Origin of the sequence: Microbispora siamensis, assembly GCF_016863095.1 — a bacterium.
Classification (GTDB): domain Bacteria; phylum Actinomycetota; class Actinomycetes; order Streptosporangiales; family Streptosporangiaceae; genus Microbispora; species Microbispora siamensis.
Genome location: NZ_BOOF01000001.1, coordinates 227,885 through 341,539 on the forward strand (window position 1 = coordinate 227,885; position 113,655 = coordinate 341,539).

Consider the following 113,655-nt stretch of genomic DNA (forward strand, 5'->3'; position numbering starts at 1 on the left):
CGCCGCGCTCGACGGCCCCGGCGATGGCGCGATGCTGTGCCGCCGTCTCATCGTGCCCGCTCAGGCCCTCGTGCGGAAGCCAGAGCAACGGTCCGATGTCAGCCTGTAACCGGATCTCCTCCTGAGTGAGGCGGGCCGACTGCGAGGCCGCCGCGACCTCGATGTGGAACCGGCCGTCGAGTCTGCGCAGCCGGGCGCACGCCTCTCCTGATCCGGCCGTCTCCGGCGCGGCGGCGACGGCGTCCATCTCGTCCAGGGTGCGCCACAGGGGCGCGACGTCCGAGGGCAGCGACCGCTCGGCGGCCAGCCGGGCCGCCGTCCCTGCGATGGCCGCGTAGTGGTCGCCGAAGTCGCGCAGCTCGTCTGCCGCGAACGCGCGCAGCCGCGCCAGGGGGTCGAGCTGGGCGGGCAGGCGTACGAAGCTGCCGCCGCCGCGACCGCGCCGCGTCTCGACCATCCCCTGCTGGCGCAGCGCCATGAGCGCCTCCCGCAGGGTCACGGTGGAGACGCCGAGCCGGCCCGCGAGCTCCGCCTCGCTGGGCAGTTGCTCGCCGTCGGCGAGCAGGCCGACCGCGATCGCGTCGGCCAGCCGCCGTACGACGGCGTCCACCCGGCCGGTGCTGTCCACCGGGGAGAAGACGGCCAGGCGGGCCATGTTCACGGTCGCGCTCCTGTTCGCCCACGCCGTCCGCGGCGGTCGACTCCCCGAAAGTGGACTCCGCGAAAGTTGACAACAGTGATATCGGATCAAGTCTTTACGCGAAACATTTAACTTCATATGTTTCACTTCATGCCAGACCAAGCAGTCAGTCTCCGCGGCCTGCGCAAGAGCTTCGGGCCGGTCGAGGCCGTGGCCGGGATCGACCTCGACGTCGCCGACGAGGAGTTCTTCGCGATGCTCGGGCCGTCCGGTTCGGGGAAGACCACCGTGCTGCGCATGATCGCGGGGTTCGAGTCGCCCACCGCAGGGACGGTCGAGCTGGGCGGGCGCGACGTCACGCGGCTCGCGCCGTTCGAGCGGGACGTGAACACGGTCTTCCAGGACTACGCGCTGTTCCCCCACATGAGCGTGCTGGACAACGTCGAGTACGGCCTGCGGGTGAAGAAGGTGCCCAAAGGCGAGCGGCGCGAGCGGGCGCTCGCCGCGCTGCGCTCGGTGCGGCTGGAGGGCTTCGAGAAGCGGCGCCCGGCCCAGCTGTCCGGCGGCCAGCGCCAGCGGGTCGCGCTGGCCCGCGCGCTGGTCAACCGGCCGCGCGTGCTCCTGCTCGACGAGCCGCTGGGCGCCCTCGACCTCAAGCTCCGCGAGGAGATGCAGGTCGAGCTGAAGGCGATCCAGCGGGAGGTCGGCATCACGTTCCTGTTCGTGACCCACGACCAGGAGGAGGCGCTGACGATGAGCGACCGGATCGCGGTGTTCAACCAGGGCAGGATCGAGCAGGTCGGCACCCCCGCCGAGGTGTACGAGCGCCCGGCCACCGCCTTCGTCGCCTCCTTCGTCGGCACCTCCAACCTCATCTCCGGCGAGGCCGCGCGGTCCGTGCTGGGCAGGGAGGGGACCTTCAGCGTCCGGCCCGAGAAACTGCGCGTCGTGCTCGGCGACGAGCCGCCGGGACCGGACGAGCACGAGGCGGCCGGCGTGATCCGCGAGGTCGTGTACGCCGGTCCGGCGACCCGGTTCGTCGTGGACCTCGACGCGGGCGGGCGCCTGATCGCCCTCCAGCAGAACCTGGAGGCGTCGTCCATGGACGTGACGGGCCTGCGCGGCACCCGCGTCCGCCTCGTGTGGCACCACCGGCACGAGTTCCCCATCGACGCCCCCGCCGCGCCGGTCGCCGCCGGCTGACTTCGCACCACTCACAGCAAGGAGAACCACGATGCGGTCCCCCCGTCCGCGTTTCGCCAGGCCTTCTCTCGTCGTCACCGCCGCGCTGGCGCTCGCCGCCGTCGCGGGCTGCGGCGGCGGGTCGTCCACCACCGGCGGCGGCTCGGCCGCGGCTCCCGGCGGCGGCGCGTTCACGCCGCCGAAGATCGAGGCCCTGAAGTCCCTCGGGCCCGGCGAGGGACAGGTCAACCTCGTCGCCTGGGCCGGGTACGCGGAGGACGGCTCCAACGACCCCAAGGTCGACTGGGTGCACCCGTTCGAGAAGGCCACGGGCTGCACGGTCAACACCAAGACGGCCGGCACCTCCGACGAGATGGTCAACCTCATGAAGACCGGCGAGTACGACGCCGTGTCGGCCTCGGGTGACGCCTCGCTGCGCCTGATCGCCTCGGGCACGGTCGCGCCGGTCAACACCGACCTCGTGCCGAACTACAAGGACGTGTTCGAGGGGCTGAAGCTCAAGCCGTGGAACTCGGTCAACGGGGTCGCGTACGGCATCCCGCACGGCCGCGGCGCCAACCTGCTCATGTGGCGCACGGACACGGTGAAGCAGGCCCCCGACTCCTGGGGCGTCGTGTTCGACCCCAACTCGCCGTACAAGGGCAAGGTGACGGCGTACGACTCGCCCATCTACATCGCCGACGCCGCGCTCTACCTGATGTCGGCCAAGCCCGAGCTGGGCATCAAGGACCCGTACGCGCTGGACGACAAGCAGCTCCAGGCCGCGGTCGACCTGCTCAAGCAGCAGAAGCAGAACATCGGCGAGTACTGGTCCGACTACACCAAGGCGGTGCAGTCGTTCAAGTCCGGCGACACGGTGGTGGGCACGACCTGGCAGGTGATCGCCAACCTGGTGGAGGCCGACAAGGCGCCGGTGAAGACGACGCTGCCGAAGGAGGGCTCCACCGGCTGGTCGGACACCTGGATGGTCGCCGCGAAGGCCAAGCACCCCAACTGCGCCTACAAGTGGCTCGACTGGATCATCTCCCCCAAGGCCAACGCGCAGGTGGCCGAGTGGTTCGGCGAGGCGCCGTCCAACGCCAAGGCGTGCGAGCAGACTTCGGACAAGTCGTTCTGCGACACCTACCACGCGACCGACGAGGAGTACTTCTCCAAGGTCCACTACTGGACCACGCCGATCGCGCAGTGCCTCGACGGCCGCACCGACGTCAAGTGCACCGACTACTCCGAGTGGACCCGGGCCTGGACCGAGATCAAGGGCTGAGCGCTCCCCACGAGGGGGGCGGCCGCCCGGCCGTCCCCCTCGGCCGCACGGAGACAAGCCGCACGGAGAGAAGACGATGACGACCCTCACGACGACGGCCGCCTCCCCCGGGATGCGGAGGCGGGCCGCCTCATTCCTGCACCGGCACGGCGGGGTGCGACTGTCGCTGCTGCTGTCGGCGCCCCTGGCCTGGCTGGGGCTGGCCTACCTGGGCGCGCTCGCGGCCCTTTTCGTCACCGCGTTCTGGTCGACCGACGTGTTCACCGGCGACGTGGTCAAGGTGTTCACCTGGGCCAACTTCACCGATCTGGTCACCGGCGAGGTCTACCGCACGGTCGCCCTGCGCTCGATCGGCGTGGCCGCGGCGGTGACGCTGATCGACCTGGTGGTGGCCTTCCCCATGGCGTTCGCGATGGCCAAGCTGGCCTCGCCGCGGGCCCAGCGCTGGCTGGTGATCGCCGTGCTCACCCCGCTGTGGGCGTCCTACCTGGTCAAGGCGTACGCCTGGCGGGTGATGCTGTCCTCGGACGGCGTGCTCGGCTGGGGCTACGGCCTGACCGCCACCGTGGTGACCTTGTCGTACCTGTGGCTGCCGTACATGATCCTGCCGATCTACGCGGGGCTCGAACGGCTGCCGAACTCGCTGCTCGACGCGGCCGGCGACCTCGGCGCGCGCGGGTGGCGGACGTTCCGGACGGTGGTCTGGCCGCTGACCTTCCCCGCCGCCGTGGCGGGGTCGATCTTCACGTTCTCGCTCTCGCTGGGCGACTACATCACCGTGAAGATCGTGGGCGGCAAGACCCAGCTCATCGGCAACGTGGTCTACGACAACATCGGCGCGGCCAACAACCTGCCCTTCGCCGCCGCCGTCGCCACCGTCCCCGTCGTGATCATGCTGGTCTACCTCGCGGCCGTACGCCGCACCGGCGCGCTGGAGAACCTGTGAGACAGCGATGCGAACGAACCGGCAAGCACGGCAATCCGATTCACCGGCCGACGAAGGAGGCGCGGTGAATCTCTCTCGTACGTCCCGGACCTTGCTGCGGGTGGCGCTGGCGGCCGGCCTGGCCGTCATCTACGTGCCGCTGGCCGTGGTGCTGCTCAACTCGTTCAACTCCGACCGGACCTTCTCCTGGCCGCCCGCCGGGTTCACGCTGCGCTGGTGGGGCGCCGCCTGGGACTCGGCCGGCCTGCGCGAGGCGCTGTGGACCTCGGTCCAGGCGGGTCTCGGCGCGACCGTGATCGCGCTCGTGCTCGGCACGATGGCGGCCTTCGCGGTGCAGCGCTACCGGTTCTTCGGCCGGGAGACGGTCTCGCTGGTGATCGTGCTGCCCATCGCCCTGCCCGGCATCGTGACCGGCATCGCGCTGAGCAACACCTTCCACACGGTGCTCGGCCTCCCCCTCGGGCTGCTGACGGTGATCGTCGGCCACGCGACGTTCTGCGTGGTCACCGTCTACAACAACGTGCTGGCCCGGCTGCGCCGCATGGGCCTGAACCTGGAGGAGGCGTCGGCCGACCTCGGGGCGGACACGATCACCACGTTCCGCCTGGTGACGTTCCCGATGATGCGCTCGGCGCTGCTCGCGGGTGGCCTGCTCGCCTTCGCGCTGTCGTTCGACGAGATCATCGTCACGACGTTCACCGCCGGGGCCGGCGTCCGCACGCTGCCGATCTGGATCTTCGAGAACCTGTTCCGGCCCAACCAGGCGCCGGTGGTCAACGTGGTCGCCGCCGCGCTGATCCTGCTGTCGGTGATCCCGATCTACCTGGCCCAGCGCCTGTCCGGCGGGGACCCGCAGACCCACTGAGGCGACGCGTCCGCCGGACTACCCGGCCTCCTCGATCAGGAGGCGGGAGATCGCGTCGACCTCGTCGGCGGTGTTGTAGTAGTGGAAGCCGAAGCGGATCCGGTCGGCGGCCGCGGTGGCCCGGACGCCCCGGATCCGCAGCCGCTCCAGCAGCGCACGCGGATCGACTCCTTCAGGGGGACGCAGTACCGCGATGTGCGAAGGCCCGTCGGCGGCGAAGGTCCGGTAACCGGCCGCGTCCGCCCGCTCGCGCAGCCGGGCCGCGAGCCCTGTGACGTGCCGATCGACCGTCGCGGGGTCGAGCCGGGCCAGCACGCCGAGGGCGGCCACGGTGCCCGTCCAGGTCAGCCAGGCCGGCGACGTGTCCAGCCGGCTCGCGTCGGCGGCGGGCACGAGGCCGCCGCCGAAGTACGCCAGCGGCGCGCCGGTGGTGCGCCAGCTCGCCACCAGCGGCCGGACCGAGTCGAGGCGATCGGGCCGGATCGCGAGGAACGCCGAGCCGCGCGGAGCGAGCATCCACTTGTAGGCGTGCACGACGAGGTAGTCCGGCCGGCACCGGGCCAGGTCCAGGTCGAGGACGCCGAGACTCTGGGTGGCGTTGACCAGCAGCAGGGCGCCGACCTCGTCGCAGCGGTCGCGAAGGGCCGGCAACGGGAGCCGCAGCCCCTCGTGGCTGGTCACATGGCTGACCGAGACGACGGTCGTGCCCGGAGTGATCGAGGCGAGCAGGTCGTCCACCCGCAGCCCGCCGGGCCCGTGCGCCACCTCGACCACGTCGTGGAACGGGACCCAGGGGTAGCGCGTGCTGCGGAAGTCCTCGGCGGACACCACCACCCGCCCCCGCGGCAGCGAGGCCGCCACCGTGGCGACGGCCTCCGACGCGGACCCCAGGGTGGCCACACAGCCGGGCTCGATCCCCAGCCAGGCGGCGAACCGCTCGCGGGCCCGACCGGCCGCCGCGTCCCAGGTGGTCCAGTCGAACGAGCCGTCCAGCCAGGAGTCCAGCGCCTCCGACATACTCCGCACCACCGGGAGGCAGCCGAGCGCGGCGCCCGGGGTGTCGGCCCAGATCACCTGCCGCAGGGCGGGGAAGAGCGCGCGGAAGTCCTCCGGCGTCATCCGGGCACCACCGCCACCGAGGCGATCTCGACCAGCAGGTCCTCGCGGGCCAGCCCGGCCACCACGCACAACGAGTTGATCGGATAGTCCCCCTCGGGGAACCACTCGGCGAAGACCTCGCCGATGCCGCGGCGCACGCCGGGAAGCGCCTCCCGGCTCGCGACCATCGTGAACAGCGAGACCAGCCCCTCCGCCGGGGTCCCTCCGGCGTCCTCGACGACGGCGGCGATGTTGCGCAACGCCTGGACGGTCTGCCCGTACGCGTCCGGGGCGACCGTTCCGTCGGGGGCGTTGCCGACCTGCCCCGCGATGTGCAGGACGGCGCCCTCCGGCGAGACGCGCGCCGCATGGCTGTACGCACCGAGGGGCGGGGCGATCCTGTCCGTGCTCCGCCGCTCGACCAGTGCCGGCTTCCCCACGACGTCCTCCATGTCCCGCTCGCTTCCGCTCACACCGCCGCCCTGGCGGAGATCTCCTCCATGACGTCGGCCAAGATACGCAACGCCTCGTCGGCCTCCTCCTCGGTCACCGTCATCGGCGGCGTGACCCGCAGGACGTTGCCGAGCAGCCCGCCGCGGCCGATGAGCAGGCCGCGCGACCTGCACTTCTCGAGGATGCGCGCCACGAGGGCCGGGTCCGGCCGGGTGGTGCCGGGCGTGACGATCTCGACCCCGATCATCAGGCCCATGCCGCGGACCTCGGCGACGCAGTCGTGGTCCGCCGAGATGCGCTCCAGTCCCTCCCGCAGACGGGCGCCGACGCGGTCGGCGTTCGCCTGGAGGTCGCGGTCCCTGATGACGTCGAGCGTGGCCACGGCGGCGGCGCAGGCGAGCGGGTTGCCTCCCGCCGTGGAGATGGAGTTGGCGCCCAGGCAGTCCATGAGGTCGCCCCTGGCGACCACGCCGCCCATCGCCACGCCGTTGGCGACGCCCTTGGCGAAGGCCATCGCGTCGGGGCGCACGCCGAACGCCTGGATGCCGAAGCAGGCCGCGCCCGTCCGTCCGAAGCCGGTCTGGACCTCGTCCGAGACGAACAGGATCCCGTACTCGTCGAGCACCGCCTTCATCTCCATGAAGAAACTCGGCGGCGGCGTGGCGAAACCGCCGGCGCCCTGCACGGGCTCGGCGATGAGACAGGCCACGTCGCCCGCGGTGGCGGTCTCGATGATCGTGCGCAGCTCCTCCTTGCAGGCGGCGACGTACGCGGCGTCGTCCAGGCCGCGGAAGGGGCTGCGCAGCCGGTAGCCGCTGTGGACGTACGTGACGTTCAGCGGGCTCAGCGAGGTGGCCGACCATCCCCTGATGCCGGTCGCGGCGACGGTGCCGAAGGATCGCCCGTGATAGCTGCCGCGCAGGGCGAGGACCTGGTTCGAGCGGCGGTACTGCGTCGCGAGCAGCAGGGCGGTCTCGACCGCCTCCGTGCCGGAGTTCACGAAGAAGACCTTCGCGTCGGGGATCCCGCTCGCCGCCGCGATCCGCTCGGCGAGCTCCACCTGCCGCCGCACCAGGTAGAGCGTCGAGGTGTGCAGGATGCGGCCGGCCTGCTCCCGGATCGCCTCCGTGATCTCCGGGATGTCGTGCCCCACCATCGTGGCGAGCAGGCCGCCGAAGAAGTCGAGGTAGCGCCGCCCCTCGCTGTCGTAGACATGGCGCCCTTCTCCGCGTACGAGCTCGATGGGGTCCTCGTAGTAGAGGTTCATCCAGGACGGCATCACCGCGCGGTGGCGTTCGAGGAGTGGTCGCGTGCCCATCGGGCGGCCTCCTTCTGCTGCGGGGGGGAGACAGGTGCTGTCCGGTGGAGCGTAGGTGGCCGCGCCGCCCGGCATCCTTGCTGACGGGCGAGATTTCAGATAATCAAAGTCCGTGATGTCCGCTTCGTCCGATCACCTCGGCGGGAAGACCCCGAGCACCCTGTCCACGCTGGCGAGGGGACTGGCCGTCTTCGCGCTGGTCGCCGAGCACGGCGGGGAGCTGACCGCCCGCGACATCAGCGAACGCGCCGGCCTGAGCCTGGGCACGACCTATCACCTGCTCCGGACGCTGATCGCCGACGACTACCTCATCCGCCGCCCCGGCGGCAGGTACGACGTCGGGACGCGGGCGGCCGTGCTGAGCTGGCACGTCCAGCGGCGCGCCGGCCCCGAGCCGGAACTGTCGATCATCCTGAAGGGGCTGCACAGCCGGACCAAGGAGACCGCCTACGTGTCGGGCTGGCGGAGGGGGGAGCTGACCCTCCTGCACTATCTGGCCGGCCCCCAGGCGATCACGGTCGGCAGGCTGGAGGTCGGGTTCCGGCAGTCCCTGCACGCGCGGGCCTCGGCCAAGGCGGTGCTGGCGCATCTGCCCAAGGAGCACTGCGCCGAGATCGTGGACCGGCTTCCGTTCGAGCCGCTCACGCCGAACACCATCACCGATCCGGAGGCGTTCCACGTCGAGCTCGGGCGCGTACGCCGGCTGGGCTACGCCCTGGACGACGAGGAGTTCGCCCGGGGGATCAAGTGCGTCGCGGCGGTCTTCTCCGGCCGGGACGGGCTCCCCGCCGGCGCCTTCACGATCTCCGTCCCCGCCGAGCGGTTCGCCGGGAACGAGCAGATGTTCATCCGCGAGGTCATCCTGGCCGCGCAGACGGCGGGCACCCTGCTGCGGGAGGGACGGCTCACCCTTCCCCCCGACTCGGCGCCGGATTTCAAATATTCGAAAACCCGCCGGTGACGGCGCGGCGAACCGGGCGTGGCCGCCCATACTCCTCGGGCAAGACCTAGGAGGTACCCGTGAACGACACTCACGGACCGGCCACGCTCGCGCCGCGGCTCACCGACTCCGTACGCCACGCGGTCCAGGAGCTCGCCGACGAGCACCTGGACCTGCTGGCCGAATCTTTGCGCCGCGACACCTCGGGCGGCCACGAGGACCGGGTGGCGCCCCTCTACGAGGAGTACCTGCGCGATCACGGCTGGGACGTCCGGCGCCAGGCCATGATCGAGGACGAGGTGCGGGACGCCGACGCCCGGCCGGATGAGCGCTTCAACGTCATCGCCTCCCGGCCCGGGGCCCGCGGCCCGCGCGTGGCGCTCAACGGCCACATGGACGTGGTGCCGGCCGCGAACCCGGACGCCTGGACCCATCCCCCGTTCGCCGGCCGGCGCGTGGACGGCAAGGTCTACGGCCGGGGCGCCTGCGACATGAAGGGCGGCATCGCCGCGGGACTGCTGGCCGTCGCGGCGCTGGACCGGGCCGGGATCCGGCCGCCGCTCGACCTGGTCTGGCACCTGGTCGTCGGGGAGGAGACCACCGGCATCGGTACGCGGGTGGCGCTGCGCGAGGGCCCCGCCCCCGACGCGGCGGTCGTCCTCGAACCCACCGAGAGCCGGATCGTGCCGATCTCCTCCGGACTGCTCTTCTTCTCGGTCACCGTGCACGGCCGGACCGCTCACACCTCCGCACCGTGGGCCGGAGAGGACGCCTTCGAGCGGCTGATGCGCGTGCGGCAGGCGTGGATCGAGCTGGCCGGGAAGCGGACGGCCGCCTACCGGCACCCGCTGTTCGCCCACCTGCCCTCCGCCATCCCGTTCGCGATCGGCACCGTCTCCGCGGGCGCCTGGCGGGCGGCCGTACCGGACCTGGCCACGATGGCCGGACGGATCGGGCTCGCCCCCGGAGAGTCCGCGCGGCGGGTGCGGGACGAGTTCGAGGCGGCCGTCGCCCGCGTCTGCGCCGGGGACCCCTGGCTCGCCGAGCATCCCGTCGAGATCGAGTGGGGGCACGAACTCCTCGGCTGGGAGACGCCGCGCGAGCACCCCCTGGTCGCGTCGTTCGCGTCGGGCCAGGCGGGGATCGGCGCGTCCGCCCGCGAGCCGCTCGCCTTCACGGCCGGCTCCGACGCCGCCTACTACGGCGGGCGCGGCGTCCCCACCGTGATCTACGGCCCCGGCCGTACGGCGCTGGCCCACGCCGACGACGAGCACGTGACCGAGGCCGACGTCGTCGAGTGCGCCGCGGTGCTCGCCGTGGCGCTGGCGGACTACGCCCGGCGGGCCGCCGCCTGACTCCGGCGGTACGACCCGTACCGCCCTTTTGTGACCAGCGAACGCCAGGAGGTCTCCTTCGCATGCGCTCCGACACCCCGACACTGCTCGGCCACTTCGAAAGGATGCTGCTCATCCGCGGCGTCGAGGACGAGATCGCCCGGCTGCGCACGGCCGGCGACATGGTCGGCTCGATCCATCTGTGCAGCGGCCAGGAGGCCGTGTACGTGGGAGCCGTCGCCGCCCTCGACCTGAGCCGGGACGCGGTCTTCCCGACGTACCGCGGCCACGGCTGGGCGCTCGCCTGCGGCGTGCCGCCCGAGGCGCTGTTCGCCGAGATCCTCGGCCGCGTCACCGGGATCAACGGCGGCAGAGGCGGATCCGCCTACTTCACCGCGCCCCGCTACGGCATGTACGGAGAGAACTCGATCGTCGGGGCCGGCGCCCCGATCGCCGCCGGCGCGGCCCTCGCGGCCGCCTTCGACGGCAGCGGCCGCGTCGCCGTCGCCGCCTTCGGCGACGGAGCGCTCAACCAGGGCGCGGTCCACGAGGCGATGAACTTCGCCGCCGTCCGCGGCCTCCCTGTCGTCTTCGTCGTCGAGAACAACGCCTACTCCGAGCTCACCCCGATCGCCGACATGACCCGCAACCCCGAGTTGTTCCGCCGCGCCTCCGCGTACGGGATGCCCGGCGGGCGGGTGGACGGCAACGACCCCGACGCGGTGGCGCGGGCGATGGAGACGTGCGTCCGGCGCGCCCGCGGCGGCGGGGGTCCGGCGCTGCTGGAGTGCGTGACGCAGCGCATCGTCGGCCACTACATCGGCGACGCGCAGCGCTACCGGCCCGCCGGGGACCTTGACCGGGCCGTCGCCGCGGAGCCCATCGGGCGGCTCGCCGAGCGCCTGACCGCCGAAGGGGTCGCGGCCGGCGAACTCGACGCGATCCGGTCGCGCGTCGCCGACCGGGTCCGGGCCGCCTCCCGCCTCGCCCTCGACTCACCGCCGGCCGACCCGGCGACCGCATTGGAGCACCTCTATGCCTGACCTCACCCTCCTGCCCGCCGGCGCGGCCGGCACCGCGATCGAGACCAAGCGGCTCAGCTATGCCGAGGCCGTCAACCACGCCCTCCGCCGTGCCCTGCGGGAACGCCCGGAGACCCTGCTCTTCGGCGAGGACGTGGCCAAGCCCGGCGGCGTGTTCGGCGTCACGAAGGGCCTGCACCGCGAGTTCGGCGACCGCGTCTTCGACACCCCCATCTCCGAGTCGGCCATCCTCGGCGGAGCCGTCGGCGCGGCCATGTTCGGCCGCCGCCCGATCGCCGAGATCATGTGGATCGACTTCTCGCTCGTGGCCCTGGACCAGCTCGTCAACCAGGCCCCCAACGTGCGGTACGTCTCGCGCGGCGCCGTCACCGCGCCGATCACCGTCCGCACCCAGGCGGGGAACGGCCCAGGGGCGTGCGCGCAACACTCCCAGAACCTCGAGGCGTTCTTCGCCCACGTCCCCGGCCTGCGGGTCGGCATGCCGAGCACCGCCCAGGACGCGTACGACATGCTGCTGAGCGCCGTCTGGTGCGACGACCCGGTCGTCGTCATCGAGAACCGGACCCTCTACCACGGCGCCAAGTCGGACGTCCGCCTCGGCGGCGAGGTCGGGCCGATCGGCGGCGCGCGGGTCCGGCGCGGCGGCTCCGACGTGACGGTGGTGACCTGGGGAGCAGTGCAGAACCTCGTGCTGGACGCGGCCGAGGAACTGGCCGCCGAGGGCGTCGAGGCCGAGGTTCTCGACCTGCGCTGGCTCAACCCCCTCGACCTGACCGCCGTCCAGGAGGCCGTGGCCAGGACACGGCGGCTGGCCGTCGTCCACGAGGCGCACACCTTCGGCGGCTTCGGGGCCGAGGTGGTCAGCCTCGTCGCGGAGTCCGGGCTGGACCTGCTCGCCCCTCCGGTGCGCATCGGCGCCGCCCCGGCCCGCATCCCTTCGGCCGTCTCCCTGGTGCCGGGCGTCCTCCCCACCCGCGCGAAGATCGCGGACGGACTGCGCCGCCTCGTCCGCGGGGAGACCGTCCGCGACGCCGGAGTGCTCCGATGACCGGGCCCGGCGTCACCTGGGGGATGCCCGCCTTCGCGCCGCTCTACGGAGCGGGCGAGGAGCAGGTGACGCTCGACTGGCTGACCGTGGAGTACGCGACCACGCCGGAGATCGTCGGGAGTGTCCTGCCGGCGCCGCTGCGGGCACCGGCGAGCCCGGCGGTCATGCTGTGGTTCGCCCGGTTCAAGGACCCCGCCTTCTCCCGCGCCGACGGCACGAGCGAGCGCCGCCCGTCGTACACGCAGGCGGGGGTGTGCGTGACCTGCGAGCACCCGCGGCTCGGGCAGGCGGGCGAGTCCGGCGCGTACGCGGTCGAGACGTTCATTCCGGGCCTGAACTACGGGATCTTCGGGCGGGAGGCGTTCGGGCTGCCGAAGAAGCAGGTGCGCCAGGTCGTCGTCGAGCGCGCCGGCGACGCCGTCACGGCGGGCGTCGTCATGGCCGACGGGGCGCCGCTGCTCGACGTGACCGGAACGGCCGGGCGCTCCGGCCCGGAGTCCGCGGTGCCGTCGTGGATCTCGCCGCACTTCACCCTCAAGCTCGTCCCCCGGGCGGACGGCCCCGGCTATGACGTCAGCCGGCTGGTGCGCATCCCGTTCGACGTCACCCCTCTCGCACCGGCGAGCGGCGGAGAGGCGGAGCTCACCTTCCACCCCCGCGATTCCGATCCCGTGCACCTGCTGCGTCCCGTTTCGACGCCGACGCTCTCCTGGGGCTCGGTCCGCCTCGCCATCCGCTACGGGGTCTACCTCGAACACTGCGACCGCTTCCCCGTGCTCGGCCGGCCCTCCTGGTAGGGCCTCTCTCGGCAATGCCCCGGTTAGGAAGGACATGACATGAGCGGACACCCCCAGCCGCCGGAGGCCGCCCCCAGGCCGTTCCGGAAGGCCGTCGCCGCCGCCTCCATCGGCAACTTCATCGAGTGGTACGACTTCGCCCTCTACGGCTTCTTCGCCAAAGCGATCGCCGACACCTTCTTCCCCTCCGGCGACGCCCGCGCCTCGTTGCTGCTGACCTTCGCCGTCTTCGGCATGAGCTTCGTCGTCCGGCCGCTCGGCGGGCTGGTATTCGGGCACATGGGCGACAGGATCGGCCGGCGTGCCAGCATGTCGCTGATCGTCATCCTCATCTCGGTCGCCTCCGCGGCCATGGCCCTCGTGCCGGGGTACGACACGATCGGCATCGCCGCCCCGATCCTGATCTTCCTGCTCCGCTGCGTCCAGGGGATCTCGGCCGGCGGGGAGTGGGCCAGCTCCGCGTCGTACGTCGTCGAGCACGCGCCGCCCGGACGCCGGGCCTTCGCGGGGAGCTGGCAGACGAGCACGATCGCCCTCGGGATGCTGACGGCCGCCCTGTCGGCCGTCGCCGTCTCACTGACGACGGGCGCCGGGGCCGCAGCGTCGTGGGGATGGCGGGTTCCCTTCCTGGTCAGCCTCCCGCTGGGACTGGTCGGCCTGTACCTGCGGCTGCGTCTCGGAGAGAGCCCGGAGTTCGAGAAGGTCGATCCCGGCGAGGCCGAGCGCCGCCCGCTGCGCGCGGCGCTCAGGCGCGACTGGCGCTCGATCCTGCTGATCGCCGGGCTCACCGCCGCCCCCACGATGTGCACCTACGTCCTGCTCGTCTACGGCCCGACGTTCCTGTCGACCGACCTGGGGATGGACCCACAGCAGGCCCGCCTCGCCGGGGTCGCGGGCTTCGCCTTCATGGCCGTCGCGGTCGTCCCCGCGTCGATGCTCAGCGACCGCTTCGGCCGCCGGCCGTTCCTGATCGCCGGGGCGATCTGGGTGGCGGTCTCGTCCCTGCTGACGCTCTCCCTGATGCACACGGGCCGCTGGTACCTGGTGGTGGCCGGGCTGATCCTCACGCTCGTCGGGGACGTCATGATGCTGGCACCGCAACCGGCCCTGTTCTGCGAGCTGTTCCCCACCAGCCGCCGCGCCAGCGGGGTGAGCGTCGGATACAACCTCGGCGTGATCCTCTTCGGCGGCGCCGGTCCGTACATCTCCGGCACGCTCGTCGAAGTCACCGCGTCCACCTACGCCCCCGGGTGGTACCTCATGGGCGGCGCGACGCTCAGCCTGATCGCCGCGGTGATGACCCCCGAGACGCTGCGTACGTCGCTGCACGACGGCGTGACCCGCCTCGCCGGCGGGCCAGGCCGAGGAGAGCGCGCCTCGGGGTCGATCCATGAGATCGCGGAAGCCTGAGGGAGGAGTTCATGGATCGACCGACGATGCGCGCCGTGGTCCACGCGGGAGCGCCAGGCGTCGCCGGATTCCGGACGGCGGTGCTCCCCCGGCCGGAGCCCGGACCGGGCCAGGTCCTGGTACGCATCCGCTGCGCGTCTCTGAACCGGCACGACCTGTTCGTGGCGGCGGGCCGCGACGGCACCGAGCCCCCGCTGGTGGTGGGCTCGGACGGCGCCGGCGAGGTGGTCGCGCTGGGACCCGGCGCCTCCGGAGCCGCGGTGGGCGACGAGGTCGTCATCGACCCCACCCTCGGCTGGCCGGCCGCCGACGACGTGCCCGGCGTTCCGCGCCTGCTCGGCGGCCCTCCGGACGGGACCCTCGCCGAGTACGTCGCGGTTCCGGCGGCGAACGCCCATCCCCGGCCCGAGGGGCTGGACTGGGCGGAGGCGGCGGCCCTGCCGCTCGTGGCGGTCACGTCGTTCCGCGCCCTGTTCACCCGGGGCGGGCTGCGTCCCGGACAGCACGTACTCGTTCCGGCCGTGTCCAGCGGGGTGGGCACGATGTGCGTGCTGATGGCCCTCGCGGCCGGGGCCCGGGTGACCGCCGTCACCCGGAGCGCCGCGAAGGCCGAGGCGGCCCGGGCCCTGGGCGCCCACGAGGTGGTCGTCGGGGACGACGGCGGCTATCCCGCGCCGGGCACCCCCGTCGATCTGGTGGTCGACTCGGTGGGGGCGGCGTACTTCGCCTCGCATCTGGCCGCCCTGCGCTCCGGCGGGCGGCTGGTGACCCTCGGCGCGACGACCGGCCCCGACGTGTCGGTGTCGTTGCGGGAGCTGTTCTTCCGGCAGATCAGCGTCATCGGCACCTCGGTGGGCAGCTCCGCGGAGTTCGCCGAGGCCATGGCCTTCGTACGACGCCATGACCTGCGGCCGGTGCTCCACGACGTCCGCCCGTTCGACGAGGCCGTGCAAGCCCTGTACGACCTGCGGGAGAGCGGCCACTTCGGGAAGTCCGTCATCCGCGTCTCGGCGTAGATCAGCCGTCCGCGCCCGTCAGGGAGCGAAGGCAGGGGCGCAGCAGGGCGGCGATCTGCTCGGGAGGCGCGTCGCGCAGCTCTTCGAGCTTGAGCAGGTGCCGCCCGAGGACCACGCCGATGAGCACGGCACTGATCACCGAGGCCCGTACGCCCGCGTCGGCGGCGGGGATGGCCTCGGCGAGCTGCGCCCGGTATCGGGCCGCCCCCTCGGCGGCGGCCTCGGCGGCTCCCGGGTGGGTGAGCATCGAGCGCAGGACGGCCAGCGACTCGACCGGCTCGTCGGCCATCGAGGCGGCGAGCCGGTCGAGCATCTCCTCGACGACCTCGTCCGGCCCGCCCGCGAGAGGCCCCGAAGGCCGGGCCCGGGCGACACGCAGGAAGAGCTCCTCCTTGGAGCCGAAGTAGTGCATGACGAGCCCGGGGTTCACCCCGGCCGCGGCGGCGACGGCCCGGATCGTCGTGTCGGCGTATCCCGACGCGGCGAACAGGCGAGCCGCCTCCTCGAGGATCCTCGCCTCGGTCCTGCGGCGTCGCTCCGCCCGCGTCAGGCGGGCTCCGGCCTCGGTCACCGGTCGATTCTACGGCGATTGATCTCTTCCGGAATTTCGTTGTACGGTCGTTTAGTAAACACCCGTTCAATGACGGAGGCCCCATGGACCGGCCGGCCCCGCGAGACGTCCTCGCCCGCAGACGCGCCCTGATCCTCGACGGCGACCTGGACGGCTTCGCCGCTCTGTTCGCCCCCGACGGGGTGATCGAGCTGCCGTTCGCACCACCGGGGATGCCCGTGCGCGTCGAGGGCCGCGAGGCCATCCGCGCCTTCTCCTCCGGGCAGGCGACCGCGGCGATGCGGATCGAGGACATGTGGACCACGAGCGTCTACGAGACGACGGACCCGGAGGTGCTCGTCGTCGAACTCGAGACCAGGGCCGTGGCGACCGCGACGGGCGCTCCCTATCAGGCCCGGTCCGTGCAGGTGTTCCGCATCCGCGACGGACAGATCCTCCTCCTGCGCGACTACTGGAACCCGATGGGCCTCGCCGCCGCGACGCAGGCCTGATCAGGCGGGCGGGGTGGCGGCGGTGTAGGGCGGGAGCGGGAGCCGGTGGCCCAGCAGGAAGGCGCGCACCACTGCGAGATAGACGGCCGGCTGGTCCATGGCGATGGCATGGCCGGCGTGGGGGACGTAGACCAGGGTCGAGCCGGGCAGGGTGCGCCGGTAGTCGTAGGTGACCTGCCAGTCCTTGTAGTCGCACTCGCCACGCATCACCAGCGTCGGAACGGTCACGGTACGCAGGCGGGGACGCGGATCGGGCAGGGTCCGGGCGTCGGCGATCGTCATCTGGTTGACGTAGAAGCCGGGGCGGTTGGCCGGGAGCGACGCCGGTGGACGGCCGGGGCACTGCGCGGCCGGCAGCGAGGCGTCCAGGATCCGGCGGAAGAGCTCGTCGGCCTCGTCGTCGCCCAGGAGGGCGTGGGCGGCGGACGGGTTCACCTCGGCCAGCAGCTGGGCCGCCGACATACGGGGGCTGGAGGCGAGGCTTTCGGCCCGCTCGCGCTGACGTGGCGAGAGCCGGTCCCACAGTTCGCCGCTGGAGCGTCCCCGGAAGGCCCCGTACCACAGGACGCCGGGTGAGCTCAGCACGGCCTTGGCCACGTGCTCGGGGTGTGCGGCCATGTAGTGTCCGGCCAGTTCGCCGCCCCACGACTGCCCGATCAGGATGATCTTGTCGGCACCCAGCCGGCGGCGGATCGCGTCCAGGTCGGCGACCTGCCGTGCGACGGTGTATCCGCGGATGTCGGACAGCCGCGTGGAGCGTCCCGAGCCGAGCTGGTCGTAGGCGTACACATCGAAGCCGTCGGCGGCAAGCGCGCGCCCGGCAGGGGGGATTCCGTCGTTGGCGGTCCCGGGCCCGCCATGCAGGAACACCACAGGCGCGGGACGGGGTCTGCCGACGGCGGGAACGTGGCTGTAGGCGATACGGGAGCCGGTCGGCAGGTCCCAGAACCGGACGTCGGAACCGGGGGGCGGGCCGGCGGGGCGCGGCATCGGCCGGAACAGCGGGATCCCGGCCGCCGCGCCGAACACGACGGTGGCGACGGCGGCGGCCAGGGCGGCGGGCCGCCTGCTGCGCCGGAGTCCGAACAGCGCGAGTCCCGCCCAGCACGAAAGGAAGAAGGTCGCGAAGAACGCCACGAGCGCCGCCGCGACCAGCGCCGGGACGAGCGCGGTCGCGAAGGCCGCGCAGAAGAAGGCCGCCAGGGCCGCGACGACCGCCGCGACCAGCGCCACCAGGATCGTGAGCACACCGCCGGCGCGCCGGAGGAAGATCGTTGCCATGCCGTCCACGCTAGGTACGCCGTTCGCGCCGTTCCTCCTGCCTGACGACGAACCGCACGGGTCCCGCACCCCGCCGGACGGCGGGGTCCGTCCCCGCTGCGCGGCGGGGGCCGTCAGCGAACGCCGGGGCGGACCAGCCCCGTCTCGTAGGCGGCGATCGCGGCCTGGACCCGGTCGCGTACGTTCAGTTTGCGCAGGATGACCGCCACATGGTCCTTGACGGTGGCCGGGCTGAGGGACAGCTCCCGGGCGATCTCGGCGTTGCTGCGTCCGCGTGCCACCTGGACCAGGACCTCGGTCTCCCGCGGCGTCAGCGCCGCCGGCGGCGCGGAGCCGGGCGAGCCGCCGGGCGCGGCGGCGTAGTGGTCGATGAGCCGCCGGGTGACGGCCGGGTCGAGGAGGGCGTCCCCGGCGGCGACGACCCGGACGGCGTCGACGACGCGCTGCGGCTCGGCGGTCTTGAGCAGGAAGCCCGACGCTCCGGCCCGCAGCGCGCCGAACACGTACTCGTCCAGGCCGAAGCTGGTGAGCAGCAGGACCCGCACCTCGGGGGCGGCGGCCGTCACCCGCGCGGTCGCCGCGACACCGTCCAGGCCCGGCATGCGGACGTCGAGCACCGCGACGTCCGGGCGCAGGTCGAGGGCCTGCCGCACGGCCGTCTCGCCGTCGCCGCACTGGTCGACCACCCGCAGCCCGGGCTCGGCGGCGAGAATGGCGGCGATGCCCGCGCGGACGATCGGCTGGTCGTCGGCGACCGTCACGCGGATCACACCAGATCGGTCTGTGGGAGCCACACCCGCACCGTACCGTCGGCGGCGATGCTCAGCGTTCCGCCCCCTGCGTCGATCCGGTCCCGCAGTGGGCGCGGCAGGCCCGGGGAGCCGGGGCGGCGCGGGCCGATGGTCAGGTCCAGTCCGTCCGGGACGTGGTGCAGGGCGATCGGCGTCTCGTCCTCGATCAGCGCCTCGACGGTGCGGTAGGCGATCACCTCGGCGGACGCGGGCAGAGGGCGTACGGGGCCGGTCACGCGCAGGGCGGCGCGATGACGCGTGGCCAGCGTGCGGACCCCGGCCAGGGTTGGCGGCGGGTCGTCGTCGGCGGGTGCGGCGCGCAGCTCGGTGACCAGGTCCTGCATGACGAGCATCGCCGCCCGCGACCGTGTCAGGACGTCCTGGAGGTCCTCGCGTTCGGCGGCGGAGACCGCGGCACGGACGTGGGCGCATGCGGTGCCGCGCAGGCCCCGCAGCAGCCGCGTCCGCTCCTCGTGCGCGGCAGCGGCCGCGTGGTCGTCGACGGCCCGGTGCAGCGCGGTCCAGGCGTCGCTTCCGGCGCGCCGCCGCCGTCCCGCGCGCAGGCCGAAGGCCCAGCAGACCAGGGCGGGGACGAGCGCGGCCGCGGTGAAGACCGCCCAGGCGATGAAGCGGTGCGCCACGCCGTCCGCGGCCAGCGCCGCCCCGGCGACGGCGGCCACCACGAGCGGCACCGGCCAGCTTCCGGCCGCGCGGCGCCGCGCTCTCGACGCCGCCGCGTGGACCAGCAGGAGGTCCGCCCACCAGCACCACAGCAGCACGTCGGTTCCGCGGGACGGCGTCCAGCCGTAGTGCTCGCACAGCAGCCACCCCAGCACGACGGCGCAGGCCGCCATCGCCGCCGCGCACGGGGCGCTGCGCCGCCACGCCAGCGGTGCGGCGTGCGCGGCGAGCACTCCCGCCAGCAGCGCGTCGGCCACGGCGGATCCGCGGAACGCGTCCGGCCCTCCGGCGGGGATCAGGCATGCCCCCAGGGGCAGTGCGAACGCCAGGACCACGAGCGCGGCGTCGGCGGAGGCCGGCCCCCGCAGCCGCGGCCAGACCTTGTGTGCGATCGTGCGCGTCCGCCGTCCGGCGGCCCGCGCCCGCACCGGCGGCTCCCCGGCAGCGCCCCGGAAGCGACATCCGGACGAGCCACCCGCCCTCGTGCGGGCCCGCGTCGAACCGTCCGCCCGCCTCGGCCACGGCACGCCGCAGAGCGTCCAGCCCCGTGCCGGTGCCGAGGCCGTCGCCGGCCGCCGTCCCGCCGGTGTCCCTCACCTCGACGAGGAGGACGTCGCCGTCGGCGTCCACTCGTGCCCGCACGGTGGCGCCGACGGCGTACCGGGCGGCGTTGGTCAGCCCCTCTCTGAGTACGCGATAGGCGAGCGCCACACCTTCCCGGGTGACGACCCGGACGCCGCGGCGGTAATCGGCCCGCGCGAACGCGGCGGCGAGGGCGTCCAGCTCGTGCAGGGTGCGTGCGGGGTCGAGCGACGCGCCGAGAGCGTCGAGTTCCGCCAGGGCGGCGCGTCCGGCCTCCGCGGCGTGCCGGAGCGCCGCCGCCCGCAGCTCCGGGACGTCCAGCCGGAGCGCGGCACCCGCCGTCACCACAACCCCGGTGAGACGGTGCCCGGCCACGTCGTGCAGCTCGGCGGCGAAGCGCGCCCGCTCGGCCCGTGCCGCGTCGCGCGGGACGGCCGCCGCGTGCCGCAGGAACTCCCGGCGGCCCAGCCGGGCGGCCGCGCGGCGACGGCGTGCACGGCCCGCCGTCCAGATCCCGGCGCCCACGCCCAGCGCGAGGACGCCGCCCGCCGCCGTCACACGCGCCGGCGCGCCGCCCCAGGCGACCAGTAGCACCGCGACCGCCGTGACCACGCCCATCGCCGAGAGCGAGACGCCCAGCGTCCGTGCGCGCGCCACGGCGAACAGCAGCGCCGAGACCGCCACGACCAGCGCCGGCACGGCCAGACCGCCCATCACGCCGAGATGCGCCGCCGCACTGATCACCATCGTTCCCATGTGTATCGGGCCCCGCGCACGCGGACTTCGACCGGCGGTGTCGCCGACCTCGGGCTTTCGCGCCGAATTTCAGGACGCGGTGGTGGCGGTGGTCCAGGAGGCGTAGAGGTCGGCGTACACGCCGGGCTGCTCGACCAGGACGGCGTGCGGGCCGCGCTGGACGATCCGGCCGTGCTCGAACACCAGGACCTCGTCGGCCGCCTGGGCGGTGGACAGGCGGTGGGCGATCGAGACGGCCGTACGGCCGCGGGTGACGCCGTCGAGGGCGCGGGCGAGGCGCACCTCGGTGGCGGGGTCCACGGCGGAGGTGGCCTCGTCGAGCAGCAGCAGGTCGGGGTCGGCGAGATAGGCACGGGCGAGCGCGACGAGCTGCCGCTCTCCGGCCGACAGGGACTCGCCCCGCTGGCCGACCGGAGTGTCCAGGCCGGCGGGCAGGCCGTCGAGCCAGTCGGCCAGGCCGAGCTCGGTCAGGGCCCGGGTGATCTCCTCCCGGGTCGCCGAGGGCCGTCCGAACCGGATGTTGTCCTCGAGCGTCGAGTCGAACAGGAACCCGTCCTGCGGGACCATGACGATCCGCTCCCTGAGCGAGGAGAAGCTGACCGTGCGCAGATCGGTCCCGTCCACGAGGATCCGGCCGGACGTCGGGTCCATGAGCCGGGTGAGCAGCTTGGCGAAGGTCGTCTTGCCCGAGCCGGTCTCCCCCACCACCGCGACCCGCGTGCGCGGCGGGATCTCGACCGACACGTCGTGGAGCACCGGCGGCCCGCCGGGGTAGGCGAAGCCCACGCCGTCGAAGCGCACCGAGATCGGACCGCGCGGCAGCGTCGCGCCGTTCTCCGGGTCGGCCACGTCGGCCGGGGTGTCGAGCACGCCCAGGATGCGCCGCCATCCGGCGATCGCGTTCTGCGCCTCGTTCAGCACCTCGGTCGCGGTCTGCAGCGGGCTGATGAACAGCGTGATCAGGAACAGGAAGGCGATGAGCCGCCCCGCCGTGATCGACTCGGCCACGCCCAGCCAGACCCCGGCCACGACCACCAGGGCGACCGTGATCGAGGCGACCAGCTCGGTGGCCGGGAACGTGAATCCGACGATCTTCTGGGCCCGGGTCTGCGCCGCGCGCATCCCGTCCACCGCCGTGTCGATCCGCTCGGCCGTGCGGTCCTCCGAGCCGTACGCCCGGATCACCGCGCTGCCGACGACCGACTCGCTGACGGCGGCGAGGACGTCGCCGGCGCGCTCGCGCACCCGGGTGTACGCCCCGGCCACCAGCCGCTGGAACCGGGGCAGGGCCAGCACCAGCGGCAGGAAGCAGACCCACACGAGCAGCGTGAGCTGCCAGGAGTAGACGGCCATGAGCACGGTCGCCACCACCAGCTGGCCGGCGGACACGATGACCATCAGCCCGCCCCACTGCATGAACGTGCTGATCTGGTCGACGTCGCCGGTCACCCGGGAGACCAGGCCGCCGCGCCGCTCGGTGTTCTGCGTCAGCACCGACAGGTCGTGCACGTGCCGGAAGCCCTTACCGCGCAGGGCCGCCAGGCCCGACTCGGTGGAACGGTAGAGCCGGACGTTCATGAGGTAGCCGCACAGCGCGGTCAGCACGACGGCGAGCGCGCACAGGGCCACCGCGTTCCGGATGAACGGCAGGTCGGGCACGCCCGAGCGCAGGCCGCGGTCGATCACCTGCTGCACGGCGATCGGCACGACGACCTTGCCCAGTGTGGCCAGCACGGCCAGCACGAGCGTCCCGGCGAGCCCGCGGCGGAACTCCGGCGACAGCCGCAGTCCCTGCCTGAGCGTCTCCAGGGCGCCCCGGTCGGCCGACCGCAGGGACGAGGTCTCTCCTGTGGCCGTGTCGGTCACGGCGGTCACCGCGTCACACTCCTCGTCAGGGGCTTCGGGCCGTGCGTCATGCCACGACCTCCTCATCGGTGTCCTCGCGGATGTCGAGCGCGGCCCGCTCGGCCTCCTCGCGCTCGTAGGCGGTGACGAGGTCGCGGTAGCCCGGGCAGCGGACCAGCAGCTCCTCGTGCGTGCCGTGGTCGGCGACCACGCCCTGCTCCAGGTAGACGACCTCGTCGGCCAGCGCGATCGTCGCCATTCGGTAGGCGACCACGATCACCGTGGCCTCGGCGGCGCCGTCGCGCAGGCCGTACAGGATGCGCTTTTCGACCTGCGGGTCGACGCTGGAGGTGGCGTCGTCGAGGATGAGCAGCCGGGGCTCGCGCACGAGCGCGCGGGCCAGCGCGAGGCGCTGGCGCTGACCGCCCGACAGCGTCGCGCCCCGCTCGCCGATCCGGGTGTCCAGGCCGGACGGCAGCGCGCTGACGAAGCCGTCGGCCTGCGCGAGCCGCAGCGCGGCCCAGACCCGCTCGTCCGGCACCTGCCCGGCGAGCGCGATGTTGCCGCGCACGGTGTCGTCGAACAGGAACGTCTGCTGCGGGACGAGCGCCACCGAGGCGCTCACCTCGCCTCTGGCCGCCTCGCGCAGGTCGACGCCGTCGACGCGCACGACGCCCTCGTCGGGGTCGATCAGGCGCGCGAGCAACTGGGTGAGGGTCGACTTGCCCGCCCCGGTCGGCCCGACGACCGCGATCGTACGGCCCGGTGCGACCGCGAAGCTCACGTCCCTCAGCACCGCGTTCCCCGGCACGTACGCGTAGGAGACGCCCTCGGCCTCCACCCGGGCCGGGCCGGAGGCGTCCAGGCGGGCGGTGCCGTACTCCATGGAGCCGGTGGCGTCGAGGACGTCCCTGACCCGCGTCCAGCCGACGACGCTGCGCGGCAGCTCGGCCAGCACCCAGCCGAGCGCCCGTACGGGGAAGGCGAGGAGGGTGAACAGATAGGCGACCTGGATCAGGTCGCCTGCCGCGACGCCGCCGGACTCCAGCCGCAGCGATCCGACGAGCAGCACGGCGAGCACGCCCAGCGTGGGCAGCGCCTCGAGCAGGGGGTCGAACAGCCCGCGGACCCGGCCGACGGCGACGTTGGCGTCCCGCAACGCGTCGGCCTTCGCCTGGAACCGCGCGGTCTCCGCGTCCTCCCGGCCGAGGGTCTTGACGACGAGCGCGCCGTCGAAGCTCTCGTGCGCGACCTCGCTCACCTCGGCCCGCAACTGCTGGGCCCGCATCGCGAGCGGGGAAAGCCTGCGCTGGTAGACCAGGTTGAGCACGGCAACGGCCGGGAAGATCAGGAAGCCGACGACGGCGAGCACCGGGTCGACCAGCACGATCGCCACTGCGGCCGTCACGAGCATCACGACCACGCCCACCGCCATCGGCAGCGGGGCGAGCGGCCCCCAGGCCGCCTCGACGTCGGAGTTGGCGTTGGACAGCAGTTGCCCGGTCGGGTGGCGGTGGTGCCAGGCGAGGGGCAGCCGCAGATACTGCCGGGTGACCGCGCGGCGGGAGTGGGCCTGCATGCGGTACTGGTGGATCCCCGCCATGATGCGCCGGCCCATGATCCCCGCGGCCTTGAGCACCGCTACGCCGACGATCAGCAGGGCCGCCGCGACCAGCACGCCGGTGCTCGCCGTGCCATTCCGGAACGCGGGCAGCACCGCGTTGTCGGTCGCCCAGCCGAGCGCCCAGGACGAGGCGACGGTCATCGCGCCGTAGAGGGCGCTGGCGAGGACCGCGCCGGTGAAGATCCTCGGCTCGGTCCTGATCGCCACGCCGATGACCTTGAGACCCTGGAGCATGACTGAGCTGCCGGGCCGCGCGGGGGACTCCTTCGTCGGCACGCGGTGCGTTCCTTCCGATCGGGGGACCAGCCGGGGCCGCTCCCTGCGAGCGCCCCGGAGGGGGACGTTACTCACTCGGGGACGCCACCGGATCGGTCACCGGACCGACGCCACCCAAGCCCTTGGTCCTAGTTACTCCCTATCATCCTGATCAACCTGTTTATTCCTCGGACGTGCTCGGCCGCCGGGCCCGAGGGCGTGGCGGACGTAGGCTGATCCCGTGACACACGCCCAGACGGAGCGCGCGGCGCTCTGCGACCTGCTCGACCGCCTCGGTCCCGAGGCGCCCACGCTGTGCGAGGGGTGGGCGACCGAGGACCTCGCGGCCCACCTCGTCCTGCGCGAGCGCCGGCTCGACGCCGCGCCCGGCATCGCACTGCCGTTCCTGGCGGGCTACACCGCCACCGTGCAGGACCGCATCAAGCGGAGCCACCCCTACCCCGAGCTGGTCGGGCTCGTCCGCCACGGCCCGCCGCGCTGGACGCCGTACGGCCTGGTCCCCCGCCTGGACGAGATCGTCAACACGGTGGAGCTGTTCGTCCATCACGAGGACGTGCGCCGGGCGCAGGCCGGCTGGGAGCCCCGGGTCATCCCGAGGGACCTGCAGGAGACGTTCTGGAACCGGCTGCGCGGCACCGCCCGGCTCTTCCTGCGCAAGGCTCCGGTGGGGGTCGTGCTCCGCCGCCCCGACGGCGCCAAGGCCGCCGGGCGGATGGCGGAGCCCGCCGTGGTGGTCACCGGTGAGCCGTCGGAGCTGCTGCTGTTCGCGTTCGGCCGGCAGGCGCACGCCCGGGTGACGTACGACGGGGACGCCGCGGCGGTCGCCCGGCTCCAGGAGGCCCGATTGGGGCCATGAGGAGGGAGTCGTGGGACTTGTCCGGAATCCTCCACGTAAACGTCGTGCAATGGGGCAGCATGAGACCAGCCACGATGTGTGGGAGCGTTTGGGAGCCCCGGATGAACCTCAAGAAGGTCCTGACCTACCTGGCCATCGCGTTTGTGATCTTCTATTTGTTCACGCAGCCGGCGAACGCCGCCGGCGCGGTCAGGAACCTTTTCGGGGGAATCAGCACGGGAGCCGAACGCCTGTCCGCGTTCTTCACCTCGCTCTTCTCGGGCTGACGTCCCGCTCTTTCCGGGCCTGACCCCGTTCGTCGCGGGGCTGGGCCGCGTTGTTCCGGCGGTGTCCGGGCAGGCCCGGGAGGAGTCCGGACCACGCCGCGACGAAACCGTGGATCCCGCCGTCTCACGATGAGGGCGGAACGGCCTCATGTCCTCTCGGCTAGTTATGATCAACACTGCCGCCGGGTACAAACAACCGGGATACCGATTGCAGGAGGCCCCCCGATGAAGGTGAAGAAGGTTCTTACGTACGCGGCCATCGCGTTCGTGGTCTTCTACCTCTACAGCCAGCCGCACGCGGCGGCAGGCGCCGTGCGCGGCGTGTTCGACACGGTCAACACCGGAGCCAGCCGACTGGCGACCTTCTTCACCTCGGTCCTGAGTTGAGGCCGCGGACCGCCCGCCCCCGCTCTCCCTCAGGTAGCCCCGACCACGACCACAGGCAGCGACGAACGACGACCCAACCGTAGTGACAGTCAGAGCCGCGAGGCTCTCCGCGCACAGGCCGGCAGGGCATCCGCCCTTGCTCCGCCGGCCTCTCCTTTCGCATCCCTTCGACCGGCGAGCGGCTCATCCCGGGGCCCAAGACCTCTGCCCCCCAGGCCCGTTCTCACACCCGCTTGATTTCCCAGGGCTCCGGTGAACGGGCGCGGACGCCGCCCATGTGCTACCCGCGCTGCCGGTGCTCCGTGAGCTCGTATTCCACAAACGCCCCGATCATCGCCCGCCAGACGGCCTCGGCGACCTCAGGGGACAAGCCCTCACGCTCCGCGCGCTCCCGCGCCGCGGCCACGACCCGCTCCACCCGGTCAGGGGCCCGTACGGCCTGCTCGTCCGTCTTGAAGGCGGCCGCGGCGCGCACGAGACGCTGCCGCTCGGCCAGCAGCGTCGTCAGACGGGCGTCGAGCTCGTCGATGCGGCGGCGGACGTCGTCGAGCGAGGTGGGGTCGGACACATGTTCCTCCGAGCGGCGAGACGATGATCGCTGGCAACTCTAGGGCCGATGCGGGAGAGGGCCGTTCCCTTTCGGGAGGGATCCCGATAAAAGACCGCACAATCGCGCATGCCGGTTTTCGCCCACTATCGTCCTATTTGCGGTGATTGGTATGGACCGCTGCGCGATGTCCGGCTGACCATGGAGGAGGCGGACTCCGGAGCGCCGAATGATCCCTCGACGGACAGGAGACAGCTATGCGTGCCAAGCGTTTCCCGAGCCTGCTGGGCCTGGCGTTCCTCGCCGCCGTCGGTCTCGCGGCGGCCCAACCGGCCCACGAGGCGTCCGCCGCCGCGACCTGCTGGGGCGACGACGGGTGCGGCGGCTCCTTCCAGGGACAGTGGCAGTCCCAGTCGATGGCGTCCTCCTCGCTCGGCACCGGCCCGGACGCCTACCCCACCGCGATCGTCGACATCGACTGAGGACCCACCGACCGGGGGCCGGATCCCGGCCCCCGGTGAGCGGCCTGTGAGCGGCCCGGTGGGCGCTCAGCGGACCGGGTGACCGGCCGCGCGCAGCGTGTCCTTCACCTCGTGGATCTTGAGCTGGCCGAAGTGGAAGACCGACGCCGCCAGCACGGCGTCCGCCCCGGCGTCCACCGCGGGCGGGAAGTCCTCCAGCCGCCCGGCGCCGCCGGAGGCGATCAGCGGGACGCTCACCGCCGCCCGTACGGCCCGCAGCATCTCCAGGTCGTATCCCGACTTGGTGCCGTCGCCGTCCATCGAGTTGAGCAGGATCTCGCCGACGCCGAGCTCCTCCCCGCGCCGGGCCCACTCCACCGCGTCGATGCCGGTCCCCCGGCGCCCGCCGTGGGTGGTCACCTCGAAACCGGAGGGCGTGGGCGGCCCGTCGACCACCCGGCGCGCGTCCACCGACAGGACGATGCACTGCGACCCGAACCGGCGCGAGGTCTCGGTCAGCAGTTCCGGCCGGGCGATGGCGGCGGTGTTGATGCCGACCTTGTCGGCGCCCGCGCGCAGCAGCCGGTCCACGTCGTCGGCCGACCGCACGCCTCCGCCGACCGTCAGCGGGATGAACACCTGCTCGGCCGTACGGCGCACCACGTCGAGCATGGTCTCGCGCTCGCCCGAGGAGGCGGTGATGTCGAGGAAGGTCAGCTCGTCGGCCCCCTCGGCGTCGTAGCGCGCGGCCAGTTCGACCGGATCGCCGGCGTCCCTGAGGTTCTCGAAGTTGACCCCCTTGACGACCCGGCCCGCGTCGACGTCCAGGCAGGGGATCACCCGCACCGCTACGGTCATCGCTCAGTCCTCATCGCTGCCGCGTTCCACCGGCCGGTACGCCTCGACCTCGACCTCGACCAGCATGCGCTCGTCGACCAGCCCGGCGACCTGCACGCTCGTGCACACGGGCCGTACGTCGCCGAAGATCTCGCCGTGCGCCTTGCCGACGGCGTCGAAGTCGTCGGCGTTCACCACGTACAGACGGGTGCGCACCACGTCGGCCCGGGTGGTGCCGGCCTTCTCCACGGCGTCCAGCGCGATGGAGAAGGCGGTGAGCGTCTGCTGGTAGGCGTCGCCCACGTGCTGGACCTCGCCGCCGACGGTGGCGGTGCAGCCGGACACGAGCACGTGGGGCCCGGCGACGACCGCGCGGGCGTAGCCGTAACGGTCCTCCCAGGGGCCGCCGGAGGAGATCCGCCCTTCGGGCATCTGCGTGCTCATGCCACCTCCTCGCCTTCGGCTCGGAGCGGCATTCGCCAAGCGCTGTGTTCTCTGATTCGCTCGCTACGCTCGCTCATGCGGTCTTCACCGCCGCGAGCGCCTCTTCCAGGGTGAACGCCTGGGCGTACAGCGCCTTGCCCACGATGGCGCCCTCGACGCCGTCCGGCACGAGGGTCGCGATCGCCCGCAGGTCGTCGAGCGAGGACACCCCGCCGCTGGCGATGACCGGGCGGTCGGTCCGCGCGCAGACCTCGCGCAGCAGGTCGAGGTTGGGACCGCGAAGCGTGCCGTCCTTGGTGACGTCGGTGACGACGTAGCGGGGGCAGCCCTCCGACTCCAGCCGGTCGAGCACCTCCCACAGGTCGCCGCCCTCCTGGGTCCAGCCGCGGGCGGCCAGCGTGGTGCCGCGCACGTCCAGCCCCACCGCGATGCGGTCGCCGTGCTCGGCGATCGCCTTGGCGCACCACTCCGGGTTTTCCAGCGCGGCGGTGCCGATGTTGACCCGGCGGCAGCCGGTGCTCAGCGCGGCCTCGAGCGAGGCGTCGTCGCGGATTCCACCGGACAGCTCCACGTGCACGTCGAGCGCGCCGACGACGGAGGCGAGCAGCTCGCGGTTGCTCCCCCGGCCGAACGCCGCGTCGAGGTCGACCAGGTGGATCCACTCCGCGCCGGCCTTCTGCCAGGCCAGGGCGGCGGCGAGCGGATCCCCGTACGAGGTCTCCGTCCCCGCCTCGCCCTGCACGAGGCGGACGGCTTGGCCGTCGGCGACGTCGACGGCTGGGAGCAATACGAGCGACATTTGGTCATGACCTCCGGTCGAAGACGATGGTGACGAGCACCGGGAGCAGCAGGATCGAGCCGAGGAACACGCCCAGCCGGGCCATCCACGAGTCGAGCAGGATCCAGGCGAGCACCTGGACGAGGAACCACAGCACGGCGACGACGGCGTTCTCGGTGCGGCGCCGGCGGGCGATGTACCCGCGCTGCCGGGCCACCCGCACCGGCCTGGCCGGCCGCGGCAGCACCGCGGCCACGGCCCCGGTGACGGGCCCGACGAGCCGCCGGCGCATCTCGCGCCGCCTGGCGGCCCTCGCCTCGCGCTCGGCCCGGGCCGCCGCGAGGCGTTCGCGCTCGGCTTCACGCTCCGCCCTCCGGCGGGCCCGTTCCTTGCTCATCGGGCCTCCCGCTCAGGTCCGGTCACGGCCTGGCCGGCCGTACGCGCCGCAGCCCCGCCGTTCACCAGTGTCGCACCGCTGCCTCGAGATTTCGCGTGCCGGACACGCTCACAACGTGCTCAGCCAGTTGGACAGCAGCACGGCCCCCGCGTCCCCGGACTTCTCCGGGTGGAACTGGGTGGCCATGAGGGGACCGTTCTCGACGGCGGCCACGAACGGCACGCCGTGCTCGGCCCAGGTGACCAGCGGCGCGCGGAAGCCGTCGCCGGCCTCCAGCCGCCAGTCGCGCACGCCGTAGGAGTGGACGAAGTAGAAGCGCGTCCCCTCCTCCAGCCCGCGGAACAGCACGCTGCCCTCGGGCGCGGTCACGGTGTTCCACCCCATGTGGGGCAGCACGGGCGCGTCGAGCCGCTCGACCGTGCCGGGCCACTCGCCGCAGCCCTCCGTGTGGACGCCGTGCTCGACGCCCTTCTCGAACAGGATCTGCATGCCGACGCAGATCCCGAGCACCGGGCGCCCGCCGGACAGGCGGCGGCCGACGATCTGGTCGCCGCGCACGCCCTTCAGCCCCTCCATGCACGCGGCGAACGCCCCGACGCCGGGGACGACGAGCCCGTCCGCGTCGAGTGCCGCGTCGAAGTCGGCGGTGACGGTGACGTCCGCCCCGACCCGGGCGAGCGCCCGCTCGGCCGAGCGGAGGTTGCCCGAGCCGTAGTCGAGCACGACCACGCGCTTGCTCACTGCCACCACATCACCCCCGCGGTGATCGCCATGGCGGCCCCGACGCCGGCGAGCGCCGCCAGCAGCTTGAGGCCCTGCCGTATGCCCGAGATGACCCCGCCGATCAGGAAGAGGCCGATGAAGATCATCCCTCCGGACGCGAAGGTCATCAGAGGACGCCCTTGGTGCTGGGCACGCCGGTCGCCCGGGGGTCCCGTTCCGACGCCTCGCGCAGCGCCCGCGCCAGCGCCTTGAACTGCGCCTCCACGATGTGGTGGGCGTTGCGCCCGTACGGCACGTGCACGTGGAGGCAGACCGCCGCCTGCGCGACGAACGACTCCAGGATGTGCCGGGTCATGGTGGTGTCGTAGTCGGGCCCGATCATCGGGGCCATGCCCTCGGGCTCGGTGTGGACGAGGTACGGCCGGCCGGACAGGTCCACCGTGACCTGCGCGAGCGCCTCGTCCAGCGGGCAGGAGGCACTGCCGAACCGCCGGATGCCCGACTTGTCGCCCAGGGCCTCGCGGAACGCCGCGCCGAGCGCGATCGAGGTGTCCTCGATCGTGTGGTGGGCGTCGATGTGCAGGTCGCCCTCGGTCTTCACGGTCAGGTCGAACAGGCCGTGCTTGCCGAGCTGGGCGAGCATGTGGTCGTAGAACCCCACACCGGTGGACACGTCGACGATCCCGGTGCCGTCGAGGCACACCTCGACCAGCACCGACGTCTCCTTCGTCGTGCGCTCGACGCGGCCGCGGCGCTCGTTGAGCTCGGTCATGCGAGGACCCCCTCCAGCGCGGCGCGGAACGCCGCCATCTCTTCCGGCGTGCCGATCGACACGCGCAGCCAGCCCGCGGGACCGGTCTCCCGGATCAGCACCCCGCGATCGAGCAGTCCCTCCCATACGGACCGCCGATCCGCAAACGTACCGAACAGCACGAAGTTGGCGTCGGAGTCGGCGGCCACCAGGCCGCGCCCGCGCAGCCAGTCCACGGTGGCGTCCCGCTCGGCGCGCAGCGCGTTCACCGTGCCCAGCAGCTCCTCGCGGTGCGCCAGCGCCACCCGGGCCGCCGCCTGGGTCAGCGTGGACAGGTGGTAGGGCAGGCGGACCAGGAGCATGGCGTCGACCACCGCCGGGTCGGCGGCGAGGTAGCCGAGCCGGGTGCCGGCCATCGCGAACGCCTTGGACATGGTCCGCGTCACGATCAGCCGGGGGTTGCCGGGCAGCAGGGTCAGCGCCGACGGGGTGCCGGTGCGGGCGAACTCGGCGTACGCCTCGTCCACCACGACCATGCCGGGCGCGGCGGCGAGGATCCGCTCGATCACCTCCAGCGGCAGGGCCGTGCCCGTCGGGTTGTTCGGCGAGGTCAGGAACACCACGTCGGGGCGGTGCTCCTCGATCGCCGCCACGGCGGCGTCGGGGTCGAGCGCGAAGTCCTCCTCGCGCAGGCCCTCGATCCAGCGGGTGTTCGTGCCGCCCGCGATGATCGGGTGCATGGAGTACGACGGCTCGAACCCGATGGCCGAGCGGCCGGGGCCGCCGAACGCCTGGAGGATCTGCTGGATGATCTCGTTGGAGCCGTTGGCCGCCCACAGCTGGCGGGCCGTCAGCCCGTGGCCGAGGTAGTCGGCGAGGTCCTTGCGCAGCTCGACGGCGTCCCTGTCGGGGTAGCGGTTCAGCGTCGCCGCGCCCTGCCGTACGGCACGGGCGAGGTCGTCGATCAGCGCGGCCGACGGGGGGTAGGGGTTCTCGTTGGTGTTGAGCTGCACCGGCACGTCGAGCTGCGGCGCGCCGTACGGCTGCTTGCCGCGCAGGTCGTCGCGGATCGGCAGGTCGTCGAGGGTCGTCATGCGGGCACTTCCCAGTCGAAGCGGGCGCGGATGGCGGCGCCGTGGGCGGGCAGGTCCTCGGCGTCGGCGAGCGCGCACACGTACGGCGCGGCCCCGGCCAGCGCCTCGCGGCTGTAGTCCACCACGTGGATGCCGCGCAGGAACGTCTGCACCGACAACCCCGAGGAGTGGCAGGCGCAGCCGCCGGTCGGCAGCACGTGGTTGGAGCCCGCCATGTAGTCGCCGAGCGACACCGGCGCGTACGGCCCGACGAAGATCGCACCGGCGTTGCGCACCCGGGCGGCGACCGCGCGGGCGTCGGCCGTCTGGATCTCCAGGTGCTCGGCGGCGTAGGCGTCCACGACCTTCAGCCCGTCCTCGATGTTCGAGACGAGCACGATGCCCGACTGGCGGCCGGCGAGCGCCTCGGTGATGCGCTCGGAGTGCCGGGTCGCCGCCACCTGGCCGGGCAGTTCCTTCTCCACCGCGTCGGCCAGCTCCACGCTGGTGGTGACCAGCACGGAGGCGGCGATGACGTCGTGCTCGGCCTGGCTGATCAGGTCGGCCGCGACGTGCACGGGGTCGGCGGTCTCGTCGGCGAGGACCGCGATCTCGGTGGGCCCGGCCTCGGAGTCGATGCCGATGCGGCCCTTGAGCAGCCGCTTGGCCGCGGCCACCCAGATGTTGCCGGGACCGGTCACCATCGTGGCCGGGCGGCACTCCTCGGTGCCGTAGGCGAACATCGCCACGGCCTGGGCGCCGCCCACGGCGTACACCTCGTCGACGCCGAGCAGCGCGCAGGCGGCGAGGATGGTGGGGTGCGGGAGCCCGCCGAACTCCTTCTGCGCGGGCGAGGTGACGGCCAGCGAGGGCACGCCCGCCTCCTGGGCGGGGACCACGTTCATGACCACGCTGGAGGGATAGACGGCCCGGCCGCCGGGGACGTACAGCCCCACGCGGTCGACCGGCACCCAGCGCTCGGTGACCGTTCCGCCCGGCACGACCTGCGTGGTGGTGTCGGTGCGCCGCTGGTCGCGGTGGACCAGGCGGGCGCGGCGGATCGACTCCTCCAGGGCCTCGCGCACGGCCGGGTCCAGCTCCTCCAGGGCGCGTGTGAGCGCCTCGGCGGGCACCCGGGCGGACTCCAGCTCGACACCGTCGAATCTCGCGGTCAGCTCCCGTACGGCTGCCGCGCCGCGATGGCGGACCTCCTCGCAGATGGGCCGCACCTTCTCCAGGGCGGCCTCGACGTCGAGTTCGGCGCGGGGCAGCACGTCGCGCAGGTCGGCAGGAAGGGACCCGCGCAGGTCGATACGGGAAATCACCGTCCCAGTCTACGGACGACCAGGGACGGATCCGCGTGTGTCCAGCATTCGGGACGGACGTTTCGCCGGCCCGCGCACCGCTCGGGAGCTGGGAATCCGCTCCCCCGCACGTTTTACCGGTCCGACTCTTGACAGGTTTTCGGGCACTAATCCACACTCTCGGGCAATACCAGTCACATTCGGTCAAAGGCGGATCTCTTGCTTCCGGCACAGCGCCACCAGCGGATCATCGAAGCCCTCGGGCGGAAGGGGACCGTGCGCACCGAGGACCTGGCCGCGCTGCTCGGCGTCTCCCACGAGACCGTCCGGCGCGACCTGGCGATCCTGGAGCGCCGGGCGCTGCTCGTCCGCGTGCACGGCGGGGCGACCTCGGCGCCGTCCGGCACCGGCGAGGAGCTGTCCTACCTGGAGCGCTCGACCAGCCAGTCGGAGGCGAAGGCCGTGATCGGCGAGCTCGCGGCGCAGCTCCTGCGGCCGGGCCAGACCGTGATCATCGACGTGGGCACCACGGCCGTCCACGTCGCCAGGGCCGTCCCCCCGTCCTTCCGTGGGGTGGTCGCCACCTGCTCGCTGCTGGTGGCGGCCGAGCTCGCGGGCCGTCCCGGCGTCGAGGTGCTCGTGGCGGGCGGGCGCGTGCGGCAGGGCGACCTCGCCGTCTCCAACGCCCACACGCTGGGGTTCTTCCAGGACCTGCGCGCCGACGTGGCGTTCCTCGGCTCCGGCGGGGTGGACGCCGAAGCCGGGCTCACCGACTACTTCCTGGACGAGGTCGCGACCAAGCGTGTGATCCTCGCCCACACCGCCAGGACGTACGTGCTCGCCGACAGCTCGAAGCACGGCAGGGTCGCCGCCTACCGGGTGTGCGCCCTGGACGGCCTGTCCGGCCTCATCACGGACGGGGAACCCCCTCCCGCACTCGCGTCCGCCCTGGTCAGGGCGGGTGCCGAGGTGATCAACCCGTAGGGTGGCCCGGCGGCGCGGCCACGCCGCCGGGCCCGGACCGTTGCAATCTCCCCAGCTCCAGCCAGGAGACGATCCATGACCCATCCTTCCACGCGCCCGCCATCTCATGATCAGGCCGACGCGGCCATCTCCCACGCCGGATACGCCCAGCAGTTCTCGCGCACGCTGAAGTCGTTCGAGTCCTTCGCCGTCGTGTTCTCCTTCATCTCGATCACCACTGGCCTGTTCACCACGTACGGCACCGTGCTCAACTCGGGCGGGCCCGCGGGCATCTGGACCTGGCCGATCGTCGGCGCGGGCACGGTCGCGGTCGCCCTCCTGTACGGCGCGCTGGCCAGCCGCATCCCGCTGTCGGGCTACAGCTACCAGTGGGCGAGCAGGCTCGCCTCGCCGGTGCTGGGCTGGTGGTTCGGCTGGGTGTCGTTCGCGTTCCTCGCGATCGTCGCGGTGGCGGTCGACTACGGCCTCGCCCAGGTGGCGCTGTTCCCGCTGTTCGGCTGGGAGTACACGCCCATGGCCGGCGCGCTCACCACGCTCGTCGTGCTGGTCGTCCAGATGGTTCTGATCATCTGGTCCACGCCGATCACCACGAAGATCAACAACCTCGCGGTGAGCGCCGAGGTGATCGCGATGATCGGGCTGACCCTGCTGATCGCCGGGTTCGCGATCTTCGGGGGCCACGCGGAGTGGTCCAACCTCACCTCCACCGGCGCCGTCTCCGGCGACGGCTACTTCGGCTGGCTCGGGCCGTTCATGCTGTCGGCCCTGCTCGGCGCGTTCACGCTGGTCGGCTGGGAGTCGGCGGCCAACCTCGCCGAGGAGACGATCAACCCCAAGCAGGTGGTGCCCCGGGCGATGGTCCGCGCGATCCTGCTCAGCGTCGCCCTCGGCATGCTGTTCCTCGTCGTGGTCACCGCTGCTCTCGGGGACGACGTGGCGGCGATCACCGCCTCCTCCGCGCCGGTCGCCCAGGTGGTCGAGAACGTCCTCGGCGCCGGGGTGGCGCGGGCCTTCCTCGTCGTCGTGAGCCTCGCGATCTTCGCCTGCGGCCTGGTCATCATGGTGAGCTGCAGCCGGCTGGTCCACGCGATGGCCCGCGACGGCCGGTTGCCGTTCTCCGGGGCGCTGAGCCGGGTGCCGCGCGCCACCGGCGGCCCGACCTGGGCCACCGTGCTCGCGGCCGGCGCGTCGATCGCCATCGTGCTCGCCTTCTCCGGCAACGCCGACGCCCTGTCGCAGCTCCTCGGGGCGGGCACGCTCATGCCTGCCCTGCTGTACGCCGGCACGGTCGCGCTCTACCTCGGCACCCGCCGCAGGCACCGGCCGCGGCCCGACGACTTCCACCTGGGGAAGTGGGAGCCGCTGGTCGTGGCGGGCGCGGTGATCTGGCTGGTGATCGAGCTGGCGATCTTCCTCATCCCGTCCGACTTCCGCACCGCGCAGGTGTACGCCCTGGGCTCGCTCGTGCTCGGCGCCGTCGTGTTCGCCGTGGTGTGGGTGCGCGGCCGGGACCGCCTGACCCGCGAGACCGGCGACGCCGCGGAGCTCCTGTGAGCGCGCCGGCCGTACTGGCGATCGACCAGGGCACCTCGGGCACGAAGGCGATCGTGGTGGGCGGCGACGGCGCCGTCCTCGCGCTGGCCGAGGCGCCCGTCCGCCCCGCGTACCTGCCGGGCGGGCGGGTGGAGCAGGACCCCCGGGAGCTGCTCGGCTCGGTCCTGGCCGCCGGGCGGGAGGCCGTCGCGGCGGCGGGTGTGCCCGTGGGCGCGGTCACGCTGGCCAACCAGGGCGAGACCGTGCTGGCCTGGGACCCGGCGACCGGCGAGCCGTTGACGACGGCGCTGGTGTGGCAGGACCGGCGGGCCGAAGAGGTGTGCGCCGGTCTCGCCGATCATGCCGAGAGGGTCGCCGAGCTGACCGGGCTCGTGCTCGACCCCTATTTCTCGGCGCCGAAGATGGCCTGGATCCGCCGCAACCTCACCCGCGAGGGGGTGGTGACGACCAGCGACACCTGGCTCGTCCACCACCTGACCGGCGAGTTCGTCACCGACGCGGCGACCGCGAGCAGGTCGGCGCTGCTCGACCTCGACGCGGTCGAGTGGAGCGGGGAGCTGCTCGGCCTGTTCGGCCTGGACGGCGAGCGCCTGCCCGCCATCGCCGCCTGCGACGAGGTCGTCGGGACGACCCGGGCCTTCGGCGGGGAGATCCCGGTCGGCGGCCTGGTCGTCGACCAGCAGGCCGCGCTGCTGGCGGAGGGCTGCCTGTCGGCCGGCGAGGCCAAGTGCACGTACGGCACCGGGGCGTTCCTGCTCGCCAACACCGGCGAGCGGGCGGTGCGCTCGGCCTCCGGCCTGACCACGTCGGTGGCGTGGCGGGCCAGGGGCGCCACGCCCTACTGCGTGGACGGGCAGGTCTACACGGCGGCCTCCGCCGTGCGGTGGCTGAACGGCCTCGGCCTCGTCGGCGACGCCTCCGACCTGGACGCGCTGGCCGCACCGGACGCCGAGGGCGCGCTGTTCGTCCCGGGTCTGGCCGGGCTGGCCGCGCCCTGGTGGCGGCCGGACGCGACCGGGGCGTTCCTCGGCATGACGCTGTCCACCCGGCCCGGGCACTTGATCCGGGCCGTCCTGGAGGGCATCGCCACCCAGGTGGCCGACCTGGCCGCGGTCGTCGCGGCCGACCTCGGCCGCCCGCTGGCCCGCCTGCGGGTGGACGGCGGGCTCACCCGGTCGGCCGCTCTCATGCAGGCCCAGGCGGACCTGCTGCAGGCGCCGGTGGACGTCTACCCGTCGCCGCACGCGACCGCACTCGGCGCCGCCGCGCTGGCCCGCCTCGCCGTGACCCCCTCGCTCGCGGTGGCGGACGCCGTGCCCGCGTGGGCCCCGGCGACGACGTACGAGCCGCGCTGGACGGCGGAGCGGGCGGAGGAGTTCATGACGCGCTGGCGGCGGGGTGTCCGCGCGGCGATCGACACGGGGAGGGACGCATGAACGGGGGAGTCAGCAGGTCCGGGCCGCTGCCGGACGGGACGGTCGACGTGGCGGTGGTCGGCGGCGGCGTCGTGGGCGCCGCCGTGGCCCGCGAGCTGGCCGGACGCGAGGCGGACGGGCGCGCCCTGTCGGTCGCGCTGGTCGAGGCGCGCTCGGACGTCGGCGACGGCACCAGCAAGGCCAACACCGCGATCCTGCACACCGGCTTCGACGCGACGCCGGGGACGCTGGAGTCGCGCCTGGTGCGGCGGGGATACGAGCTGCTCGGCGGGTACGCCGAGCGCGCGGGCATCCCGGTCGAGCGCACCGGCGCGGTGCTGGTCGCCTGGACCGAGGAAGAGCTGGCCGCCCTCCCCGCTCTGGCGGACAAGGCGGTGAAGAACGGCTACCGGGAGTGCGAGACCGTCGGCGCGGACGAGGTCTACCGGCTGGTCCCGGCCCTCGGCCCCGGCGCGCTCGGCGGGCTGACCGTGCCCGGGGAGTCGATCATCTGCCCGTGGACCACCACGCTCGCGTTCGCCACCGAGGCGCTGGCGCGGGGCGCCGGCGTGCTGCTGAACACGCGGGTCGAGGGCGCCCAGCGCGACGGCGGCGAGGAGACCGTGCTGCTGACGAACAGGGGCCCGCTGCGGGCCCGCTGGGTCGTCAACGCCGCGGGGCTGGGCTCCGACGCCGTCGACCGCCTGTTCGGGCACGAACGGTTCACGGTGACGCCGCGCCGCGGCGAGCTGCTGGTCTTCGACAAGATGGCCAGGCCGCTGGCGAACCGCATCGTGCTGCCCGTGCCCAGCTCGCGCGGCAAGGGCGTGCTGATCAGCCCGACGATCTACGGCAACGTGATGCTCGGCCCCACCGCCGAGGACCTGCGCGACCGCGCCGACACCTCCACCTCCGAGGAGGGGTTCGCGTTTCTGGTGGACAAGGGCCTCGCGCTCATGCCCGAGCTGCTGAAGGAGGAGGTCACGGCCTCCTACGCCGGTCTGCGGGCCGCCACCGAGCACGGCGACTACCAGGTGCACCTCGACGCGGCGCAGCGTTATCTCGTGCTCGGCGGCATCCGGTCCACCGGGCTCACCTCGTCCATGGCGCTGGCCGAGCACGCCGCCGGGCTGCTGGCCGAGGCGGGTCTCGTCACCTCCGTACGCGGCCAGCTGCCCGAGCCGCCCCGGATGCCCAACATCGGCGAGGCGTTCCCCCGGCCGTACATGTGCGACGACCTCATCGCGAGCGACCCGGCGTACGGGACCGTGGTCTGCTTCTGCGAGCGGGTCACCGCCGGGGAGATCAGGGACGCCCTGGCCTCCCCGCTTCCCCCGGCCGACATCGACGGCCTGCGCCGTCGCACCCGGGCCATGATGGGCCGCTGCCAGGGCTTCTTCTGCGGAGCCGAGGTCGGCCGGTGCCTCGCTCTCGTGCCGGATTCTGTGGAGGAGTCACGATGAACCTCACCACCGACGTCGCCGTCGTGGGCGGCGGCCCCTCCGGGCTGACCGCCGCCGCCGGGCTCGCGGCGGCCGGCCTGCGGGTCCTGGTGCTCGACCGGGAGCGCGAGGCGGGGGGCATCCCCCGGCACAGCGACCACACCGGCTACGGCCTGCGCGACCTGCGCACGGTGATGACCGGCCCGGCGTACGCCCGCCTGCTGGCCGACCGCGCGGTGGAGGCCGGGGCGCTGGTGCGCACCTCGGCCATGGTGACCGGGTGGGCGGGGGAACACGCCCTCGACGTCACCACCCCGGAGGGCCGCCTGCGGGTGGACGCCCGCGCCGTCGTCCTGGCGACCGGCGCCAGGGAACGTCCCCGTACGGCCCGGATGGTGCCGGGCGACCGCCCGCCGGGCGTGCTGACGACCGGGCAGCTCCAGAACGTGGTCCACCTGCACCACGGCAGGGTCGGGACGCGGGCCGTCGTCGTCGGGGCCGAGCTGGTGAGCTGGTCGGCCGTGCTCACACTGCGCGAGGCGGGCTGCCGTACGGTGCTGATGACCAGCGAGCACGCCCGCGCCGAGTCGTACGCGGCGTTCAGCGTGCCGGGGCGCGCCGTGCTGCGCGTGCCCGTCGCCACCGCCACCCGGGTCGTGCGGATCAACGGCCGCGACGCCGTGGAGTCGGTCGAGGTCGAGGACCTGCGCACGGGCGAGCGCCGCACGGTGCCCTGCGACACCGTGGTGTTCACGGGCGACTGGGTTCCGGACCACGAACTGGCCCGGGCCGCCGGGCTGGCGATGGACCCGGGCAGCAGGAGCCCGGTCGTGGACAACACCCTGGCCACCAGCCGCCCCGGCGTGTTCGCCGTCGGCAACCTGGTCCACCCCGTGGACACCGCCGACGTGGCCGCCCTCGACGGCCGCCACGTGGTGGAGCACGTCCTGGCGCACCTGTCCGGGCACGCGTCGGAGTTGTCGGGCTTGGACGGACGCGCGGGGATCCCGCTGCGGGCCGAGGCGCCGTTCCGATGGGTCTCCCCCGGGCTGGTCAGGCCGGGCGCGGGCGCGCCGCCACGTCACCGGATCCTGCTGTGGCCGGACGAGCACCGCGCCGTCGCCAGGGTGGTGGTGACGCAGGACGGCCGCGAGGTCGCCCGCCGCACCCTGCCGTGGCCGGTCTCCCCCGGCCGGGTGTTCCGGGTGCCGTCGTCCCTGCTGTCCGGGGCGGACCCGCGCGGCGGCCCGATCACGATCTCACTGGGCTGAGACCGCCGGCGCGGAGCCCGGCGCGCCGGCGGGCGCGCCGCCCGCGGCCGGGGACGGCGCGGCGATCGGGGGCGCGACCAGCGGGAGCGTCCTGGCCAGCACGAGGGCGAATCCGAGCTGGAACGTCGCCTCGCCGTGGATGAGCAGCCCCTCGGTCTGGAGCACGTACACCGCGGCGAGGACGCCGCCGCCGAACTGGACCAGGAGGAACGCGACGCCGGCGACGTCGCCGTGGGCCCACACGACGAGCCACCCGGCCAGCAGGAGCTGGAGCACGAACAGGGCCGCGCCGAGGCCCCGATGCGCCCAGTCGACCACCCCGCCCAGGGTGTAGGGCGTCAGCACGATCCCGGCCAGCAGCACGACGAACGAGTCGGCCATCCGCCGCAGGCGGGCCGGGGACGGCGTGCGGGCCGCCGCGTCGCGCAGTGCCCGGTGGGTGAACAGCGCGGCTCCGGCGAGACCCGCCGCGTACGGCAGCACGGTCTGCCAGTGGACCCCGTAGTAACTCATGCCGTGGTTGACCGCCAGGCCCTCCGGCCGCAGGGTGACGCACACGCCGAGTCCACCGAACAGGCACGCCTGTCCCTTCGCCACGTCACCAACCGTCCTCATCGGCTGCCCTTCCACGCTCGGCCGTCGGCAAAGGTCACGTAACGAGATTGTCCCCTTTAGATCGTTTTGCCATACGCCGGGTGGGCATGAGGACCGGTTTACGCTCAGCCGGGCGGCACAATGGCCGCATGGAGATCTGGATCAACCCGGCCTGCTCGAAGTGCCGGTCGGCCTTGTCGCTGCTCGACGCCGAGGGCGCCGGGTACACGGTCCGGCACTACCTGGAGGACCCGCCGAGCGCGGCGGAGCTCGCCGAGGTGCTGCGCCGCCTCGGCCTGGAGCCCTGGGACGTCGCCCGCCTCGGCGAACCCGTCGCGGCCGAGCTGGACATGGAGTCGTGGCCGCGCGACGAAGCGTCCCGCGAACGGTGGATCGCGGCCATGGCCGCCCACCCGATCCTGATCCAGCGGCCGATCATCACCGCCGACGACGGCACCGCCGTGGTGGCCCGCTCCCCCGAGGCCGTACGCTCCGTCCTGCCCTGACGGGTTGTCCACAGGGGGCGAAGCGGGGAGGAGCGTCCGCACTAGGCTTGCCGTCGTGAGCAAGACCAAGAGCAAGGGCGGCCAGAGCACTCCGGCGACGGTCGCCCTCACGCAGGCGAAGGCGGAGTTCACCCTTCACCCCTACGACCACGACCCGAACGCCCAGGCGTACGGCGAGGAGGCGGCCGACGCGCTTGGGCTGCCCTACGAGCGGATCTTCAAGACGCTGGTGGCGGAGACCGAGGCGGGCCTGGCGGTCGCGGTCGTGCCGGTGGCGGGCAAGCTCGACCTCAAGGCGTTCGCAGTGGCGCTGAAGGGCAAGCGGGCGGCGATGGCCGACGCGGCCAAGGTGGAGCGGGTGACCGGCTACGTGGTCGGCGGCATCAGCCCGCTCGGGCAGCGCAAGCGGCTGCCGACCGTGGTGGACGAGTCCGCGCTCGGCTTCGAGACGATCTACTTCTCCGCCGGGCGGCGCGGCCTGCAGATCGAGACCGCGCCGGGCAACCTCGTCCGGCTCGCCCAGGCCGTGACCGCCCCCATCGCGAAGCTCTGAGCCTGTCTACTGTTGCCATCGCCCGTACGGCTCGCCGGCCATGAGACTGGCCGGGAACCGCACCGAACGGGGGAGATGTGAACGAGCTGGTCGACCTCACCGCGACGGAGATGGCCGCGCTGCTGCGGGCGCGCGAGGTGAGCGCGGTCGAACTGACCGAGGCGAGCCTGCGGCGCGTCGAAGAGACGAACCCTCGGGTCAACGCCATCGTGACGCTGACCGCGGAGCGGGCGCTCGACCGGGCCGCACGCGCCGACGAGGACCTGCGGCGCGGCCTGGTGCGCGGCCCGCTGCACGGCATCCCGGTCGCGCACAAGGACCTCGCCGACACCGCGGGCGTGCGGACCACGTACGGCTCGCGGGCGTTCGCGGACCACGTCCCCACCGAGGACGACCCGCTCGTGCGGCGCATCCGCGAGGCGGGCGGGATCGCCCTGGGCAAGACGAACACCCCGGAGTTCGGCACCGGCTCGCACACGGTCAACGAGGTGTTCGGGGCGACCCGCAACCCCTACGATCTGTCGAAGAGCGCGGGCGGCAGCAGCGGCGGCGCGGCCGCGGCGCTGGCCTGCCGGATGGTGCCGCTCGCCGACGGCTCCGACATGGGCGGCTCGCTGCGCAACCCCGCGTCGTTCTGCAACGTGGCGGGCCTGCGGCCGACCCCGGGGCGGGTGCCGGCGAAGTCGGCGACGGCGGCCTGGTTCACGCTCAGCGTGCCGGGGCCGATGGCCCGCACGGCCGGCGACCTGGCGCTGTTCATGTCGGCCGTCGCCGGGTTCGACCCGGTCTCGCCCTTCTCGATCCGCGAGGACGGCACGGCGTTCGCCGCCTCCCTCGACATGGACCTCGCCGGAGTCCGTCTCGCCTTCAGCCCCGACCTCGGTGGCCTCCCGGTCGACCCCCGCACCGCCGCGGTGACGGCTCGGGCGGCCGAGACGCTGGCCGCGCTGGGAGCCAAGGTCGAGCGGGTGGACCTGGACCTGTCCGACGCCGAGGAGGCGTTCCGCGTCTACCGGTCGTGGTACTACGCGCTCAACTTCGGCGACCTCCCGGAGGTGGGTCCCAACGTCGCCTGGAACGTGGAGCAGGGGCGGAAGGTCACCGGGGCCGACCTCGCCCGCGCCGAGCGGTTGCGCACCGGGCTGTTCCACCGCATGCGGGAGTTCTTCGGCCGCTACGACTTCCTGGTGGCGCCCGTCAGCCAGGTGCCGCCGTTCCCGGTCGAGCAGCCGTACGTCACGGAGGTGGCCGGGGTGGAGATGCCCGACTACCTGGCGTGGATGCGGTCGTGCTACTGGATCAGCGTGCTGCACGCGCCCGCGATGTCGGTGCCGTGTGGTTTCACGCCCGACGGTCTCCCGGTCGGCCTGCAGATCGTGGGCAGGCCGTGGGCCGACATGGACGTCCTGCGCCTCGGGCACGCCTTCGAGCAGGCCACCGGCTTCTGGCGGACCGGGCCCCGGCTCGGCTGATCGCGCCGTCCCGCGCGAGGTGTCCCCCGCCGGCCGCGCGGGCTCGTGTTCGCGTGGTCGGGATTCAGCGGCTTCTCTCGTTGTAGGTCACGGCGAACTCGATGACCCAGAAGACCGCGGTGGCCACGAGCGGCCAGGCGAACAGCACGCCGTGCGCGGTCAGGTCCAGCGAGGTCGTGGTGGTGTAGCCGCCCGGCCCCGCCGCCTGGACCGCGCCCTTGGCCGTGCCGCCGACCAGCATCGCGACGTACCCGGCGAGCAGCCCGCCGGCGGCGAGCCCCAGGAGGACCTCGACCGGCCGGCCGCGCGACAGCACGTACCCCGCGATTCCGCAGACCAGGCCGAACGCGCCGGTGACCACCGCGAACCAGCCGTCCGCCTCGATGAGCGACTGCGTCTCGGGGTCGGCCACGTGCGGCGCCCCGTCGATCAGCACGTATCGCGTGGCGGGAGCGAGCGCCGACCACACGTATCCGGCGACCACGCCGAGCACGGCGAGCACGAGGACGGTCACGCCGATCGCCGCCAGATTGCCCCTCAGGTGCCGCACCGTCCCGATAGTACCCACGTGGTGATTGGGTCCGGTCCCGTTACTCTTGCTGAAGCCGGGTGCAGGGGACACACGGTATCGGTGTGGGCCAAGGAGGCCGAGTGAGCGAAGAGGTATGGCAGATCGACCCGTCCGGCCCGCTGCGGGGGGACGTGGAGGTCCGGGGATCGAAGAACGCGGTCTCGAAACACATGGTGGCGGCGATGCTCGGCACAGGCCCGAGCACGCTGCACAACGCCCCCGAGGTCGGCGAGGTGGGGCTCACCGCCGCCATGCTCGAAGCCCTCGGCATCCACGTGGAGATCACCCCGGGTGAGATCACCATCGAGCGGGGCACCGAGATCCGGCCGCGGGTGCCGGAGGAGTACACCGGGCTCAACCGCATCCCGATCCTGATGCTCGGTCCGCTGCTGCACCTGGCGGGCGAGGCGTTCGTCCCCCTCGTCGGCGGGGACCCGATCGGCAGGAGGCCGGTCAACTTCCACGTCGAGGCGCTGCGGTCGATGGGCGCGGAGATCGAGGTCGGCGACAACGGCATCACCGCCAAGGCGGCCCGGCTGCGCGGCAGCCGCATCACGCTCCCCTACCCCAGCGTGGGCGCCACCGAGACGATCCTCATGACGGCGGTGCTGGCGGAGGGCAAGACCGTCATCAAGGGCGCGGCGATGGAGCCCGAGGTGGTGGAGCTGGCGCTGTTCCTCCAGCGCATGGGCGCGATGATCGAGCTCAGCCCCGACCGCCGCATCGTCATCGAGGGCGTCGAGCGGCTGCACGGCGCCTCCACCTGGCTGGCCGGCGACCGCATCGAGGCGTTCTCCTACCTCGTGGCGGGCCTGGTGACGGGCGGCGAGGTGCGCGTGCACGGCTGCCACCAGGACCGGCTCGTCACGGCCATCACCACGCTGGCGAGGATGGGCGCGCGGTTCGAGATAACCGACGAGTGGCTGTGCGCCTCCGCCCCGGACGGCCTGCGCGCGGCGGCGGTGCAGACCGACACCCACCCCGGCTTCATGACGGACTGGCAGACGCCGCTGATGGTGCTGTTCACCCGCGCCGAGGGCATGTCGGTGCTGCACGAGACGGTGTTCGAGAACCGGCTCGTGTACGTGCCCGCGCTGCAGAAGATGGGGTGCGAGATCGAGGTGTTCGCCCAGTGCCTGGGCGGGCCGGCGTGCCGCTACCACGACACCAACGCCAAGCACTCGGCGGTCGTACGCGGAGTCTCCAACCTGCGCGGGGCCGACGTCACGCTCCCCGACATCCGCGCCGGGTTCTCCGCGGTGCTGGCCGCCGCCGTGGCCGAGGGCACCTCGACCCTGCGGGGCGTCAACCACATCGAACGCGGTTACCACAGACCGTTCGAACAGTTCACCTCCCTCGGGTTGAAGATCAACAGGATCACGTAAAGCTTTGCGGCCTCCGGGTTTGGAGAAACGCCAGAGGTCGCACTGATATCCCGTGACCTCTCGTCTTCTCAGCACCGTCCTCGCGTTGGGCATGTGCGGCGCGGCCGGGGGCACGCTGGTCGCCGGGCTGGTCATGCCCTACGTGGGCGGGGCCGGCCTGGCGGCCAAGAGCGCGGCCTCCACCTTCACCGACCTGCCCACACCCCTGCGCGAGGAGCCGCTGCCCGAGGTGACGCGGCTGCTCGACCGCAACGGGCACCAGATCGCCCAGTTCTACTACCAGAACCGGCAGTCGGTGCCGCTGAGCGCGGTCGCCCCGGTCATGCGCCAGGCCATCGTGGCCATCGAGGACGCCCGGTTCTACGAGCACGGCGGCCTGGACATCAAGGGAACGCTGCGGGCCTTCGTCACCAACACGCGGGCCGGCGGGATCCGGCAGGGCGGCTCGTCCATCAGCCAGCAGCTCGTCAAGAACATCATGCTGAACCAGGCCGAGTCGGAGCAGGAGCGGGCGCAGGCCCTCGTCCGCTCGTTCCGCCGCAAACTGGACGAGCTGCGGTACGCGCTGGCGCTGGAGCGCAAATACACCAAGGACCAGATCCTCGAGCGCTACCTCAACATCGCCTACTTCGGCGCGGGCGCGTTCGGCGTCCAGGCGGCGGCCAAGCGGTTCTTCGGCGTCGACGCCGCCGACCTCACGCTCACGCAGGCCGCGACGCTCGCCGGCGCCGTGCGCACGCCGTACGACACCGATCCCTCGCTCGGCGAGGAGCACCAGGAGAGGCTGCGCGCCCGGCGCGACCTGGTCCTGGGCCGGATGGCCGAGCTCGGAGTGATCGGCAAGGACGCGGCGCGCACCGCCGCGGCCGAGCCGCTGGCGCTGCACCTGCGCCCCGAGCCCGGCGGCTGCGCCGGCAGCGCCCACCCCTTCTTCTGCGTGTACGTGGAGCGCGAGGTGCTCACCAACCCCGCCTTCGGATACACCAGGGCCGACCGGGAGCGGCGCCTCCAGCGGGGCGGGCTGACGATCTGGACGACCATCGACCCGGTCGCGCAGCGGGCGGCTGAGCGCGCCATCGCCGCCCGGGTCAGGCCCCGCGACAACCAGGTGGCGTCCGAGACGATGATCGAGCCGGGCACCGGGCGCATCCGCGCGATGGCGGTGAGCAAGCGGTATGGGCGCAACCCGCACGACCGCGACCTCGGGCCCAGCACCACCTACAACCTGGCGGCCGACACCGCGCACGGCGGCGGGCTCGGCCTGCAGGCGGGGTCCACGTTCAAGGTGTTCACGCTGGCCACCGCGCTCAAGCAGGGGATGCGGTTCGGCGACGGCTTCACGATCCCCGGCTCGTACGTCCCGTCGTACGGCTATCGCGACTGCTCGGGCAGGGCCGTCAACGACCCGAACACGGTCATCCACAACGCGGGTGGCGAGGGCGGCGGCGGGCCGTACAGCCTGGAGATGGGCACCTGGCAGTCGGTGAACATCTTCTACATGCGGCTGGAGCGCGAGGTCGGCCTGTGCGACGTCGTGCAGACGGCCAAGTCGCTCGGCATCAGGCGGGCGGACGGCGCGCCGCTCCACGAGGTGCCGACGTTCACGCTGGGCGCCAACGAGATGGACCCGACGACCGTGGCGGCGGCGTACGCGGCGTTCGCCGCCCGCGGCCGCTACTGCAGGCCGATGGCCATCACCGCAGTCGTGGAGCGCGACGGCACCCGCACCGAGATACCGCCCGCCTGCGTGACCGCGCTCGAACCCGCGGTCGCCGACGCGGTGAGCCACGTGCTGACGGGGGTCTTCACCAAGGGCACGATGCGCGGCCAGTCCATCGGCCGGCCCGCCGCGGGCAAGACGGGCACCAACAACGGCTACACCTCGGCCTGGTTCGCCGGGTACACGCCCGGCCTCGCCGCCGCCGTCAGCGTGGGCGACATCCGCGGCTCCTACCGCTATCCGCTCACCGGCGTCACCATCGGCGGCCGATACTACGGCGCGGTGCAGGGCGCCTCGCTGCCCGGCCCGATCTGGGTGGACTCGATGCGCGCGGCCCTGCGGGACACCCCGGCGTACGGATTCGTCCCGCCCGACATGGCCCGGTTCGGCGGCGGCTTCACGCCGGGCCTGAAGGAGGCGCTGGAGAAGCAACGCGAGAAGGAGAAGAAGAAGCGGGAGGCCGAGCGCGGGAAGCACGACGACGGCGACGGCGCGTCGGCCCAGAAGGAGGGCGCGACGGACGGCGGCGAGGAGTCCTCCGGCAGCGCCAGGACCACTCCCCTGGCCACAGGCGGCAGGACCACTCCTCTGGCCGAAGGGGCCAGGACCACCCCCACCGCCGTCCGGGCCGCTCTCGCCCCTCCGCGCCGCTCCACCTCGGTCACCTCCACCTCGGTCACCTCCACCCGTAACCCGCCGGGCGCCACAGGCGCCCGCTCGGTCGCCCGTGGCTCCTCGCCCCATACGCCACTCCGCAGGGGCTCCGGCGCCGCGCCGGCGCCGTCCGGCTGGACGGGCTGGGCGAGTCTCACCCGCCCCCGCGCCGGTGCGAAGGGGAGCGGCCATCGGCCGGCGCGCGCCGCCCCGCCCGCCGCGTCCGGCCACCGGCCCGCTCGTCCCCGTGCCGGGAGAGCGACCGCCATCCGCGCGGCGGACGGCCGGCACCACGCCGTGACCCACGAGGGACGGCACCCGCGGGCGGCCCACGGTGCGAAGCACGCGGCGAAGCATCCGGCGGGAAGCCGGGGAACCGGCCGAGCCGAAGCATCGGCTCGACACCACCGTCCTGTCCACCGCGTACGGCGCCACGCCTGAGCGGATGGATGCCGCGCCCGCGATTGTGCCTGCCGCGCAGGGAGGCGGGGGGCGATGATGGGGGCGCGCCGAGCCGGACCGCCAGCGCGTCGCCCTCGTGGCGGGTCTCGGCGGAGCCGGCAAGACCGAACTCGCCCTGCAGGCCGCGCACCTCGCCCGGGAGCGCGGCTGGTTTCCCGGCGGCGTGCTGTTCACCGACCTCCAGGACTACGCCGACCACCCGTGCCGCCCAGAAGAGCCCGACCACGCGGAACAGCACGGCGGGGACGAGCGTCCCGGCCGCCACGATCGGAGCGGACAAGCGCGGCGATGCGGTGCGCGGCCGGGCGAGGTGCTCGGCGAGCTGCTGCGGGCGCTGGGACTGGCCCCCGAACGCGTCCCTCCCGGCACCCAGGACCGGGCCCGGCTGTTCGCGACGGTGCTGGACGCGTACGCCGAGCAGGGCCGGCCGATCCTGCTGGTCCTCGATAAGGCCTCCTCGGCCGAGCAGGTCAGGCCGCTGCTGCCCGGCACGGGCAGGGTGCTGATCACCTCCCGGCACACGCTGGACGTGGGGGCGCGCATCCTCGACCTCGGCATGCTCGCGCCCGGCGCGGCCGTCGAACTCCTGGCCCGTGCGCTTCGCCTGGCCCTGGGCGACGCCGACACCCGTGTCGCCCGGGAGCCCGCCGCCGCGGCGGACATCGCCGGTCTGTGCGGAGGGCTGCCGCTGGCCGTGCGGATCGTGGCCGCGCTCCTGGCCGCCGATCCCGTCCGTCCCCTGCGGGCGATGGCCGAGGACCTGGAGGAGGCCGCGACCCGGCTCGACGAGCTGTCGTACGAGGATCGTGGGGTGCGCGCGGCCTTCGAGCTGTCCTACCGCCGCCTCGGCGCCGAGGAGGCCCGGATGTTCCGGCTGATGACCGCCGCCGCCGGCCCCGACCTGTCCACCGAGATCGCCGCCGTCGCCGCGGACCGCGAGCCGCGCCCCGCCCGCCGCCTGCTGGAGGCCCTGCACCGCGCGCATCTCGTCGAGCGCGGCGGCGCGTACGGCCGGTGGCGCACGCACGACCTCGTCCGCCTGTACGCCGGGGAGCGGGCCCGCGACCAGGCGGGGCCCGACCGGCACGAGGAGGCGCGCGACCGGCTCCTCGACCACTGCTGCTCCCGGGCCCGTGCGGCCGGAGCGTGGCTGTCCCTACCGGAGGCCCAGGCACGGCGGGAAGGGCAGGCACGGCGGGAGCCGGCGGCGGCTGGGACATGGCGCCGAGCTCACCGCGGCCGTGACCCTGGGCAACGCCTACCGCCTCGCCCGCCGCTACGACGAGTCCGTCGCCCAACTGCGCAGGGCCCTCGGCCTGGCGCACGACGACCGCGCCCGCAGCCCGGTGCTGCACAACCTCGGGCTGACGTACCTGCGGATGGGGCACTGGCCAAGGCGGAGGCATGCCACCGCCGCGACCGCCGCATCTGCGCTCTCGCGGGCGACCTTCGCGGCAGGGCGCAGGCCGCCGTCGCGCTGGGGGACGCGCTGCGCGCGAGGCGGCGCCACCCGGAGGCGGCCAGGGTGCTGACCGAGGCCGTCACGCTGTTCCAGCGTCTCGACGGGCTCGGGCTGGGCAACCGCACCGCTCTCATGCAGGCGCGGGTCAATCTCGCGCTCACCTACCTGGGCGGCCGCCCGGACCGCACGCCCACGTACATCCTCTGGCAGTTGTGCGCCGCCCTCGCCGCCGCACGGGACCTCGACGACCGTCACGCGCAGGCGCTGATCTTCATGAACCTGTGCACGGCCTACCGGAACAGGTGCGCGGCCTGCCACGGACCGTCCGCCCTGGCGTGGGGCCGGCGCGCGGTCGCGCTGTTCGAAGAGCTGGGCGACACCTACCACCGGGCCCGGGCGCTGACGGCGCTCGGCCTGGCGGCCAGGCCGGAGGAGGCCCGGCGCAGCCTGGCCGAGGCGCAGTCGATCTTCGAGGATCTCGGCGCCGAGCGAGAGTGCCGGGAGGTGCGCGCCCTGTCGCGCGCCGGCCGTACGGAGCCGCCCCGGCGGGAGGCGTGTACGGCCGACGAGTCCGAGCAGGTGCGCGAGTGGGTGGACGACCTCCCGCACGCCGTGCTGCGCGGCGACGACGGACGCCTCGGCGAGGTGCTCATCCCCGGCTGCAACGTCGGCTGAGCCGCGGGACGACGGGGATCAGCCTTCGGTGTCCTCGTCGAGGCCGGGGCGCTCGCCGTTCATCTCCTCCGCGCGGCGCAGGGCGTCGGCGAGCGGGGGAACGTCCCAGGCGATCCGCTCCTCGTCCGTGGTGGCGGGATCGACCCGGTAAAGGCGCCATCTGCCCCCGGTGTCGACGTACTGCGTGCCGTATCGCTGGGGAAGACCGCGATGCAGGAGCCACCGGTCGAGGGCCGCCGCGGCCAGCCACCGCGCGGGCCGGAACCCCGCCGCCGCGGACCGCCGTGCCAGCTCGAAGCCCAGGTGGTAGTGCTCGAGCAGGCCACTGTGCTGAAGGACCATCGCCAGGTGGTAGTAGTCGCGGGGGCTGCGCACCCGTCCCAGCGCGAGCAGTTCCATCGCCCTCCTCCGGCGGGCCAGGTCGCGCGTCCCGCTTCCCTCGACGACACCGTCCTCGTAGCGGTCGCCTTGATCCTGCTCGAACAGGTCCGTGAGCTCGGCGTCGTCGGCGGCCCGGGGATCGGGGCCGGCGAGGCGGACAAGGACCTCCGGCAGGTTGAACGCCTCCGCCTGCTCACGCCCCGACCACGCGTCGGCCGCCCGGGACCGCGCCGTACGCCCGCGATGCAGCGAACCGCTCATGGCGCCAGGCCGAGAGCACGCGCCTGGACGTTGAACATCTCGGCGAACTTGCCCTCCTCTTCGAGTAGTTGTTTCACCTGCCCCTCCTGCACGATCCTGCCGTCCTCGATCACGAGGACCCTATCGGCCTCCACGATGGAGGACAGCCGGTGCGAGACGACGATGACCAGCTTGTCGGAGCACAACTCCTTCACGGACTTGACCAGCTCGAACTCGGCCACCGGATCCAGCGCCGAGCTCGCCTCGTCGAGGACGAGCAGGTCGGCCCGGCCGTCGAACAGGCCCCGCGCGATCATGAGGCGCTGCCACTGACCGCCGGACAGGTCGGTGCCGCCGTCGAACTGGCGGCCCAGCACCGTGTCGACACCGTTGCCGAGAGCCGCCACCGCGTCCGACATCCCTACGCGGGCGAGTAGTTCCTCCGGCCGCGCGTCCGTCTCCTCGCGTCCCAGTGTGACGTTCTCTTTGATGGAGAGGGCGAACCTGGTGGAGTCCTGGAAGACGACACCGGTCCGGCGGCGCAGCGCGCCTTCCAGCCCGCCGTTCACGCCGATCTCGTTCCACCGCAGCCTGCCCTCCCGCAGTGGGAGTAGCCCGCAGAGGATCTTCACCAGGGTCGACTTCCCGGAGCCGTTCTCGCCCACGATGGCCACGAATTCCCCGCGGTGGAAGCGCGCCGACAAGCCGTTGAGCGCCGGCCGATCGGAACCCGGATAGGCATACGAGGCGCTACTGAGCGAGACAACGGAAAGTTCCGGGAGCTCCTCGGCGGTGGATGCGTCCCGGTAGCGATCCTGGACCAGCGCACGCAGGACGTGGATGTCGTTCAGAAGCGTGCTCGCCTCGGTCGCTTCCGCGAGCCCCCAGGACAGGGACATGAGGAAGCCCTTGAGCCGTTGGAAGGCGAAGACGAACGCGATGATGGACGCGATGTCCCCGATGCCGCGAAGCGCCATGAGCAGGACGACCGCCCAGGCCACCCAGCCGGCGACGCCCGAGAAGACCAGGGCGGCGAGCTCCACCCGGCGAAGCTCACGGGCCTCCCGTACGAGTTCGGATCGCCTCCGTGACAGGGCCTCCAAACGCTTGCCGTCGAAGAACCCGGCCACTCGGAAGGTACGGATCTCTTTGGCACTCGACCGATCGGTGAGGACGGACATGAGATAAGCGGCGGCGCGCTCGGTCGGGGTGGCCTCCTGGATGAATTTCATGCGCACCGCACCTCGGCGCTGCGCGAGCCACCAGGTGGGAACGAAGGAGATCAGTGCGATGCCGAAGAGCAGCGGATCAAGCGAGATGACCGCGACGGCCGTCCCGATTCCTCCCGCCAGCGCCGTCACGGTGTTGAGCAGCGCCTGGGCCATCTGTGTGGGCCGCAACGAGGCGGCCCGGGTCGCACGGTCCAGGTGATCGTAGAAGTCCGAGCGGTCGAAGGCTTCCAATCCGACGCCGGTGGTGGCATCGACGATCATGCGCTCGGCGGCCAGCCGCACGTCGAAGGCGAGGTAATCCAGATAGCTCGACCGCCACACCTGGATGACGCGTTCGACTCCTACGGCGAGCACACCCGATGCGAGCGGAACCAGAAGGGACGTGACCTCGACTCGGGCGATGCCGCCGGCGGTCATGAGCGTGCCGATCACGGCCGCGGTCGCCAGGGGAACCACTGCCGCACAGGCCCCGGCCACCACGCTCATGGACACCAGCACCGAGTAGGAACGACGGCTGGCACGCACGATGAAGCGCAATCCCGTGCCCAGATGACGAAACTGCGCGAGGACTCCGTTCATGGGAAGACTTCGAGCGCGACGCGGACACAGTTCACGCAGACGAAGCCGACCTGCCGCCGATCGGGGAACTTGTCGACGTCAGGAGCCGCGTCGGCCGGGATGCCACAGAAGAGGCACGCCAGGCCGTTCGTCTCCGCGGGCAGGCCCGGCCTCATCGCGCCCCCGCTCGCCAGGAGCGCGCAGGACCGACAGACGGAGGCTCGTTCTCCGAAGACGATGTGCCGGGGGTCGGGAACGGTCCCGCACAGGCAGCACTCGAAGTCCCGGGTGAGCCCCAGCCGTTCGCTGGCGCTGTCGTTCTCGTCGGAGAGCAGGATTTTCAGCAGGCGGAGGCAGCGCGCGGCGACGTCCTCGCTCAGTCCCGCGCCGAGAAGCCGGGCTCGAAGGGTCGCCACCGCGCCTGTGTCGCCCTCCGGGAGTGTTCTCAGGAGGAAGGCCAGGGCTCCGTCGAGAACGGCGACCGATTTCGCGACAGCCGTGATCGCCCCGTCCACTGCGTCCGGCGGTTCAGCCATGTCTCCCCGCGGACTGCAGCGAGGCGGCCCCCTGCAGCGCGTCGCAGATGGCCGTGGTGATCGGCAGCCCCAGCTCTATCTCCAACCAGGCCCACTGCCCGGAGGGGTTGATTTCCAGAAAGACATACCGCTCGTCCGGTGTCAGGATCAGGTCGATCGCCCCGAAGGCCAGCCCGAGATCTCGGACCAGCGCCACCAGGGCGTCCGACACTTCCGCAGGCAACTCGAGATGCCGATACGTGATGCTGGAGTAGGAGGTGCGGAAGTCGACTTTGCCCTCGGGAGTCGCGGAGGCGTCGATTCCCGCGGTGAACACCTTGTCGCCCACCACCGTGACCCGCAGTTCGAGTTTCTTCGCCACCTCTTGCTGGAACAGGCACGGCGATATTTTTATCAGGCCGTCGTCGAGGTCGTCCTCGGTGATGACGCTGGTGTAGATGACCTCGTTCTCGCCGGACACCGGATTGACCACGTCGGAAAACGCCAGTGTTTTGTAGACCGTCCGATGACCGGCGCGCCGGTTCTCACGGATGAACGCACGCGCCTCGTCTGCTGAATTGGTGATGAGGGTTCGCGGTATCTCGAGTCCGCGCCGGCGGGCGGCCTTCAGTTGAATCGGTTTGAATTCCGCCCGCATCGACGCCTCCGGATAGTTCATCCAGAACGCCTCCTGTAGTCGCAGCAGACCGCCGAACGCCGCCGAGGCCTCGTCCCGGGCGAACCAGCGCTCCTCACGGGTCAGATGTTCGGGAAACTGGAAGGACGTCGGCCGGCGCCACCAGATGCTGCGGACGCCGCCGAGCCGGACGCTGCGGCTCGGCCTGTGAAAGGCACCTTTCCAATCGCCTTCGCCACTGTCGATCGAAGCGGACAGATCCATCCGGGACGGGAACTCTCCCAGGTCCATCCGAACGAACGGGACAGATCGCCGGTTGAACTCGTGCGCGACGAAGTCCGCGGTCGGGTCGATCTGCTGGGTCAGGACAAGAATGGTCGGCGCCGACGAGTCAGACACTTCTCCGTCCCCGCCGGTCTAGTCTCTGTCGCGGTCGGTGGCGTCCGTGTCCTTGTCCGAGTCGGGGCAGACCTGGTTGCCCGTCGAGACGATGAGCGTTCCGGTGGCGGGCGTCTGCTCGATGGAACCGGCGACCGTCACCATTCTGGGCAGAATCGAGCCGTCCCACGGCCCGGCCAGTGATTCGAGCGCCAACTGCAGTTCGTCGTTGTACTCGAGTTCGAGCCCCTCGATTACTTCGGCGAACGGGCGGCTCAAGGACAACCCGAACACCGAGGGACGATCCTTGCGGACTTCGGTCGTACTGAGCGGAACCCCGAACGGAACGCCCAGCGGGAGAGGACTCGTGGCGATGTCGGAACGGCGATTCGGGCTTTTCGAAACGCGCGTCACTGCCTCTGCTATCACGCCCATGTTACCCCCGTCGGTGTGGAAATGATCGCAGTTGCAGGCAAACATGGTGGCCCATTTCGGGTCAAGTAGGATTTTTGCCCGATCAGTGACTCTGCGGATCGCCAAAGTCACCCAGGTCAACGGTGTATCGCTGAGCGCGGCTGACGGTTTTACGGTGCCCTCGGTTCGACCAGCACGAATTCCCCGCTCCGGACGCCGCGGCAGGCGGAGGGAGTGGCGGGCTTCCTTCTCGGCACGGGCCGTCGTCATACGACTCTCGAAGGTTTCCGGGCGGCCGCACGAAGCCACGCGGCCGCCCGGAACCGGAGACACCTGCCGGCATGCGCGTCTTCCGCCGACGAGTGCCGCGACGTCTCGATCGGCTACGGCTCAGCCGCCGCGCCACGGCCCCGGTGTACGGTCACCCGGCCAGGCAGGCCGGGCCGAGCAGTTGCTTGAGGTCGCCCATCAGGGCGGGTGACGGGGTCACCCGGAGCCGGTCGTCCAGCCGCATGACCGTCGTACGCGGCCCGTTGTGCACCTGGAGGTGGACCTCCGTGGTCCCGGGGTGGGTGGTGAGCACCTCCTTGAGCCGGCCGACGACGGGCGGCGTGCAGCGGTTGATCGGCATGCTCACCACCAGCGGTCCGCCCGACTCTGCGGTGAGGTCCGGCGCGGTCACCTCCATCGCGATGATCTTCGCGACGTCCTCCCGCTTGTCGATCCTGCCCTTGACGAAGACGATCGCGTCCTCTGCGAGCACGGTCGCGCAGAGCTGGTAGGCCGACGGGAAGATCATGACCTCGATGGAGCCCTCCAGGTCCTCCAGCATGGTGAGGACCCAGGTGTCGCCCTTCTTGGTCACCTTCCGCTGCAGGCCCGACAGGATGCCGCCGACCGTGACGACCTGCCCGTCGGGGCGGCTGTCGTCCTGCAGCGCGGCGATGGAGCAGTCGGCGCCCGCCGACAGGATGTGCTCGACGCCGAACAGCGGGTGGTCGGAGACGTACAGGCCGAGCATCTCCCGCTCGAACTGCAGCAGCGTCGTCTTGTCCCACTCCCCCGGCGGGATCTGCACGTCGAAGGTCTGGTCCTCGGCGCCGTCGATCGCGCCGAACAGCGAGTCCTGGCCGATCGCCTCGTTCTTCTTGATGTCGATGATCGCGTCGACCGCCTGCTCGTGCACCATCAGCAGGCCCTTGCGCACGTGCCCGAACGAGTCGAACGCGCCCGACTTGATCAGCGACTCGATGACGCGCTTGTTGCAGACGATCGCGGGCACCTTGCGCAGGAAGTCCTTGAAGTCGGTGAACCTGCCCTTCTCCTTGCGCGCCGCGATGATCCCGTCCACGACGTTCGCGCCGACGTTGCGGATGGCCGACAGGCCGAACCGGATGTCGGTGCCGCGCGGGGTGAAGTCGAAGTCGGAGTCGTTGACGTCCGGCGGGAGCACCTTGATGCCCATGCGGCGGCACTCGTTGAGGTAGAGCGCCGACTTGTCCTTGTCGTCCTTGACGCTGGTCAGCAGCGCCGCCATGTACTCGGCCGGGTAGTTGGCCTTGAGATAGGCGGTCCAGTAGGACACCAGGCCGTACCCGGCGGTGTGGGCCTTGTTGAACGCGTAGTCGGAGAACGGGAGGAGGATGTCCCACAGGGCCTTGATGGCCGCCGCGGAGAACCCGTTCTCCTTCATGCCCTTCTCGAAGAACTCGAACTGCTTGTCCAGTTCGGACTTCTTCTTCTTGCCCATCGCGCGGCGGAGCAGGTCCGCGCCGCCGAGCGTGTAGTTGGCCACCTTCTGGGCGATGGCCATGACCTGCTCCTGATAGACGATCAGGCCGTAGGTCGTGCTGAGGATGTCCTTGAGCGGTTCCTCCAGCTCGGGGTGGATCGGGATGATCTCCTGCTGGCCGTTCTTGCGCAGCGCGTAGTTGGTGTGCGAGTTGGCGCCCATCGGGCCGGGCCGGTAGAGCGCGAGGGCCGCGGAGATGTCCTCGAAGTTGTCGGGCTTCATCAGCCGCAGCAGCGTGCGCATGCCGCCACCGTCCAGCTGGAAGATGCCGAGCGTGTCGCCCTTGGCCAGCAGCTCGTACGTCTTGGTGTCGTCGAGCGGGAGCTCCAGCAGCTCGATCTTGTTCCCGGTGTTGCCCTCGATCATCTTCAGGCAGTCGTCGATGATCGTGAGGTTGCGCAGGCCCAGGAAGTCCATCTTCAGCAGGCCGAGCGTCTCGCAGGTCGGGTAGTCGAACTGCGTGATGATCGCGCCGTCCGAGTCGCGGCGCATGATCGGGATGTGGTCGGTCAGCGGCTCGGCCGACATGATGACGCCGGCGGCGTGCACGCCGGTCTGCCGGATCAGGCCCTCCAGGCCGCGCCCGAGGTCGATCGTCGCCTTGACGTCGACGTCCTCCTCGTACAGCTTGCGCAGCTCGCCCGCCTCGTTGTAGCGCGGGTGGTCGGAGTCGAAGATGCCCGACAGCGGGATGTCCTTGCCCATCACCGCCGGGGGGAACGCCTTGGAGATGCGGTCGCCCAGCGCGTACGGGTAGCCGAGGACGCGGCCGGCGTCCTTCACGGCCGCCTTCGCCTTGATGGTGCCGAACGTGGCGATCATGGCGACCTTGTCGGCGCCCCACTTCTCGGTCACGTAGCGGATCACGTCGGCGCGCCGGCGCTCGTCGAAGTCGATGTCGATGTCGGGCATCGAGACGCGCTCGGGGTTGAGGAACCGCTCGAAGATCAGGCCGTGCGGGATCGGGTCGAGGTCGGTGATGCCCAGCGAGTACGCGACCAGCGAACCGGCGGCCGAACCACGGCCGGGACCGACCCGGATGCCGTTGTTCTTGGCCCACATGATGAAGTCGGCGACCACGAGGAAGTAGCTCGGGAAGCCCATCTGGATGATGACGCTGAGCTCGTTCTCGACCCAGGCGCGGTGCTCCTCGTCCACGCCGCCCGGGAAGCGGCGCTTCAGGCCCTCCCAGACCTGCTGCCGGAAGTACTCCTCCTCCGTCATCCCCTCGGGGATCGGGTAGGTCGGCATCAGGTTGTGGTAGGGGAAGAAGCCCTCGGGGTCGACCTTCTCGGCCACCAGCAGCGTGTTGCGGCACCCCTCCTGCCAGATGTCGGAGGAGTCGACCGCCCGCATCTCGTCGGCCGTCTTGATGTAGTAGCCGCTGCCGTCGAACCGGAACCGGTCCGGGTCGCTGAGCTGCTTGCCGGTCTGGATGCACAGGAGCGCGTCGTGGCCGGCCGCGTCCGACTCGTACGTGTAGTGGGAGTCGTTGGTGACCACCGGGGGGATGTCCAGCTCGCGGCTGATCCGGACCAGGCCGTCGCGGACCCGGCGCTCGATGTCGAGGCCGTGGTCCATGATCTCCAGGAAGTAGTTCTCCTTCCCGAAGATCTCCTGGAACTTCGCTGCGGCCTTGAGCGCCTCGTCGTACTGGCCGAGCCGCAGCCGGGTCTGCACCTCTCCGGACGGGCAGCCGGTGGTGGCCATCAGGCCCTCGGCGTGCTCGGCGAGGATGTCGGCGTCCATCCGGGCCCACTTGCGGACGAAGCCCTCGGTGTAGGCGCGCGAGCTGAGCTTCATCAGGTTCTTCAGGCCGGTCTTGTTCCGCGCCCAGATGGTCATGTGGGTGTAGTAGCCACCCGCCGACACGTCGTCGCTCTTCTGGTGCGGCTCGCCCCACAGCACCGGCTTCTTGTGCATGCGCGACTCGGGCGCGACGTACGCCTCGATGCCGAGGATGGGCTTCACCCCGGCGCCGGTCGCCTGCTTGTAGAAGTCGTAGGCGCCGTGCATGTTGCCGTGGTCGGTGATCGCGATCGCGGGCATCTCCAGCTCGCCCACGAGTTTGAACATCTGCTTCAGCCGCGCCGCTCCGTCGAGCATCGAATACTCGGTGTGGACGTGCAGATGAACAAACGAATCACCCATGAGACCCCCATCGTCACCGGACCGCGGACAGAGCCTAACGCGAACCAGTGGGACTCACGTGGTTCGGATCCTATCTCCGTTCCTCGCCGTCCCGCTTCTCCTCGGACAGGCGCAATCCGGCCTCGATCACGGCGTTCATGATCGGGGCGAGCAGCCCGGCGCCGAGGCTGGGGGCGCGGCGGGCCATGGCCGCGACGAGGCGCCGCTCGCGGTCCATGTCCCGCCCTCTGAACCCGCCGACGGGCTTGAGCCGCTGGATCCGCCCGGCCAGCGCGGCCCGGCGTTCGAGGAGCGTGGCGAGGGCCGCGTCCACCCGGTCGATCGCGGCCCGGGCCGCGTCGAGGGTCTCGGGATCGTCCGGCCGCACGAGTGCCGCCATGACGGTCGCCGCCTCGTGCGCCGCCGCGAGAGCCCCCTCGGGCGCGCCCGGGCCGACCAGCAGTCCGTCCGCTCCCGCCGCCACCGCCGCATCCGCGAGCCCGCCGTCGCCGCCCAGCCCGGCGAGCGCCGGGCGCCCCGTGCGCTCCCGCGCGGCGCGCATGAGCCCGAGGTCGGGCGCGGCGTCCTCCGGCTCCGCGCGGCCCCCGCTCTCGCAGAGCACGACCGCCTCGTTGCCCTCGGCCGCGCAGTCGTCCGCCGCGGCCAGCCACTCCTCCAGCATCGCCGCGCGCCCGCTCCGGACGATCCCCCGCTGCAGGACGACGGGGAGCCCGAGCCGGGCCGCGGCGCGTACGAGGTCGGGGTCGCCCGCCCAGGCCGCCCCGACCACCACTCCGTCGGCGTGCCGGGCCACGGCGGGCAGGTCGGCCACCGTGGCGGGCTCCACCAGCAGCGGGCCCGTCCAGCGCGCCCTGGCCTCGGCGACCGCCCTGGCCCCCGAGGAGTCCGCCCTGGCCTCCGAGGTGTCCGCCGGCGTGTCCCGCGCGGTTTCCGCGCCATCGCCGGGAGGGCCGCCGTCGCCGCGCAGGCGCAGCCAGCGGGCGTCCTGGCCCCCGATGACCACAACGGGGAGCCCGTCGCCGATCACGAGGTCGCCGATCCGTACGGCGTCGCGGTCGAGTTGGGCTGCCTTCGACATGTGGGCTCCTCCGTGGGCCGGCCCCGCGGAACCGGCCGTCTGCCATGGGGACTCGTTGAGATCGGGACTGGCTGAGATCGGACTTCCGAGAACGAAAAAGGCAGAGACGCTGGCGTCCCTGCCTCAAGCCGGCTCCGGATGGTCGCTAGCTCACCGTCACGCGACCGGCCCTCCCGGAGCCGGCCTCGTAAACGAGCTGTACCTACCCATAACAAGGACCTTAGCAGCGACAGGCCACGGCTCGAACCGATCTGTCTCGGATTCCGGGATCGCCGGTCATGGACGCGGTTGATCCCTTTGCCATCCGTGGGACGATTCATGGGTCCAGGAAGGGGTTCGAGTGTCGCGTGCGGAAGGCCGGCTCGTCGGAGGCCGGTACCAGTTGATGGAGCCGATCGGCCGGGGTGGCATGGGCGTCGTCTGGCGCGCCCACGACCAGTTGCTGGACCGCGCGGTCGCGGTCAAGGAGGTCCGCTACGACAGCGCCATGGGCGACGAGCTCAGCGACCTCAATCGCCGGACCATGCGCGAGGCCCGGGCCGCCGGCCGCCTCACCCACCCGAACGTGGTGGTCGTCCACGACGTGATCGAAGAGGACGACCGGCCCTGGATCATCATGCAGCTCGTGCCGTCCCGCTCGCTCGGGCAGGTGATCAGGGAGGACGGCCCGCTGGCCCCCGAGCGCACCGTCGAGATCGGCCTGCAGATCCTGGACGCGCTGCGCGCCGCCCACCGCCAGGGCGTGCTGCACCGCGACGTCAAGCCCGAGAACGTGCTGCTCACCGATGACGGCCGGGTGGTCCTGACCGACTTCGGCATCGCCAGGCTCGAAGCCGACTCCACCATGACCCGCACCGGCCTCGTCGGCACCCCCGCCTTCATCGCCCCGGAACGGCTCCGCGGCGAGGCCGCGCAGCGCGAGTCCGACCTGTGGTCGCTCGGCGCCACGCTCTACACGGCCGTGGAGGGCAAGCCCCCGCACGACCGGGGCATGGCGATGGCCACCATGCACGCCGTGCTGAACGACGACCCGGCCCCGCCGCGGCGCGCGGGCGCGCTGGGTCCCGTGCTGCTGCGGATGCTCGCCAAGGAGCCCGCCGACCGGCCCGGCTACGACGAACTGACCCGGCTGCTCAAGCGCGCGTCGCGGGATCTGTCCCCGCCGCCCTCCCGGCCCGCCGCCGCGCCCGCCGAACCTGCTTCGCCGCGGCCCGTGACGCCGGAGACCCCGAAGCCGGAGGCCGCGAAGCCGGAGGCCGCGAAGCCGGAGGTCCGGAGCCCTCGGACGCCCGCCTCCCGTCCCGGTGCGGCCAAACCCTCCCGGGGCGCGGCGCCGTACCCGCCCGCATCTCCCCCGCCCGTGTCCTCCGCGCACCGCGACGAGCGCCCCGCGACGCCCGCGGAGCGCGACGAGGCGCCGGGCCCCGGCGAGATCACCTCACCGCTGCCGGTCATACGCGACGAAGGGGCACAGGAGCAGGAGGACGGCCCGGCTCGGGAAGAGGCCGGGAAGGCGCCGGCGGCCATGCCGGAGACCGGAGCGCAGGCCGCCCCGCCCGTCCGTACGTCGCCCTCGACCGGCGCCCCCGCCGAGGAGAAGCCCGGGAAGGAAGGCGGTCCGGCGGCGGCGGACGCCCAGGACGGCACCACCAAGGTCGCCCCTGCCGTCACCGCCGGCACTGCCTCCGGCAAGGCCGGCGCGGCCTCCGGCAAGGAGGACCGCGAGGCGCCGGAGGGCTCGGCCGCCTCCGGGAAGACGAAGGATTCCGGCGCCTCCTCCGGCGAGCGGACACCCTCGGCCACACCGCCCTCGACCACACCGTCCTCGGCGGCCTCCGGCGCGAGTGCGCCCCCGAAGGGCGCCGCTGGCGGGAGCGCCGCGTCGAGGGGCGCGGCGGGTTCGACGTCGTCCGCCTCCTCCGGTTCCACCGGCTCCCAGACCGGCTCCGAGACCCGTGCCGACGCCGGCTCCGGGGGCGACAGCCGTACGGACCGGACGGGCGACCGCGCCGGAGCGGCCCGCGCCGAGACGCCACGGTCCCTCGCGAACGACGGGTCCGCGCCGGGCGCGGGCGACGAGCGGCGCGCCGCCACGGCGGACCGGACGCAGGACGCCTTGGGCGCGGCCGGGATCGCCGGCGCCGGGAGCCCGATCGCCGGGCTGAGGCAGGCGCCTGCGACGGTGCCCCCGCAGGGCGGTGCGGCGTGGCACGAGGTGTCCACCACCGCTGTCCGGCCGCGGTCGTCGAACAGCCTGCTGAAGGTCGCGCTGATCCTCATCCCCGCGCTGCTGGTCGTCGCGGGTGTGGCGGGCTACCTCGGCCTGCGGGCGGGCGAGGGCGACCCGGGGGGCGACCCCTCCGCCGGGTCGGACGCGGCCCCGGCCGCGACGGGGAAGGGCGGCCAGAAGCCCTCCGCCTCGGCGTCCTCCTCGGCCGCGCCGTCCTCCGCCGAGCCGTCCGCGTCCGCCTCGGACGAGGCGACGACGTCCCCGTCCCCCGAGCCCTCCCCGAGCTCCGATGCCATCGGACCCGGGGATGTCCCCGAGGGCTGGCACAAGTACAAGCACTCGAGCGGGTTCTCCATCGCGCTGCCGAAGGGGTGGCACGTGGACGGCAGGGGCAACGGCGAGGTCCGCTTCCGCGGCGACTCGCACACCTACCTGGAGGTCCACCACACCACCAGTCCCGAGTCCGACGCGCTGAAGGTCTGGCGGCGTGATGTTCCCGGGATGAGCCGCAACTTCCCCGGCTACAAGCTCATCGAGATCAGAGAGGTCAAGGGGTACTGGAAGACCGCGGCCGACTGGGAGTTCACCTTCGGAGACAGCCCGTACCGGTCACGGGTGATCGACCGCGGCTTCGTCACCGACAAGCACAACGGCTACGCGCTGCTCTACAAGACCCAGGACAAGGACTGGAAGAAGAAGAAGGAGCTCTTCGAGACCATGGCCGCCACCTTCAAGCCGGCGAAGTGACGCGCTCCCCCGCCGAGTGGCCGACGGCGGCGCGGGAGTCCGGTTCAGCGCCCGGCCGCCGACCGCCCTCGTCCGTCGGTGGAAAGCCGGGCCGGGCTCCCGCCACCCTGCCCGTGTGAGCCCGTCAGCCTGCGGTGGAGCGTGAGGACGGCCGCGAGGAGAACGATCGCGCCGATGTCGAACAGGATGCCGGGTGTCGCGCCCGCCCTCACCGCGACGGGCAAGGCCGCCATCAGGCCGAGAAAGACGGACTTGGTGACGATCGCCGTCACCGCCGCCGGAACCCTGACCGCCGGGTGGAACGCGGCCCAGACGAGGGCCGCGCCCAGGGCCCCCTGCAGGATGCCCCGATGCTGGAGCAGCGCCAGTGCCATGGGGTCGGACGGCGGCGAGATGCCGTAGGAGAAGTCCAGCGCCCTTCCCGGGGCGACCAGGGCGAGCGCCGGGAGTGCCGTGACCACTCCCAGGATCACCAGGACCCCCCGAACGGTCCGTTCGATCGTCAGCGCCATGAGAACCCCCGTCGTGGGGCCGGATGGGAGGGACACCGGGCCGCCGGTCCCGGCCCGCCCTTGCTCCGGGCGACCGTTCGCGGCGGTCCTTCTCCGGCCCGAGGCGGCCGGAAGCGATCACCACTCCCTCCACTGTACGAGCCCGCCTGTGAACACGCGGCGGCGAAAACGCCGGGACGGCGGGCCGCTCAGCCGGACTCGCGGGCCTGATCCAGGTAGGCCACCAGGCCGGCCATCCGCTCGGCCGGCCAGGGCAGGCTCCGGCCGATCTCCGCGCTGTTGTCCCGCCACATCCTGCGGGCCGCCGCCCTGGTCCGCTCTCCTTCCGGTCCGTCCGGATGGAACCCGCCCGCCAGCGCGTCCCAGCGGCGTACGAGGTCCCGGGCCCGCTCGTCGTCCGCGGGCACGCCGGTCTCCATGAGCCGCAGCCCCTCCTCGACCAGCCCCGTCCACTCGCGCTTGGCCGCTTCGAGGCCCTCGCCGCCCAGCGCGTCCCTGCGCTCGGCCAGCCGCTCGCGCTGCTCCGCTGTGAAATACGTCTCGAACACCGACATCAACTCCAAGGTGGTCATCAACCGATCCGGATCGGGGCCGGACGAGTCGCCGGTCTGCCGGAGCAGGCCGCGGATCCGCTGACGCAGCACCCCGATCAGCTCCGCGTGCTCGTCGAGCCTGCGCAACTGCGCCGTCAGCAGATCGCGCATCGACCCGGGGTCGTCCGCCGCGCCGTCGAGGACACCCGCGATCTCCTCCAGCGACAGGCCGAGCGCCCGCAGGGCGCGGACCCGGTACAGCCGCCGCAGGTCGTGCTCGGTGTAGCGGCGGTGCCCGGCGGGCGTACGCTCGCTCGCGCTCAGCAGCCCGATCTCGTCGTAGTGGTACAGCGCGCGCACCGTCATCCCGGTCGCCCGTGCCAGCTCGCCGATCGACCATCGCCGCCCGGCGTCGTCTGCCCCGATCACGTGCGAAACGCTACGACCTCTCCCAACGGGAGGTTCAAGCCCCCGGCCGAGCGCGCGATCGGACCCCCTCCCCAGGCGGGGACAGGAACTCGCCTGGCTACACTGCGGCTGCGAGTGGTCAGCGGCTCTCACCCGCGCACGACACGAAAGGCACAGAACACATGGTCGACCGCGACGCCGTCGCCCTCGACGACCCGGTCGGTGAGTCGCTCCGCGGCCATCACGCGCACCTGGCCCGCCGGCTCGGCCGGGCGGCCGGTTACCTGCCGGAAGTCGCGACCTTCTCCACGGTGTCCGCCGACCCGGACCCGGCGGAGTGGGCCGACCTCGCGCGGTTGCTCGGCCGCGGCGAGTTCGCGGACCTGTTCAGCTGCCCGGCGACCCCGCCCGCGGACTGGGAACCGATCTTCACTCTCGACGGCTTCCAGATGATCTGGCCCGCGGGCGGCCGCCCCGGTCCTGCCGAGCCCGGCTCGGACATGGTCGAGCTGGGCGTCGGCGACGTGCCCGAGATGCTCGATCTCACCGCGCGGACCCGGCCGGGACCGTTCTGGCCCCGGACTCTCGAACTCGGCACCTACCTGGGTATCCGCGAGAACGGCGTCCTGGTCGCCATGGCGGGCGAACGCCTCCGCCCGCCCGGATGGACCGAGATCAGCGCCGTCTGCACCGCCCCCGAAGTCCGCGGGCGAGGTCATGCCTCCCGCCTCGTACGCGCACTGATCACCCGTATCACGTCCCGGAACGAGCGCCCGTTCCTCCACGCGGCCGAAGCCAACGTCAACGCGATCGCGCTCTACGAGCGGCTCGGCTTCGTGGTCCGCAAGCGCGTGACGTTCCGCGGGTTCCGTACGCCATGACGGTATCCACCGCCGAAGCCGCCGCCGGAGTCAGCGGGAGTAGTGCTCGACCACGAGCTGCTCGTCCACCGGGACCACGATCTCCTCGCGTTCCGGGCGCCGCAGCAGGGTGAAGCGCAGCCCCCGGTGGTCGACGTCGAGGTAGGGGGCGATCCGCTCGTCCGCGTACGTGCCCTCGGCGGCGGCCACGAACGGCTGCATCCGGACCGACCGGTCCCGTACGGCCACCGCCTGGCCCGGCTTCACCAGGTAGCTCGGGATGTCCACCTTGCGGCCGTCGACCGTGATGTGCCCGTGGTTCACGTACTGCCGGGCGGCGTAGATCGACGGCGCCAGGCCGGCCCGCAGGACAAGTGAGGCGAGCCGGGTCTCCAGCAGCGCCAGCAGTTCCTCCCCCGACCGGCCGGGGCGGCGCACGGCCAGGTCCCAGTAGCGGCGGAGCTGGCGTTCCGACACGTCGTAGTACCAGCGGAGCTTCTGCTTCTCCGGCAGCCGCACTCCGTAGTCGCCGGTGTTGCGGCGGCTGGTCTTGCGACCGTGCTCCCCCGGCGGGTAGGGCCGGGCCTCGAAGTACTTCACCGCCTTGCGGGTCAGCGGAACGCCCGCCCGCCGCGACAGCCGCACCTTCGGTCCCGTGTAGCGCATGACGCCCTCTTTCCAAGTTAGGCAAGCCTTACTAAGGTGAGCCTAACCTACTCTCAAGGAGCTCCCCATGCGCCATCCGGTCACCGCCGTCCCGGTCCCCGAACGCGTACGCACGCTCGCGGCGCTGGCGGCGCCCACGCACGTCTCCGTCGCCGGGTCCGGCGTGCCCGCGTCCGCCGCCCGCGGCGGCGTGGACGGCAGAGGCCGGCCGGTCCTGCTGGTGAAGCGTGGCGAGACCCTGTACGCCGCGCCCGCGGAGACCCTGGTGACGGTCGACCTCACGGCGATCAGGGAGGTCGGCGGGGTCGAGCGGCCCCGCGCCCTGCTGAAGGTGCGAGGGTGGACGCAGCCCGTGCCGGCGGCGGAAACACGCGCCGCCGCGGTCGCCATCGCGGAGGCGTGCCCCGACGAGGACCTGTTCGCGGCCGTCGAGGGCGGCGGACCCGCGCTGCTGCGCGTCGACGTCTGCCACGTGATCTACCTGACCGGCCAGGAGTCCGGCGTCCTCGACGCCGAGAGCTACCTCGCCTCGGCCCCCGACCCGTTGCTCCCCCTGGCCGAACGCATGGTGCGCCACGTCAACGAGTCGCATGCGGCGCAACTGAGGGAGGCGGCGGAGCGGCTGACGGGGGAACCCGCCCAGGAGGTGTGGCTGTGGGAGCTGGACCGCTACGGCGCCACGTTGCGGCCGGGGCCGGGCCACCTGGTCAGGGTCCCCTGGCCGGCGCCGGTCGCGACGCCCGCGGCGCTCGAACGCGCCCTGGCCTGCCTGCTGTCCCAGTGATCTGGGAAACGACGATGAAAGTTGCAGATCCATACGAAATCGTCCGCAGGTCAGAGCCTTGCGGACCGCCTGGGCGTTGACCGTCCGGCATGGCGAGGAACAAGGATGCGGCTCGACCTGCGCCCGGAGAGGGCGACAGCGCGACCGCTCGAAGGAGCTCCCCATGCACGGCTCGCTCACCCGCCGGCGGCGCGCCGGCCTGGCCCTGCTGACATCGGCGGTGCTCGCCGCCGCGTCGGCCCTCGTGGCGGCGACGGCCGTCACCGCGCCCGCCTCGGCCGCGACCTCCGCCACCGTGACGGTGAACACCGGCACGAGCCTCGGCACGATCCCGGTCGCCGGTCACGGCGTCAACGTCGCCGTCTACGACGGCAACATGAACAGTTCCCCCGTCTCGGGTCTGCTACGGGACGCCGGCTTCACCGCCGTCCGCTACCCCGGCGGCTCGTACGGCGACATCTACCACTGGAAGACGCACACCACCGAGGGCGGCTACGTGGCCCCGGGCACCGACTTCGACACCTACGTCAGCACGGTGCGCTCGGCCGGCGCGCAGCCGGTCGTCATCGCCAACTACGGGACGGGCACGGCCCAGGAGGCGGCCGACTGGGTGCGGTACGCCAACGTCACCAAGGGGTACGGCGTCAAATACTGGGAGATCGGCAACGAGGTCTACGGCAACGGCCACTACGGCTCGGGCTGGGAGCAGGACAACCACGCCGACAAGAGCCCGAAGGCGTACGCGAACAACGTCCTGCAGTACATCTCGGCGATGAAGGCCGTGGACTCCTCGATCAAGGTGGGCGTCGTGCTCACCACCCCCGGCGGCTGGCCGGACGGCGTCGTCGGCTCCGGCGACAGCGCGGACTGGAACAACACGGTCATGTCCATCGTGCAGGACAAGGCCGACTTCGTGATCATCCACTGGTATCCGGGCGCCACGTCGGCGGCCGACAGCCTGACGAAGGTCTCGCAGATCGCCCCGATGGTGAGCACGGTCCGCTCCCTGCTCGCGAAATACGCCGGGAGCAGGGCGTCGAGCATCGGCATCGCGGTCACGGAGGCCAACCTCAACTACCAGCTCAACAGCGCGACGACGGCCCTGGGCGCCGCCGACAGCTACCTCACCTGGTTCGAGAACGGGGTGATGAACGTCGACTGGTGGAGCCTCCACAACGGCACCAGCAGCAGCCCGAAGACCAACGACGACGGGACCCCCGACTACAACGACTTCGGCATCCTGTCCTCGGGCAGCTCCGGGGAGCCCCCGGTGAACACGCCGCTGCCGCCCTACTACGGCCTGGCCATGGTCGGCAGGGCCGGATCGCCCGGTGACACCCTGGTCAAGGCGTCCTCGTCCAGCTCGCTGCTCGCCGCGCATGCGGTGAAGACCTCCGGCGGTGTCAACGTCGTGCTCGTCAACAAGGACCTGAACAACTCCACGACGGTCTCGCTGTCCTACTCCGGCTTCTCCCCGGGCGGCGCGGCCACCGTCGTGCAGTGGCGCAAGGGCGCCACCTCGATCAGCACGAGCAGCGCGTCGTCCGCCACCTCGATCACGCTGCCGCCGTACTCCATCACGGTCCTCAAGGCGTCCGGCGGCGGCACCGTCTCCCCCTCGCCGTCCCCCTCGCCGTCCCCCTCGCCGTCCCCCTCGCCGTCCCCCTCGCCGTCGCCGTCGGCCTCCCCCACGCCCGGCGGCTCAGGGTGCTCGGCGACGTACAAGGTGACCAACTCCTGGCCGGGCGGCTTCCAGGCCGATGTGACGGTCACGAACACCCGCACCACCGCGATCTCCGGCTGGACCGTCGGCTGGTCGTACCGGAACGGCCAGACGATCAGTTCCTCGTGGAACGCCACGGTGTCCCAGTCGGGCGCCGCCGTCACCGCGAAGAACGTGAGCTACAACGGCAGCCTGGCCGCCGGAGCCTCCACGTCGTTCGGTTTCACCGGGAACGGCACCGGCGACGTCCCGGCGCCGATCTCCTGCACCACCGGCTGACCCCCGGCCGCGCCCGCCCGTACGCACGAGCGGGCGGGCGCGGCCCCGCCACTACTCTCAGACCCTCTCTGGGGCGGCCACCGGCTCGCGACCCGCACGCGCGCGGTACACCATGTCGATCACCCACGCGGCCAGCGTGAGGGCGCCTGCCATCAGCACCAGTTGCACTCCGTAGTTCGTGGCCTGCGTGGGCGTCAGCCGCAGGCCGATGTGGAAGCCGCCGTGCACGCCCACCGCCATCCACACCGCGCCGCTGCGCATCCGGGCCACCGTGCACGCGAAGCCGAGCGCGGTGGCCATCACGACGTAGAGCAGTTTCTCGATGAGGGTGTCGGCACCGCTCTGGGAGACGATGTGTAAGGCGCCGAACACTCCCGACACGATGATCACCACCGCGCGGGGGGACAGCCGGGCCGACAGGGTGTCGTACACGTGCCCCCGCCACACCAGCTCCTCCGGAAACGCCTGGTTGAGCACCGGAATCGCCAACGCGAGCGGCAGGTACGGGAGCCACGCCGCGGGCCGCCTCCCACCAGGGCACCCAATCGGTCAGGAACAGCGACACCGCATAGACCTTGGCGGTCACCACGGCCATCGCTCCGACGAGCAGGCCCGTCAGCGCCTGCTGCACGGCGGTCCACGACCAGGTCAGCCGCACGCCCGACCAGCCTTGGCGGCCGAGGAACCGGCGGACCGCGTACACCAGGGCGATCGAGACGAGCGTCACGGACAGGGCGCTCAGCGTCTGGACGAGGATGCCGTGATCGTCGGTCAGCAGCGCCACGAGCAGCGGGCCGCTGAACGCCTGGACGAACATCACGACGACGGCGATGAGGACGGCCCAGACGGGCGTGGTGGCTCTCATGGGTAAGACGCTAGGTTCGGCCTGCTCACCGCACATCGAGCGGCGGATAGACGCGGGCATGACCGCGGTCATGGTTCCGATGGGCGATTGCGCCCGGTCCGAATCGCTCTAGGGTCGAGGCATGGCGCGTTTCGACTGGCTTCGCGACGCCGACCGGCCGTTCCTGTTCAACCTCGTGTTCTGGGCGATGACGGCCATCCTGACCGCCGGCCTCGCGCAGGGCTTCGTGACCGGCGTGGTCAGCCCGCTGCAGTGCGTGCTCTTCGGCGCGGACCTGGTGCTGCTCGCGGCGCTCTGGCTGGCCCTGCCCTGGAGCCGGGCGCGGGGCCGCCTCTGGGTGGCCCCGCTGTTCCTCGCGGCGACGATCCTGCTGGGGATGACCGGTTCCCGGGAGACCCACCTGCCGCTGATCCTCATCGCGGTGGCCAACCTCGCGTTCCTGTACGGCATGCGCGTCGCGACGGCCATCCTGTCCTGTGTCGTGGTCGGTTCCGTGTTCGTGCCGCCGCTTCTCGGGTCGACGATCGCCGACGGCATCGTCCAGGCCACCGTGATGGCGGTGTTCTCCGCGTTCGTCCTGGGCATGGCGGCGTCCACGCTGGAGGCGCGGCGCAGGCGGGAGGAGGCCCAGGGCCTGCTGGAGCGGATCAGGGAGCTGGCCGTGGCCGAGGAGCGGGCGCGGATGGCGGCGGAGATGCACGACTCGATCGGCCACCACCTGACCGTCATCAAGATGGGCCTGGAGAACGCCGAGCGGTTCCGCGAGCGCCGCCCCGAGGCCGCCTGGGCGGAGGTCCGCCAGGCCAAGGAGCTCACCGTGGAGGCGCTGGCCGACGCCCGGCGCTGGGTGCGCGCGCTGCGTCCGCTCGCGCTCGACGGCCGCGTCGGCAGCGCCGCGCTCGAACGGCTCGCGGCGTCGTTCGACGGCACCGGCATCACCGTGAGCTTCGAGGTGCGGGGCGAGGAGCGGCGCCTGGAGGCCGACACCGAGCTCGTCCTTTACCGAGTGCTGCAGGAGGGGCTCACCAACGCGCTGCGGCACGCGAAGGCGGAGCACGTGCACGGCACGCTCACGTTCGGCGACGACCAGGTGGCGCTCGTGGTCAGGGACGACGGAACGGGCAGGGACGACCGGGCGCGCGGCGGCTTCGGGCTGACGTCGCTGGCAGATCGGGCCAGGGCGCTCGGCGGCACGCTGGCCGGCGGCAACAGGCCGGGCGGCGGGTTCGAGTTGCGCGCCGAGCTGCCGCTGGGGGTGCGGGCATGAGGCCGGTCAGGGTCGTGCTGGTGGACGACCAGGCGCTGCTGCGCCAGGGGCTGCGCAAGCTGCTGGAGGTCGAGGACGGCATCGAGGTCGTCGGCGAGGCGGCCGACGGCTACGAGGCGCTGCGGGTGATCGGCGAGCGCCGTCCGCACGTGGCGCTCGTGGACATGCGCATGCCGGGCATGAACGGCGTGGAGCTGATCGTCCGCCTGGCCGCCGAGCATCCGGAGGTGGCGGTCGTCGTGCTCAGCACGTTCGACGAGGACGAGTTCATCTTCGGCGCGCTGCGCGGCGGCGCGACCGGCTACCTGCTGAAGGACTGCTCGCCGGAGGACCTGGTCGCGGCCGTCCACCGGGTGAGCCGCGGGGAGACCGTGCTGGGCAGCCCGGTCGCGGCCCGCCTGGTCGCCGAGCTGCGGCACCTGCCGGTGAGCCCGGTCGCCTTCCGCGGGCAGGAGCTGCTGTCGGCTCGCGAGGTGGAGGTGGCGCGGATGGTCGCCGCCGGGGCCGCCAACAGGGAGATCGCGGCGCGCCTGTTCATCACCGAGGGCACGGTCAAGAACCACGTGTCCAGCGTGCTGCGCAAGCTGGGCCTGCGCGACCGCATCCAGCTCGCCCTGCATCTGCGTCCCTGAACCGCGTCCTCCGACCGCGTCTTGAGAAACCGGCGGCTCCCGCGAACGGGAGCCGCCGGGAACGGGTCACCAGGAGGCGGGCTTGCCCTTCTGGAACAGCCACACGTCGAAGAACGCCTTCAGGTCCATGCCCGAGACCTTCTCCGCCGCCCGGATGAAGTCGGCGGTGCCCGCGTTGCCGTACCGGTGCTGAGCCGCCCAGTCCTTGATCAGCGTGAAGAAGGCGGCGTCGCCGATCTTGCCGCGCAGCGCGTGCAGCGTCATCGCGCCGCGGTTGTACGGCACGTTGCCGAACATGTCCTCGGGGCCGGGGTCGGCCGTGACGATCTGCCAGAACGACGAGGTCGCCGCCCGGCCGTAGTTGCCGGCGCTGTTGAACGTCTGCTGCGCGGTGGCGCCCCCGGTGTGCTCGGTCCACAGCCAGGTCGCGTACGTCGCGAAGCCCTCGTTCAGCCAGATGTCGGACCACTTGCCGACGCTCACGCTGTCGCCGTACCACTGGTGCGCGAGCTCGTGCGCCATCGTGCCGACGCCGGGCGCGCTGGAGAAGATCGGCTTGGTCTGGCTCTCCAGGGCGTAGCCGACGTTCGGCGCGCGGTCGATGATGGCGCCCGCCTGGTTGAAGGGGTACGGCCCGAAGATCGAGGAGAAGTAGTCCAGGATGTCGGGGATCCGGGCGACGGCCGCGGCCGACTGGGTCACCAGGCGGGGGTCCACCGCCGTGTAGACCGGGATGCCTCCGGGAGTGGTCGTCTCGTTGACGACGAAGTTCCCCAGGGTCACCGTGGCGAGGTAGGTCGCCATCGGCTCGGCCGAGTCCCAGACGAACGTCGTCGTGCCGTCCGCGGTCGTCCTGGACACCAGGCGGCCGTTGCCGACCACCGTGACGCCCTCCGGGACCGTCGCGCGGAAGGTGAACGTCGCCTTGTCCGCCGGGCTGTCGTTGGCCGGCAGCCACGCCGGGGCGCCCTGCGGCTCGCCCGGCACGAAGGCGCCGTCGTCCGTCGGCACCCAGCCCTCGATCGAGCCGTCGGGGTCGGTGACGACCGGCGGCGTCCCCGCGTACGTCACCGTGACCGTGAAGGTCTCCCCGGTCTTGAGCTTCGGCCGCGGGGTGACGACGAGCTCCTGCCCGTCCCGCCGGTAGGCGGCCGGGTGCTTGCCGACCTTCAGCGACGTGATCTGCGGGCCGCGGAAGTCCAGGTCGAACTGGTCGAGATCCTGGGTGGCGACCGCGGTGATCACCGTGGTGGCGTCCATGACCTTGGTGGCGGGGTCGTAGGAGAACGTGACGTCGTAGTGCCGCACGTCGTAGCCGCCGTTGCCCTGGTCGGGGAAGTACGGGTCGCCGAGCGAGGGGGCGCCCGCGGAGTAGCGCGGCTCCCCGGGGTCCCCGGGAGCCGCGAGAGCCGTGGTCGCCTGGGTCGCGGTGAGCAGCGCGGCCGCGAGGGCCGCGCCGCCGAGCCGCGCCGCCCGACGCGAACGGGACGATGTCATGAGAGTCCTTTCAAGGGACCGGGCGGCCGGGGCCGGCCGCCCGATCCGGTTCTTCGCGTGAGATCAGGCGACGACGGAGCGGAGCGGGATGCCCGCCGCGCCGAGGTCGCGGACCAGGTCGCGGACGAACGGGTGCTCGTCGGCGGACAGTCCGTCGGGGTTCGGGATCGTGATGTAGGACGAGCCGTCCGCGGACGCGGTCAGCGCCGTGTCCGTGTAGCGCTCGACCACCGCCTGCGCCCGCGCGAGGTCGGCGTCGGCCACCTGGATGACGATCGGCCGCCACTCCCCGCCGAGGTTCGGCGGCTCCTCCGCCGTCGCCGCGGCGCTGCGCAGGGACTCCGTCTCCGGCCGTGCCGAAGCGATGCGCTGCTTCGCCTGGGACGCGGCACCGCCCGCCGGGTACAGCAGCGCGTTGGCGAGGAGGTGGATGCCGTTCTCGTTGTACGCCCTGAACAGCGGGTTGTACGCGAACAGCACGGCGTGTCCCGCCCCGGTCGGCTCGTCGACGAGAGAGGCCGTGCCCTTGAGCGCCTCGGCGCCCACCGTGTAGCCGTTGGACCAGAACGTGTCATCCGAGGGGTAGGTGAGCACGTTCACCCCGGTCTGGCTGGGGTTGAGGATCGGGTCGCCGTTGTTGAACTGGAAGTCCTCCGCCGGCCGGCCGAGCGACACCGGGCTGCCCTGGGCCACGTCCACCCGGAAGTGCGAGCCGATGACCTGGTAGCCGGTCGGCTTGGCCTTCTCGGTCGTGGAGGTCAGGCCCGCGGACCTGGCGACCCGGGTGCCCTCGTTGCGCAGCCCGACGTACGTGCCGCCCGCGGCCACCCACTGCCTGAGGTTGGCCAGGCCCTGCGCGGTCAGCCCGCCGTTCGCGCTGCTGCCGTCCGGGACGAGCAGGACGGTCCGCTCGGTGAAGGCCGGGGTGTTCCCGTTGATGTCGGCCGTGGTCACCGGCGTGACTCCGAGGCCCCAGCGGTCGCCCAGCACGTAGCGGGCCTCGCCGTACGAGCCGGAGGTGGTGGAGACGCCCGTGCCGGCGAACAGGCCGACGTCGGGCGTGCGCAGCGCGGCGCCGGAGGCAGGGGCGGCGGCGCCCTCGACCGTCACGCCGAGCGAGCGGGCCAGCTTGTCCAGCTCGCCGCGGTTCGTCGCCGTGGCGGGCAGGCTGACGACACCGGTCCGGTCGTCACGCGTGAGCGGCACGCCCGCGCCGAGCAGCCGGAAGGTCAGCTCGGACGCGGCGGCCGAGTCCATCGGGTAGGAGTACGACCCGCCCCGGGGCGCGGCGGAGGCCACGCCGCCGTCGATGTCCCTGACGAGGTCGGCCTTCGGCGACAGCACGTCGCCGGTGGAGATGGTGTTCACGCCGGAGAGCAGCGGGTTGCTCCACGAGGAGACGTCGTAGAAATAGGGGAACGGGACGTACGGGTCCTCCCCCATGACCGCCTGGATCCAGTGCTTCTGCGGCTGGTCCATCGGGATCCAGTAGGCCCCCTCGGGGACCGTCACGTCACTGGCCGTCCGGCCGCCGAAGACCCGCGCGGAGGGCACCTTCACGGGCTTGCTCACCCGGTAGACCTCGACGTCCATGCGGCGCAGCCGCTCGACCAGCCGGCGCACGTCGCCGAGCTGCCGGTCGGGCAGCAGGAAGTACGACCGGATGGTGATGCCGGGCACCGGGAACCGGACCGTGTTGGTCGGCTGGACGACCTCGTTCGGCTCCAGGGTGCCGGCGGCCCCCTCGGCGAGCGCGGTCCGCCAGATCGAGTAGTAGCCGTTCAGGACCTCGCGCCGGTTGTCGGCGGCCCAGCCCGTCGTCGCCCACTGGGTGTTGAACTGCTGCTGCACCCGGTCCTCGACGGCCGACGAACTGCCCTTCTCGAACGTCATCCCGGCGGCGCCGAAGCCCGCGGCCGGGACGCTGTCGCCGTAGCCCATGTAGAACAGGTCGTACGTCGCGTAGTTGAAGTAGCACTCGGTGGTGACCGCGCCGCCGCAGGCGCCGTTGTAGCCGAAGCCCGCCGCGTTCGCCGCGCCGATGCGGTTGATCCAGTTCACCGGCTGGTCGGCGATCTCGTGGTGGATCGGGTCGGCGTTGGGCGGGAAGAAGTACTGCCGCCCGCCCATCTCGTGCGCGTCGACGAAGACCTGCGGCGGGTACTGACGCAGCATCTCGATCTTGCCGTCGGTCTCCGGCTGCGTGCGGGCGAACCAGTCCCGGTTGAGGTCGAAGCCGTACTCGTTCTGCCTGCGGCTCGCGTCGCGGCCGTCCGGGTTCTGGGTCGGCACGATGATCGTGACCAGGTTGTCGTTGCGCTTGGCCACGTCGCAGGACAGGCCGCTCGCCAGCTCGTACAAGGTCTTGAGCGCGGCGTCGGCGCCGCTCTTCTCACCGCCGTGCACGTTTCCGGCGATCCAGACGATGGCGGGCGAGTCGTCGGCGATGCGCGCCGCCTTGTCCGCCCGCAGCGACCTCGGGTCGCGCAGCGAACGGATCTGGTCCGCGATCTTCTTGAGCTGCCCCGGGACCATGTTGTGGGAGTTCGACACGATGGCGTACGGCAGGTCCTGGCCGGTCACGCTGTGCGCCACGGTGCCCGTGACCACACGGTCCGAGGCGCCGCCCACCGCTTCCACGTACTTCTTGATCTCTTCGGTCGTGAGCACCCGGGGCTGTCCCTTGCCCAGGGGGAAGCCGAAGAACTGCTCGGGAGCCGGGACCTTGCCCAGGTGGGCGTTCGGGTCGGTGCTGCACCGTTCGGGCGCCTTACGCGCGTCGGCCGGGTCGGCCTGCGCGGGGGACGCGGGCGTCAGCGTGAGCGCGGCCGACACCAGGACCGCGACGCCGAGCGCCATGCCGTAGGGGGATCTTCCGCACAACGTCGTGCGTAACCGCATCTCGCCTCCAGGCGGGGGGACGGGGGGATGTCTCGGGGGAGCACCCGTCCGGGAAACGACAAAGTCACTGCGGACAGTATTAGAAGGGAATAAACCGGACAAGACGCCGCGAAATATAACCGCATGCGGATGGAAACTGTGAGCAATGGCGTTTCCGCATGTCAATGTGGCATCTTCTGACCGAATCGTCCTTTTATAACGTCCGATAACAACTGGGCATCGGGTTCGCCCGCTTCGGCCGGTGGTCACGGCCCGCCTGCGCCCCCAGGCTGTCGGTTACGACGATCCGCCGGCCGCCGTGCCCGCTATCACGGAGATCCAAGCGAGGGCAGGAATCAGGTTGTCGCTGTCTGTGTCGGCCAACTCCTGGGCCGCCCTGTCGACAAGGGCGTCGTTCCCCTCGGCCAAACCGCGCAGGCAGCCGGCGGCCGCCTTCTTCATCCGGCCGACGGTCTTGGCCCACAGGTCCTGACCCTGCGGATCCGGCACCCGGAAGTAGGCGCCGGCCTGCCGGGTCAGCCGGTCAACGGTGGCGCACACAGTGCGGAAATGGGCGTAATCGGACGGATGAGAGCGGGCAGCCGACCGGGCATCGCGGAGGCGGAAGTGAACATCCACGAAGCCGTCCACCAGCTCCAGGCCACCGTGGAGAAGCCATGACTGCGCCTGCAGCCTCCGCATCTGCGGTGACGGATTCGGCCGGTCGGTGCGGGCGAGGGCCTCGATCGCGGTGCTCCCCCGCCTCGGCGGCCGCTGCTCCGCGGGCGCGGCCGACGGTGCCACGAAGACCGCGGCGGTGAATCCCAAAGTGATCACTGTGAGCGCGGCGACAACGGCACGGAGACCACGGCGAGAACTCGCGGGCACCGGGACCGCGCCGGGCGATTCCCGCCGGCGCCGCGACGGCACGGCGGCGAGCGGGATGACCGCGATCATCGCGATCATCATCGCGGCGACCGACGCGTAGAGCAGTACGCCGGAGAAGGTGTCCCAGGCCGCGCCGGGCCGCCACGCGCAGGACTCCGCCAGCGTGCTCAGCGGCGGAACGCATCCGTCCGTCGCCAGGAGCAGGAACACCCCGGCGCCACCGATCACCATGGCTGCGCCGGCGCTGACAAGCGCGACGAGGAGCCGGTAGCGACGGGCCAGCACGGCTGCGACGACCGCACTGACCGCGGCGGCGGCCACAACGACCAGTGCGCACCACGCCGCGTAGACGAGGACGAATTCGTCGTCCGTGCGCCGCGCCTCCCGCCCCGAGTGCATGGACGCCATGACGACCGCGAACGCCCCCCAGCACACCACGCCGCCGAGCGCGGAGACGAGCAGTGGTCCCCGCAGGCCGGGAACGTCCTGCCTGATCGAGTCCGGCGCCTTCGCGCCGCCCAAAGCCCTGCTCACCCAGCCCGGGATGCTCCTGTCCGGGCCGGCCCCCCAGGCGAGGAGCGGGACCAGCCACAGCGCCTGCACGGCCCACACGGCGAACGGAGTGGTGGCGACGGTGCTGAGCAGAGCCACCGGCACGGCGAGCGCCACCAGGACACCGGAATGGTGGCCGGTGGAACCGGGGGCAAGCACTTCCATCCAGGCGCTGGAGGAGAACGGCCAGCCGTTCGCCACGGCGTGGTCGTAGCTCTTCCACCAGGAGAGCAGCGTGAAGAAGAGCAGCCAGGTCGCCGGCAGGATCAGCAGCATTCCAATCCACAGCGGACCCCACCGCCATGCCCTGATCCAAATCCGCGCGCATTGGGCGGTCCACCATGTCACCAGAGCCGCAGCGAGGACGATGAGCAGCAGGGCCTCGATGTGAGACGGGGTCCACTTGTTGACGGCCAGGCGGTTCGTGGTCAGCTCACCCACGGCCAGGCCTGCCCCCAGCCACAGTCCCGCCCCCAGCCCGGTGGGGACCCGGCGGGAGGTGAGAACGGCATGGGTGGCCGACCGCCACACGGCAACACCCATGACGGCGGTCAGGACGGCCGCCGCCAGCGGCACCGTCGCGCCGTCGGCCCACCCACTGATCCATCCGGAGATGTTCGCGGTGACGAGTTGATGGATGAGGAGCCACGTGGCGGCCCCGGTGAGGAAGAACGGCAGTGCCTGCAGGCCGAACAACGCGGCCGGGTCGGTAAGGGACCGAAGGCGCAGGTCCCAGCGCGGATGGGTGCTCCATAGCTGGGCGAACTTCGCGAGTTTCCGGGTGCGTCCGCTTCGGACCGCCGCGGCCCTGCGTCTCCATGCCTCGGTGTCGCCTCCCCAGGCCAGCGCGTCCAGGTCCGCGTAGATCTCGCGGCTGCGCAGGACGTCCGCTCGCGCCAGGTGGATCAGCGCCACCATCAAAACCGTCAACAGCAGGTTCCGCGTGCTCACCGGAAGCTCCCCCACCCGGTATTCGGGTGGCGTCCCGAGCACGCCCATCACCGTTTTGACCAGGTAGAGCGGCATCACCACGACGATGAACACCCGCCAGAGAGCGACGGTGGCATACGTGATGACCACGTCGCCGTTGCGGATGTGGGCGAGTTCGTGAAGCACGACGGTGCGGAAACCCTGCGGATCGGTTGACCGGCTGACGACGAGTCCGTCGTTCAGGCGCACCGTGTAGCGGCCCGGCCGGCCGAAGGTTACCGCGTTCGCCCCCGCTTCGCCGCGAGCGACGACGAAGCGCGGGGCACGGGCCAGCCCGGCTGTCGCGACGAGGCCCTCCAGTTCGGAGCGCAGGTCGCCCCGGCCGTCCACCGTCTCGACGGGAGCGACCCGGCTGGAGCGCCCCTTCCAGGCCGGCAGTCCCCAGAACAGCACCGCGGAGGCGGTCAGGAATAAGAGCGCCCAGAGAAGGCGCCACCACCACGGCACGTCCGAGCCGTAGCGGGCAAAGCACGCCGCCAGGGCGTCCCGCTGGTCGAGGAGGGCAGCCACGTTGGGGAAGAACTCGCCGTCGACGGTGTCCAGCCCCGCCGCGTACGGGCACGTGCCGGCGCGCCCGGATCCCTCGACGTCGGACATCATCCCGAGCCCGCTGCTCAAGATCAGAATGAGCAGCAGCACGAAGCGCATCGTCGTCCCCGCGCTCAATACACGCTGGTCCACCCGCGGAACGGGGGACGCGGTGACCGCGGGGCCGCCCGGAAGGTCAGGCATGCGGAGCCGGGAGGCCGCCGGTCCCGTCGTCCTCAGCTTGTCCGGCCTCGCCTCCCGCAGGGGACGGAGGCTGATCCAGATCGCGCAGCGCCGAGTGCACCACCACCGCGTCCGCGATTCGTTCCGCCGCCGGCAGGTCCAGACCGTGGCGCATGCCTACCTCGAGCACCCTACGTCGCAGGTCGGCCAGTTGCTCAGGGGTCAGCGGGGGCAGCGTCAAGGGCTCTTTCGGCCGGTGGAGGATCCTGCGAAGTCCGGCCCTCCCTCTCCTGACCGCGCCGTCGACCGCCGCGTCCGCGGCACGGCGTGCCGTCTCCTCCAGTGCCAGCCACACGATGGGCGTCAGCAGTGTGACGATGTCTCCCAGGCCGAACCCGAGAGGTTCATCCGACCGGTCTCCTCGTTTCAGCCGTCGCAATATGGTTTTGTCGTCGAATCGGCAGAGCCCATCGAGATAGGGCAGCTCCTCAGGAGCTACGTCGGTTATTACATATCGGACGATGTCCCGTAACTGATAACGGCCTGCCGTATTCACCCGCCCTGTCCCCATGTCATCAGTCATGTCACCATCGTATGACCCGCGCAGACGCCGCCGGGGAACACGATGACACCGATATTCAGAAGAGACGGAAATCGTTTTTACCCGTCCCGGCTGCGAGCGCCCAGCGGAGCTGTCCGGCCGCCGCCATCCCTTCTCGGCTCACTCCGGCATGACAATTCGGGACGGTACGAGCGACCCCGCGCGTGGCAGCACGAATCCGGCGAGCAACGCCCCACCCGCTGCCGGGAAAGCCCGGGCCAGCATCCTTACGAGAGACGTCCCCCTCACCGGAATTCCCGACACGCGGCCGGGGCGGGCGTGGGCCGGGCTGTGGGAACATTCAGGGGGTTTCTAGGAGGACAGGGTGGACGAGGAGCGTCGGGTGGCGGGCAGGTATCACCTGCTCGAGCCGATCGGCCGCGGAGGCATGGGCGTGGTCTGGCGTGCCCACGACGACCTGCTCGATCGCACGGTGGCCGTGAAAGAGGTGCTCTACCACCCCACCTCGGAAGAGGACAGGGAGACGTTCAACCGGCGCACCATCCGCGAGGCGCGGGCGGCGGGCCGCATCGACCATCCGAACGTCGTCGTCGTCCACGACGTGATCGAGGAGGACGGCCGCCCCTGGATCGTGATGCAGCTCGTGCAGTCGCGGTCGCTGGGCCAGGTGCTGCGCGAGCAGGGCGCCCTCCCGCCCGGTCGGGTCGCCGCGATCGGCCTGCAGGTGCTCGACGCGCTGTGCACCGCGCACGCCGCGGGAGTGCTGCACCGGGACGTCAAGCCGGAGAACGTGCTGCTCAACGGGGAGACCCGGGTGGTGCTGACCGACTTCGGCATCGCGACGATGCCGGAGGAGGCCGCGCTGACCATGACCGGCGGCATCACCGGCACCCCCGCGTTCATGCCGCCCGAGCGGCTGAACGGCCACCCCGCGACCCCCGAGTCCGACCTGTGGTCCCTCGGCGCGACGCTGTACGCCGCGGTCGAGGGCAGGACACCCTTCGACCGCAACTCCCCGGTGGCCACGATGGCGGCCATCCTGCACGACGACCCGGCCCCGCCCCAGCGGGCGGGCGCCCTGATGCCGGTGCTCGAAGGCCTGCTGCGTAAGGACCCGGCCCGGCGCATCGGCGCGGCCGAGGCGGCCGCCCTTCTCAACGCCGCCATGGCGGCCGGACCGGGCTCCGCCGCATCCGGGCCGGAGCCCGGTTCCCGGAGCGGCGCACCGTCCGGCCCGCCACAGCCTTCCGGCCCGTGGCCGCAGACCGCCTCCGGCTGGAACAGCGTGGACAGTGCGCCGTCCATCCCGGCGCAGCCGGGGCAGCCCGGGTCCTGGAGCCAGAGCCCGGCCGGCCCCCCTCAGCCGTACGGTGCCCAGTCGTACGGCGGCCCGCACCAGTCCGGCGGATCCCCCTCCTGGCCCGGAGCCGCCACTTATCCGGGGCCGACCGGCCCGGGCGGCGGCGCGGGTGCGGCAGGCTACCCCACGAGTCCGGGCGGCCAAGGGGCCCAGATGGGCCACCCGGGTTCCGGCGGCCCGGCCGTTCCACCGGGTGCGCATCCTGGCGCGTACGCGGCGCCGGGTGCCCGCCCCGCGGGGCGGGGCTCCGCGACCAAGGTGACCCTGCTCGTCCTGTTACCGCTGCTGCTCGTGGCCGTCGTCGCGGGCGGCTGGTACGGCTACAGCACACTGGCCGGCAGCGGGACCGTCGCCGAGGACCTCACGCCGTCGGGTGCCGATCCCACCTCGGATTCCGATCCCACCACAGGGGACACCGGCACCTCGGGGGACACCGAGCCGAGCGCCTCCAGCGAGCCGTCCGCGCGGCCGTCGGATGAGTCGACGGAGGAGCCGTCGGAGGAGCCGTCGCCGGAACCACCCACGCCGACGGCGGCCACGCCGCCCAAGGGGTGGAAGACCCACCGCGACTCCCTGGGCTTCTCGATCGCCCTGCCCTCCGGCTGGGTCCCGTTCAAGAGGGAGGCCACTCGCGTGCGCTTCCACGACCCGAGCGGGCGGGACTACCTGCAGGTCGACTTCACCCCCTGGGAGACCACGGACCCGGTGGCCGCGCTGCGCACGGTCGAGGCGGCCTCGACCAAGAAGGGATACCTGCGCGGCTACGAGCGCATCGGCCTCGCCTCCGGAAGCTACCTCGGTGTGCCCTCCGCCGACTGGGAGTTCACCCATATGACCGACGCCGGCAAAGTGCGGGTGCTCGACCGCGCCTTCCGGCTCGACGACGGCCGCTGCGTCGCCCTCTACTGGCAGGTCGCCGACTCCCGATGGACTTCCGGTTTGTCCTACTTCCACGCCTTCACGCGCACCTTCCGGCCGTAATAACGATTCGGTGAAGATCCGCAGGTCAAGGGGGATTTCGCCCCAGAACAGTAATGATGTCGCATGCGTTCGCCCAAGACGGGTAGCGCGACAACCATGGCTGAAGCGCAGACCTCCGAACGTGTCGTGGCAGGACGCTATCGCCTGATCGAGCCGCTAGGGCGGGGCGGCATGGGCACCGTGTGGCGAGCCGTCGACCAGGTGCTCGAACGGGAGGTCGCGGTCAAGGAGCTGCTCGCGTCGGCCGAGCTCACCGGCCCGGAGCGGGAGGTCTTCACCATCAGGACCTTCCGTGAGGCCAGGGCCGCCGGGCGGTTGAGCCATCCGAGCGTCGCGGCAGTGTACGACGCCTTCGAGGAGAACGGCTACCCCTGGATCGTCCTCGAACTGATCCCGTCCCGGACGCTGGGATCGGTCATCCGCGAGGAGGGCCCCCTGCCACCGCGTCGGGTGGCGGAGATCGGGTCCCAGGTGCTGGCCGCGCTGCGCGTCGCCCACGCGAACGGGGTGCTGCACCGGGACGTCAAACCCGACAACGTGCTGCTCGCCGACGACGGGCGGGTCGTGCTGACGGACTTCGGCATCGCCGCGATGGAGGACGACTCCCCGGTCACCCGCACCGGCATGCTGATCGGCACGCCGGCGTTCATCGCCCCGGAGCGCGCGGCAGGACGGCAGGCGCAGCGGGCGTCGGACCTGTGGTCGCTCGGAGTGACGCTGTTCATGGCGGTCGAGGGGCGCTCGCCGTTCCACCGGGGTCACGCGCTGGCGACGCTGGCCGCGGTCATGTACGAGGATGCGGGCCCGATGCACAACGCCGGGCCGCTGGCACCGGTGATCGAGGGCCTGCTCATCAAGGACCCGGACCGCAGGATGACCGCGGACTACGCCGCCCAGCACCTGCACGCCGTGGCCACCGGCCAGGTGACCGGCCCGGTCGTGCCGCGCCCGCGGCAGCCGCCCCGGCTCGCCCGCCTGATGCCCATCTTCGACACCACGCCTTCGGCTCCCATGTCCACGCCCGTGCCCCTCCGCGAGGGCACCCCGACGCCGGTCCCGGTCCCCGTGCCCGTACCGGCGGGCCGGCGCCGCAGGCCCTGGGCGCTGGCGGCGGGCTCCGGAGCACTCGTCGCCTTCGTCGGGCTGGCGGCCGGCGCGGTCGCGTTCGCCACCGCCAGGCTTCCGGCCGACCCGAGGGGGACCGCCGTGGTGAGCACCCCCACGGTGACGGTCTTCGCGACCAAGACCGCCGACCCCAGGACCGCCGAGACCGGCAATCGGACCGAGAGCCGCGATGCGGAGAAGACGGCCCCCCAGCCGGTGGCGAAGCACTCATCGCGCGCCTCCGGCACGGATCGCGGCGGGCCTGCGGACAGGTCCACCGGGAGATCGTCCGAGAAGTCCGACAAGGGGAAGTCCGAGGAGAAGCACACCGGGGGCCCGTCCCAGGGTGCGGGCAAGCCCAAGGAGTCTCCCCCGGGCAAGCACTCGGGTAAGGGATCCGGCAACGGGCAGCCCTCCACGTCCAAGCCCGGGAACGGCGGCGGAAGCGCGCCGTCCCAGGGCAAGGGTGGGGGCCAGGGAAAAGGCGAGGGCCAGGAGGCCACCACGGACGACACCGGTGACCTCCCCGACGGCTACACCCAGCCGGAAAACGACTGGGAGGCCTGACTCCCGGATGCGGCGTAAGGCTCCGCACCGCCATCGGTGACGTCCCCGGCGCCCACTTCCGCGAGCCCCCCGGGGATTCACCCCGGTCTGCCCGCCCGACGCGCCCGGGCGACACCTCCATCAGCCGCGCCTGATCGTCCCTACGACCTTCGGCGATACCGTCCCGTCTGCCGCGACGATCACTGCTCGACGATCAGGTCGACTCGCATGGTGCCGCGGGTGGCGTTGGAGTACGGGCACACCTGGTGGGCGGTCTCCACGAGGTCGTGAGCCTCTGCCGAGGAGAGGCCGGCGGGTGGCCGCACGCGCAGGACGGCGTCCAACTGATAGCCGCCCTTGCCATTGGGGGACAGCCCCACCTCGGCCGTGACCGACGCGTCGGAGGCGTCCAGGTTCTTCCGGCCCGCCACCAGTTTCAGCGACGTCGCGAAGCAGGCGGCGTAGCCCGCCGCGAAGAGCTGCTCGGGATTGGTGCCGTCGCCGTTGCCGCCCAGTTCCTTCTGCATCGCGAGCCGGACGTCCAGTTTGCCGTCCGAGGAGGTCGCCCGGCTGTTCGGCGAGCACGGAGCCCGGGCGGTGGGCATGCAGCAGGTCGTCGAGGAGACGGGGCTCGGCAAGAGCGCTCTCTATCGGGAGTTCGTCAGCAAGGACGACCTGGTCGCCGCATGGGTGCGCGAGCTCGACGCCGAATCATGGTCGCGGATGGAGCAGGCGCTGGCCCTCCATGAGGGCGACCCCGCCCGGCAACTCCTGACGGTCGTCGAACTCGCGCAGGAGAGCGTTCAGGCCCCGGATTTCCACGGCTGCACCTTCTACAACACGTCGGCGGAGTTCCGCGACCCCGCACACCCGGGCCGCCAGGAAGCCGTCGCCCATCTCGACCGGCTACGCCTGCGCCTGCGCGCCCTGGCGGAGGCCGCGCACGCCACCGACCCCGACGCGCTCGCCGACATGCTGATGCTCGTCATCTCCGGCCTCTACGCCAACGCCGCCACTCTGGGCCCGACCGGCCCGGCCGGGCGCGCCGTGGCCGCCGCCCGGACACTGATCGACCGGCACGTCCCCCGCGGCTGAGGTCTCCCGGCGAGACGCCTCGCCCGCCGGAACGGGGGACCTGGAGTGCGGCGTCAGCCCTCGTCCGCGAGGATCTCCAGCGCGTGGGCCAGGTCCGCGGGGTAGTCGCTGGTGAAGGTCATCCACTCCCCCGTCGCCGGGTGCTCGAACGACAGCGAGACCGCGTGCAGCCACTGGCGGCCCACGCCGAGGCGGGCGGCGAGGGTGGGGTCGGCGCCGTACAGCAGGTCTCCCACGCACGGGTGCCTGAGCGCGGCCATGTGGACCCGGATCTGGTGCGTCCTGCCGGTCTCCAGCTTGATGTCGAGCAGCGACGCCGCCCGGAACGCCTCGATCGTGTCGTAGTGCGTGACCGAGTCCTTGCCCCCGGCCACCACCGCGAAGCGCCCGTCGCCCGACGGATGCCGGTCGATCGGGGCGTCCACGGTGCCCCGCAACGGGTCCATGTGCCCCTGGACGAGCGCGTGGTAACGCTTGTCAACGGTGCGCTCCTTGAAGGCCCGCTTGAGATGGGAGTAGGCCCGCTCGCTCTTGGCGACGACCATGACCCCGGTGGTGTTGGCGTCGAGCCGGTGCACGATGCCCTGCCGCTCGGCCGCGCCGCTCGTGGACACCCGGTGGCCGCCGCCGAGCAGGCCGCCGATCACGGTGGGGCCGGTCCAGCCGACGGTCGGGTGCGCCGCCACGCCGATCGGCTTGCTCACCACGACGATGTCGTCGTCCTCGTACAGGATCGTCATGCCCGGCACGGGCTCGGCCACCGGCATCGGCGCGGCGGGCGGCGGCGGGATCGTGACGTCCAGCCAGGCCCCGGCGTGGACGCGGTCGGACTTCGCCGGGACGGCGCCGTCGACCAGCACGTCCCCCGAGGCGATCAGTTCGGCCGCGCGGGTGCGGGAGAAGCCGAAAAGCCTGGCCAGGGCGGCGTCGAGGCGCTCGCCCTCCAGGCCGTCCGGCACGGGCAGGCTGCGCTGGTCACCCATCGGCCCGCTCCCCCGCCGGCTCGCCGGCCTGTGTGTCCGCCTCGCCCTCCGCGTGGTTCTGCGTGCGGTCCTGCGCGCTGTCCTCGGCGGGCTCGTCCGTCTGGCGGGTGCCGTCGATCTGATAGCCGCGCCAGGCGAGGAACACGGCGAGCACGCCGCCGCACACGATGCCCGAGTCGGCGAGGTTGAACACCGGGAACCGGGTGACCGGGAACACCTGGATGAAGTCGACCACATGCCCCTGGAACGGGGCCGGCGAGCGGAAGACGCGGTCGGTCAGGTTGCCGAGCGCCCCGCCCAGCAGCAGGCCGAGCGTGATCGCCCAGGGCAGGCTGCGCAACTGCCGCGCCGTACGCACGATCGCGACGACGACGCCCAGCGCGATCACCGTGAACACGATCGTCATGCCGGTGCCGATGCTGAAGGCGGCGCCGGCGTTGCGGATCACGGTCAGCACCAGCGCGCCGGGCACGACGGTGAGAGGCTCCTCATGCTCCAGGAACTCCACGACGAGGAGCTTGCTGACCTGGTCGAGCGCGTAAACGACGGCGGCCACGACGACGAGAAGAGCGATCCTCCGCGCCCGGTTGGGCCTCGCCGGCTCGCCGCTCAGCGGCGCTCCTCCCGTTGCTTGCACGCTACGCACAGCGTCGCCCTCGGGAATGCCCGCAGGCGCTCCTTGCCGATCGGCTTGTGGCACGATTCGCACTCTCCGTAAGTCCCTGCCTCGACGCGGGCGATCGCCCGCTCGTTCTGCGCGAGCAGGTCGCGCGCATTCAGGGTAAGGGCGATCTCACGCTCACGCTCATACGTCTTGGCTCCGGCGTCCGCCGGATCGTCCCCCGCGCCCTGGCTCACGTCCCCGGACGCGAGCTGCTCCTCCGCCCGGGCGATGTCGCCGCGCAACTCCTCGATCTCGTGCCGCAGCCGCTCGCGGACCTCGGCGAGCTCCTCGTCGGACCAGACGTCGTCACTGGTGGCGGTTCTCGCCGTGCGCGTCGTCATTGCGGGCCTCCCCTTCGCCCAGAACCCTTCGAGCCCAGGACACCCTTCGAGGCGGGTGCGATTCGAGCCGGTCCGGGCAGAATAAGTCGCCGATAACGGATCGGCAACGGACTCGCCGAGGCTTTTACCCCACCCGTGACCGGGTGGTGCATTCGACCGGCTCCTCCTCGTCACTCTCTGTTTCGATCAGTTTGTCGTGGGCGGTGCCGCGGGCGGCGCCGCCCAGACCCCATGCCCCGAATGCCGAGGCGACAGCCGTGCCCACCCTCACAACAATCGCGGGGTCTCCGCGTGTTCCTCCCACGTATTCCCGCGACGGGCCGGGTCTCACTCGGGACGTCGCCCGTATATCGGGAAGCCCTACCGGCTCGGTTGCGTTATCTTCGTAGTCTGCAAGGCGTTGATGGGGACGAGTACCTCCGCATCCGCCCGCTCAGCGACCCGGGGACGGTGTGAGCCCGGGGCGGGCCGCGAAGGGAAGATCACCCCGGAGCCGCCGGAAGAAAGGCCGTCCCGGCCGAGTAGAACCGGCAGCGGAGAGAAAACGAGAGGGCGCCCGGCTCTGCCCGGTCGTCAAGAAGGGTGGTACCGCGGAGCCGTCCCCGGCTTCGTCCCTTCACGCCATGTCAGCAGCGCTGTCACAGCCACCGCGTGGAGGTCCCGCCCGACGATGTCTTCCCACTATTTCCGCTCACTTCCCGCGCAGGTCGACCTGCCGGCCCTCGAGCACGAGGTCCTCGAACGCTGGCGGGACGGGAAGGTCTTCGAGCGCTCGCTGGAGCAGAACGCCGACGGCCCCTCCTGGGTGTTCTACGAGGGCCCGCCGACCGCCAACGGCATGCCCGGCGTCCACCACGTCGAGGCCCGCGTCTTCAAGGACGTCTTCCCCCGCTACAAGTCGATGCGCGGCTACCACGTCCCCCGCAAGGCCGGCTGGGACTGCCACGGCCTGCCCGTCGAGGTCGCCGTCGAGAAGGAACTCGGCCTGTCCGGCAAGCCCGAGATCGAGTCGTACGGCATCGCCGAGTTCAACGCGCGCTGCCGCGAGTCGGTGCTGCGGCACGTGGACGCGTTCGAGGAGATGACCGAGCGGATGGGCTACTGGGTCGACATGTCCCAGGCCTACCGCACGATGGACCCCCAGTACGTCGAGGCCGTCTGGTGGTCGCTCAAGGTCGTCTGGGACAAGGGCCTGCTGTTCCGCGACCACCGGATCACGCCCTACTGCCCCCGGTGCGGCACCGGCCTGTCGGACCACGAGCTCGGCCAGCCCGGCGGCTACGAGACCGTCTCCAGCCCGTCGGTGTACGTCCGGATGCCCGTCGTCTCCGGGCCCCTGGCCGAGATGGGCGCCTCGCTGCTGATCTGGACCACCACGCCCTGGACCCTGGTGTCCAACACCGCCGTCGCCGTGCACCCCGACGTGACGTACGTCGCGGCCCGGCGCGGTGACGAGGTGCTGGTGGTGGCCGAGCCGCTGCTGCGGCGGGTCCTCGGCGAGGACGCCGAGGTGCTGGCGACCTACCAGGGCTCCGAGCTGGAGCACACCGCCTACCGGCGTCCCTTCGACCTGGTGGACATCGAGGACGCCCACTACGTCGTGCTCGGCACGTACGTCACGGTCGAGGACGGCACCGGCCTGGTCCACCAGGCCCCCGCCTTCGGCGCGGACGACATGACGGTCTGCAAGCGCTACGGCCTGCCGGTGGTGAACCCGATCGGCCCGGACGGGCGCTTCCTGCCGGACGTGCCGTTCGTCGGCGGCCTGTTCTTCAAGGACGCCGACGAGCCGCTGACGGAGAACCTGCGCGAGCGCGGCCTGCTGTTCCGCGGCGAGCACTTCGAGCACAGCTACCCGCACTGCTGGCGCTGCCACACCCCGCTGCTCTACTACGCGCTCCCGTCCTGGTACATCAGGACCACCGCGATCAAGGACCAGCTCCTCGCCGAGAACGAGCGCACCAACTGGTTCCCGGACACGATCAAGCACGGCCGGTACGGCGAGTGGCTGCGCAACAACGTCGACTGGGCGCTGTCGCGGTCCCGTTACTGGGGCACCCCGCTGCCGCTGTGGGTCTGCTCGCAGGACGAGGAGCACGTCACCTGCGTCGGCTCGCTGAAGGAGCTGGGCGAGCTGGCGGGCCGCGACCTGACCGGCCTCGACCCGCACCGCCCGTACGTCGACGACGTGACCTTCGGCTGCCCGGCGTGTGGGGCGCAGGCGCGGCGGGTCCCCGACGTGATCGACGTCTGGTACGACTCGGGGGCCATGCCGTTCGCCCAGTGGGGCGCGCCGCTGGTCAACAAGGACGTCTTCGAAAGCTCCTTCCCCGGCCAGTTCATCTGCGAGGCGATCGACCAGACCCGCGGCTGGTTCTACTCGATGATGACCGTCGGCACGCTGGTGTTCGGCCGGTCGTCGTACGAGAATGTGCTCTGCCTCGGCCTGATCCTCGCCGAGGACGGCCGCAAGATGAGCAAGCACCTGGGCAACGTGCTGCAGCCGATGCCGCTGATGGACCAGCACGGCGCCGACGCGCTGCGCTGGTACATGTCCACCTCCGGGTCCCCCTGGGCCCCGCGCAGGATCGGCCACGCCGCGCTGGAGGAGATCGTCCGGAAGGTCCTGCTGACCTACTGGAACACCGCGTCGTTCTTCGCGCTCTACGCCAACGCCGAGTCGTGGTCACCGGCCCGGATGACCGACGCCCCGGCGTACGCCGAGCGGCCGCTGATCGACCGGTGGGCGCTGGCGGAGCTGCACCGCACGGTGGCCGAGGTCACCGCGTCGATGGAGGAGTTCGACACCGCCCGGGCCGGGCGACGGCTCACCGAGTTCCTGGACGACCTGTCCAACTGGTACGTCCGCCGCTCGCGCCGCCGCTTCTGGTCCGGTGAGGCGTCGGCCTTCGCGACGCTGTACGAGTGCCTGGAGACCGTCACCCGGCTCATGGCCCCGCTCGTGCCGTTCCTCACCGACTACCTGTGGGACGTGCTGCGCGACCCGGACGCCCCGGCCTCGGTGCACCTGGCCACCTGGCCGGAGGTGAACACCGCGCTGCTCGACCCCGAGCTGTCGGAGCGGATGGCGCTGGTGCGCAGGCTCGTGGAGCTGGGCCGGTCGGCGCGCGCGTCGTCGTCGGTCAAGACCCGCCAGCCGCTCGGCCGGGCGCTGGTCGGCGCCCCCGGCTGGGCCTCGCTCCCCGGCGAGCTGCGCGAGCTGATCGCCGACGAGCTCAACGTCCAGCGGCTGGAGGACCTGTCCGGGTTCTCCGCCGACCTGGTGACGTTCACGGTCAAGCCCAACTTCCGCAGCCTCGGCAAGCGGTTCGGCTCGCAGACCAAGCTCGTCGCCGCGGCCGTGTCGGGTGCCGACCCGGCGGAGCTGGCCCGCGCCCTGCGCTCGGGCGGGTCCGCGACGGTCGAGGCCGGAGAGCTGGGCACGGTGGAGCTGGGCGCGGACGACGTGATCGTGACCGAGCAGCCGAAGTCCGGCTGGGCCGTGGAGACCGGCGCGGTGGACACCGGCACCGGCGAGACGGTGGCGCTCGACCTGGCGATCACCGACGAACTGCGCCGGGCCGGCCTGGTCCGCGACGTGATCCGGCTCGTCCAGGAGGCCCGCAAGTCCACCGGCCTGTCCATCACCGACCGCATCCACCTGTGGTGGTCGGCCGAGGGTGAGCTGGCCGAGGCGCTGCGCGAGGGCGGCGACGCCGTCGCCGACGAGGTCCTGGCGGCCACCCTCACGGAAGGCGTCTCGGACGAGGACCTGCCGGTCCACCAGGACACCGACCTCGGCCTGTCCTTCCGCCTCCGCAAGGCCTGATTCCCGCAGCCGATGGGGCCGGTCGCCGACCGGCCCCATCGGCATATGGACCACGCGGAGGCCGGAAGGAACCCGGCTTCCGGGTTCCGGCCACGCTCAGCTCGGCTCGACGATGCGGCGGCGGGCCACCGTGACGACCACCCCGCCCGCCAGGGCGAGGGCGGCCAGCACGGCGGCGAAAATCGTCGAGCCGGTGGTGAGGCCCACCGCGTCGCTGAGATAACCCGCGGCGACCGGCAGGAGGCCGGCGGGTATGTATCCGCCCACGTTGAGCGCGGCGTTCGCCTCGGCCAGCCGGGCGGCCGGCACGGCGGCGTTCAGCAGCGACAGCCCGGCCAACTGCCCCATGCCCTGGCCGGCGCCGGCCAGCAGCGCGGCGGCCACCAGCAGCACGACCGATCCTGCCCGCATGGCTCCCGCCAACGCCGCCATGGCGGCCACGGTGCACACCGCGCCGGCCGTCAGCACCGCGCGGCGCGAAGCGCGCTGGACAGCGAACTGCGTGCCGGTCGCCGCGGCGAACATCACGAACGCGGTGACGCCGGCGAGGACGCGGCTGCTGGAATGCAGCAGGCTCGCGAGCAGCGAGGGGCCCAGCGACAGCACGAACGAGGTCGCGGTGATGCCCGGACCGAAGGTGACGATGCCCAGCAGGAGCGGCAGGCGCCCCTCGGCGGGAACCGAGGGCACCCGGATCCACCGGCCGGAGGTCGCCCGGTCGGGGCGGCCCAGCGGCATCCGCAGCACGGTGACGGCCGCGGTCAGCAGCAAGGCGGCCTCCACCACGAAAACGGTGACCGTGGGCCCGGGCAGCGTCTGGGCGAAGATGCCGGTGCACACGCGGGCGACGGCCAGGGCGGCCACCGACGTGGCCGTGGCGAAGACCAGGCAGGCGATCAGGGCCAGCGCCAGGGCCGGCAGCAGGACCGCCTTGCGGCCCAGCCGGTCCGATGCGATGCCGCTGACGAGCAGGGAAACCAGCAACCCGACGATGTAGAGCGCGAAGACGACCGTCAACGTCCCCTTGGAGAACCCGATCGCGCGCTGCCACAGCACGTACAGCGGCGTGGCGGCGTTGGACAGCACGAACACCGCCGTGACGGGCCATTCGGCCAGCCATACCCACCAGGTCGGCGCCGGGCGGGACCGCGCTCAGGGCGGGGCGGTCGCCGCCGCGTAACCGGCTGTCGCAGGGGTGATGCGGACATGCGGCATGAGAGGCTCCGTCTCCGAGAGCAGTACCGGGGGCTGAGGCCGGCCTCGCCGGCCTCAGCCCGGGTCATGGCCTCGATGTACGAGTCGCCCTTCCGCCTCCGCGAAACCCGATCCCGCGACGGGTGGGGCCGGTCGGCGACCGGCCCCGTCAGCGTTCCGCCGGCGACCCCGGCTCGGCGCGCGCCCAGGTCGCCAGCAGGTGGACCGCCGCCTCGGTGGCGCCGTTGGCAGCGGGGACAAGTACGACCAGCCGCTGCCGGGGGTCGCCCGCCGGCACGAAGTTCTCATAGCAGAACGTGATCGTGCCCAGGGCGGGATGCCGGAAGCTCTTGGTCCCGGACGTACGGACGTCCACCTCGCGGGCGTTCCACAGCCTGCGGAAGGTCTCGCTGCCGTCGCCGAGCTCGCGGACCAGCCCGGCCAGCTCGGCGTCTTGGGGGTGCAACCCGGCGGCCACCCGCAGTTGCCCGGCGGTCGCGGCGGCGACGTCGTCCCACTCGACATAGAAGTTCCTGCTTCCCGAGTCGAGGAACAGCCGCCTGGCCAGGTTCGCCCGTACGGGCGAGGCGGTGTCGAGGGCGAAGAGGCGGGCCGCGACGGCATTGGCGGCGAGGACGTCGAACCGGTCGTCGATGACCATGGCGGGCGTGTGGATCAGGTCCAGCATCCGCGTCAGCTCCGGCCGGGCGTCCTGGGGCCGGGCCGCACGCCGGGGACGTTCCCGCACGGCGAGCGTGCGCAGGTGCTCGCGCTCCACGTCGTCAAGGCGGAGCGCCGCGGCGAGGGCGTCGAGCACCTCGGGCGACGGCCGCGCGGCCCGCCCCTGCTCCAGCCGCTGGTAGTACTCCACGCTGATCCCGGCGAGCTGCGCGACCTCCTCCCGGCGCAGCCCCCGCACCCGGCGGCGCGGCCCGGCGGCGATCCCCGCGGTCTGGGGCGTGATTCGGCCCCGGCGGGACCGGAGGAAGCCCGCCAGCTCGTGTCGATCTCCCACGACGCCCAGTATGTCGGCTTTCTCGCGGCCCGTGTGAGCTCAGGGTGGCCCTGCTAGTACCCGTACACGCCGGGCCTGGGCCGCCCGCCGTGCGCGCGGAAGGCTCACTCCCGTCACCGGACGAAGAGGAGACCACGATGTGCCACGACATCGACAGCAGGCCGCCCGCCGCCCCCGTCGTCACCGGAGGGGTGACGGAACACGGGCCACTGGAGATCGGCACCGTCGACGGCAACAGGTTCCGCGCCTACCGGGCCGCCCCGGCCGTGCCGAACGGCCGCAGCGTGCTGCTGCTACCCGACGTACGCGGGCTGCACCCGTTCTACGCGAGCCTGGCGCGGCGGTTCGCCGAGGCGGGCTTCCACACCCTGGTTATGGACTACTACGGGCGCAGCGCCGGCACCGGCGACCGGGACGACTCGTTCGACGGGTACGACCACCTCGCCCTGTTGGAACCGCTTCATGTCGAGACCGACGCCGCGGCCGCCGCCGCGGCGATTCGCGCCTGGCACCCCGGCCCGCTGTTCAGCGTCGGCTTCTGCCTCGGCGGCGGCTACTCCTGGCGGCTCGGCGCCGCCGGGCTCGGCCTCGCCGGCGCCATCGGCTTCTACGGTCCGCCCCGCTTCCTCGGCGACCGTACGACCGAGCCATCGGCGCCGCTGCTCATGCTGCTCGCCGGGGCCGACGTGGCGACCACTCCGGAGGAGTACGCCGCACTGACCGCCGCCTTCGACCGGGCCGGAAAGGAATACGAGGCGCACGTGTACGACGGCGCTCCGCACTCGTTCTTCGACGACGCCTACGACCAGTGGCAGGAGGCCTGCGCCGACGCCTGGCGCCGCATCCTCGGCTTCACCGCCCGCCACGTCGGGGAGGCCGACGCGTGAACGAGCGTTACGAACGCGGCCTCGCCCGTCAGACCGAGCTCGGCGCCACCCGCACCGAGGCGTACGACGCCCTCGCCGGCATCGCCCCGGACCTGTCGCGGCTGGCGGTCGAGTTCGCCTACGGGGACGTCCACGCCCGTCCTGGGCTCGACGCCGCCCGGCGGGAGCTGGTCGTCATCGGTGTCCTGATCACCCTCGGCGGGGTCGAGCCCCAGCTCCGGGCGCACATGGAGACGGCGCTCAACGCGGGCCTGCGGCCCCGCGAACTGGTGGAGGCGATCATGCAAGCGCTTCCGTACGCGGGCTTCCCGCGCGTGTTCGGCGCGATGACACTGGCTCGGCAGGTCCTGGACGCCCGCGGGCTGCTCCCCCTCACACCCGCCAGGAACAACCGGGGCCGGTCCGTGCCGCCGAACGTAGGGGGCTTGCGGCAGGGCCTTTGACTACGCGGGCGCACTGAAGCGGGAGGCCACTGGAGTGCCGCCCGCGCCGCACAGCAGACTTCCCGGCGTTCACCGGGAGGGCGTCAACGGTCGTTCTGGCAGACCGAGCAGGGAGTGAGGCCGGCCTCGTCGGCCTCGGCCCGGGTCATGGTCTCGATGCCCGAGTCGCCCATCCCGCTGATCAGAGGGCAACCGGCCTCGTGGTAGCGCCGCGTGCCGACCATGACCCGCACTTGGGTGTCCCCACCCGCGGGCGGCTCCGTCGCGTCGGCGGTGCGGTCCTCTCCGGGCCCGCTTTCGGACTCGTCGCGGTTGTCTGCGGTCTCGCTGCCGTCCTCTTCGGCGCGGGCCGCCGCGGCGCCGTCACCCTTGCCGGCGCCGTCCTCCTCGCGGGCGGCGCCGGAGTCACCGCCGGGCCGCTCGCCCGTCTTCCCCGCGCTCTTCTCGGTGCTCTTCTCAGCGGTGTTCTCGGGGGTGTTCTCAGCGGTGTTCTGGGCGGCGGGTGCAGGGCCGGAGGTGGAGCCGGCCGAGGCCGCGGATCCGGCGCGCCCGGATCCGGGGGTCTCTGCCGGCTCCACCGGCTTTCCGCTCCCCGCACGCGAGTGCGTGGGGGCGTCCTCCGGACCGGACGCGGCTTGCGCGTCCACGGCGCCGGAGTCGATCTGGTCGTCACGGGCCTGCTCGTCGTCCGCCCCGGAAGAGGTGGCCTTCCGCGGCGAGGCCGCAGCCGCACCGGGAGCCTTGTCCCCGGCCGCGGGTCCATCGGACTCGCCGTCCCCCGACGACGGGGGTTCCTTCGCCGTCTCCCCCGCGGTCTTGGACCGTGCGGGGTCCCACGGCAGGGGGACCCTGCCGGGCCTGAACCAGTCGTGCTCCGCGGTGTCGGTCAGAGAGTCGTCCGTCTCGTCGTCCGCCCGGCCCGACGCCGATCCTGCCGCCGGCGGAGACCAGGCCGGTGCGGACCATGACGTGGCAGAAGGCCAGGACGGCGCGGAGGATCCGGACGACGCCTCTGAAGACTCGGTGGAGGACGAGGAAGGCGAGGACGGCGGCGTGGAGGCGGCAGGCGGCGCCGTCTCGGCACCGGACTCCTGCGGCCCGCCCCGGCCGAACCAGTTCACCGGTGTGTGCCCGTCGCTCTCGGCCTCTGCGTCGGCCTCGGAGGCCGTGTCGCGCGCCGGACCGTCCTGCTCGTCCGCTTCGCCAGCGTCGGCGGTCTTGCCGGGCGTCTTTTCCGCCGCCTCACGGGGCTCTTCGCGCGCTTCGTCATCGGACGACTGGGGGCCGGACGATTCTGGGGCGGACGACTCGGGCAGGCGCGGCCCCGGGACGCCGGGCTGAGGGAACCGCGCGACGGGCGGCTCGCGATCAGCGGGCGTGGTGGGACGGGGCGGTTCCTGGCCGGTCGTGCCAGAGGTTCCGGCCGAAGGCGTGGCGGTCGTGGGAGCGGCCTCCGCGCGCAGGCTCTCGTCGCGGGCCGTGTCGTCGCGGGCCGTGTCGTCGCGGGATGGGGCCTCCTCCGGCTCCGCCGTACGGGTGGAGATCTCGGGGAGACAGGTGGTGCAGGGGGTGAAGCCCTCCTCGCGGGCCTCCTCGTGCGTGAGCTCCTCGGTCTCACGCCCGGCGAGCTGGCGGCAGGTGGCCAGATGGAAGCGCTTGCGCCCGGGGATCACGAGGACGATCGCGTCGGGGGCGAGGCCGCGGCCGGAACCGGCCGGCGGCCGCGTGATCGGTCCCGTCCGCTGGGGCGGCGGGGGCGGGAAGGTCTGCGGGGGCAGTGCCCCGTGATGTGTGACCGGCGGTGCCGCCACCATGGGCGTCGCCACCGGATGCGCCGGTGCCCCGGCGAGGGCTCCGCCGTACGCCCCGCTCACGGCACCGACGTGCGCGAGCTGGGGCACGGACGAACCCTGGGGGGTGGGAGCGGTTCCCTCGGCGGCACGCCCACCGGCAGGGAACAGCTCGTGGCGCCTCAGCAGTGCCCCGATCAGCAGGCAGACCGCCGACAGCACGCTGACGACGATCGACCACATCACGAGAGGGGGCGTCCCCAGCACGACGCCCGCGATGAGCAGGACGATTGCGGCGAGGACCAGTGCGGCACTGATGAGGATCACGGGGGGTTCTCCGAGCTATCGGGTCCCTGCGGGGACCCGCCACTTCTTACCGGCGGTCGTTGTGGGGGCCGTCGGGTCCGGGGAAGGCGCCGGAGTGCTGCGAGGGCTCCTGGCCGAACGGGTTGGGGGCTGCGGTCATCTGCTGAGAACCGGGGGCGACGGCGTGGGCCATGGCCGGGGCGGCGCCCACGATCGGGAAGCCTCCGCTGCCCTCACCGGCGACGTTCAGCTCGGCGAGCTGGTTCTCCAGGTACAGCTTGAGACGGCTGCGGTACTCGCGCTCGAAGCTGCGCAGCTCCTCGACCTTGCGCTCCAGCTCGTCGCGGGTCTGGACGAGGGTGCCCATGGCCTGGCGGTGCCGCTCCTGGGCGTCGCGCTCCAGCGTCTCGGCGCGGGCGCGGGCGTCGCCGATGATCTGCTCGGCCTGACGGCGGGCCTTGCCGAGGATGTCGTCGGCCTCGCGCCGGGCGCGGGTCACGGTCTCGTCCGCCTCGCGACGGGCGTCGGCGATCGCCTGGTCGGCCGTCTGCTGGGCGAGGGCGAGCACGCGGGCCGCGGTGTCCATGTTGTCCTCGGCGGGCGGGAGGCCCATGCCGACGGGCACCGGCTCGGGACGGGCCGGCTCCGGAGGCTTGATCGGCTCCGGCTGGGGGGCCATCATCTCGGGCTTCGGCTCGGCCACGGGAGCGGGCGCCATCTGCATGGAGCCGGGCATGCCCATACCCCCGGGCACCTTGCCCCTGAGGCACTCGGCCAGCTTCGCGCGGAGTTCCTCGTTCTCCTGGATGAGGCGGTCCAGCTCGGCCTCGACCTCGTCGAGGAAGGCGTCGACCTCCTCCTCGTCGTACCCCGGCCTCAGCCGGGTGGTACTGAACTGCTTGTTCCGCACATCAGCGGGCGTCAACGGCATTTGGGTCTCCTTGGCGCGCTTGGAGTCTGTCCGGTCGGACGGTACCCGATCAACGAAGCGCGTTCACGACTTGGATCAAGACCAAAACCACAATGAACAGCACTGTGAAGCTCAGGTCAAAGGCCACCGTACCCAACCTGAGGGGCGGAATGAAACGGCGGAGGAACTTGAGAGGCGGGTCGGTCACTGTGTAAACAACCTCCGCCAGCACCAGGACGACCCCTGTGGGCCGCCAGGCGCGGGCGAACGCCTGCACCGTATCTATGATCATTCTGCCGATCAGCAGAACCAGGAAGAGGGTCAGGGCGATGACCAAGATCTCGCTAATGATCCCCACGGTCGAGCCCCGCCTCCCCTCGGTCCAGCCGCCCTCGGGCCGCACGGGCACCGCTCAGCCGGTCACTGTTCATGTATGGAACTCTAGCTCTGGTTGAAGAAGCCGCGTTCCGCGATTCTGGCCTTGTCCTCGGCGGTCACCTCAACGTTGGCGGGGGACAACAGGAACACCTTGTTGGTAACACGTTCGATGCTGCCGTGTAGGCCAAAGACGAGACCTGCCGCGAAATCGACAAGGCGCTTGGCGTCGCTGTCGACCATCTCTGTCAGATTCATGATGACCGGCGTGCCCTCGCGGAAGTGCTCGCCGATCGTCCGCGCCTCGTTGTACGTGCGGGGATGCAGGGTGGTGATGCGCGCCAGATCGGTCGTACGGCGCTCGAGCACGGTGGTGGGGGGACGCGGGGCGGGGACGGCCGTCTCGGTGTCGTCCTCGCGCTCCAGGGGCCCCGAGTGCGTGCCGGAGGGCCCGGCGAAGCCGCGCCGCGGCGACTCGTACTCCTCGTCGCCGTACTCCTCGTCGGTGCCGTACTCTGCCGCGTACCTGTCTTCGTAGCGGTCGTCCTCCACGAGACCGAGGTAGACCGCCATCTTGCGCATCGCGCCGGCCATCGCTCGTCGTCCTCCGCGTTACTGGTGCCTTCAAGGTCCCTTTGGAAGGCCAGGGCGGTAGCCGTACCCCCCTTGGAGCTCACCGCTGATCGACCTCTACCTGAGCGCGGACACCATGGTCCACTTGGGGGACATTACCTGACGAAGGGCTTTCTGCGGCCGAGCAACGCCGTACCGACTCGAAGGTGTGTCGCGCCGTTCGCCACAGCTTGGGGGATGTCTCCACTCATTCCGGCCGATATCACATCGGCGGCGGGGTGTTCCTCGCGGACCCGCTCGGCGACGGCCCGCAGCCGGGCGAACGCGGCGGCCGGGTCCTCCCCCAGCGGGGCGACCGCCATGACGCCCCGCAGGCGCAGCCCCTCCGCCTTCGCGACGAGCCCCGCGAGCGCCGGCACCTCCTCCGGCGCGGCGCCGCCCCGCCCGATCCCGCCCTCTCCCGGTGCGGCGTCGAGGGCGACCTGGATGAGGCAGTCCACCTCGCGCTCCGCGCGTACGGCCTCGCGGCTGAGCGAGTCCACCAGCCGGGGGCGGTCCACCGAGTGGACCATGTCGGCGTAGGAGACGACCGAGCGGACCTTGTTCGTCTGTAACTGACCGATGAAGTGCCACGTGAGGCCGAGATCTGCGCAGTCGGCCGCCTTGGCCGCCGCCTCCTGGTCGCGGTTCTCGCCGACGTGCGACACGCCCAGCTCTGCGAGCAGCCGCACGTCGGAGGCCGGGTAGGTCTTCGTCACCGCGATCAGCGTGATCTCCGACCGCGACCGGCCCGCGGCCCGGCAGGCGTCCTCGATGTGCCGTTCCACCCCGGCCAGCGCCGCGGCCAGTTCCTCGCGCCGGTCACCCACGGACCGCGCCTCCGGCCGTACGGATGTCCGGCGTCACTTGAGGAAGTCCGGCACGTCGAGCTCCTCCTCCTGCTCCTCGAAGACCACGGGACGCCGGGGGCCCGGCTGCGCGTTCCTGGAGGTGATCGGGGTCGGCGGCTCGGGAGTGGGGCGCGGGATCGACAGCGGTCCGGTCGCACCCTGGTCGCGCCCGCCGTCGGCCGCCTCGCGCGGGAACGGCGTGACCGCCTCGGCCTGCTGGGCCTGGGGCGCGGACGCCGTCTGCGACGCCGCCTGCTGGACCGGCTGGCTCGCGGGCTGGGCCTGCGGCACCGGGTTCGCCGGGAGCGCGTTCACCGGAAGCTGGGTCACCGGCGGAGCCGCGGGCTGCACCGGCGCGGGAGCAGGTGCGGGCGCGGGCTGCGCCGCGCTGCTCACCGGACGCACGGGCGCGGGCTCCACACGCGGCTCCGGCTTGGCCGGGGCGGGCGCGGGACGGGCCGCGGGCGCGGGCGCGGGCGCGGGCTGCGCCGGACGGGCCGCCTGCTGGGGCCGCGACAGCGGCGCGGCCACCGGCTTGGCCGGCGCGGGCTCGTCGAACCCGGCCGCGATGACCGTCACCCGCACCTCGTCGCCGAGCGCGTCGTCGATGACCGTACCGAAGATGATGTTGGCGTCGGGCGCGGCGGCGTTGCTGACGAGCTGGGCCGCCTCGTTGATCTCGAACAGACCCAGGTCGGAGCCGCCCGCGATGGACAGCAGCACGCCGTGGGCGCCGTCGATGCTCGCCTCCAGCAGCGGGCTGGAGACCGCCATCTCGGCGGCGGCGACCGACCGGTCGTCGCCCCTGGCGTGGCCGATGCCCATGAGGGCCGAGCCCGCGCCGGACATGACCGACTTCACGTCGGCGAAGTCCAGGTTGATCAGGCCGGGCGTGGTGATGAGGTCGGTGATGCCCTGCACACCGGACAGCAGCACCTGGTCGGCGGCCTTGAACGCGTCGAGCACGCTCACCTGGCGGTCGGAGATCGACAACAGCCGGTCGTTCGGAATGACGATCAGCGTGTCGACCTCCTCGCGGAGGGTCTCGATGCCGGCCTCGGCCTGCATGGCCCGGCGCTTGCCCTCGAAGCTGAAGGGCCGGGTGACGACACCTATCGTCAGCGCGCCGAGCGAGCGGGCGATGCTGGCCACGACCGGCGCGCCGCCGGTTCCGGTGCCGCCGCCCTCGCCCGCGGTCACGAAGACCATGTCGGCGCCCTTGAGGACCTCCTCGATCTCCTCCCGGTGGTCCTCGGCGGCCTTGCGGCCCACCTCGGGATTGGCGCCCGCGCCGAGGCCCCGGGTGAGCTCGCGTCCCACGTCGAGCTTCACGTCGGCGTCACTCATCAGCAGCGCCTGGGCGTCAGTGTTTATGGCGATGAACTCGACGCCCTTGAGTCCCTCCTCGATCATCCGGTTGACGGCGTTCACTCCGCCGCCGCCGATGCCGACGACCTTGATGACCGCGAGGTAGTTCTGCGGTGCTGCCACGACGAGGGGCCTTTCCGCTCGTTTGCGTTTCATGCGGGCAGGGCCCGCCGTCTTCTGAACTCTCACCCTCAAGTTGAGATTTAGAGTTATGTCAACCTGAGGATTGATACGGACAGTAGGGTTGCGCGTCCCCCAGGGTCAACTAACCGCGCCGCAAGGCCGTCCGGCGTGTCGCGCGCTGTCCTATTCGCACGATGCCCTGCTCCGGGGCGGACCCGGATCATGTGTTCACGGCCCGTGAGATATCTCACTTGACCGTCACCACCTGCGGCGAGCTGACATCGTAGCTGGTTCCCGGCTTGGCGAGGGCGGCGAGCAGGACACGTCCCTTCTGCGCCGAGCGCCCCGCGTCCCCCCACAGGACCGTACGGCCGTCGGTGAGTTTGAGCGTGATCGACCGGGGCGAGGCGACGCGCAGCTCCCGCAGGCGCTCCAGGACGCTTTCCGGCAGCGCCCGCAGCACGGTGAGCCCGGCCCTGGTGGCGGGGTCGTCCACGGCGGCCCGCTGGACGCGCAGCACCGGCAGCCGGGGCGGGGCCACGGTCACCTGCTGCAGGACGACGCCGTACCGGTCGATCACCGCGGTCGTCACGCCCATGGGCACGGCGGCGGCGGGGACGCGCTCGACCACGTTGATGCGCAGCGTTCCCGGCCAGCCGCGGTCGGCCGTGGCCGACTCGACCTCGCGCATCGCCCGCACCCGCCGTTCGACCTCGGCGAGGTCCACCGTGGCGAGCGGCGTGCCGGTACGCACCCCCGCGGCCTGCCGCAACTGCTCGGCGGGGATCCGGCTGTTGCCGGTGACCTCGACCTCCCGCACGCCGAGGACGGGCGAGAAGAACACCACCCACGTGGCGACGCCCACCACCCCGCCGGTCAGCAGGGTGGCGAGGGCCGAACGCCGGACGGCCCGCCTCACCGGTCCCCCACGCTCCGGGTCACGGTGCGGATCAGGGTGCGGATCACGGGCCGGATCACCGGGCGGACAGCTCCGCGACGATCTTCGGGCCGAGTTCCGTCACGTCTCCCGCGCCCATCGTCAGCACGATGTCCCCGGCACGGGCCCGGCCGGCGACGAGCGCCGGCACGGCCTGCCGGTCGGGCGCGTAGACGACCCGCTCGCCGGGAAGCGGGATCTTCCCCGCGACCAGCGCGCCGGAGACCCCGGGCTCGGGGTCCTCGCGCGCGCCGTACACGTCCAGCACGACCACCTCGTCGGCGAGGCCGAGCGCCGCGCCGAACTCGTCGGCGAAGAACCGGGTGCGCGAGTACAGGTGCGGCTGGAAGACCGCGATGACCCGGCCGTCGCCGGTCACGACGTCGCGGGCGGCGCGCAGGTCGGCGGTCAGCTCGGTCGGGTGGTGGGCGTAGCTGTCGAAGACCGTCACGCCCGCGGCCTCGCCCTTGGACTCGAACCGCCGCTTGGCCCCGGTGAAGGCGGCCAGGCCCTCCTTGACGTCGTCGAAGCGCAGGCCGAGGTGGAGCGCCACGGCGATCACCGCGGTGGCGTTGAGCGCGTTGTGCCGGCCCGGCACGGCGAGGCGCACCTCGCCTCGTCCCGGTCCCCCGGGCGCGGCGGGGCCGAGCTCCACACCGAACTCCACGCCGAGGCCGCGCGGCACCACGTCGGTCGTGCGCAGGTCGGCGCCGGCGCTCTCGCCGTACGTGACGACGGTGAGGCCGCGCTCCCGCGCGACGGGCACGAGGGCGGCGGCGCCCGGGTCGTCGGCGCACACCACGAGCAGCGACTCGATCCGCTCGACGAAACGCGCGAAACTGTCGTGGACGGCCTGGGGGTCGCCGTAGTTGTCGAGGTGGTCGGCCTCGACGTTGGTCACCACGGCGATGCGCGGCGCGAGCATGAGGAACGAGCCGTCGCTCTCGTCGGCCTCCGCCACGAACACCTCGCCCGCGCCGTCGTCGGCGCCGAGCCCGGTCGTCACGAGCTGCCCGCCGACGCAGTACGACGGGTCCTCGCCGCACTTCTGCAACGCCACGGTCAGCATCGAGGTGGTCGTGGTCTTGCCGTGCGTGCCGGCGACGGCGATGCCGGTGCGGCCGGTCATGACCGAGGCCAGCGCGGCGGCACGCGGGATCACCCGCAGGTTCTGCCGCAGCGCCTCCCCCAGCTCGGGGTTGGAGTCGCGGATGGCGGTGGACACCACGACCGTGTCCACGTCCTTGATGTGGGAGGCGGCGTGGCCGACGTGGATGACGGCGCCCAGCTCGCGCAGCTCGGCCAGCAGCTCGGAGGGCCGCGCGTCGCTGCCCGACACCGGCACGCCCCGCTTGAGCAGGATCCTGGCGATGCCGGACATCCCGGCGCCGCCGATGCCGATGAAGTGCACCCGCCCCAGGTCGGCCGCAGGGACGGGATCCACGAGCTTGACGAGACTCATCGGTGAGCGATCTCCAGCACCTTGCGGGCGAGCGCCATGTCGGCGTCCTTGCGGCCCATCCGCGATGCGGCCTCGGACATCGCGACCACGCGCTCGGGGTCGTTCAGGATCGGCAGCAGCGTCTGGACGATCCAGGCGGCCGACAGGTTCGCGTCGTCGACCATCAGGCCGCCCCCGGCCCGCACGATGGGCTCGGCGTTGAGGCGCTGCTCGCCGTTGCCGTGCGGCAGCGGCACGAACGCCGCGGGCAGCCCCACGGCGGTGAGCTCGGCGCAGGTCATGGCGCCCGCGCGGGACAGCACGAGGTCGGCGGCGGCGTAGGCGAGGTCCATCCGGTCGACGTACGGCAGGATGACGTACTGCGGGTCGCCCGGCGGGGGCTCCACCTCGACGGTGTTCTTGGGCCCGATCACGTGCAGCACCTGGACGCCCGCCGCCCGCAGGTAGGGCGCGGCCTCCAGCGCCGCCTGGTTGATCGAGCGGGCGCCCTGAGAGCCGCCGAACACGAGCAGCGTCACCCGGTCGGACTCCAGCCCGAAGTACGACCGCGCCTTGTCGCCCATCGACAGGCGGTCCATCATGCTGATCTCGCGGCGCAGCGGGATGCCGATGTACTCGGCGTTCGGGAGCACGGCGTCCGGGTGGCCGGTGAAGACGTGCTCGGTGAGGCGGGCGCCGAGCCGGTTGGCCAGGCCGGGCCGGGGGTTGGCCTCGTGGACCACGATCGGCACGCCGCGCCGCCGGGCGCCGAGGTAGCCGGGCGTGGCGACGTACCCGCCGAAGCCGACCAGGACGTCCGCGCCGACCTTGTCGAGGATGCCCGCGGCGCTGCCGATGGCCCCGGCGAGGCGGCCGGGCACGGTGAGGAGCTGAGGGCTGAGCGAGCGGGGCAGCGGCACGGCGGGCACGAGTTCGAGCTCGTAGCCCCGGGCGGGCACCAGGCGGGTCTCCAGGCCGCGCTCGGTGCCGAGGCAGGTGATGCCGATCCTCGGGTCGAGCCGGCGAAGCGCGTCGGCCAGCGCGAGCGCCGGCTCGATATGGCCGGCCGTCCCGCCGCCGGCGAGGACCACCCTCATGTCACTCCCTGTTCTCGCGGATGTTCTCGCGGATGTTCTCGCGGATGTTCTCGCGGACGTCTTCGCGGATATTGCCGCGGACGTTCTCGCGGACGTCTTTCCGGATTTTGTCGCGGATGTTCCCGGATCCGTTCCCTGTCGTTCCTCTTCGTGCCGTCCGCGGCCGTGCGGCCTGCTGCCGGGCCGCTGCCCGCGAGGCCGCGGGCCGCCGCCCGGCGCGGTTCAGGCCAAGCCAGCTTAGAGCCCGCGCGACCGGTCCCGGGCCACGGGCGGCCAGCGCCTCGGCCGCTCCGGGCTCCTGCTTGGCGAACGACACCAGCATGCCGAGCGCGGCGAGCGTCGGCAGCAGCGCCGATCCGCCGTACGACACCAGGGGCAGCGGGATGCCGGTGACCGGGAGGACCCCGATGACCGCGCCGATGTTGACGACGGCCTGCCCGGCGATCCAGGCGGTGGCGGCGGCGGCCGACAGCCGGACGAAGGGGTCCTTCGTCCGGATGGCGATGCGCAGCCCGGCATAGCCGAGCAGGCCGAACAGCGCGACCACGACGAGCGTCCCCATCAGCCCGAGCTCCTCGCCGATGATGGAGAAGATGAAGTCGCTCTCGGCGTGGGGCAGATAGTTCCACTTCTGCCGGCTGGCGCCCAGCCCGATGCCGAACCAGCCGCCCGACCCGATCGCCATGAGCCCCTGGACGGACTGGAACCCCTCGTTCTGCGCGGTGTCCCACGGGTGCAGGAAGCCGGTCAGCCGGTCGAGCCGGTACGGCTCGGCGATGATCATAGTGGCGGTCGCCAGCGCGAGCAGCGCGAGGATCCCGCCGAACAGCCGCACCGGCGCGCCGACCACCCACAGCAGCGCCAGGAAGATCATCATGAGCACGAGCGTGGTGCCGAGGTCGCGCCCGAGCATGACCAGGACCGCCAGCAGGGCCACGCCCGGCATGAGCGGGATCAGCAGCTGGCGCCATTCGATGCGGCCGGCGCGCGCCCGCGTCGCCAGCAGGTCGGCGCCCCACAGCACCAGGGCCAGCTTCGCCGGCTCAGACGGCTGGACCGAGAACGGGCCGATGACGATCCACCGCTGGGCGCCCAGCAGCTCCTGACCGAGGAAGATGACCATCAGCAGGCCGAGGATCGCCAGGCCCATCAGCGGATAGCCGGCCAGGCGGAAGAACCGCTGCGGCAGCCGGGAGCAAACCCACATCAGGGGGAGCCCGATCGCCACCGACGTGACCTGCTTGAGGAACCAGTAGAACGGGTCGCCGGTCCGCTGCAGCGCCTCGATGCTCGACGCCGACAGCACCATCATCAGCCCGAGCGCCAGCAGCAGCGCGCTGCAGCCGAGCACCAGGTGGTAGGACGTCAGCGGGCGGCCCAGCAGCTCGCGCAGCGCGGCGAGCTGGGCGCCGGCCCAGCCGACGGGCTCGGGCCCCCGGCGCTCCGCCTTCCGCGCGGTGGCGGCGCCGGCGGAGCCGGTCGCGGGGCCCGTCACCGGGCCGCCAGCCGCTGCACGGCTCGGGCGAACGCCTCCCCACGCGCTCCGTAACCGGCGAACATGTCCAGTGACGCCCCGGCGGGGGCGAGCAGCACGGTGTCACCCGGGGTGGCGAGCCGGGCGGCTTCGGTGACGACACGGTCCATGACCCCAGTGTCTTGCCCGGGCACGTCCACCACGGGGACATTCGCGGCGTGTCGCGCCAATGCGCGGCGGATCACATCCCGGTCGGTCCCCAGCAGCACCGCGCCGCGCAGCCGGGGCGCGGCCTGCCGTACGAGGTCGTCGACGTCGGCGCCCTTGAGCTGGCCGCCCGCGATCCACACGATCGACTCGTAGGCGGCCAGGGACGCGGCGGCCGCGTGCGGGTTGGTGGCCTTGGAATCGTCCACGTAGTCGACCTCGCCGACCCGGGCCACGTGGGCGATCCGGTGCGGGTCGGGCGTGAACTCCCGCAGGCCGCGCCGTACGGCCTCGGGCGGCACGCCGTACGCGCGGGCCAGGGCGGCGGCGGCGAGCGCGTTGGCGACGTTGTGGGGCGCGAACGGCCGCACGTCGGCGAGGCAGGCCAGCTCCTCCGCCGAGGTCGCGGGGTCGGCCACGAAGGCCCGGTCGACCAGCAGGTCCTCCACGACGCCCAGTTGCCCCGGCCGGGGCACGGCGAGTGTGAAGCCCACCCGAGAGGCGTACGGCTCGGCCAGGCGGGACGACCACGCGTCGTCGGCGTTGTAGACCACCGTCCCCGCTCCCGCGTAGACGCGCGCCTTGGCCGCGGCGTACTCCTCCATCGAGCCGTGCCAGTCGATGTGATCGGGCGCCACGTTGAGCACGGCCGCCGCGAGCGGGCCCAGGGTCGAGGACCAGTGGAGCTGGAAGCTCGACAGCTCCACGGCCAGCACGTCGTACGGCCCGTCGACGGCCTCCACGATCGGGACGCCGACGTTGCCCACGGCCACGGCCTTGTGCCCGGCGGCGGACAGCATGGACGTGAGCATGCGGACGGCGGTGGTCTTGCCGTTGGTGCCGGTCAGCGCCAGCCAGGGGGCCGCGGGCTCCTGGCGCAGCCGCCAGGCCAGCTCGACCTCTCCGATGACCTCGACGCCCGCGTCCGCGGCGGCGACGAGCAGCGGGTGCGTGGGGCGCCAGCCCGGCGAGGTGACCAGGAGCGAGGTCCCGGCGGGCAGGGCGGGCTCGCCGAAGCGCACCTCCACGCCCAGCTCGGCGAGCTCGGCGGCCGTCGCGCGCTGCCGCTCGCCGTCCGCGGCCTCCAGCACGGTCACGCGCTCGCCGCGCGCCGCCAGGGCCCGCGCCGCGGCGGCGCCCGACACGCCGAGGCCGGCGACGACGACGTTCACTGTTTCGGCATCCATTCGAGGTAGAACAGACCGAGACCGGCGGCGACGCACAGGGCGGCGATCAGCCAGAAGCGCACCACGATGGTCGTCTCGGCCCAGCCCGACAGCTCGAAGTGGTGCTGGAGCGGCGCCATCCGGAACACGCGTCTGCGGGTCAGCTTGAAGGACCCGACCTGGATGATCACCGACATTGTGATGATCGCGAACAGGCCGCCCAGGATGACGAGCAGGAGCTGGGTCCGGGTGGTGAAGGCCAGACCGGCGATCACGCCGCCGAGGGCCAGCGAGCCGGTGTCGCCCATGAAGATCTTGGCGGGCGGGGCGTTCCACCACAGGAAGCCCAGGCAGGCGCCCAGCACCGCCGCCGCGACCACCGCCAGGTCGAGCGGGTCTCGCACCCAGTAGCAGTTGGGGCCGAAGCCGACCGTCGTGCAGCTGTTGCGCAGCTGCCAGTTGCCGATCAGCACGTACGCCGCGAGGACCAGGCAGGTGGCGCCGGAGGCCAGGCCGTCGAGCCCGTCGGTCAGGTTCACCGCGTTCGAGAAGCCCACGATGAAGAACACGACCCAGATCATGAAACCGATGAGCCCGATGGACGGCCCGATGTCCCGCAGGAACGACACGTGCGTGTCCGCCGGGGTGACGGCGTAGGCGTTGGGGAACCGCAGGACCAGCACCGCGAAGATCGCGCCGACGACGAGCTGCCCGCCCGCCTTGGCGCCGCTGCGCAGGCCCAGGCTGCGCTGCTTGTAGATCTTGATGAAGTCGTCGAGGAAGCCGACCGCGCCGAGGCCCGTCATCAGGAACAGCACCAGCAGTCCCGATGCCGTCGGAGGGTCGGTGGCGGCCGAGAAGACGGTCACCCCGTGGGCCACGAAGTAACCGATCAGCGACGCGATGACGATCACCGTGCCGCCCATCGTGGGAGTGCCCTTCTTGTCGTAGTGCCCCGACGGGCCCTCCTCCCGGATGTTCTGGCCGTAGCCCCTGCGGGCGAACAGCCGGATGGCCAGCGGCGTGCCGACCATGGACAGCATCAGCGAGATCGCCCCCGCGATGAGGATGTTCCTCACCGGGCGTCACCTCCGAGGATCGCCTCGGCGACCCGCTCGAGCCCGGCCGCACGCGGCCCCTTCACCAGCACCACGTCGCCCGGCGCGAGCCGGTCCGACAACTCCCGAGCCGCCGCCGCGGCGTCCGGGACGTGGATCGCGCCGGGCGCGCCCCGCAGCACCGGCTCGGCGTCCTCCCCCACGACGACGACGGCCTCCAGGCCCGCGCCCGCGGCCAGCCGCCCGAGGTCCTCGTTCAGCGCCGCGCTCTCCTCGCCCAGTTCGCGCAGCGCGGCGATCACCGCGAACCGCCGCCGCCCCTCCCCCATCACCGCGAGGCTGCCGAAGGCGGCCCGCATGGAGTCGGGGTTGGCGTTGTAGGCGTCGTTGATCACGGTCACGCCGTCGGGCCGCTCGCTGACCTCCATGCGCCAGCGGCTGCGCGGCTCGGCCGCCGACAGCTCCTCGGCGATGGCGGCCGCCGGCAGCCCCAGCTCGTGCGCGGCGGCCGCCGCGGCAAGGGCGTTCTCCACGGTGTGCGCGCCGTACAGGCGCAGCCGGACCGGGGCGGTGCCGGACGGCGTGCGCAGCGTGAACGAGGCGCGGCCGGTCGCGTCGAGCGTCTCGTCCTCCGCCTGCACGTGCGCCTCCGGCGAGCGCCCGAAGTAGGTCACCCGCGCGCTCGTACGGCCGGCCATCGCGCGCACCAGCGGGTCGTCGGCGTTGAGCACGGCGACCCCGTCGGCGGGCAGCGCCTCGACGAGCTCGCCCTTGGCCTGCGCGATCGCCTCCTTGCCGCCGAACACCCCGAGATGCGCGGTGCCCACGTTGAGCACGACGCCGATGCGGGGCGGGGCGATCCTCGCCAGGTAGGCGATGTGGCCGACGCTGCGCGCGCTCAGCTCCAGGACCAGGAATCCGGTGGTCTCGTCGGCCTTGAGCACAGTCAGCGGGTGGCCGATCTCGTTGTTGTACGAGCCGACGGGGGCGACCGTGGGGCCGAGCCGGGCGGCGAGACCGGCCAGCAGGTCCTTGGTCGTGGTCTTGCCCGCGGATCCGGTCACCCCGACCACGGTCGTGCCGGGCAGCTCCGACAGCACGGCGGTGGCGAGCGAGGCCAGGGCCGCGAGCGGGTCGGCCACGATCACGGCGGGCGCCTCGACGGGCCGGGTGGCGAGGACGGCGACGGCGCCGGCGTCGTGGGCCTGCCGGGCGAAGTCGTGCCCATCGGCCCGTTCACCCTTGATCGCCACGAACAGCGAGCCCGGTCCGGCCGCCCGTGAGTCGATCACGACGGGCCCCCGGACCACGGCCGCGGGGTCGGCCGCCCCGTTCAACGCTCCGGACGTGATCTCGGCGACCCGGGCCAGCGGCAACGGGATCATGGTGTCTTTCCTGCTCTCTTTCGCGTCGCTAACTCGGCCGCCAGGGCACGGCCCGGCATCGGCTCACGCATCGGCGGCCTCCCGCGCCGCCCGCCGCGCCCGGCTCCGCTCCGCGATGGCGGCGGCGGCCACCTCGCGGTCGTCGAAGGGAATGACCTCGCCCCCGACATACTGCCCCTGCTCGTGCCCCTTGCCGGCCACAACTACCACATCTCCGGGGGCCGCACCGCCGACGGCCAGGCGGATGGCTGCCGCCCGGTCCGGCTCCACGATTACGTGGGCCCGCTCCTGGACAGGTACCCGCAGCGCGCCCTCCAGCATCGCGGCGAGGATCGCGAGCGGGTCCTCCGTACGAGGGTTGTCGCTGGTGAACACGGCCAGGTCGGCGAGGCGGACGGCGGCCTCGCCCATCATCGGGCGCTTGCCGCGGTCGCGGTCGCCGCCGCAGCCCAGCACGATCACCAGCCGGCCGCCGGGCCCGTCGTCGAGCACGGCGCGCAGCGAGCACAGCACCGACTCCACCGCGCCCGGCTTGTGCGCGTAGTCCACGATCACCTGGACGTCGTCCGCGCCCGGCACCCGCTCCATCCGGCCCGGCACGCCGGCGAACTCGCCGACGCCGGTCACCGCGGCCTGCAGCGGGACCCCCGCCTCCACCAACGCCACCAGCGCGCCGAGCGTGTTGGCCACGTTGAACGGGCCGGGCAGGGCCACCGACACCTCGGCCTCGACCCCGCCGGGACCGACCAGGCGGAACGCGCTGCCGGCCGCGCCGAGGCGCACGTCCTCGGCGCGCCAGTCGGCCTCCGGCGCCCCGGTGGCGGAGAACGTGGTGATGGGGATCTTGGCCATGGCGGCCAGCTCCCGTCCGTGGGCGTCGTCGATGTTCACCACGCCCGCCCGGCTGAACTCGGGGGTGAACAGGCGCGCCTTGGCCGCGAAGTAGTCGTCCAGGTCGCGGTGGAAGTCCAGGTGGTCCTGGGAGAGGTTGGTGAAGATCGACACGTCGTAGAACAGGCCGTCCACGCGGCCGAGGGCCAGGGCGTGGCTGGAGACCTCCATGGCCGCCGCGCTCACGCCCCGCTCGCGCATCAGCGCGAACAGCCCCTGCAGGTCGGTCGCCTCCGGGGTGGTCAGCTCGGGGGTGAACCGCACGTCGCCCGCGCGGATCTCCACGCCGCCGACCAGGCCGGTGCGGTGACCCGCCGCCCGCAGTCCCGCCTCCAGCAGGAACGTCGAGGTGGACTTGCCGCTGGTGCCGGTGACGCCGATGAGCGTGATGCCGGCCGCCGGCTTGCCGTACACCCAGGCGGCCACCTGTCCGAGCACGGCCCTCGGGTCGGGCACGACGAGCACCGGCAGCCCGGTCGCGACGGCCCGGTCGCGGCCCTCCTCGTCGGTCAGGATCGCCGTCGCGCCCGACGCCAGGGCGTCGCCGGCGAACTCCGCGCCGTGCCGGGCCTTGCCGGGCACGGCCACGTACAGGTCGCCGCGCCGCACCCGGCGCGAGTCGAGGGTGATGCCGGTGACCGTGCCGCGGACCGCCCGCGCTCCGGGCGACGGGACGGCCGACGACGTGCCGAGCAGGGACGCCAGCGCGGACAGCGGACGGGCCTGGACGGCCTCGGGACGCATGGACGACGGGGAACGCACGGCGAGAGCGTACCCCCCTCCGTCGCTCACCCCGGCCACTCCGGCTCCGGTCACTCCGCCGTCACTCCGACGGGCGAAGGACCATCGCGGGCGCCTTCGTACCGGTCGGAGGGATCTTCCTGTTCTTCAACGCGAAAGTCATGACGTCCTTGAACACCGGGGCGGCGACGGCGCCGCCGTAGTGGCCTTTCTTCGGATCCTGGATGACCGCCAGGGCCATCAGCCGGGGCTGGTCCGCGGGGGTGAAGCCGACGAACGTGGCGGTGTACCCGCAGTATCCCGCGCACTTCTCGTCGTACCGCATGGCGGTGCCGGTCTTGCCCGCGACACGGTAGCCCTCGATGGAGGCCTCCTCTCCCGTGCCCTCGTGGCCCACCGCGGCCTCCAGCATCAGCGCGATCTTCTTGGCGGTGGTCTCGCTGATCACCCGCGTGCTCTTGGCCGCGGGGCTGGGGACGAACGCGCCGTGCTCGTCGGTGGTGCCCGCCACGATCGAGGGGGTGATCCGCACTCCACCGTTGGCGATCGTCTGGTAGACGCTGGCCATCTGCAGCGCGGTGACCGAGATGCCCTGGCCGTAGGCGATCGTACAGCGCTGGCTGCCCGACCACGTCTGCCACTGCGGCAGCAGGCCGGCCTGCTCGCCGGGGACCTCCGACCCGCTGCGCGCGCCGAATCCGAAGGACCGGAACATGTCGTACAGCCGCTGGCTGGAGATCTTGTCGGATACCATGATCGTGCCGACGTTGCTCGACTCGGCGAGGATCCCGGTGAACGTGAGCGGCTCGGGCTTGTGCGGGTGGGCGTCCCTGAGCTGCCGGTCGGCGCACTGGATGTGGTCGGGCACGCGGAAGACGGTGTCGGGGGTGACCACGCCCGCCTCCATCGCCGCCGCGGCCGTGATCACCTTGTTGGTGCTGCCGGGCTCGAACACCTCGGACGCCGCGCGGTTGGCGCGGTCCTCGGCCGGGGCCGACTGCCAGTCGTTGAGGTTGGCCTGGGGCGCGTTCGCCATGGCGAGGATCTGCCCGGTCCGCACGTCCATGACGATCACGCTGCCGCTGCGCGCCCCCGTCGCGCGGACCTGCCGGTCCAGCGCCTGCTCCGCGGCCCACTGGATGTCCCTGTCGATGGTCAGCCGCACGTCCCGCCCGGGCACCGGCGCCTCGCGCTGGCTGCGCGTCATCGGGATGCGCTGCCGGTTCGCGCCGAGCTCGACGCTCTGCTTGCCGTCCTTGCCCGCCAGGAGGTCGTCGTACGCGCTCTCCAGGCCCTCCAGGCCCCTGCCGTCGACGCCGACGAAGCCGAGCAGTCCGCCCGCGAGCGAGCCGCCGGGATAGAGGCGGCGGTAGGTCTCCTTCATGCCCACGCCCTTGAGCTCGAAGCCCATGATGCGCTTGGCCCGCGGCGGCTCCACGTCGCGGGCCAGCGGGATGTACCGCTGGGTGGTCTTGGCCAGCGCGGCGGAGATCTCCTCCTTGGGCTTGTTCAGCTCCCGTGCCAGCGTGGTGGCGACCAGGTCGCGCTTGTCCGCGTCCACGTCCTTGGGGTCGACGTAGATCTCCCTGGCCTCGACCGTCACGGCGAGGTCGTGGCCCCCGGCGTCGGTGATCGAGCCGCGCCGCGCCGGCAGCGTCTCGGGCCGTACGCGCTGCTCCGCGGCCCTGGCCTGGAGCACCTTGGAGTCGAAGCCCTGGAGCTGGACCAGCCGGCCGGCGAACAGCGACAGCACGATCGCCATCACCACGAGCGCCGCCCTCAGCCGCCGGACGGGGTTGCCCAGCCGGAGCACGGCAGGCGGACGAGGCGGACCCGGAGGCCCCGAAGAACGCTGTGGACCTGGAGAACGCTGCGGACCCGGCGGGCGCTGGGGGCGCGACGGAGCGCCGCCGGTGCGGGGACGGCCCACGCCGGTCCCGCCCGTCCCGCCGGGCGCGGGCGGCCGCGGTACGCCGGTCCTGCCCGGGGCCCCTGCCTTCGCCGGAGCGCCGTCTCCGGGGGCGCCCGGTGTCCCCTGGGCGCCGGGCCTGCCGGGAGCCCCGGACTTTCCCGGGACGCCGGGCCTGCCGGAAGCCCCGGCCTTCCCGGCAGCGCCGGGCTTTCCGGGAGCACCGTGCTTTCCAGGGACACTGGGCTTTCCGGGGGCATCGGGCTTTCCGGGAGCGCCGGGCTTTCCGGCAGCGCCGCGAGGACGCCCCTCACCGGGGGCCGGGTGCTGCGCGACGACGCGGCGCGGACCGCCGCCGGGCATGCCGGGCTCGCCCCTTCGCGGGGCGCGAGCGGGCGGAACGGGCCCGCCCGGCGCGGACCGGCGCCTGCCGGGCGACTCTCCGGTGCGGCCGTTGCGGGCATCGTCGCGCCCGCCGTCCGCCCGGCCGCCGCCCTGCCTGCCTCCGCCTTCCTGGGCGCCGCCGGGCCGGCCGCGCCGGGGCGGGCCGCCCGTCGCGTCGTCCCGTCCGGGGTCATCGGAAGGCCTGCCGGGGCGGCCGGGCCTCGGCGGCCCGTCCTGGCGGGACGGCCGCCCCGGGGAGCCCGGGCTCCTCCTGTCACCGCCCGGGCCCTGGCCACCGCCTCGCCCGCTGGGACCCCCGCGGCCGGGACCCGGGTTCCGGCCGCTGTCTCTCACCGGTCCGTGCCCTCCTTCTGGGCCTGCTCCTGCGCCGCGTCGCCCGTCTTGATGAACTTCGGCGCGGACGTGTCGGGGTCGAGGCCCTGCGCCCTGGCCTGATCGCCCAGCGGGCCCGGCTGCGTCCACTGGCGGAGCTGGTTCTCCTGCTCCGCCGCCTGCTCGTGCAGCTCGTCGATGCTCGACCGCAGGTCGCTCAGCCTGAACGAGTCCTGCGCGAGGACCGTGTTGAGCAGCAGCAGGGTCACCAGGCCGCCGCACATGAGGCCCACGACGAGCAGCACGAACGGCGCACGCGGCGGCCGCCGGAACGCCCGCCGCGCCATTGTGGCACGCACGCTCGCCGCCGTCCGGGTTTCCGGGCCGCCGCGCGGGGCGCGCCGCGGAGCGGGTGCGACCTCGGTGAGGCTCCGGGCCTCACGGGACGGCGCTGGGCGGGTGGCCGTACGGGATGCGGCCGTGCCGGAAGTGGCGGGGGTGGAGGTGGCAGGGGCGGCCGTACGCGCCCGGGCGCCGTCGCGCTTCGGGGCCGCGACGGATCCGGCGGACGCCGCCGGCGCGCCACCCGGCCGGGCGGCCGCGGCCGCCTCACCCCGGCGCGCGTCCGAACGCGCCTTCCGGGACGCCGGGGCCGCCTCACGGCGGAGCCGGCCGTCCGCGCCCGGCCGGGGAGCCGGGACGGCCTCGCGCGCGCGGTCGTCGCCCGCCGTGGGCGCGCCGGGGCGGACGCGGCGCTTCTCCGGAGCGGCGACGGCCTCGCCCGCCGTCGCGGCGGTCCGGCCCGGCGTGCGGCCGGGCACGCGCGGCGGCGCGGCCGTGCGCTCGGCCGCCCTCCTGCTCTCCTGCTCTGTCCTCATCCCTCGCGGATCCTCTCTGCCGCCCGCAAGCGGGCCGAGGCCGCCCGCGGGTTGCGGGCCACCTCCTCGTCGTCCGGGAGCTCCGCTCCCCTCGTCAGAAGGCGGAACCGGGGCTGGTGAGCCTCCAGGGGGACCGGCAGCCCGGGAGGGCTGGTGTCCTTGGTTCGCGCCACGAGGACCTGCTTGGTGAGCCGGTCC

100 protein-coding genes and 1 pseudogene (2 of these 101 only partly in view) are annotated in these 113,655 nt (G+C 72.5%); 40 read left to right on the forward strand and 61 right to left on the reverse strand.

Features of this window, described 5'->3' with window-relative positions; genetic code table 11:
- Positions 1-655, reverse strand: the 5' portion of a protein-coding gene (locus Msi02_RS01010; protein WP_079315896.1) for a FadR/GntR family transcriptional regulator. 89 nt of this gene lie to the left of the window's left edge; the window shows 655 of its 744 coding nt (coding positions 1-655); the start codon lies at positions 653-655; its stop codon lies off the left edge, out of view.
- Between the two features lie 135 nt (positions 656-790).
- Here Msi02_RS01010 and Msi02_RS01015 point away from each other — a divergent pair, with 135 nt between their 5' ends.
- The 4 genes from Msi02_RS01015 (at position 791) to Msi02_RS01030 (ending at position 4,918) form a co-directional block, all read left to right on the forward strand.
- On the forward strand, positions 791-1,843 hold the full coding sequence (locus Msi02_RS01015) for an ABC transporter ATP-binding protein (protein WP_239107997.1): 1,053 nt from the start codon (positions 791-793) through the stop codon (positions 1,841-1,843).
- 31 nt (positions 1,844-1,874) lie between these two features.
- Positions 1,875-3,107, forward strand: a complete 1,233-nt coding sequence (locus tag Msi02_RS01020) for an ABC transporter substrate-binding protein (RefSeq protein ID WP_079315875.1) — start codon at positions 1,875-1,877, stop codon at positions 3,105-3,107.
- A gap of 76 nt (positions 3,108-3,183) precedes the next feature.
- Positions 3,184-4,053 (forward strand): ABC transporter permease, encoded by an 870-nt coding sequence (locus Msi02_RS01025; protein WP_239107998.1) that lies wholly within the window; start codon positions 3,184-3,186, stop codon positions 4,051-4,053.
- A 64-nt stretch (positions 4,054-4,117) separates the two neighbouring features.
- Positions 4,118-4,918, forward strand: a complete 801-nt coding sequence (locus Msi02_RS01030; RefSeq protein ID WP_204046633.1) for an ABC transporter permease — start codon at positions 4,118-4,120, stop codon at positions 4,916-4,918.
- 18 nt (positions 4,919-4,936) lie between these two features.
- Here the strand turns inward: Msi02_RS01030 and Msi02_RS01035 are convergent, their stop codons facing one another.
- The 3 genes from Msi02_RS01035 to Msi02_RS01045 are packed head-to-tail and all read right to left on the reverse strand — an operon-like array spanning position 4,937 to position 7,787.
- Positions 4,937-6,037 carry an aminotransferase class V-fold PLP-dependent enzyme gene (locus Msi02_RS01035; RefSeq protein ID WP_204046634.1) on the reverse strand — a complete coding sequence of 367 codons (1,101 nt, stop codon included), beginning with the start codon at positions 6,035-6,037 and terminating at the stop codon, positions 4,937-4,939.
- Positions 6,034-6,489: a RidA family protein gene (locus Msi02_RS01040; RefSeq protein ID WP_204046635.1), complete on the reverse strand. Its 456-nt coding sequence runs from the start codon at positions 6,487-6,489 to the stop codon at positions 6,034-6,036. Before Msi02_RS01040 ends, Msi02_RS01035 begins: the two co-directional genes overlap by 4 nt.
- Entirely contained in the window at positions 6,486-7,787 is a 1,302-nt protein-coding gene (locus tag Msi02_RS01045; protein WP_204046636.1) for an aspartate aminotransferase family protein, read from the reverse strand. The genes Msi02_RS01040 and Msi02_RS01045 overlap by 4 nt, the downstream gene beginning before the upstream one ends.
- Before the next feature lie 115 nt (positions 7,788-7,902).
- Between Msi02_RS01045 and Msi02_RS01050 the strand changes: the two genes are divergently transcribed.
- The 7 genes from Msi02_RS01050 to Msi02_RS01080 all read left to right on the forward strand — a co-directional run bounded on the left by Msi02_RS01050 (position 7,903) and on the right by Msi02_RS01080 (position 15,375).
- Complete coding sequence (locus Msi02_RS01050; protein ID WP_204046637.1) at positions 7,903-8,748, forward strand: IclR family transcriptional regulator; 846 nt, start codon at positions 7,903-7,905, stop codon at positions 8,746-8,748.
- A 59-nt stretch (positions 8,749-8,807) separates the two neighbouring features.
- Positions 8,808-10,082, forward strand: a complete 1,275-nt coding sequence (locus Msi02_RS01055) for a M20 family metallopeptidase (RefSeq protein ID WP_204046638.1) — start codon at positions 8,808-8,810, stop codon at positions 10,080-10,082.
- A gap of 62 nt (positions 10,083-10,144) precedes the next feature.
- A complete protein-coding gene (locus tag Msi02_RS01060; RefSeq protein ID WP_204046639.1) occupies positions 10,145-11,104 on the forward strand; it encodes a thiamine pyrophosphate-dependent dehydrogenase E1 component subunit alpha in 960 nt (319 codons plus the stop codon).
- Entirely contained in the window at positions 11,097-12,152 is a 1,056-nt protein-coding gene (locus Msi02_RS01065) for an alpha-ketoacid dehydrogenase subunit beta (protein WP_204046640.1), read from the forward strand. Before Msi02_RS01060 ends, Msi02_RS01065 begins: the two co-directional genes overlap by 8 nt.
- Entirely contained in the window at positions 12,149-12,949 is an 801-nt protein-coding gene (locus Msi02_RS01070; RefSeq protein WP_204046641.1) for an acetoacetate decarboxylase family protein, read from the forward strand. The genes Msi02_RS01065 and Msi02_RS01070 overlap by 4 nt, the downstream gene beginning before the upstream one ends.
- Before the next feature lie 39 nt (positions 12,950-12,988).
- Positions 12,989-14,359: an MFS transporter gene (locus tag Msi02_RS01075; protein ID WP_204046642.1), complete on the forward strand. Its 1,371-nt coding sequence runs from the start codon at positions 12,989-12,991 to the stop codon at positions 14,357-14,359.
- 11 nt (positions 14,360-14,370) lie between these two features.
- On the forward strand, positions 14,371-15,375 hold the full coding sequence (locus Msi02_RS01080; RefSeq protein WP_204046643.1) for a zinc-binding dehydrogenase: 1,005 nt from the start codon (positions 14,371-14,373) through the stop codon (positions 15,373-15,375).
- 1 nt (position 15,376) lies between these two features.
- Here Msi02_RS01080 and Msi02_RS01085 read toward each other — a convergent pair whose 3' ends face one another.
- Positions 15,377-15,946: a TetR/AcrR family transcriptional regulator gene (locus Msi02_RS01085; RefSeq protein WP_204046644.1), complete on the reverse strand. Its 570-nt coding sequence runs from the start codon at positions 15,944-15,946 to the stop codon at positions 15,377-15,379.
- Positions 15,947-16,029: 83 nt separating this feature from the next.
- Here Msi02_RS01085 and Msi02_RS01090 point away from each other — a divergent pair, with 83 nt between their 5' ends.
- On the forward strand, positions 16,030-16,437 hold the full coding sequence (locus Msi02_RS01090) for a nuclear transport factor 2 family protein (protein WP_204046645.1): 408 nt from the start codon (positions 16,030-16,032) through the stop codon (positions 16,435-16,437).
- On the opposite strand, the gene Msi02_RS01095 is transcribed toward Msi02_RS01090, so the two are convergent.
- The 6 genes and pseudogenes from Msi02_RS01095 to Msi02_RS01115 all read right to left on the reverse strand — a co-directional run bounded on the left by Msi02_RS01095 (position 16,438) and on the right by Msi02_RS01115 (position 24,231).
- Positions 16,438-17,718, reverse strand: a complete 1,281-nt coding sequence (locus Msi02_RS01095) for an alpha/beta fold hydrolase (RefSeq protein ID WP_204046646.1) — start codon at positions 17,716-17,718, stop codon at positions 16,438-16,440. It abuts the gene before it with no gap.
- 113 nt (positions 17,719-17,831) lie between these two features.
- The gene (locus Msi02_RS42890; protein ID WP_239107999.1) at positions 17,832-18,488 is read right to left on the reverse strand and encodes a response regulator; all 657 of its coding nucleotides are present in this window, start codon (positions 18,486-18,488) and stop codon (positions 17,832-17,834) included.
- Positions 18,485-19,618 carry a sensor histidine kinase gene (locus Msi02_RS42895; RefSeq protein ID WP_239108000.1) on the reverse strand — a complete coding sequence of 378 codons (1,134 nt, stop codon included), beginning with the start codon at positions 19,616-19,618 and terminating at the stop codon, positions 18,485-18,487. Before Msi02_RS42895 ends, Msi02_RS42890 begins: the two co-directional genes overlap by 4 nt.
- Before the next feature lie 445 nt (positions 19,619-20,063).
- Positions 20,064-20,528 (reverse strand): annotated as a pseudogene (locus Msi02_RS44375) (histidine kinase); the annotation flags it as partial.
- Positions 20,529-20,597: 69 nt separating this feature from the next.
- Positions 20,598-22,460: an ABC transporter ATP-binding protein gene (locus Msi02_RS01110; protein ID WP_204046647.1), complete on the reverse strand. Its 1,863-nt coding sequence runs from the start codon at positions 22,458-22,460 to the stop codon at positions 20,598-20,600.
- Positions 22,441-24,231, reverse strand: a complete 1,791-nt coding sequence (locus Msi02_RS01115; RefSeq protein WP_204046741.1) for an ABC transporter ATP-binding protein — start codon at positions 24,229-24,231, stop codon at positions 22,441-22,443. Before Msi02_RS01115 ends, Msi02_RS01110 begins: the two co-directional genes overlap by 20 nt.
- A 262-nt stretch (positions 24,232-24,493) precedes the next feature.
- Here Msi02_RS01115 and Msi02_RS01120 point away from each other — a divergent pair, with 262 nt between their 5' ends.
- The 3 genes from Msi02_RS01120 to Msi02_RS01130 all read left to right on the forward strand — a co-directional run bounded on the left by Msi02_RS01120 (position 24,494) and on the right by Msi02_RS01130 (position 25,782).
- Positions 24,494-25,129: a TIGR03085 family metal-binding protein gene (locus tag Msi02_RS01120; RefSeq protein WP_204046648.1), complete on the forward strand. Its 636-nt coding sequence runs from the start codon at positions 24,494-24,496 to the stop codon at positions 25,127-25,129.
- A 101-nt stretch (positions 25,130-25,230) separates the two neighbouring features.
- Positions 25,231-25,395 (forward strand): hypothetical protein, encoded by a 165-nt coding sequence (locus tag Msi02_RS01125; protein WP_179155474.1) that lies wholly within the window; start codon positions 25,231-25,233, stop codon positions 25,393-25,395.
- 225 nt (positions 25,396-25,620) lie between these two features.
- Positions 25,621-25,782, forward strand: coding sequence for a hypothetical protein (locus Msi02_RS01130; protein ID WP_167748136.1), 162 nt, complete (start codon positions 25,621-25,623; stop codon positions 25,780-25,782).
- Positions 25,783-26,062: 280 nt separating this feature from the next.
- Here Msi02_RS01130 and Msi02_RS01135 read toward each other — a convergent pair whose 3' ends face one another.
- Positions 26,063-26,350, reverse strand: coding sequence for a chorismate mutase (locus Msi02_RS01135; protein ID WP_204046649.1), 288 nt, complete (start codon positions 26,348-26,350; stop codon positions 26,063-26,065).
- A 236-nt stretch (positions 26,351-26,586) separates the two neighbouring features.
- On the opposite strand from Msi02_RS01135, the gene Msi02_RS01140 reads away from it, so the two are divergent.
- Positions 26,587-26,811: a hypothetical protein gene (locus Msi02_RS01140; protein WP_079319704.1), complete on the forward strand. Its 225-nt coding sequence runs from the start codon at positions 26,587-26,589 to the stop codon at positions 26,809-26,811.
- A gap of 66 nt (positions 26,812-26,877) precedes the next feature.
- On the opposite strand, the gene hisF is transcribed toward Msi02_RS01140, so the two are convergent.
- From hisF to hisD, 9 genes are all read right to left on the reverse strand, one after another.
- Positions 26,878-27,648, reverse strand: coding sequence for an imidazole glycerol phosphate synthase subunit HisF (hisF, locus tag Msi02_RS01145; protein ID WP_139574373.1), 771 nt, complete (start codon positions 27,646-27,648; stop codon positions 26,878-26,880).
- Positions 27,649-27,651: 3 nt separating this feature from the next.
- Complete coding sequence (locus Msi02_RS01150; RefSeq protein ID WP_204046650.1) at positions 27,652-28,071, reverse strand: RidA family protein; 420 nt, start codon at positions 28,069-28,071, stop codon at positions 27,652-27,654.
- 73 nt (positions 28,072-28,144) lie between these two features.
- Positions 28,145-28,870 carry a bifunctional 1-(5-phosphoribosyl)-5-((5-phosphoribosylamino)methylideneamino)imidazole-4-carboxamide isomerase/phosphoribosylanthranilate isomerase PriA gene (gene priA / locus Msi02_RS01155; RefSeq protein WP_193202934.1) on the reverse strand — a complete coding sequence of 242 codons (726 nt, stop codon included), beginning with the start codon at positions 28,868-28,870 and terminating at the stop codon, positions 28,145-28,147.
- A 4-nt stretch (positions 28,871-28,874) separates the two neighbouring features.
- A complete protein-coding gene (locus Msi02_RS01160; RefSeq protein ID WP_204046651.1) occupies positions 28,875-29,246 on the reverse strand; it encodes a hypothetical protein in 372 nt (123 codons plus the stop codon).
- Between the two features lie 108 nt (positions 29,247-29,354).
- Positions 29,355-29,987 carry an imidazole glycerol phosphate synthase subunit HisH gene (gene hisH, locus Msi02_RS01165; RefSeq protein ID WP_143737778.1) on the reverse strand — a complete coding sequence of 211 codons (633 nt, stop codon included), beginning with the start codon at positions 29,985-29,987 and terminating at the stop codon, positions 29,355-29,357.
- On the reverse strand, positions 29,984-30,136 hold the full coding sequence (locus Msi02_RS01170) for a CG2302 family histidine operon protein (protein ID WP_179155475.1): 153 nt from the start codon (positions 30,134-30,136) through the stop codon (positions 29,984-29,986). The genes hisH and Msi02_RS01170 overlap by 4 nt, the downstream gene beginning before the upstream one ends.
- Positions 30,136-30,741, reverse strand: a complete 606-nt coding sequence (hisB, locus tag Msi02_RS01175) for an imidazoleglycerol-phosphate dehydratase HisB (RefSeq protein ID WP_079319710.1) — start codon at positions 30,739-30,741, stop codon at positions 30,136-30,138. The genes Msi02_RS01170 and hisB overlap by 1 nt, the downstream gene beginning before the upstream one ends.
- Positions 30,738-31,814, reverse strand: coding sequence for a histidinol-phosphate transaminase (locus Msi02_RS01180; protein ID WP_204046652.1), 1,077 nt, complete (start codon positions 31,812-31,814; stop codon positions 30,738-30,740). Before Msi02_RS01180 ends, hisB begins: the two co-directional genes overlap by 4 nt.
- Positions 31,811-33,118 (reverse strand): histidinol dehydrogenase, encoded by a 1,308-nt coding sequence (gene hisD / locus Msi02_RS01185; protein WP_204046653.1) that lies wholly within the window; start codon positions 33,116-33,118, stop codon positions 31,811-31,813. The genes Msi02_RS01180 and hisD overlap by 4 nt, the downstream gene beginning before the upstream one ends.
- A gap of 198 nt (positions 33,119-33,316) precedes the next feature.
- On the opposite strand from hisD, the gene Msi02_RS01190 reads away from it, so the two are divergent.
- The 5 genes from Msi02_RS01190 to Msi02_RS01210 all read left to right on the forward strand — a co-directional run bounded on the left by Msi02_RS01190 (position 33,317) and on the right by Msi02_RS01210 (position 39,763).
- Positions 33,317-34,081: a DeoR/GlpR family DNA-binding transcription regulator gene (locus tag Msi02_RS01190; protein WP_204046654.1), complete on the forward strand. Its 765-nt coding sequence runs from the start codon at positions 33,317-33,319 to the stop codon at positions 34,079-34,081.
- Positions 34,082-34,156: 75 nt separating this feature from the next.
- Positions 34,157-35,635 (forward strand): amino acid permease, encoded by a 1,479-nt coding sequence (locus Msi02_RS01195; protein WP_204046655.1) that lies wholly within the window; start codon positions 34,157-34,159, stop codon positions 35,633-35,635.
- A complete protein-coding gene (locus tag Msi02_RS01200) occupies positions 35,632-37,071 on the forward strand; it encodes an FGGY family carbohydrate kinase (RefSeq protein WP_204046656.1) in 1,440 nt (479 codons plus the stop codon). Before Msi02_RS01195 ends, Msi02_RS01200 begins: the two co-directional genes overlap by 4 nt.
- Entirely contained in the window at positions 37,068-38,513 is a 1,446-nt protein-coding gene (locus Msi02_RS01205) for an NAD(P)/FAD-dependent oxidoreductase (RefSeq protein WP_204046657.1), read from the forward strand. Before Msi02_RS01200 ends, Msi02_RS01205 begins: the two co-directional genes overlap by 4 nt.
- Positions 38,510-39,763 carry an NAD(P)/FAD-dependent oxidoreductase gene (locus tag Msi02_RS01210; RefSeq protein WP_204046658.1) on the forward strand — a complete coding sequence of 418 codons (1,254 nt, stop codon included), beginning with the start codon at positions 38,510-38,512 and terminating at the stop codon, positions 39,761-39,763. Before Msi02_RS01205 ends, Msi02_RS01210 begins: the two co-directional genes overlap by 4 nt.
- Here the strand turns inward: Msi02_RS01210 and Msi02_RS01215 are convergent.
- Positions 39,752-40,378, reverse strand: coding sequence for a hypothetical protein (locus tag Msi02_RS01215; protein ID WP_204046659.1), 627 nt, complete (start codon positions 40,376-40,378; stop codon positions 39,752-39,754). The two genes, Msi02_RS01210 and Msi02_RS01215, sit on opposite strands and share 12 nt — an antisense overlap.
- A 128-nt stretch (positions 40,379-40,506) precedes the next feature.
- Between Msi02_RS01215 and Msi02_RS01220 the strand changes: the two genes are divergently transcribed.
- From Msi02_RS01220 to Msi02_RS01230, 3 genes are all read left to right on the forward strand, one after another.
- A complete protein-coding gene (locus Msi02_RS01220) occupies positions 40,507-40,863 on the forward strand; it encodes an arsenate reductase family protein (protein WP_204046660.1) in 357 nt (118 codons plus the stop codon).
- A gap of 55 nt (positions 40,864-40,918) precedes the next feature.
- On the forward strand, positions 40,919-41,416 hold the full coding sequence (gene ybaK, locus Msi02_RS01225; protein WP_204046661.1) for a Cys-tRNA(Pro) deacylase: 498 nt from the start codon (positions 40,919-40,921) through the stop codon (positions 41,414-41,416).
- Between the two features lie 77 nt (positions 41,417-41,493).
- Positions 41,494-42,888 (forward strand): amidase, encoded by a 1,395-nt coding sequence (locus tag Msi02_RS01230; protein WP_239108002.1) that lies wholly within the window; start codon positions 41,494-41,496, stop codon positions 42,886-42,888.
- A gap of 64 nt (positions 42,889-42,952) precedes the next feature.
- Here the strand turns inward: Msi02_RS01230 and Msi02_RS01235 are convergent, their stop codons facing one another.
- Positions 42,953-43,438: a hypothetical protein gene (locus Msi02_RS01235; protein WP_079319716.1), complete on the reverse strand. Its 486-nt coding sequence runs from the start codon at positions 43,436-43,438 to the stop codon at positions 42,953-42,955.
- Positions 43,439-43,539: 101 nt separating this feature from the next.
- Here Msi02_RS01235 and murA point away from each other — a divergent pair, with 101 nt between their 5' ends.
- The 3 genes from murA to Msi02_RS01250 all read left to right on the forward strand — a co-directional run bounded on the left by murA (position 43,540) and on the right by Msi02_RS01250 (position 49,817).
- Positions 43,540-44,844, forward strand: a complete 1,305-nt coding sequence (gene murA / locus Msi02_RS01240) for a UDP-N-acetylglucosamine 1-carboxyvinyltransferase (RefSeq protein ID WP_079319717.1) — start codon at positions 43,540-43,542, stop codon at positions 44,842-44,844.
- A 52-nt stretch (positions 44,845-44,896) separates the two neighbouring features.
- Positions 44,897-47,659 carry a transglycosylase domain-containing protein gene (locus tag Msi02_RS01245; RefSeq protein WP_239108003.1) on the forward strand — a complete coding sequence of 921 codons (2,763 nt, stop codon included), beginning with the start codon at positions 44,897-44,899 and terminating at the stop codon, positions 47,657-47,659.
- Between the two features lie 97 nt (positions 47,660-47,756).
- Positions 47,757-49,817 carry a hypothetical protein gene (locus tag Msi02_RS01250; RefSeq protein ID WP_204046662.1) on the forward strand — a complete coding sequence of 687 codons (2,061 nt, stop codon included), beginning with the start codon at positions 47,757-47,759 and terminating at the stop codon, positions 49,815-49,817.
- A gap of 18 nt (positions 49,818-49,835) precedes the next feature.
- Here the strand turns inward: Msi02_RS01250 and Msi02_RS01255 are convergent, their stop codons facing one another.
- From Msi02_RS01255 to Msi02_RS44380, 7 genes are all read right to left on the reverse strand, one after another.
- On the reverse strand, positions 49,836-50,459 hold the full coding sequence (locus Msi02_RS01255) for a hypothetical protein (protein ID WP_204046663.1): 624 nt from the start codon (positions 50,457-50,459) through the stop codon (positions 49,836-49,838).
- Positions 50,456-52,249: an ABC transporter ATP-binding protein gene (locus Msi02_RS01260; protein ID WP_204046664.1), complete on the reverse strand. Its 1,794-nt coding sequence runs from the start codon at positions 52,247-52,249 to the stop codon at positions 50,456-50,458. Before Msi02_RS01260 ends, Msi02_RS01255 begins: the two co-directional genes overlap by 4 nt.
- Entirely contained in the window at positions 52,246-52,764 is a 519-nt protein-coding gene (locus tag Msi02_RS01265) for a hypothetical protein (protein ID WP_204046665.1), read from the reverse strand. The genes Msi02_RS01260 and Msi02_RS01265 overlap by 4 nt, the downstream gene beginning before the upstream one ends.
- Positions 52,757-53,779, reverse strand: a complete 1,023-nt coding sequence (locus Msi02_RS01270; RefSeq protein ID WP_204046666.1) for an MvdC/MvdD family ATP grasp protein — start codon at positions 53,777-53,779, stop codon at positions 52,757-52,759. Before Msi02_RS01270 ends, Msi02_RS01265 begins: the two co-directional genes overlap by 8 nt.
- Before the next feature lie 18 nt (positions 53,780-53,797).
- The gene (locus tag Msi02_RS01275; protein WP_204046667.1) at positions 53,798-54,442 is read right to left on the reverse strand and encodes a hypothetical protein; all 645 of its coding nucleotides are present in this window, start codon (positions 54,440-54,442) and stop codon (positions 53,798-53,800) included.
- Between the two features lie 151 nt (positions 54,443-54,593).
- Positions 54,594-58,115: a DNA polymerase III subunit alpha gene (gene dnaE, locus Msi02_RS01280; protein ID WP_204046668.1), complete on the reverse strand. Its 3,522-nt coding sequence runs from the start codon at positions 58,113-58,115 to the stop codon at positions 54,594-54,596.
- A gap of 70 nt (positions 58,116-58,185) precedes the next feature.
- A complete protein-coding gene (locus tag Msi02_RS44380; protein WP_204046669.1) occupies positions 58,186-59,193 on the reverse strand; it encodes a chorismate mutase in 1,008 nt (335 codons plus the stop codon).
- Between the two features lie 340 nt (positions 59,194-59,533).
- Here Msi02_RS44380 and Msi02_RS01290 point away from each other — a divergent pair, with 340 nt between their 5' ends.
- Complete coding sequence (locus Msi02_RS01290; RefSeq protein ID WP_204046670.1) at positions 59,534-62,170, forward strand: serine/threonine protein kinase; 2,637 nt, start codon at positions 59,534-59,536, stop codon at positions 62,168-62,170.
- Between the two features lie 44 nt (positions 62,171-62,214).
- On the opposite strand, the gene Msi02_RS01295 is transcribed toward Msi02_RS01290, so the two are convergent.
- Together Msi02_RS01295 and Msi02_RS01300 are read right to left on the reverse strand one after the other, a co-directional pair.
- A complete protein-coding gene (locus Msi02_RS01295) occupies positions 62,215-62,682 on the reverse strand; it encodes a hypothetical protein (protein WP_204046671.1) in 468 nt (155 codons plus the stop codon).
- 188 nt (positions 62,683-62,870) lie between these two features.
- Positions 62,871-63,644 (reverse strand): MerR family transcriptional regulator, encoded by a 774-nt coding sequence (locus tag Msi02_RS01300; RefSeq protein ID WP_204046672.1) that lies wholly within the window; start codon positions 63,642-63,644, stop codon positions 62,871-62,873.
- Between the two features lie 161 nt (positions 63,645-63,805).
- Between Msi02_RS01300 and Msi02_RS01305 the strand changes: the two genes are divergently transcribed.
- Positions 63,806-64,504, forward strand: coding sequence for a GNAT family N-acetyltransferase (locus Msi02_RS01305; RefSeq protein ID WP_204046673.1), 699 nt, complete (start codon positions 63,806-63,808; stop codon positions 64,502-64,504).
- A gap of 30 nt (positions 64,505-64,534) precedes the next feature.
- Here the strand turns inward: Msi02_RS01305 and rpsD are convergent, their stop codons facing one another.
- Positions 64,535-65,149, reverse strand: coding sequence for a 30S ribosomal protein S4 (gene rpsD, locus Msi02_RS01310; RefSeq protein ID WP_204046674.1), 615 nt, complete (start codon positions 65,147-65,149; stop codon positions 64,535-64,537).
- 67 nt (positions 65,150-65,216) lie between these two features.
- Here rpsD and Msi02_RS01315 point away from each other — a divergent pair, with 67 nt between their 5' ends.
- Positions 65,217-65,933 carry a DUF2470 domain-containing protein gene (locus Msi02_RS01315; protein ID WP_204046675.1) on the forward strand — a complete coding sequence of 239 codons (717 nt, stop codon included), beginning with the start codon at positions 65,217-65,219 and terminating at the stop codon, positions 65,931-65,933.
- Positions 65,934-66,096: 163 nt separating this feature from the next.
- Positions 66,097-67,935, forward strand: a complete 1,839-nt coding sequence (locus tag Msi02_RS44740; RefSeq protein WP_239108004.1) for a cellulose binding domain-containing protein — start codon at positions 66,097-66,099, stop codon at positions 67,933-67,935.
- Between the two features lie 57 nt (positions 67,936-67,992).
- Here Msi02_RS44740 and Msi02_RS01325 read toward each other — a convergent pair whose 3' ends face one another.
- Complete coding sequence (locus Msi02_RS01325) at positions 67,993-68,424, reverse strand: CPBP family intramembrane glutamic endopeptidase (protein ID WP_204046676.1); 432 nt, start codon at positions 68,422-68,424, stop codon at positions 67,993-67,995.
- Between the two features lie 86 nt (positions 68,425-68,510).
- On the opposite strand from Msi02_RS01325, the gene Msi02_RS01330 reads away from it, so the two are divergent.
- The 3 genes from Msi02_RS01330 (at position 68,511) to Msi02_RS01340 (ending at position 70,699) form a co-directional block, all read left to right on the forward strand.
- Positions 68,511-68,699, forward strand: coding sequence for a hypothetical protein (locus tag Msi02_RS01330; protein ID WP_204046677.1), 189 nt, complete (start codon positions 68,511-68,513; stop codon positions 68,697-68,699).
- 222 nt (positions 68,700-68,921) lie between these two features.
- On the forward strand, positions 68,922-70,067 hold the full coding sequence (locus tag Msi02_RS01335) for a sensor histidine kinase (protein WP_204046678.1): 1,146 nt from the start codon (positions 68,922-68,924) through the stop codon (positions 70,065-70,067).
- Positions 70,064-70,699 carry a response regulator gene (locus tag Msi02_RS01340; protein ID WP_204046679.1) on the forward strand — a complete coding sequence of 212 codons (636 nt, stop codon included), beginning with the start codon at positions 70,064-70,066 and terminating at the stop codon, positions 70,697-70,699. The genes Msi02_RS01335 and Msi02_RS01340 overlap by 4 nt, the downstream gene beginning before the upstream one ends.
- A gap of 66 nt (positions 70,700-70,765) precedes the next feature.
- Here the strand turns inward: Msi02_RS01340 and Msi02_RS01345 are convergent, their stop codons facing one another.
- The 4 genes from Msi02_RS01345 to Msi02_RS01360 all read right to left on the reverse strand — a co-directional run bounded on the left by Msi02_RS01345 (position 70,766) and on the right by Msi02_RS01360 (position 78,800).
- Positions 70,766-72,196 (reverse strand): M1 family metallopeptidase, encoded by a 1,431-nt coding sequence (locus Msi02_RS01345; protein ID WP_204046680.1) that lies wholly within the window; start codon positions 72,194-72,196, stop codon positions 70,766-70,768.
- Between the two features lie 63 nt (positions 72,197-72,259).
- On the reverse strand, positions 72,260-75,097 hold the full coding sequence (locus tag Msi02_RS01350; protein WP_204046681.1) for a M14 family zinc carboxypeptidase: 2,838 nt from the start codon (positions 75,095-75,097) through the stop codon (positions 72,260-72,262).
- Positions 75,098-75,373: 276 nt separating this feature from the next.
- Entirely contained in the window at positions 75,374-78,238 is a 2,865-nt protein-coding gene (locus Msi02_RS01355) for a M48 family metalloprotease (RefSeq protein WP_204046682.1), read from the reverse strand.
- Complete coding sequence (locus Msi02_RS01360) at positions 78,231-78,800, reverse strand: hypothetical protein (RefSeq protein WP_204046683.1); 570 nt, start codon at positions 78,798-78,800, stop codon at positions 78,231-78,233. Before Msi02_RS01360 ends, Msi02_RS01355 begins: the two co-directional genes overlap by 8 nt.
- 343 nt (positions 78,801-79,143) lie before the next feature.
- Here Msi02_RS01360 and Msi02_RS01365 point away from each other — a divergent pair, with 343 nt between their 5' ends.
- Positions 79,144-81,120, forward strand: coding sequence for a serine/threonine-protein kinase (locus Msi02_RS01365; RefSeq protein ID WP_204046684.1), 1,977 nt, complete (start codon positions 79,144-79,146; stop codon positions 81,118-81,120).
- A gap of 96 nt (positions 81,121-81,216) precedes the next feature.
- Positions 81,217-82,791, forward strand: coding sequence for a serine/threonine-protein kinase (locus Msi02_RS01370; RefSeq protein ID WP_204046685.1), 1,575 nt, complete (start codon positions 81,217-81,219; stop codon positions 82,789-82,791).
- Between the two features lie 179 nt (positions 82,792-82,970).
- Here Msi02_RS01370 and Msi02_RS01375 read toward each other — a convergent pair whose 3' ends face one another.
- A complete protein-coding gene (locus Msi02_RS01375; protein WP_204046686.1) occupies positions 82,971-83,375 on the reverse strand; it encodes an organic hydroperoxide resistance protein in 405 nt (134 codons plus the stop codon).
- Between Msi02_RS01375 and Msi02_RS01380 the strand changes: the two genes are divergently transcribed.
- Positions 83,374-83,865 (forward strand): TetR/AcrR family transcriptional regulator, encoded by a 492-nt coding sequence (locus Msi02_RS01380; protein WP_239108022.1) that lies wholly within the window; start codon positions 83,374-83,376, stop codon positions 83,863-83,865. The two genes, Msi02_RS01375 and Msi02_RS01380, sit on opposite strands and share 2 nt — an antisense overlap.
- A gap of 53 nt (positions 83,866-83,918) precedes the next feature.
- Here Msi02_RS01380 and Msi02_RS01385 read toward each other — a convergent pair whose 3' ends face one another.
- From Msi02_RS01385 to Msi02_RS01395, 3 genes are read right to left on the reverse strand one after another with little or no spacing between them, the layout of a single operon-like run.
- Complete coding sequence (locus Msi02_RS01385) at positions 83,919-84,848, reverse strand: RluA family pseudouridine synthase (RefSeq protein ID WP_193202887.1); 930 nt, start codon at positions 84,846-84,848, stop codon at positions 83,919-83,921.
- On the reverse strand, positions 84,841-85,404 hold the full coding sequence (gene lspA, locus Msi02_RS01390) for a signal peptidase II (protein WP_373308215.1): 564 nt from the start codon (positions 85,402-85,404) through the stop codon (positions 84,841-84,843). Before lspA ends, Msi02_RS01385 begins: the two co-directional genes overlap by 8 nt.
- 53 nt (positions 85,405-85,457) lie before the next feature.
- Positions 85,458-85,853 carry a TraR/DksA family transcriptional regulator gene (locus Msi02_RS01395; protein WP_079318316.1) on the reverse strand — a complete coding sequence of 132 codons (396 nt, stop codon included), beginning with the start codon at positions 85,851-85,853 and terminating at the stop codon, positions 85,458-85,460.
- 670 nt (positions 85,854-86,523) lie between these two features.
- On the opposite strand from Msi02_RS01395, the gene ileS reads away from it, so the two are divergent.
- Positions 86,524-89,682: an isoleucine--tRNA ligase gene (ileS, locus tag Msi02_RS01400; RefSeq protein WP_204046688.1), complete on the forward strand. Its 3,159-nt coding sequence runs from the start codon at positions 86,524-86,526 to the stop codon at positions 89,680-89,682.
- A 96-nt stretch (positions 89,683-89,778) separates the two neighbouring features.
- Here the strand turns inward: ileS and Msi02_RS01405 are convergent, their stop codons facing one another.
- Positions 89,779-90,774, reverse strand: coding sequence for an MFS transporter (locus Msi02_RS01405; protein WP_239108005.1), 996 nt, complete (start codon positions 90,772-90,774; stop codon positions 89,779-89,781).
- A gap of 271 nt (positions 90,775-91,045) precedes the next feature.
- Entirely contained in the window at positions 91,046-91,891 is an 846-nt protein-coding gene (locus Msi02_RS01410; RefSeq protein WP_204046689.1) for an MmyB family transcriptional regulator, read from the reverse strand.
- A 137-nt stretch (positions 91,892-92,028) separates the two neighbouring features.
- Here Msi02_RS01410 and Msi02_RS01415 point away from each other — a divergent pair, with 137 nt between their 5' ends.
- Positions 92,029-92,778 carry a dienelactone hydrolase family protein gene (locus tag Msi02_RS01415; protein ID WP_204046690.1) on the forward strand — a complete coding sequence of 250 codons (750 nt, stop codon included), beginning with the start codon at positions 92,029-92,031 and terminating at the stop codon, positions 92,776-92,778.
- Positions 92,775-93,221, forward strand: a complete 447-nt coding sequence (locus tag Msi02_RS01420; RefSeq protein WP_204046691.1) for a carboxymuconolactone decarboxylase family protein — start codon at positions 92,775-92,777, stop codon at positions 93,219-93,221. The genes Msi02_RS01415 and Msi02_RS01420 overlap by 4 nt, the downstream gene beginning before the upstream one ends.
- An 83-nt stretch (positions 93,222-93,304) precedes the next feature.
- On the opposite strand, the gene Msi02_RS01425 is transcribed toward Msi02_RS01420, so the two are convergent.
- From Msi02_RS01425 to rsmH, 17 genes are all read right to left on the reverse strand, one after another.
- Complete coding sequence (locus tag Msi02_RS01425) at positions 93,305-95,338, reverse strand: hypothetical protein (RefSeq protein ID WP_204046692.1); 2,034 nt, start codon at positions 95,336-95,338, stop codon at positions 93,305-93,307.
- Between the two features lie 46 nt (positions 95,339-95,384).
- On the reverse strand, positions 95,385-96,248 hold the full coding sequence (locus Msi02_RS01430; protein ID WP_204046693.1) for a DivIVA domain-containing protein: 864 nt from the start codon (positions 96,246-96,248) through the stop codon (positions 95,385-95,387).
- Positions 96,249-96,297: 49 nt separating this feature from the next.
- Positions 96,298-96,585: a YggT family protein gene (locus tag Msi02_RS01435; RefSeq protein ID WP_030509057.1), complete on the reverse strand. Its 288-nt coding sequence runs from the start codon at positions 96,583-96,585 to the stop codon at positions 96,298-96,300.
- Between the two features lie 83 nt (positions 96,586-96,668).
- Positions 96,669-97,196, reverse strand: a complete 528-nt coding sequence (locus Msi02_RS01440) for a cell division protein SepF (RefSeq protein ID WP_079318306.1) — start codon at positions 97,194-97,196, stop codon at positions 96,669-96,671.
- 134 nt (positions 97,197-97,330) lie between these two features.
- On the reverse strand, positions 97,331-98,044 hold the full coding sequence (locus Msi02_RS01445; RefSeq protein WP_204046694.1) for a YggS family pyridoxal phosphate-dependent enzyme: 714 nt from the start codon (positions 98,042-98,044) through the stop codon (positions 97,331-97,333).
- 33 nt (positions 98,045-98,077) lie between these two features.
- Entirely contained in the window at positions 98,078-99,556 is a 1,479-nt protein-coding gene (ftsZ, locus tag Msi02_RS01450) for a cell division protein FtsZ (RefSeq protein ID WP_204046695.1), read from the reverse strand.
- Positions 99,557-99,803: 247 nt separating this feature from the next.
- A complete protein-coding gene (locus Msi02_RS01455; protein WP_079318301.1) occupies positions 99,804-100,475 on the reverse strand; it encodes a cell division protein FtsQ/DivIB in 672 nt (223 codons plus the stop codon).
- A 55-nt stretch (positions 100,476-100,530) separates the two neighbouring features.
- Entirely contained in the window at positions 100,531-101,955 is a 1,425-nt protein-coding gene (gene murC / locus Msi02_RS01460) for a UDP-N-acetylmuramate--L-alanine ligase (protein WP_204046696.1), read from the reverse strand.
- Complete coding sequence (murG, locus tag Msi02_RS01465; RefSeq protein ID WP_079318297.1) at positions 101,952-103,031, reverse strand: undecaprenyldiphospho-muramoylpentapeptide beta-N-acetylglucosaminyltransferase; 1,080 nt, start codon at positions 103,029-103,031, stop codon at positions 101,952-101,954. The genes murC and murG overlap by 4 nt, the downstream gene beginning before the upstream one ends.
- A gap of 1 nt (position 103,032) precedes the next feature.
- A complete protein-coding gene (gene ftsW / locus Msi02_RS01470) occupies positions 103,033-104,526 on the reverse strand; it encodes a putative lipid II flippase FtsW (protein ID WP_204046697.1) in 1,494 nt (497 codons plus the stop codon).
- Positions 104,523-105,899, reverse strand: a complete 1,377-nt coding sequence (gene murD / locus Msi02_RS01475; RefSeq protein ID WP_204046698.1) for a UDP-N-acetylmuramoyl-L-alanine--D-glutamate ligase — start codon at positions 105,897-105,899, stop codon at positions 104,523-104,525. Before murD ends, ftsW begins: the two co-directional genes overlap by 4 nt.
- The gene (mraY, locus tag Msi02_RS01480) at positions 105,881-106,957 is read right to left on the reverse strand and encodes a phospho-N-acetylmuramoyl-pentapeptide-transferase (protein WP_079318295.1); all 1,077 of its coding nucleotides are present in this window, start codon (positions 106,955-106,957) and stop codon (positions 105,881-105,883) included. Before mraY ends, murD begins: the two co-directional genes overlap by 19 nt.
- Entirely contained in the window at positions 106,954-108,321 is a 1,368-nt protein-coding gene (locus Msi02_RS01485; protein ID WP_204046699.1) for a UDP-N-acetylmuramoyl-tripeptide--D-alanyl-D-alanine ligase, read from the reverse strand. The genes mraY and Msi02_RS01485 overlap by 4 nt, the downstream gene beginning before the upstream one ends.
- A 63-nt stretch (positions 108,322-108,384) precedes the next feature.
- Complete coding sequence (locus Msi02_RS01490; RefSeq protein ID WP_204046747.1) at positions 108,385-109,956, reverse strand: UDP-N-acetylmuramoyl-L-alanyl-D-glutamate--2,6-diaminopimelate ligase; 1,572 nt, start codon at positions 109,954-109,956, stop codon at positions 108,385-108,387.
- A 79-nt stretch (positions 109,957-110,035) separates the two neighbouring features.
- Entirely contained in the window at positions 110,036-111,766 is a 1,731-nt protein-coding gene (locus Msi02_RS01495; protein WP_239108006.1) for a peptidoglycan D,D-transpeptidase FtsI family protein, read from the reverse strand.
- An 830-nt stretch (positions 111,767-112,596) separates the two neighbouring features.
- Positions 112,597-113,457, reverse strand: coding sequence for a cell division protein FtsL (gene ftsL, locus Msi02_RS43810; RefSeq protein ID WP_204046700.1), 861 nt, complete (start codon positions 113,455-113,457; stop codon positions 112,597-112,599).
- On the reverse strand, positions 113,454-113,655 hold the end of the coding sequence (gene rsmH / locus Msi02_RS01505; protein WP_204046701.1) for a 16S rRNA (cytosine(1402)-N(4))-methyltransferase RsmH. 722 nt of this gene lie beyond the right edge of the window; the window shows 202 of its 924 coding nt (coding positions 723-924); the start codon falls outside the window, past its right edge; the stop codon is at positions 113,454-113,456. Before rsmH ends, ftsL begins: the two co-directional genes overlap by 4 nt.

What these genes read in the sequence shown, in the direction of transcription:
- Msi02_RS01045 (WP_204046636.1), bottom strand. Translation starts at nt 7,787, where the DNA reads ATGGGCACGCGACCACTCCTCGAACGCCACCGCGCGGTGATGCCGTCC.
- Msi02_RS01095 (WP_204046646.1), bottom strand. Translation starts at nt 17,718, where the DNA reads ATGGCAACGATCTTCCTCCGGCGCGCCGGCGGTGTGCTCACGATCCTG.
- Msi02_RS01295 (WP_204046671.1), bottom strand. Translation starts at nt 62,682, where the DNA reads ATGGCGCTGACGATCGAACGGACCGTTCGGGGGGTCCTGGTGATCCTG.
- Msi02_RS01125 (WP_179155474.1), top strand. Translation starts at nt 25,231, where the DNA reads ATGAACCTCAAGAAGGTCCTGACCTACCTGGCCATCGCGTTTGTGATC.
- murD (WP_204046698.1), bottom strand. Translation starts at nt 105,899, where the DNA reads ATGGATGCCGAAACAGTGAACGTCGTCGTCGCCGGCCTCGGCGTGTCG.
- ftsL (WP_204046700.1), bottom strand. Translation starts at nt 113,457, where the DNA reads ATGAGGACAGAGCAGGAGAGCAGGAGGGCGGCCGAGCGCACGGCCGCG.
- dnaE (WP_204046668.1), bottom strand. Translation starts at nt 58,115, where the DNA reads ATGGGTGATTCGTTTGTTCATCTGCACGTCCACACCGAGTATTCGATG.
- Msi02_RS01255 (WP_204046663.1), bottom strand. Translation starts at nt 50,459, where the DNA reads ATGAGCGGTTCGCTGCATCGCGGGCGTACGGCGCGGTCCCGGGCGGCC.
- rpsD (WP_204046674.1), bottom strand. Translation starts at nt 65,149, where the DNA reads ATGCGCTACACGGGACCGAAGGTGCGGCTGTCGCGGCGGGCGGGCGTT.
- Msi02_RS01215 (WP_204046659.1), bottom strand. Translation starts at nt 40,378, where the DNA reads ATGAGGACGGTTGGTGACGTGGCGAAGGGACAGGCGTGCCTGTTCGGT.
- Msi02_RS01380 (WP_239108022.1), top strand. Translation starts at nt 83,374, where the DNA reads ATGCAGCAGGTCGTCGAGGAGACGGGGCTCGGCAAGAGCGCTCTCTAT.
- Msi02_RS01355 (WP_204046682.1), bottom strand. Translation starts at nt 78,238, where the DNA reads ATGCCTGACCTTCCGGGCGGCCCCGCGGTCACCGCGTCCCCCGTTCCG.
- Msi02_RS01180 (WP_204046652.1), bottom strand. Translation starts at nt 31,814, where the DNA reads ATGACGACCCTCGACGACCTGCCGATCCGCGACGACCTGCGCGGCAAG.
- Msi02_RS01345 (WP_204046680.1), bottom strand. Translation starts at nt 72,196, where the DNA reads ATGACATCGTCCCGTTCGCGTCGGGCGGCGCGGCTCGGCGGCGCGGCC.
- Msi02_RS01395 (WP_079318316.1), bottom strand. Translation starts at nt 85,853, where the DNA reads ATGACGACGCGCACGGCGAGAACCGCCACCAGTGACGACGTCTGGTCC.
- Msi02_RS01370 (WP_204046685.1), top strand. Translation starts at nt 81,217, where the DNA reads ATGGCTGAAGCGCAGACCTCCGAACGTGTCGTGGCAGGACGCTATCGC.
- Msi02_RS01205 (WP_204046657.1), top strand. Translation starts at nt 37,068, where the DNA reads ATGAACGGGGGAGTCAGCAGGTCCGGGCCGCTGCCGGACGGGACGGTC.
- murC (WP_204046696.1), bottom strand. Translation starts at nt 101,955, where the DNA reads ATGAGTCTCGTCAAGCTCGTGGATCCCGTCCCTGCGGCCGACCTGGGG.
- Msi02_RS01360 (WP_204046683.1), bottom strand. Translation starts at nt 78,800, where the DNA reads ATGACTGATGACATGGGGACAGGGCGGGTGAATACGGCAGGCCGTTAT.
- Msi02_RS01070 (WP_204046641.1), top strand. Translation starts at nt 12,149, where the DNA reads ATGACCGGGCCCGGCGTCACCTGGGGGATGCCCGCCTTCGCGCCGCTC.
- Msi02_RS01275 (WP_204046667.1), bottom strand. Translation starts at nt 54,442, where the DNA reads ATGACGACGGCCCGTGCCGAGAAGGAAGCCCGCCACTCCCTCCGCCTG.
- Msi02_RS01080 (WP_204046643.1), top strand. Translation starts at nt 14,371, where the DNA reads ATGGATCGACCGACGATGCGCGCCGTGGTCCACGCGGGAGCGCCAGGC.
- Msi02_RS01050 (WP_204046637.1), top strand. Translation starts at nt 7,903, where the DNA reads ATGTCCGCTTCGTCCGATCACCTCGGCGGGAAGACCCCGAGCACCCTG.
- Msi02_RS01160 (WP_204046651.1), bottom strand. Translation starts at nt 29,246, where the DNA reads ATGAGCAAGGAACGGGCCCGCCGGAGGGCGGAGCGTGAAGCCGAGCGC.
- Msi02_RS44740 (WP_239108004.1), top strand. Translation starts at nt 66,097, where the DNA reads ATGCACGGCTCGCTCACCCGCCGGCGGCGCGCCGGCCTGGCCCTGCTG.
- murG (WP_079318297.1), bottom strand. Translation starts at nt 103,031, where the DNA reads ATGAGGGTGGTCCTCGCCGGCGGCGGGACGGCCGGCCATATCGAGCCG.
- Msi02_RS01350 (WP_204046681.1), bottom strand. Translation starts at nt 75,097, where the DNA reads ATGCGGTTACGCACGACGTTGTGCGGAAGATCCCCCTACGGCATGGCG.
- Msi02_RS01195 (WP_204046655.1), top strand. Translation starts at nt 34,157, where the DNA reads ATGACCCATCCTTCCACGCGCCCGCCATCTCATGATCAGGCCGACGCG.
- Msi02_RS01150 (WP_204046650.1), bottom strand. Translation starts at nt 28,071, where the DNA reads ATGAGCACGCAGATGCCCGAAGGGCGGATCTCCTCCGGCGGCCCCTGG.
- Msi02_RS01375 (WP_204046686.1), bottom strand. Translation starts at nt 83,375, where the DNA reads ATGCCCACCGCCCGGGCTCCGTGCTCGCCGAACAGCCGGGCGACCTCC.
- Msi02_RS01090 (WP_204046645.1), top strand. Translation starts at nt 16,030, where the DNA reads ATGGACCGGCCGGCCCCGCGAGACGTCCTCGCCCGCAGACGCGCCCTG.
- hisF (WP_139574373.1), bottom strand. Translation starts at nt 27,648, where the DNA reads ATGACCGTAGCGGTGCGGGTGATCCCCTGCCTGGACGTCGACGCGGGC.
- Msi02_RS01025 (WP_239107998.1), top strand. Translation starts at nt 3,184, where the DNA reads ATGACGACCCTCACGACGACGGCCGCCTCCCCCGGGATGCGGAGGCGG.
- Msi02_RS01015 (WP_239107997.1), top strand. Translation starts at nt 791, where the DNA reads ATGCCAGACCAAGCAGTCAGTCTCCGCGGCCTGCGCAAGAGCTTCGGG.
- Msi02_RS01260 (WP_204046664.1), bottom strand. Translation starts at nt 52,249, where the DNA reads ATGAACGGAGTCCTCGCGCAGTTTCGTCATCTGGGCACGGGATTGCGC.
- Msi02_RS01075 (WP_204046642.1), top strand. Translation starts at nt 12,989, where the DNA reads ATGAGCGGACACCCCCAGCCGCCGGAGGCCGCCCCCAGGCCGTTCCGG.
- Msi02_RS01110 (WP_204046647.1), bottom strand. Translation starts at nt 22,460, where the DNA reads ATGAGGAGGTCGTGGCATGACGCACGGCCCGAAGCCCCTGACGAGGAG.
- hisB (WP_079319710.1), bottom strand. Translation starts at nt 30,741, where the DNA reads ATGACCGAGCTCAACGAGCGCCGCGGCCGCGTCGAGCGCACGACGAAG.
- Msi02_RS01065 (WP_204046640.1), top strand. Translation starts at nt 11,097, where the DNA reads ATGCCTGACCTCACCCTCCTGCCCGCCGGCGCGGCCGGCACCGCGATC.
- Msi02_RS01035 (WP_204046634.1), bottom strand. Translation starts at nt 6,037, where the DNA reads ATGACGCCGGAGGACTTCCGCGCGCTCTTCCCCGCCCTGCGGCAGGTG.
- Msi02_RS01020 (WP_079315875.1), top strand. Translation starts at nt 1,875, where the DNA reads ATGCGGTCCCCCCGTCCGCGTTTCGCCAGGCCTTCTCTCGTCGTCACC.
- priA (WP_193202934.1), bottom strand. Translation starts at nt 28,870, where the DNA reads ATGTCGCTCGTATTGCTCCCAGCCGTCGACGTCGCCGACGGCCAAGCC.
- Msi02_RS01210 (WP_204046658.1), top strand. Translation starts at nt 38,510, where the DNA reads ATGAACCTCACCACCGACGTCGCCGTCGTGGGCGGCGGCCCCTCCGGG.
- Msi02_RS01220 (WP_204046660.1), top strand. Translation starts at nt 40,507, where the DNA reads ATGGAGATCTGGATCAACCCGGCCTGCTCGAAGTGCCGGTCGGCCTTG.
- Msi02_RS01130 (WP_167748136.1), top strand. Translation starts at nt 25,621, where the DNA reads ATGAAGGTGAAGAAGGTTCTTACGTACGCGGCCATCGCGTTCGTGGTC.
- Msi02_RS01415 (WP_204046690.1), top strand. Translation starts at nt 92,029, where the DNA reads ATGTGCCACGACATCGACAGCAGGCCGCCCGCCGCCCCCGTCGTCACC.
- Msi02_RS01060 (WP_204046639.1), top strand. Translation starts at nt 10,145, where the DNA reads ATGCGCTCCGACACCCCGACACTGCTCGGCCACTTCGAAAGGATGCTG.
- Msi02_RS44380 (WP_204046669.1), bottom strand. Translation starts at nt 59,193, where the DNA reads ATGTCGAAGGCAGCCCAACTCGACCGCGACGCCGTACGGATCGGCGAC.
- Msi02_RS01170 (WP_179155475.1), bottom strand. Translation starts at nt 30,136, where the DNA reads ATGACCTTCGCGTCCGGAGGGATGATCTTCATCGGCCTCTTCCTGATC.
- Msi02_RS01340 (WP_204046679.1), top strand. Translation starts at nt 70,064, where the DNA reads ATGAGGCCGGTCAGGGTCGTGCTGGTGGACGACCAGGCGCTGCTGCGC.
- Msi02_RS01490 (WP_204046747.1), bottom strand. Translation starts at nt 109,956, where the DNA reads ATGCGTCCCGAGGCCGTCCAGGCCCGTCCGCTGTCCGCGCTGGCGTCC.
- Msi02_RS01140 (WP_079319704.1), top strand. Translation starts at nt 26,587, where the DNA reads ATGCGTGCCAAGCGTTTCCCGAGCCTGCTGGGCCTGGCGTTCCTCGCC.
- Msi02_RS01440 (WP_079318306.1), bottom strand. Translation starts at nt 97,196, where the DNA reads ATGGCCGGCGCGATGCGCAAGATGGCGGTCTACCTCGGTCTCGTGGAG.
- Msi02_RS01115 (WP_204046741.1), bottom strand. Translation starts at nt 24,231, where the DNA reads ATGCTCCAGGGTCTCAAGGTCATCGGCGTGGCGATCAGGACCGAGCCG.
- Msi02_RS01265 (WP_204046665.1), bottom strand. Translation starts at nt 52,764, where the DNA reads ATGGCTGAACCGCCGGACGCAGTGGACGGGGCGATCACGGCTGTCGCG.
- Msi02_RS01385 (WP_193202887.1), bottom strand. Translation starts at nt 84,848, where the DNA reads ATGGGTGACCAGCGCAGCCTGCCCGTGCCGGACGGCCTGGAGGGCGAG.
- Msi02_RS01430 (WP_204046693.1), bottom strand. Translation starts at nt 96,248, where the DNA reads ATGCCGTTGACGCCCGCTGATGTGCGGAACAAGCAGTTCAGTACCACC.
- ileS (WP_204046688.1), top strand. Translation starts at nt 86,524, where the DNA reads ATGTCTTCCCACTATTTCCGCTCACTTCCCGCGCAGGTCGACCTGCCG.
- Msi02_RS01315 (WP_204046675.1), top strand. Translation starts at nt 65,217, where the DNA reads ATGCGCCATCCGGTCACCGCCGTCCCGGTCCCCGAACGCGTACGCACG.
- Msi02_RS01485 (WP_204046699.1), bottom strand. Translation starts at nt 108,321, where the DNA reads ATGATCCCGTTGCCGCTGGCCCGGGTCGCCGAGATCACGTCCGGAGCG.
- Msi02_RS01305 (WP_204046673.1), top strand. Translation starts at nt 63,806, where the DNA reads ATGGTCGACCGCGACGCCGTCGCCCTCGACGACCCGGTCGGTGAGTCG.
- Msi02_RS01335 (WP_204046678.1), top strand. Translation starts at nt 68,922, where the DNA reads ATGGCGCGTTTCGACTGGCTTCGCGACGCCGACCGGCCGTTCCTGTTC.